Source organism: Bradyrhizobium sp. Tv2a-2 (genome assembly GCF_000472425.1).
In the GTDB taxonomy this organism is placed as follows: Bacteria; Pseudomonadota; Alphaproteobacteria; order Rhizobiales; family Xanthobacteraceae; genus Bradyrhizobium.
The window spans coordinates 224,915-338,138 of the sequence record NZ_AXAI01000005.1 but is presented as its reverse complement, the minus strand read 5'-3'; the positions used below and the strand labels follow the sequence as shown (position 1 = coordinate 338,138).

General features: G+C 63.8%; 101 protein-coding genes, 1 tRNA gene, 3 pseudogenes and 1 riboswitch (2 of these 106 cut by a window edge). Of the genes and pseudogenes, 57 read left to right on the top strand and 48 right to left on the bottom strand.

Annotation, left to right across the window (positions count from 1 at the left end; translation table 11 throughout):
* From A3AI_RS0112885 to A3AI_RS46190, 3 genes are all read left to right on the top strand, one after another.
* Positions 1–1,556 carry the 3' portion of an acetyl/propionyl/methylcrotonyl-CoA carboxylase subunit alpha gene (locus A3AI_RS0112885; RefSeq protein ID WP_024515973.1) on the top strand. The gene continues 415 nt to the left of window position 1, outside the view, so the window shows 1,556 of its 1,971 coding nt (coding positions 416–1,971); its start codon lies beyond the left edge, outside the window; it ends in the stop codon at positions 1,554–1,556.
* Positions 1,557–1,821: 265 nt separating this feature from the next.
* Positions 1,822–1,992 carry a hypothetical protein gene (locus A3AI_RS48755; RefSeq protein WP_198030104.1) on the top strand — a complete coding sequence of 57 codons (171 nt, stop codon included), beginning with the start codon at positions 1,822–1,824 and terminating at the stop codon, positions 1,990–1,992.
* Positions 1,993–2,008: 16 nt separating this feature from the next.
* The gene (locus tag A3AI_RS46190) at positions 2,009–2,326 is read left to right on the top strand and encodes a pilus assembly protein N-terminal domain-containing protein (RefSeq protein ID WP_036048090.1); all 318 of its coding nucleotides are present in this window, start codon (positions 2,009–2,011) and stop codon (positions 2,324–2,326) included.
* Between the two features lie 12 nt (positions 2,327–2,338).
* Here the strand turns inward: A3AI_RS46190 and A3AI_RS0112870 are convergent, their stop codons facing one another.
* Genes A3AI_RS0112870 through A3AI_RS0112850 form a run of 5 tightly spaced genes read right to left on the bottom strand, consistent with a single transcriptional unit; the run spans position 2,339 to position 7,833 of the window.
* Positions 2,339–3,331 carry an ABC transporter ATP-binding protein gene (locus A3AI_RS0112870; protein ID WP_024515971.1) on the bottom strand — a complete coding sequence of 331 codons (993 nt, stop codon included), beginning with the start codon at positions 3,329–3,331 and terminating at the stop codon, positions 2,339–2,341.
* Entirely contained in the window at positions 3,328–4,332 is a 1,005-nt protein-coding gene (locus tag A3AI_RS0112865) for an ABC transporter ATP-binding protein (RefSeq protein WP_156927759.1), read from the bottom strand. The genes A3AI_RS0112870 and A3AI_RS0112865 overlap by 4 nt, the downstream gene beginning before the upstream one ends.
* 5 nt (positions 4,333–4,337) lie before the next feature.
* Positions 4,338–5,231, bottom strand: coding sequence for an ABC transporter permease (locus A3AI_RS0112860; RefSeq protein ID WP_024515969.1), 894 nt, complete (start codon positions 5,229–5,231; stop codon positions 4,338–4,340).
* Positions 5,232–5,242: 11 nt separating this feature from the next.
* Entirely contained in the window at positions 5,243–6,190 is a 948-nt protein-coding gene (locus A3AI_RS0112855) for an ABC transporter permease (protein WP_024515968.1), read from the bottom strand.
* A 44-nt stretch (positions 6,191–6,234) separates the two neighbouring features.
* Positions 6,235–7,833: an ABC transporter substrate-binding protein gene (locus A3AI_RS0112850; RefSeq protein WP_024515967.1), complete on the bottom strand. Its 1,599-nt coding sequence runs from the start codon at positions 7,831–7,833 to the stop codon at positions 6,235–6,237.
* Positions 7,834–8,164: 331 nt separating this feature from the next.
* On the opposite strand from A3AI_RS0112850, the gene A3AI_RS0112845 reads away from it, so the two are divergent.
* A complete protein-coding gene (locus tag A3AI_RS0112845; RefSeq protein WP_024515966.1) occupies positions 8,165–8,401 on the top strand; it encodes a GCG_CRPN prefix-to-repeats domain-containing protein in 237 nt (78 codons plus the stop codon).
* Between the two features lie 67 nt (positions 8,402–8,468).
* Here the strand turns inward: A3AI_RS0112845 and A3AI_RS0112840 are convergent, their stop codons facing one another.
* A complete protein-coding gene (locus tag A3AI_RS0112840) occupies positions 8,469–9,344 on the bottom strand; it encodes a LysR substrate-binding domain-containing protein (RefSeq protein WP_024515965.1) in 876 nt (291 codons plus the stop codon).
* A gap of 82 nt (positions 9,345–9,426) precedes the next feature.
* Here A3AI_RS0112840 and A3AI_RS0112835 point away from each other — a divergent pair, with 82 nt between their 5' ends.
* On the top strand, positions 9,427–10,602 hold the full coding sequence (locus A3AI_RS0112835; RefSeq protein WP_024515964.1) for a YbfB/YjiJ family MFS transporter: 1,176 nt from the start codon (positions 9,427–9,429) through the stop codon (positions 10,600–10,602).
* A gap of 122 nt (positions 10,603–10,724) precedes the next feature.
* Here the strand turns inward: A3AI_RS0112835 and A3AI_RS0112830 are convergent, their stop codons facing one another.
* Entirely contained in the window at positions 10,725–12,275 is a 1,551-nt protein-coding gene (locus A3AI_RS0112830) for an AMP-binding protein (protein ID WP_024515963.1), read from the bottom strand.
* Positions 12,276–12,461: 186 nt separating this feature from the next.
* Positions 12,462–14,234, bottom strand: coding sequence for an acyl-CoA dehydrogenase family protein (locus tag A3AI_RS0112825; protein WP_024515962.1), 1,773 nt, complete (start codon positions 14,232–14,234; stop codon positions 12,462–12,464).
* Between the two features lie 301 nt (positions 14,235–14,535).
* On the opposite strand from A3AI_RS0112825, the gene A3AI_RS0112815 reads away from it, so the two are divergent.
* From A3AI_RS0112815 to A3AI_RS0112805, 3 genes are all read left to right on the top strand, one after another.
* Positions 14,536–15,702: an efflux RND transporter periplasmic adaptor subunit gene (locus tag A3AI_RS0112815; RefSeq protein WP_051382382.1), complete on the top strand. Its 1,167-nt coding sequence runs from the start codon at positions 14,536–14,538 to the stop codon at positions 15,700–15,702.
* On the top strand, positions 15,699–18,869 hold the full coding sequence (locus tag A3AI_RS0112810) for an efflux RND transporter permease subunit (RefSeq protein ID WP_024515960.1): 3,171 nt from the start codon (positions 15,699–15,701) through the stop codon (positions 18,867–18,869). Before A3AI_RS0112815 ends, A3AI_RS0112810 begins: the two co-directional genes overlap by 4 nt.
* Before the next feature lie 118 nt (positions 18,870–18,987).
* A complete protein-coding gene (locus A3AI_RS0112805) occupies positions 18,988–20,175 on the top strand; it encodes an ABC transporter substrate-binding protein (RefSeq protein WP_024515959.1) in 1,188 nt (395 codons plus the stop codon).
* Between the two features lie 84 nt (positions 20,176–20,259).
* Here the strand turns inward: A3AI_RS0112805 and A3AI_RS0112800 are convergent, their stop codons facing one another.
* The 4 genes from A3AI_RS0112800 to A3AI_RS0112785 are packed head-to-tail and all read right to left on the bottom strand — an operon-like array spanning position 20,260 to position 24,864.
* The gene (locus A3AI_RS0112800; RefSeq protein WP_024515958.1) at positions 20,260–20,646 is read right to left on the bottom strand and encodes an MAPEG family protein; all 387 of its coding nucleotides are present in this window, start codon (positions 20,644–20,646) and stop codon (positions 20,260–20,262) included.
* Between the two features lie 27 nt (positions 20,647–20,673).
* Complete coding sequence (locus A3AI_RS0112795; RefSeq protein WP_024515957.1) at positions 20,674–21,762, bottom strand: lipocalin-like domain-containing protein; 1,089 nt, start codon at positions 21,760–21,762, stop codon at positions 20,674–20,676.
* Positions 21,752–24,214: an ABC transporter permease gene (locus A3AI_RS0112790; protein WP_024515956.1), complete on the bottom strand. Its 2,463-nt coding sequence runs from the start codon at positions 24,212–24,214 to the stop codon at positions 21,752–21,754. The genes A3AI_RS0112795 and A3AI_RS0112790 overlap by 11 nt, the downstream gene beginning before the upstream one ends.
* Complete coding sequence (locus A3AI_RS0112785; protein WP_024515955.1) at positions 24,211–24,864, bottom strand: ABC transporter ATP-binding protein; 654 nt, start codon at positions 24,862–24,864, stop codon at positions 24,211–24,213. Before A3AI_RS0112785 ends, A3AI_RS0112790 begins: the two co-directional genes overlap by 4 nt.
* A gap of 332 nt (positions 24,865–25,196) precedes the next feature.
* On the opposite strand from A3AI_RS0112785, the gene A3AI_RS0112780 reads away from it, so the two are divergent.
* Positions 25,197–26,525 (top strand): MFS transporter, encoded by a 1,329-nt coding sequence (locus tag A3AI_RS0112780; protein WP_024515954.1) that lies wholly within the window; start codon positions 25,197–25,199, stop codon positions 26,523–26,525.
* A 166-nt stretch (positions 26,526–26,691) separates the two neighbouring features.
* On the opposite strand, the gene A3AI_RS0112775 is transcribed toward A3AI_RS0112780, so the two are convergent.
* The 10 genes from A3AI_RS0112775 to soxX form a co-directional block, all read right to left on the bottom strand.
* Complete coding sequence (locus tag A3AI_RS0112775) at positions 26,692–28,413, bottom strand: N-acyl-D-amino-acid deacylase family protein (RefSeq protein ID WP_024515953.1); 1,722 nt, start codon at positions 28,411–28,413, stop codon at positions 26,692–26,694.
* A 94-nt stretch (positions 28,414–28,507) separates the two neighbouring features.
* Positions 28,508–29,746, bottom strand: coding sequence for an MFS transporter (locus A3AI_RS0112770; protein ID WP_024515952.1), 1,239 nt, complete (start codon positions 29,744–29,746; stop codon positions 28,508–28,510).
* Positions 29,747–29,965: 219 nt separating this feature from the next.
* Entirely contained in the window at positions 29,966–30,127 is a 162-nt protein-coding gene (locus tag A3AI_RS48750; RefSeq protein ID WP_198030103.1) for a hypothetical protein, read from the bottom strand.
* A gap of 27 nt (positions 30,128–30,154) precedes the next feature.
* Positions 30,155–31,195, bottom strand: coding sequence for an MBL fold metallo-hydrolase (locus A3AI_RS0112760; protein ID WP_024515951.1), 1,041 nt, complete (start codon positions 31,193–31,195; stop codon positions 30,155–30,157).
* Positions 31,196–31,527: 332 nt separating this feature from the next.
* Positions 31,528–33,270 carry a thiosulfohydrolase SoxB gene (gene soxB / locus A3AI_RS0112755; protein WP_024515950.1) on the bottom strand — a complete coding sequence of 581 codons (1,743 nt, stop codon included), beginning with the start codon at positions 33,268–33,270 and terminating at the stop codon, positions 31,528–31,530.
* Between the two features lie 28 nt (positions 33,271–33,298).
* Entirely contained in the window at positions 33,299–33,601 is a 303-nt protein-coding gene (locus A3AI_RS0112750) for a hypothetical protein (RefSeq protein ID WP_024515949.1), read from the bottom strand.
* Positions 33,598–34,452 carry a sulfur oxidation c-type cytochrome SoxA gene (gene soxA, locus A3AI_RS0112745; protein WP_024515948.1) on the bottom strand — a complete coding sequence of 285 codons (855 nt, stop codon included), beginning with the start codon at positions 34,450–34,452 and terminating at the stop codon, positions 33,598–33,600. The genes A3AI_RS0112750 and soxA overlap by 4 nt, the downstream gene beginning before the upstream one ends.
* Positions 34,453–34,454: 2 nt before the next feature.
* Complete coding sequence (gene soxZ / locus A3AI_RS0112740; protein ID WP_024515947.1) at positions 34,455–34,766, bottom strand: thiosulfate oxidation carrier complex protein SoxZ; 312 nt, start codon at positions 34,764–34,766, stop codon at positions 34,455–34,457.
* Between the two features lie 71 nt (positions 34,767–34,837).
* A complete protein-coding gene (gene soxY, locus A3AI_RS0112735) occupies positions 34,838–35,326 on the bottom strand; it encodes a thiosulfate oxidation carrier protein SoxY (RefSeq protein WP_024515946.1) in 489 nt (162 codons plus the stop codon).
* Positions 35,327–35,347: 21 nt separating this feature from the next.
* Complete coding sequence (gene soxX / locus A3AI_RS0112730) at positions 35,348–35,686, bottom strand: sulfur oxidation c-type cytochrome SoxX (protein ID WP_036048187.1); 339 nt, start codon at positions 35,684–35,686, stop codon at positions 35,348–35,350.
* Between the two features lie 210 nt (positions 35,687–35,896).
* Here soxX and A3AI_RS0112725 point away from each other — a divergent pair, with 210 nt between their 5' ends.
* The 4 genes from A3AI_RS0112725 (at position 35,897) to A3AI_RS0112710 (ending at position 39,874) form a co-directional block, all read left to right on the top strand.
* A complete protein-coding gene (locus tag A3AI_RS0112725) occupies positions 35,897–36,571 on the top strand; it encodes a DUF938 domain-containing protein (protein ID WP_024515944.1) in 675 nt (224 codons plus the stop codon).
* 250 nt (positions 36,572–36,821) lie between these two features.
* Positions 36,822–38,069, top strand: coding sequence for an MFS transporter (locus tag A3AI_RS0112720; protein ID WP_024515943.1), 1,248 nt, complete (start codon positions 36,822–36,824; stop codon positions 38,067–38,069).
* A 28-nt stretch (positions 38,070–38,097) separates the two neighbouring features.
* Positions 38,098–38,460, top strand: coding sequence for a nuclear transport factor 2 family protein (locus A3AI_RS0112715; protein ID WP_024515942.1), 363 nt, complete (start codon positions 38,098–38,100; stop codon positions 38,458–38,460).
* A 181-nt stretch (positions 38,461–38,641) separates the two neighbouring features.
* Positions 38,642–39,874 carry an MFS transporter gene (locus A3AI_RS0112710; protein ID WP_024515941.1) on the top strand — a complete coding sequence of 411 codons (1,233 nt, stop codon included), beginning with the start codon at positions 38,642–38,644 and terminating at the stop codon, positions 39,872–39,874.
* A gap of 36 nt (positions 39,875–39,910) precedes the next feature.
* Here A3AI_RS0112710 and A3AI_RS0112705 read toward each other — a convergent pair whose 3' ends face one another.
* Positions 39,911–40,456: a carboxymuconolactone decarboxylase family protein gene (locus A3AI_RS0112705; RefSeq protein ID WP_024515940.1), complete on the bottom strand. Its 546-nt coding sequence runs from the start codon at positions 40,454–40,456 to the stop codon at positions 39,911–39,913.
* A gap of 150 nt (positions 40,457–40,606) precedes the next feature.
* Here A3AI_RS0112705 and A3AI_RS0112700 point away from each other — a divergent pair, with 150 nt between their 5' ends.
* The gene (locus A3AI_RS0112700) at positions 40,607–41,791 is read left to right on the top strand and encodes an acyl-CoA dehydrogenase family protein (RefSeq protein WP_024515939.1); all 1,185 of its coding nucleotides are present in this window, start codon (positions 40,607–40,609) and stop codon (positions 41,789–41,791) included.
* A 157-nt stretch (positions 41,792–41,948) separates the two neighbouring features.
* The gene (locus A3AI_RS0112695) at positions 41,949–43,088 is read left to right on the top strand and encodes an acyl-CoA dehydrogenase family protein (protein ID WP_024515938.1); all 1,140 of its coding nucleotides are present in this window, start codon (positions 41,949–41,951) and stop codon (positions 43,086–43,088) included.
* A 117-nt stretch (positions 43,089–43,205) separates the two neighbouring features.
* Here the strand turns inward: A3AI_RS0112695 and apaG are convergent, their stop codons facing one another.
* Entirely contained in the window at positions 43,206–43,601 is a 396-nt protein-coding gene (gene apaG / locus A3AI_RS0112690; protein ID WP_024515937.1) for a Co2+/Mg2+ efflux facilitator ApaG/CorD, read from the bottom strand.
* A 222-nt stretch (positions 43,602–43,823) separates the two neighbouring features.
* On the opposite strand from apaG, the gene A3AI_RS0112685 reads away from it, so the two are divergent.
* Genes A3AI_RS0112685 through A3AI_RS0112675 form a run of 3 tightly spaced genes read left to right on the top strand, consistent with a single transcriptional unit; the run spans position 43,824 to position 46,874 of the window.
* Positions 43,824–45,077, top strand: a complete 1,254-nt coding sequence (locus A3AI_RS0112685; RefSeq protein ID WP_024515936.1) for an OpgC domain-containing protein — start codon at positions 43,824–43,826, stop codon at positions 45,075–45,077.
* Entirely contained in the window at positions 45,077–45,838 is a 762-nt protein-coding gene (locus A3AI_RS0112680) for an SGNH/GDSL hydrolase family protein (protein WP_024515935.1), read from the top strand. The genes A3AI_RS0112685 and A3AI_RS0112680 overlap by 1 nt, the downstream gene beginning before the upstream one ends.
* Positions 45,839–45,851: 13 nt before the next feature.
* Positions 45,852–46,874 carry an SGNH/GDSL hydrolase family protein gene (locus A3AI_RS0112675; RefSeq protein ID WP_024515934.1) on the top strand — a complete coding sequence of 341 codons (1,023 nt, stop codon included), beginning with the start codon at positions 45,852–45,854 and terminating at the stop codon, positions 46,872–46,874.
* Between the two features lie 63 nt (positions 46,875–46,937).
* On the opposite strand, the gene A3AI_RS0112670 is transcribed toward A3AI_RS0112675, so the two are convergent.
* Positions 46,938–48,140 (bottom strand): O-succinylhomoserine sulfhydrylase, encoded by a 1,203-nt coding sequence (locus tag A3AI_RS0112670; protein WP_024515933.1) that lies wholly within the window; start codon positions 48,138–48,140, stop codon positions 46,938–46,940.
* Positions 48,141–48,209: 69 nt separating this feature from the next.
* A riboswitch (SAM riboswitch) is annotated at positions 48,210–48,289 on the bottom strand.
* 103 nt (positions 48,290–48,392) lie between these two features.
* On the opposite strand from A3AI_RS0112670, the gene A3AI_RS0112665 reads away from it, so the two are divergent.
* The 4 genes from A3AI_RS0112665 (at position 48,393) to A3AI_RS0112650 (ending at position 53,286) form a co-directional block, all read left to right on the top strand.
* Complete coding sequence (locus tag A3AI_RS0112665; protein ID WP_024515932.1) at positions 48,393–49,499, top strand: 2'-deoxycytidine 5'-triphosphate deaminase; 1,107 nt, start codon at positions 48,393–48,395, stop codon at positions 49,497–49,499.
* A 6-nt stretch (positions 49,500–49,505) separates the two neighbouring features.
* Positions 49,506–50,642 carry a hypothetical protein gene (locus tag A3AI_RS0112660; protein ID WP_024515931.1) on the top strand — a complete coding sequence of 379 codons (1,137 nt, stop codon included), beginning with the start codon at positions 49,506–49,508 and terminating at the stop codon, positions 50,640–50,642.
* Positions 50,643–50,651: 9 nt separating this feature from the next.
* Positions 50,652–51,701 (top strand): hypothetical protein, encoded by a 1,050-nt coding sequence (locus A3AI_RS0112655; protein WP_024515930.1) that lies wholly within the window; start codon positions 50,652–50,654, stop codon positions 51,699–51,701.
* Positions 51,702–51,843: 142 nt separating this feature from the next.
* On the top strand, positions 51,844–53,286 hold the full coding sequence (locus A3AI_RS0112650) for an MATE family efflux transporter (protein WP_024515929.1): 1,443 nt from the start codon (positions 51,844–51,846) through the stop codon (positions 53,284–53,286).
* Positions 53,287–53,424: 138 nt separating this feature from the next.
* On the opposite strand, the gene A3AI_RS47475 is transcribed toward A3AI_RS0112650, so the two are convergent.
* From A3AI_RS47475 to A3AI_RS0112610, 7 genes and pseudogenes are all read right to left on the bottom strand, one after another.
* Positions 53,425–54,540, bottom strand: coding sequence for a hypothetical protein (locus tag A3AI_RS47475; protein WP_156927747.1), 1,116 nt, complete (start codon positions 54,538–54,540; stop codon positions 53,425–53,427).
* Positions 54,541–55,081: 541 nt separating this feature from the next.
* Positions 55,082–55,522 (bottom strand): hypothetical protein, encoded by a 441-nt coding sequence (locus A3AI_RS0112635; protein WP_024515926.1) that lies wholly within the window; start codon positions 55,520–55,522, stop codon positions 55,082–55,084.
* A 93-nt stretch (positions 55,523–55,615) separates the two neighbouring features.
* Complete coding sequence (locus tag A3AI_RS0112630) at positions 55,616–56,023, bottom strand: SRPBCC family protein (RefSeq protein ID WP_024515925.1); 408 nt, start codon at positions 56,021–56,023, stop codon at positions 55,616–55,618.
* 156 nt (positions 56,024–56,179) lie between these two features.
* Positions 56,180–56,539, bottom strand: coding sequence for a VOC family protein (locus A3AI_RS0112625; protein ID WP_024515924.1), 360 nt, complete (start codon positions 56,537–56,539; stop codon positions 56,180–56,182).
* 57 nt (positions 56,540–56,596) lie between these two features.
* Entirely contained in the window at positions 56,597–57,436 is an 840-nt protein-coding gene (locus A3AI_RS0112620) for a helix-turn-helix transcriptional regulator (protein WP_024515923.1), read from the bottom strand.
* A 92-nt stretch (positions 57,437–57,528) separates the two neighbouring features.
* Positions 57,529–57,774 (bottom strand): annotated as a pseudogene (locus A3AI_RS0112615) (MGMT family protein); the annotation flags it as partial.
* Positions 57,775–57,869: 95 nt separating this feature from the next.
* On the bottom strand, positions 57,870–58,067 hold the full coding sequence (locus A3AI_RS0112610) for a ClpX C4-type zinc finger protein (protein ID WP_024515921.1): 198 nt from the start codon (positions 58,065–58,067) through the stop codon (positions 57,870–57,872).
* Positions 58,068–58,251: 184 nt separating this feature from the next.
* On the opposite strand from A3AI_RS0112610, the gene A3AI_RS0112605 reads away from it, so the two are divergent.
* A tRNA-Gly gene (locus tag A3AI_RS0112605) sits at positions 58,252–58,325 on the top strand.
* 43 nt (positions 58,326–58,368) lie between these two features.
* Here A3AI_RS0112605 and A3AI_RS45770 read toward each other — a convergent pair.
* Entirely contained in the window at positions 58,369–61,791 is a 3,423-nt protein-coding gene (locus tag A3AI_RS45770) for a TonB-dependent receptor domain-containing protein (RefSeq protein ID WP_063615460.1), read from the bottom strand.
* A gap of 617 nt (positions 61,792–62,408) precedes the next feature.
* Between A3AI_RS45770 and nikR the strand changes: the two genes are divergently transcribed.
* The gene (nikR, locus tag A3AI_RS46185; RefSeq protein ID WP_084800897.1) at positions 62,409–62,873 is read left to right on the top strand and encodes a nickel-responsive transcriptional regulator NikR; all 465 of its coding nucleotides are present in this window, start codon (positions 62,409–62,411) and stop codon (positions 62,871–62,873) included.
* A 148-nt stretch (positions 62,874–63,021) separates the two neighbouring features.
* On the opposite strand, the gene A3AI_RS0112590 is transcribed toward nikR, so the two are convergent.
* Positions 63,022–64,008, bottom strand: coding sequence for an ABC transporter substrate-binding protein (locus tag A3AI_RS0112590; protein WP_024515918.1), 987 nt, complete (start codon positions 64,006–64,008; stop codon positions 63,022–63,024).
* A gap of 974 nt (positions 64,009–64,982) precedes the next feature.
* Complete coding sequence (locus tag A3AI_RS0112580; protein WP_024515916.1) at positions 64,983–65,348, bottom strand: nuclear transport factor 2 family protein; 366 nt, start codon at positions 65,346–65,348, stop codon at positions 64,983–64,985.
* 539 nt (positions 65,349–65,887) lie between these two features.
* On the opposite strand from A3AI_RS0112580, the gene A3AI_RS0112575 reads away from it, so the two are divergent.
* From A3AI_RS0112575 to A3AI_RS0112555, 5 genes are all read left to right on the top strand, one after another.
* Complete coding sequence (locus A3AI_RS0112575; protein WP_024515915.1) at positions 65,888–66,424, top strand: hypothetical protein; 537 nt, start codon at positions 65,888–65,890, stop codon at positions 66,422–66,424.
* An 85-nt stretch (positions 66,425–66,509) separates the two neighbouring features.
* Entirely contained in the window at positions 66,510–66,701 is a 192-nt protein-coding gene (locus A3AI_RS0112570; protein WP_024515914.1) for a hypothetical protein, read from the top strand.
* Between the two features lie 27 nt (positions 66,702–66,728).
* Positions 66,729–67,319, top strand: coding sequence for an SCO family protein (locus A3AI_RS0112565; RefSeq protein ID WP_024515913.1), 591 nt, complete (start codon positions 66,729–66,731; stop codon positions 67,317–67,319).
* 270 nt (positions 67,320–67,589) lie between these two features.
* Positions 67,590–68,462 carry an ABC transporter substrate-binding protein gene (locus A3AI_RS0112560; RefSeq protein WP_024515912.1) on the top strand — a complete coding sequence of 291 codons (873 nt, stop codon included), beginning with the start codon at positions 67,590–67,592 and terminating at the stop codon, positions 68,460–68,462.
* 160 nt (positions 68,463–68,622) lie between these two features.
* A complete protein-coding gene (locus A3AI_RS0112555) occupies positions 68,623–70,266 on the top strand; it encodes a lysine--tRNA ligase (RefSeq protein WP_024515911.1) in 1,644 nt (547 codons plus the stop codon).
* Here A3AI_RS0112555 and A3AI_RS0112550 read toward each other — a convergent pair.
* On the bottom strand, positions 70,263–71,198 hold the full coding sequence (locus A3AI_RS0112550; protein WP_024515910.1) for a 2-dehydropantoate 2-reductase: 936 nt from the start codon (positions 71,196–71,198) through the stop codon (positions 70,263–70,265). The genes A3AI_RS0112555 and A3AI_RS0112550 overlap by 4 nt on opposite strands.
* Positions 71,199–71,415: 217 nt before the next feature.
* Between A3AI_RS0112550 and A3AI_RS0112545 the strand changes: the two genes are divergently transcribed.
* From A3AI_RS0112545 to A3AI_RS0112535, 3 genes are all read left to right on the top strand, one after another.
* Positions 71,416–72,195, top strand: a complete 780-nt coding sequence (locus tag A3AI_RS0112545) for a class II aldolase/adducin family protein (protein ID WP_024515909.1) — start codon at positions 71,416–71,418, stop codon at positions 72,193–72,195.
* A gap of 348 nt (positions 72,196–72,543) precedes the next feature.
* Positions 72,544–72,888, top strand: a complete 345-nt coding sequence (locus tag A3AI_RS0112540; RefSeq protein ID WP_024515908.1) for a DUF952 domain-containing protein — start codon at positions 72,544–72,546, stop codon at positions 72,886–72,888.
* Complete coding sequence (locus tag A3AI_RS0112535; protein WP_024515907.1) at positions 72,885–73,979, top strand: quinone-dependent dihydroorotate dehydrogenase; 1,095 nt, start codon at positions 72,885–72,887, stop codon at positions 73,977–73,979. The genes A3AI_RS0112540 and A3AI_RS0112535 overlap by 4 nt, the downstream gene beginning before the upstream one ends.
* A gap of 42 nt (positions 73,980–74,021) precedes the next feature.
* Here A3AI_RS0112535 and A3AI_RS0112530 read toward each other — a convergent pair whose 3' ends face one another.
* The 4 genes from A3AI_RS0112530 to A3AI_RS0112515 form a co-directional block, all read right to left on the bottom strand.
* Positions 74,022–75,287, bottom strand: a complete 1,266-nt coding sequence (locus A3AI_RS0112530; protein ID WP_156927758.1) for an MATE family efflux transporter — start codon at positions 75,285–75,287, stop codon at positions 74,022–74,024.
* A 78-nt stretch (positions 75,288–75,365) separates the two neighbouring features.
* On the bottom strand, positions 75,366–75,671 hold the full coding sequence (locus tag A3AI_RS0112525) for a DUF6460 domain-containing protein (protein ID WP_024515905.1): 306 nt from the start codon (positions 75,669–75,671) through the stop codon (positions 75,366–75,368).
* 73 nt (positions 75,672–75,744) lie between these two features.
* Positions 75,745–77,436 carry an ATP-dependent DNA ligase gene (locus tag A3AI_RS0112520; RefSeq protein WP_024515904.1) on the bottom strand — a complete coding sequence of 564 codons (1,692 nt, stop codon included), beginning with the start codon at positions 77,434–77,436 and terminating at the stop codon, positions 75,745–75,747.
* Entirely contained in the window at positions 77,433–78,518 is a 1,086-nt protein-coding gene (locus A3AI_RS0112515) for a ligase-associated DNA damage response exonuclease (protein ID WP_024515903.1), read from the bottom strand. Before A3AI_RS0112515 ends, A3AI_RS0112520 begins: the two co-directional genes overlap by 4 nt.
* A 51-nt stretch (positions 78,519–78,569) precedes the next feature.
* Between A3AI_RS0112515 and A3AI_RS0112510 the strand changes: the two genes are divergently transcribed.
* The 4 genes from A3AI_RS0112510 (at position 78,570) to pdeM (ending at position 84,347) form a co-directional block, all read left to right on the top strand.
* Positions 78,570–79,496 (top strand): class I SAM-dependent DNA methyltransferase, encoded by a 927-nt coding sequence (locus A3AI_RS0112510; RefSeq protein ID WP_024515902.1) that lies wholly within the window; start codon positions 78,570–78,572, stop codon positions 79,494–79,496.
* 114 nt (positions 79,497–79,610) lie between these two features.
* Positions 79,611–80,831, top strand: coding sequence for an ABC transporter substrate-binding protein (locus tag A3AI_RS0112505; RefSeq protein ID WP_024515901.1), 1,221 nt, complete (start codon positions 79,611–79,613; stop codon positions 80,829–80,831).
* Positions 80,832–81,065: 234 nt separating this feature from the next.
* Positions 81,066–83,621: a ligase-associated DNA damage response DEXH box helicase gene (locus A3AI_RS0112500; RefSeq protein ID WP_024515900.1), complete on the top strand. Its 2,556-nt coding sequence runs from the start codon at positions 81,066–81,068 to the stop codon at positions 83,619–83,621.
* A gap of 27 nt (positions 83,622–83,648) precedes the next feature.
* On the top strand, positions 83,649–84,347 hold the full coding sequence (gene pdeM / locus A3AI_RS0112495) for a ligase-associated DNA damage response endonuclease PdeM (RefSeq protein WP_024515899.1): 699 nt from the start codon (positions 83,649–83,651) through the stop codon (positions 84,345–84,347).
* Between the two features lie 178 nt (positions 84,348–84,525).
* On the opposite strand, the gene A3AI_RS0112490 is transcribed toward pdeM, so the two are convergent.
* Positions 84,526–85,389 (bottom strand): LysR substrate-binding domain-containing protein, encoded by an 864-nt coding sequence (locus A3AI_RS0112490; protein ID WP_024515898.1) that lies wholly within the window; start codon positions 85,387–85,389, stop codon positions 84,526–84,528.
* Between the two features lie 140 nt (positions 85,390–85,529).
* Between A3AI_RS0112490 and A3AI_RS0112485 the strand changes: the two genes are divergently transcribed.
* Positions 85,530–86,507, top strand: coding sequence for a DMT family transporter (locus A3AI_RS0112485; RefSeq protein ID WP_024515897.1), 978 nt, complete (start codon positions 85,530–85,532; stop codon positions 86,505–86,507).
* On the opposite strand, the gene A3AI_RS0112480 is transcribed toward A3AI_RS0112485, so the two are convergent.
* The 5 genes from A3AI_RS0112480 to A3AI_RS0112460 all read right to left on the bottom strand — a co-directional run bounded on the left by A3AI_RS0112480 (position 86,446) and on the right by A3AI_RS0112460 (position 93,553).
* Complete coding sequence (locus A3AI_RS0112480; protein WP_024515896.1) at positions 86,446–87,231, bottom strand: TIGR02186 family protein; 786 nt, start codon at positions 87,229–87,231, stop codon at positions 86,446–86,448. The genes A3AI_RS0112485 and A3AI_RS0112480 overlap by 62 nt on opposite strands.
* Positions 87,228–88,145 carry a sulfite exporter TauE/SafE family protein gene (locus tag A3AI_RS0112475; protein ID WP_024515895.1) on the bottom strand — a complete coding sequence of 306 codons (918 nt, stop codon included), beginning with the start codon at positions 88,143–88,145 and terminating at the stop codon, positions 87,228–87,230. Before A3AI_RS0112475 ends, A3AI_RS0112480 begins: the two co-directional genes overlap by 4 nt.
* Positions 88,146–88,327: 182 nt before the next feature.
* Positions 88,328–89,149 carry a COG3904 family protein gene (locus A3AI_RS0112470; RefSeq protein ID WP_024515894.1) on the bottom strand — a complete coding sequence of 274 codons (822 nt, stop codon included), beginning with the start codon at positions 89,147–89,149 and terminating at the stop codon, positions 88,328–88,330.
* A gap of 227 nt (positions 89,150–89,376) precedes the next feature.
* The gene (locus A3AI_RS0112465) at positions 89,377–92,772 is read right to left on the bottom strand and encodes an SEL1-like repeat protein (RefSeq protein ID WP_024515893.1); all 3,396 of its coding nucleotides are present in this window, start codon (positions 92,770–92,772) and stop codon (positions 89,377–89,379) included.
* A gap of 193 nt (positions 92,773–92,965) precedes the next feature.
* Positions 92,966–93,553, bottom strand: a complete 588-nt coding sequence (locus A3AI_RS0112460) for a PadR family transcriptional regulator (RefSeq protein ID WP_024515892.1) — start codon at positions 93,551–93,553, stop codon at positions 92,966–92,968.
* Positions 93,554–93,725: 172 nt separating this feature from the next.
* Here A3AI_RS0112460 and A3AI_RS0112455 point away from each other — a divergent pair, with 172 nt between their 5' ends.
* The 4 genes from A3AI_RS0112455 (at position 93,726) to A3AI_RS0112440 (ending at position 99,742) form a co-directional block, all read left to right on the top strand.
* A complete protein-coding gene (locus A3AI_RS0112455; protein ID WP_502685743.1) occupies positions 93,726–94,106 on the top strand; it encodes a nuclear transport factor 2 family protein in 381 nt (126 codons plus the stop codon).
* Between the two features lie 128 nt (positions 94,107–94,234).
* Positions 94,235–96,025, top strand: coding sequence for an acyl-CoA dehydrogenase C-terminal domain-containing protein (locus A3AI_RS0112450; RefSeq protein WP_024515890.1), 1,791 nt, complete (start codon positions 94,235–94,237; stop codon positions 96,023–96,025).
* Between the two features lie 123 nt (positions 96,026–96,148).
* Positions 96,149–97,357, top strand: coding sequence for an acetyl-CoA C-acetyltransferase (locus A3AI_RS0112445; RefSeq protein WP_024515889.1), 1,209 nt, complete (start codon positions 96,149–96,151; stop codon positions 97,355–97,357).
* Between the two features lie 165 nt (positions 97,358–97,522).
* Positions 97,523–99,742 carry an FAD-dependent oxidoreductase gene (locus tag A3AI_RS0112440; RefSeq protein ID WP_024515888.1) on the top strand — a complete coding sequence of 740 codons (2,220 nt, stop codon included), beginning with the start codon at positions 97,523–97,525 and terminating at the stop codon, positions 99,740–99,742.
* Positions 99,743–99,834: 92 nt separating this feature from the next.
* On the opposite strand, the gene gstA is transcribed toward A3AI_RS0112440, so the two are convergent.
* Complete coding sequence (gstA, locus tag A3AI_RS0112435; RefSeq protein ID WP_024515887.1) at positions 99,835–100,452, bottom strand: glutathione transferase GstA; 618 nt, start codon at positions 100,450–100,452, stop codon at positions 99,835–99,837.
* 148 nt (positions 100,453–100,600) lie between these two features.
* Here gstA and A3AI_RS0112430 point away from each other — a divergent pair, with 148 nt between their 5' ends.
* Entirely contained in the window at positions 100,601–101,089 is a 489-nt protein-coding gene (locus A3AI_RS0112430) for a MarR family winged helix-turn-helix transcriptional regulator (protein ID WP_024515886.1), read from the top strand.
* Positions 101,090–101,185: 96 nt separating this feature from the next.
* Positions 101,186–102,556, top strand: a complete 1,371-nt coding sequence (locus A3AI_RS0112425; RefSeq protein ID WP_024515885.1) for a glutamate--cysteine ligase — start codon at positions 101,186–101,188, stop codon at positions 102,554–102,556.
* A 103-nt stretch (positions 102,557–102,659) separates the two neighbouring features.
* Here A3AI_RS0112425 and A3AI_RS0112420 read toward each other — a convergent pair whose 3' ends face one another.
* A complete protein-coding gene (locus A3AI_RS0112420) occupies positions 102,660–103,604 on the bottom strand; it encodes an ATP-grasp domain-containing protein (protein WP_024515884.1) in 945 nt (314 codons plus the stop codon).
* Positions 103,605–103,906: 302 nt separating this feature from the next.
* On the opposite strand from A3AI_RS0112420, the gene A3AI_RS0112415 reads away from it, so the two are divergent.
* From A3AI_RS0112415 to A3AI_RS0112360, 14 genes and pseudogenes are all read left to right on the top strand, one after another.
* Complete coding sequence (locus A3AI_RS0112415; RefSeq protein ID WP_024515883.1) at positions 103,907–104,680, top strand: ferredoxin--NADP reductase; 774 nt, start codon at positions 103,907–103,909, stop codon at positions 104,678–104,680.
* Between the two features lie 48 nt (positions 104,681–104,728).
* Positions 104,729–104,919, top strand: a pseudogene (locus A3AI_RS49290) (GIY-YIG nuclease family protein); the annotation flags it as partial.
* A gap of 104 nt (positions 104,920–105,023) precedes the next feature.
* A pseudogene (locus A3AI_RS49285) lies at positions 105,024–105,164 on the top strand (GIY-YIG nuclease family protein); the annotation flags it as partial.
* A 258-nt stretch (positions 105,165–105,422) separates the two neighbouring features.
* Entirely contained in the window at positions 105,423–107,054 is a 1,632-nt protein-coding gene (locus A3AI_RS0112410; protein WP_024515882.1) for an FMN-binding glutamate synthase family protein, read from the top strand.
* A 99-nt stretch (positions 107,055–107,153) separates the two neighbouring features.
* Positions 107,154–107,840: an RNA polymerase sigma factor gene (locus A3AI_RS0112405; protein WP_024515881.1), complete on the top strand. Its 687-nt coding sequence runs from the start codon at positions 107,154–107,156 to the stop codon at positions 107,838–107,840.
* Between the two features lie 92 nt (positions 107,841–107,932).
* Positions 107,933–108,454 carry a DUF4142 domain-containing protein gene (locus A3AI_RS0112400; RefSeq protein ID WP_024515880.1) on the top strand — a complete coding sequence of 174 codons (522 nt, stop codon included), beginning with the start codon at positions 107,933–107,935 and terminating at the stop codon, positions 108,452–108,454.
* Positions 108,455–108,463: 9 nt separating this feature from the next.
* Positions 108,464–108,781, top strand: a complete 318-nt coding sequence (locus A3AI_RS0112395; protein ID WP_024515879.1) for a cupredoxin domain-containing protein — start codon at positions 108,464–108,466, stop codon at positions 108,779–108,781.
* A gap of 91 nt (positions 108,782–108,872) precedes the next feature.
* Positions 108,873–109,217 (top strand): TonB-dependent receptor domain-containing protein, encoded by a 345-nt coding sequence (locus tag A3AI_RS0112390; RefSeq protein ID WP_024515878.1) that lies wholly within the window; start codon positions 108,873–108,875, stop codon positions 109,215–109,217.
* A 2-nt stretch (positions 109,218–109,219) separates the two neighbouring features.
* On the top strand, positions 109,220–110,695 hold the full coding sequence (locus A3AI_RS0112385; RefSeq protein ID WP_024515877.1) for a PepSY domain-containing protein: 1,476 nt from the start codon (positions 109,220–109,222) through the stop codon (positions 110,693–110,695).
* Between the two features lie 164 nt (positions 110,696–110,859).
* Entirely contained in the window at positions 110,860–111,870 is a 1,011-nt protein-coding gene (locus A3AI_RS0112380; protein ID WP_024515876.1) for a DUF6925 family protein, read from the top strand.
* An 81-nt stretch (positions 111,871–111,951) separates the two neighbouring features.
* On the top strand, positions 111,952–112,542 hold the full coding sequence (locus tag A3AI_RS0112375; protein WP_024515875.1) for a hypothetical protein: 591 nt from the start codon (positions 111,952–111,954) through the stop codon (positions 112,540–112,542).
* Positions 112,543–112,576: 34 nt separating this feature from the next.
* Entirely contained in the window at positions 112,577–112,867 is a 291-nt protein-coding gene (locus tag A3AI_RS0112370) for a hypothetical protein (protein ID WP_024515874.1), read from the top strand.
* Positions 112,867–113,049 (top strand): CbtB domain-containing protein, encoded by a 183-nt coding sequence (locus A3AI_RS0112365; RefSeq protein WP_024515873.1) that lies wholly within the window; start codon positions 112,867–112,869, stop codon positions 113,047–113,049. The genes A3AI_RS0112370 and A3AI_RS0112365 overlap by 1 nt, the downstream gene beginning before the upstream one ends.
* Before the next feature lie 10 nt (positions 113,050–113,059).
* On the top strand, positions 113,060–113,224 hold the start of the coding sequence (locus A3AI_RS0112360; RefSeq protein WP_024515872.1) for a CbtA family protein. The gene runs 597 nt beyond the window's last position; 165 of the gene's 762 nt are visible here — the first part of the coding sequence; it begins with the start codon at positions 113,060–113,062; its stop codon lies off the right edge, out of view.

Sequence of the window (113,224 nt, the reverse complement as noted above, 5' to 3'; positions counted from 1 at the left end):
GTGTCCCCGGCTATCAGGGCGAGGACCAGAGCGACACGACGATGCTGCGCGAAGCAGGGCGTATCGGCTTTCCCGTCATGATCAAGGCGGTCGCGGGCGGCGGGGGCCGCGGCATGCGGCTGGTCGCGGAGGAGGCGGCCTTTGCGGATGCGCTGCGCAGCGCGCGGTCGGAGGCCAAGGCGGCGTTCGGCGACGCGACCATGATCCTGGAGCGCGCGATCCAAAATCCGCGCCATATCGAGATCCAGGTATTCGGCGATATCCACGGCAACGCCATTCATCTCGGCGAGCGCGACTGCTCGGTGCAGCGGCGGCATCAGAAGCTGATCGAGGAGGCGCCGTCGCCCGCAGTGTCCACGGAGTTGCGTGCGAAAATGGGCGCCGTGGCAGTCGCAGCGGTCAAGGCGCTGCGCTATGAGGGCGCGGGCACGCTGGAGTTCCTGTTGGACGAGAGCGGTGCGTTCTATTTCATGGAGATGAACACCCGTCTGCAGGTCGAGCATCCCGTCACCGAGGCTATCACCGGGCTCGACCTCGTCGAGCTGCAGTTGCGTGTCGCACGCGGCGAGGCGCTGCCCCTGCGACAGGAGGATGTCCGGTTCAAGGGCCATGCCATCGAGGTGCGGCTGTGCTCGGAAGATGCCGGCCATGATTTCATACCGCAGTCGGGCAAGATGCTGCGCTGGCAGATGCCCGAGGCCATTCGTGCCGAGCACGCGCTGGAATCAGGATCGGAGATTCCGCCGTTCTACGATTCCATGATCGCCAAGCTGATCGGCCATGGCGCAACCCGCGAGGAAGCCCGCGGCAAGCTGATCTGCGCGTTGGAGCAGGCCGTCGGCTTCGGCGTTACGACCAACCAGGCGTTCCTCACGGCCTGTCTGCGGCATCGAACCTTTGCCAATGGGCAGGCGACCACCGCCTTCATCGAGCAGAATCGCGCGGAGCTGGTGGCGACCGGTGACATCGTCTCGGATGTCGCGCTCGCGGCCGTGCTGCTTTATGTCACCAATCCGCATGCAAAGCCGTTCCGCAGCGGCAGATCGCTCGCGGCCACATTTCCGATTCCGTACCGGCTGGAGATGGAGGGCCACGTCCGCGATCTCGAAGTTCTGCGCGAGCGCGATGGTGCCTATTTGGTCACTGATGGCGCCGAGCATCGTTTCGAGATCGACGAGCTCCGCGCTGAGCTGCTCCGCTTCCGCCACAATGGCGTGATGGAGAGCGTCGCGTTCTGCCGCGATCGCGATCGCCTCTTCTTCCTGCATCGCGGCCTCCCGCGCGCCGTGCGCGACCTCACACTGGCGCCGCCGCAATCGGCCGCGGCGGGTGGCGGCGACGGCAAGGTCCGCGCTACCATGAACGGCCGTGTCGTCGCAGTGCTGGTCAAGCCGGGCGAGCGCGTCGCGGCCGGCCAGCCGGTGATGACGCTGGAAGCCATGAAGATGGAGCACGTCCACACCGCCGGCATCGCCGGCACGGTGTCTGCGATCGATGTCGTCGAGGGCGAGCAGGTGACGACCGGCAAGATCGTGGTGGAAATCGAAGCAGCTTGAGACGGCGAGTGGCCGTCAGTCGCTAGAGTGTTTTCGAGCGAAGTGGGGACCGGTTCGCGTGAAGAAAACGCGTCAAAACAAGAATCTAGCGACAGCGGCCACGAAGCGTTCGCAGTAGCCCGGTACGGCGAGGCTCGGACGGAATGGTGGCGAAGGCGATTGACGTGTGAACTGTCTCACGTCGTGCCGCACGAAACGCCCCTATACTAGGAATCATTCCTTAAGTCTGGTTGAGCGGCTTGAAGCCGTCCGATCGGCCGATCTCATGCCGCTCGAATTGCAATTTGGACCGCATGTCACGTTTGAAGCAAATCGTCGTCTTTTTCCACAATCATTTGCTGTGGGCGCGGGCACCCTGGCCGCTTCGCAATCGGAGGCGGCCGTGGCGAGCTTCAAGAAGCATCTCGCCATCTCTGTTGCCAATGCGCCGACGTAGTAATGGGGGCTATGTCATGGGCCGAAAGAAATTACTGGCGGGATTTCGCGCCTGCGCGTTGAGCCTCGCCCTGTTACTGCCACCGGTCACCGTGAGCCAAGCTTCCAATGATACGATTACGCTTACGCTCGGCAAAGGATCGATCTTCAGGCTTGAGAGATCATTTGCAACCGTGCTGATCGGCGATCCCCGCGTGGTCGATGTCCGCGCGCAAGACGACCGATCGGTGATTTTAAAGGCACTCGGGCGCGGCAGCTCGAATATTGTCTTCGTTGACGCGCAGAGTATTGCGATCGTCAATATCAAGGTGATCGTTCTTGACGCGCGGATTTGATGTCGGACCCTCTTAGGCCGACCGTCCCGTCCCGTCGTTCAACAGACACGCCACTTGGTGCCCCGGCCCGGTCTCGCGCAGCGCGGGGCGCTCGACCTTGCATCGGGGCATCGCATAGCGGCAGCGGGTGTGGAAGGCGCAGCCGGAGGGCGGATTTACCGGGCTCGGCACGTCGCCGTCGACGAGTGGCTGCAGCCGCCTCTTTCGGGGATCGGCGAGCGGGACGGAGGCGAGCAGCGCCTGCGTATAGGGATGGCGCGGGTTGTCGAACAGCTCGGCCTTGTCGGCGATCTCGACAATGCGGCCGAGATACATCACGGCGACGCGGTGGCTGATATGGGCGACGACGGCGAGATCGTGCGCGATGAAGAGATAGGAAAAGCCGTGCTCGCGCTGCAGGTCGATCAAGAGGTTGATCACCTGGGCCTGGATCGAGACGTCGAGCGCGGAGACCGGCTCGTCGCAGACGATCAGCCGCGGCTGCAGCGCCAGTGCACGGGCGATGCAGATGCGCTGCCGCTGCCCGCCGGAGAATTGATGCGGATAGTTCTTCATCTGGTCGGGCCGCAAGCCCACCTGCTGGAAGAGCGTGGCGACGCGCTGGCGTCGCTCATCTCCGGTCGCAAGCCCGTGCACTTCCAGCGGTTCGCCGACGATGTCGCCGGCAGTCATGCGCGGGTTGAGCGAGGCGAACGGGTCCTGGAACACGATCTGCATGGTGCGGCGAACCGGACGCAGCTCGCTCTTGCTGAGATGGGTGATGTCGGTGCCGTCGACGCGGATCTGCCCGGAGGTCGGCTCGACCAGGCGGAGCACGCTGCGCGCCACCGTCGATTTGCCGCAGCCGGATTCGCCGACCAGCCCCAGCGTCTCGCCTTTGCTCAGGCCAAAGCTCACGCCATCGACGGCGTGCACGGTGCCGACTGCGCGGCGCAGCACGCCGGCGCGCACCGGATAATGCTTGACGAGATCGGTGACCTCGAGCAGCTGGTTCGCTTCCGTCATGATGCCGCCGCCAATTCCCCGGCGCGCCAGCACGCCGCCCAATGATTGCCGCCGAATTTTTCCAGCGGCGGATATTCGGCGCGGCAGCGCTCGGTTGCGAGCGGGCAGCGTGGCGCAAAGGCGCAACCCTGTGGCAGCCGCACCAGCGATGGCACCGTGCCGGGAATTTCCGCCAACCGTGCGCTGGGCCTCGCGCCGGGAAGCGGCAGCGTCGGGATCGAGGCCATCAGCCCGCGCGTGTAGGGATGACGTGGCGCGGCGAACAGGCTGTCGACATCGGCCTCCTCGACCTTCCTTCCGGCATACATCACGATCACCCGCTGCGCGGTCTGCGCCACCACGCCGAGGTCATGGGTGATCAGGACCAGCCCGGTGCCGAGCTCCTTCTGCAGGTCCAGAATGAGCGCAAGGATCTGTGCCTGAATCGTGACGTCGAGCGCGGTGGTCGGCTCGTCCGCGATCAGAAGCGCCGGCCGGCAGGCCAGCGCCATTGCGATCATGGCGCGCTGACGCATACCGCCGGAAAGCTGATGCGGGTATTCCTGCGCACGCCGCGCGGGTTCGGGGATCCGCACCAACCGCAGCATCTCCACGGCCTGCGCCCATGCCTGCTTTGCCGAGAGCGGCTGGTGCAGCCGCACGGCCTCGGTGATCTGGTCGCCGATCCGCATCACCGGGTTGAGCGATGTCATCGGCTCCTGGAAGATCATGGAGATGCGATTGCCCCTGATGTCCCGCATCGTCTCATCGTCGAGCGCAAGCAGATCGGTGCCCTCGAGGCGCACCTCGCCGCCGACGATGCGGCCGGGCGGATCAGGGACCAGCCGCATGATCGACAACGCGCTCACGCTCTTGCCGCAACCGGATTCGCCGACGATCGCCAGCGTCTCGCCGCGGCGGACCGTCAGTGAGAGATTGTCGACGGCGCGGAACAGGCCCGAAGCGGTGAAGAACACCGTTTGCAGGTTCTTCACCTCCAGCACCGTCTCGTGCGTTGTCATGCCCATCAGCCGCGCTGCCTCGGATCGAGAATGTCACGCAGCGCGTCGCCGAACAAATTGGTGCCGAACACCGCAAGGCTGATGGCGATACCCGGAAAGATCACGAGCCATGGTGCGGTACGGACATATTCGGCCGCCGATTCCGAGAGCATGCGTCCCCAGGACGGGTAAGGCTCGGGAATGCCGAGGCCAAGGAACGACAGCGACGCTTCGGTCAGGATGGTCGAGCCGAGCTGGGCGGTCGCGAGCACAATCAGCGGCGCCAGCGTGTTGGGCAGCACATGGCGCAGCGCGATCCGCATCTCGCTCATGCCGATCGATTTCGCCGCTTCCACGAAGGGCAGCTCGCGCAGTGCCAGCGTGTTGGCCCGGATCACGCGGGCGACAACGGGCACCAGCGGAATCGCGATTGCAAGGATGACATTGGGAAGCGACGGGCCGAGCGCCGCCGTCATCACCAGCGCGAGCACGAGCAGCGGCAGCGCCTGCAGGATGTCGGTGACGCGCTGGAACACGAGATCCACCCAGCCGGAGAGATAGCCCGAGGTGAGGCCGATGATGACGCCGAAGGTGGCGCCGAGCGTCGTCGAGCCGATGCCGACCGCGAGCGAAATGCGCGCGCCATGGATGATGCGGCTCCAGACGTCGCGGCCGAAGGAATCCGTGCCCATCCAATGCTGCCAGCTCGGCCGCGCCAGCGCGTGCACGGCATCGACGGTGAGCGGATCGTAGCGGCCGATCAAATTGGCGAAGATCGCCGTCAGCACGAACAGCATCATGATGACAAGGCCGATCGCGCCGAGCAGATGGCGCCGCGCCAGGTATGCGAGCTTGCCCCAGCGGCCGCTCGCCAGGGCGCCGGCGCGTCGGAGTTCGCTCTCGAAGTCGATCGCGGTCAAGAAGGTTCCCCCTAGTCCGAATAGCGGATGCGCGGATCGAACACGGCGTAGAGCATGTCGACGGTGAAGTTGGCGAGCACCACCACGACGGCGATGAGCATCACGAGGTTCTGCACGATCGGATAATCGCGCCAGCGGATCGCCTCCACCAGGAAGCGGGCGACGCCAGGGATGTTGAACACGGTTTCAGTCACGATCAGCCCGCCGATCAGGAACGCCGCTTCGATGCCGACCACCGTGATGACGGGGAGGATTGCGTTCTTCAGCGCGTGATGAAAGTTGACGGAGGCGTCAGAGGCGCCCTTGGCGCGCGCGGTGCGGATATAGTCCTGCCGCAGCACCTCCAGCATCGAGGAGCGGGTGATGCGCATGGTCAGCGCCGAACTGCGGAAGCCGACCGCCATCGCCGGGATGCAGTAGGTCGCGAACAATTCGCCCCAGGTCTTCGGGTCGGGGTTGAAGATCGGTATTTCGCCGAACATCGCGACCGAAGCGGTGAGGATCAAGAGCCCGAGCCAGAACGAGGGCAGCGATAGCCCGCTCAGGCTCACCACACGCAGCGCATAGTCGAGCCGCGATCCTTGCTTGACCGCGCTCAGGACGCCGAGCGGAATGCCGACGGACGCCGAGAACAGCAGTGCGAGGCCCGCGAGGCGCGCGGTGATCGGGATACGCGGCAGGATTTCGTCGAGCGCGGGCTTCTCCGAGACATAGGAATAGCCGAGATCGCCGTGCAGCAAGCCGCCGATCCAGTGCAGGTATTGCACCACCAGCGGCTGGTCGACGCCGAGCTGGCGTTCCAGATTGGCCTTGTCGGCGGGATCGACATAGCCCGCGGCGGCGAACAGGATGTCGACGATATTGCCCGGCACAATGCGTAAGAGGAAGAAGATGACGATGGAGATGCCAAACAGGGTCAGCAGCATCAAAGCGAGGCGTCGCACGATGTAGGCAAACATCCGGGCCTCCCGCCAACCGACTTCGCTATCGATCCGTCATTGTCTTACTTATCCAGCCATACGTCCTCGTAACGATAGCCGTTATAGGAGCTGTTCACCATCACGGTGATGCCCTTCACATAGGGCTGCCAGCAGGTTCCGGTGCGGGCATAGAAGATGATGGGACGCGCGACGTCCTCCTGCAGCTTCTTGTCGATCTCCCAGACCAGCTTCTTGCGCTTGGTCATGTCGGTCTCGACCGACTGCTCGTCGAACAGCTTCTCGATGTCCTTGTTGCAGTAATTCGTGTAGTTGCGCTCGGAGCCGCAGGAATAATTCTCGTAGAAGGACTGGTCGGGATCGTCGACGGCGTTGCCCGTGAGATTGAGTCCGAGCGCATAGTCCTTGCGCGCGACCTTGGGGAACCAGTTGGCGGTCTCGACCACGTCGAGTTCGGCATCGATATAGATGCTCTTGAGCTGGTCGATCAGGATCACCGCGGGGTCGCGATAGACCGGGATGTTGCGCGTGGAGACTTTCACGGAGAGATGCTTGTCCGGGCCGTAGCCCGCCTTCTGCATCAGCTTCTTCGCCTCCTCGCGATTGGCGTTGATGTCGGGGCCGTAGCCCGGGATCTGCTCCATCATCTCCTTCGGCATCGACCACAGGCCGGCCGGTGCCGGCAACATCGATCCGCCGATGTCGCCCTGGCCCTCGAACAGGATCTGGATGAAGGCCTTTCGGTCGAGGGCAAGCGCCAGCGCGCGGCGGATGTCGAGATTGTCGAAGGGCGGGTTGCTCGAATTGACGATGATGTTGGTGGAGACGTTGTTGGGCTCGACCTCGCAGATCGCGTTCGGCGCCTGTGATTTCACGTCCTTCAGCAGCGGGATCGACACTTCGGTCGGGAAGGTCATGTCGAATTTGCCGGCGACGAAGGCGAGGATCGCGGTCGAGCGGTTCGGGATGATGGTGAATTCGATGCCGTCGAGATGCGGCAGGCCCTTCTTGAAGTAGTCGGGGTTGCGCGTCAGCTTGATCGACTCGTTGGCCTTGAACTCGACGAATTTGAACGGGCCGGTGCCGATCGGATGGGTGCGCATCTCCGCCGGCGAGACGTGGCAGGGATAGACCGGCGTGTAGCCGGAGGCGAGCAGGGCCAGCAGCGAGGGCTGCGGCCGCTTCAGGTTGAAGGCGACCTCGAAATCGCCATTGGTGGTGACGTCGTTGACCTGTTCGTACCAGGCCTTGCGCGGGTTCTGACGGAATTTTTGCGGCGACTTGCCCATCAGCATGTCGAAGGTGCATTTGACATCGGCCGAGGTGAACGGCTTGCCGTCATGCCATTTGACGCCCTGGCGCAATTTGAAGGTCAGGGTCTTCTTGTCGGCGCTCCAGGCCCAGCTTTCGGCGAGATCGGGGACGATCGAATCCATGCTGTTCTGCGCCACGTCCTGCTTGTAGATGACGAGGTTGTTGAAAACAGGCATGAAGGGCACGTTGACCGAGTAGGTCGCACCCTCATGGATTGAAGCGCTGCCGGGACTGTCGCGATGGTAGATGCGCAGGATGCCGCCCTGTTTCGGCTCGCCGGCCAGCGCGATTCCCCCGGTTGCCAGCATCGACAATGCCATGACGATGGCCAGCGCGCCTACACTCCGCATGCATCTCTCCCTGATATTTCAGCCTTTTAGCCGGCCGATTGGGTGCGAACGATAGCCAGCGCTTGAAGCACAGGCAACCGGGTGAGACCTGTGGTCACATTGGCAATTGGGATGACCGCGCGAGGCCGAATGCTCCGACCATATGATAGAGCAAGTTCTGCCTGGCACCGGGCAGTCGCAGCAATGTTCAGCAAAATGAACGGCATGACGGCGGGACGATCGCACCGATGTCATTGTCTTTGTCGGCATCGGTGGTAGCTTCCCCGCCGCGTCGGTTTGGTGACCGGCGAGGGGCGCGAGCTCAAACGACTTGAATAAGGAATCGTCGATGATGAGGACAATTGCTCTCAGTGCAGCGCTGGCCTTCGGCCTCGCCGCAGCTTCCCAGGCGGCAATGATGCCGCTGCCGGTCGGTCATGATTCGGATCTGACCATCAAGGTTGCGGAAGGCTGCGGCCCCGGTTTCTGGCGCGGCCCCGGCGGCGCTTGCCATCCGTTCGCCGTGCACAGGGCCTGTCCTCCCGGCTATCACCTCGGGCCTCAGGGCCGGCGCTGCTGGCCGAACTGATTCGACGCAGCTCTTGATCTGCTGCACGGCCGGGCGCGAGCCCGGCCGTTTCGCATCTCGCCGCCGCTCAGGCCGCGCGCTGCTGCCTTGGCAGTGCGGCAAGCAGGGTCCGCAGTGCCAGCACCGATGGCGAGAGCTCGCCGCGGCGCCACACCAACGGCGTCGTGATGCTGCTTTGCGCCTTCGGGATCGCATGGCGGCGGACGCTCGCTTGCGGGATCACCTCGAGCACCGATTCGGGCATCAGCGCGATGCCGGCGCCCGCCGTCACGCAGGCGACGATGGCGTGATAGGACGCTAGTTCCAGCACGCGGAAAGTGGCCAGGCTGTCGCGGCCGAGCCAGCGCTGCAGCACCCGCCGGTAGGCGCAGCCTTCCGGAAATGCAATCAGCGTATCCCCCTCGACATCGCTGGCGCGCCTGATCGGGGCGTGGTCGAGGCTCGAGATCAAGGTCAGCCGCTCGGTGAAAACCGGAATATGTTCGAAGGCTTGCGCCGGCGGCGGCTCGGCGATGAAGGCCGCATCGAGCTGCCGCTCCATCAGCTGCTTGAGCATCGCGTCATTGGTGCCGGTGACGAGCTCCAGCCGCACGTCCCTGTAGCGGGCGTGAAAGCCGGCGAGAATCGGCGGCAGCCGGCTCGCGGTCGTGCTTTCCAACGCCCCCAGCCGGAACACGCCGCGCGGCCTGGTGCCGGAGACGGCGTCGCGCGCTTCGTCCGACAAGCGGATCAGCCGGTCGGCGTAGTCCTTGAGCAATTCCCCCGCGGGCGACAGATGCAGCCGCTGCTTGTCGCGGTGGAACAATTTCACGCCCATCGAGGCCTCGAGCTGCTTGATCCGCGTCGTCACGGCCGAAGGCACGCGATGCAGCTTGCTTGCCGCGCGGATCACGCCGCCTTCCTCGACGACGCTCTTGAACACCTGCAGGTCGGCGAAGTTCATGGCCGCTCCATTCAATTTGCGAGAACAAGTCGGATCATAGTTTTCAATATTATAGAACGTGGGTTTGCGTTATGCGAGAGCCATGAGCACGCAAAAACTGCAACCCTCCGCCGCTGTCGCCGCGTCTGTCGGTCTGCTGGCGCTTGCCAGCGCGATGGGGATCGGCCGCTTTTCCCTGACCCCGATCCTGCCATTGATGCAGCAGGACAAGGGGCTGACGCTTGCCGCGGGCAGCTGGCTCGCCACCACCAATTATCTCGGCTACCTCGCCGGCGCGCTTGTCTGCATCGCGCTGCAGCCGCGGCCGGCGCCCGCGATCCGCTGGGGCCTGTTGTGGGTCGGGATTCTGACGCTGGCGATGGGCTTTTGCGAATGGCAGCCGGCGTGGCTTGGCCTGCGCTTCCTGGCAGGCGTCGCCAGCGCCTTTGTGCTGGTCGGCACCTCGGCCTGGGCGATGCCCATTCTCGCGCATCACGGCCGGGAGGCATGGTCCGGGCATGTCTTCGCCGGCGTCGGCGTCGGCATCGCCTTCGCCGGCCTGTTCGGCCTTTTCGCCGGCATCGACGCCTGGGGCTCGCGCGCCACCTGGATCGCGCTCGGCACGGTGTCGATTGCGCTGTCCGTGCTGTTGTGGCGGAGTCTTGCGGGCGAGCCAGCGTCCGCGGCGCAAAAGGTCGTGCCGCAGCGTGCGACGCTGCCGCGCTCCGCGCTGGTCGCAGCGGCCTGCTACGCGACCTTCGGCTTCGGCTACATCATCCCGGCGACCTACCTGCCGGCGCTGGCGCGCGGCTATATCGATAACCCCGCGCTGTTCGGCCTGGTGTGGCCGGTGTTCGGCATCGCGGCCGCGCTCTCGACGCTGCTGAGCGCCTGGCTGTTCCGCGACCTGCCGCCGCGGCAATTATGGGTCCGGTCGAAATGGGTGCTCGCCGCCGGCGTGTTGGCCCCTACCGTCTGGGTCAATGTGCCGACGCTTTTGATCTCGGCGATCTGCGTCGGCGGCACCTTCGTGGTCATCACCATGGCAGGAATCAAGGAAGCGCTGCGGCTCGGCGGCGCGCCGGCCTCGCTCGCGGTCGGGGTGATGACGGCCGCCTTCGGTGCCGGCCAGATCGCGGGCCCGTTGCTGATGGGTCTGCTCGGCCGCTCCGATCACGCGTTCGCCTGGGCGAGCGTCATCGCGGCGGCAAGTCTGGTTGCCGGGAATATCGCGCTGCTGGTGTTTGGGCGCGGGGGTGGGGCAACAGAGAAAGCGTAATCCATCGTCTCGGTCATTCCGGAGCGGCGCGTAGCGCCGAACCCGGAATCTCGAGGTTCCCCGATGCGCAATTGCGCATCTGCGGTTCTCGCTTCGCGAGCCCCGGAACGACGGCGTGAGAGTCAGACTATCCGCGAGTTCTTGTTGCCCCAATACCTGTCGCGCAACAGCCGCTTGTACAGCTTCCCCGTTGGTAGCCGCGGCAACTGCTCCTCGAAATCGATCGAGCGCGGCACCTTCTGGCGCGACAGCTGTTGGCTGCAGAACGCGATCAATTCCTCCGCCAGCGCCTCGCACGGCTCGATGCCTGGCATAGGCTGCACCACCGCCTTCACCTCTTCCCCGAGATCCGGATTGGGGACGCCGAACACGGCGGCGTCGGCGATCTTCGGGTGCGTGATGAGCAGGTTCTCGCATTCCTGCGGATAGATGTTCACCCCGCCCGAGATGATCATGAAGGTGCGGCGGTCGGTGAGGTAGAGATAGCGTTCGGCATCGACATAGCCGACATCGCCGACGGTGCTCATGCTGCCGTCCTCGGAGCGCGCCTCGCGCGTCTTTTCCGGATCGTTGAAATATTCGAAGGGCGAGGCGGTCTTGAACCACACCGTGCCTTCCCGGCCCGTCGGGCAATCCTGCATGTTCTCGTCCAGAATGTGCAGGTCGCCCAGCAGCACCTTTCCGACCGTGCCCCGATGCTTGAGCCATTCCTCGCTGTTGCAGGCGGTGAAGCCGAGTCCTTCGGTCGCTCCATAATATTCCTGGATGATCGGCCCCCACCATTTGATCATCTCGTCCTTGACCTGGGACGGGCAGGGCGCAGCGGCATGGATCGCGATCTCCAGCGACGAGATGTCGTAGCGGGCGCGCACCTCCTCGGGCAGCTTCAGCATGCGCGAGAACATGGTCGGCACCAGCTGACTGTGGGTGACGCCCCATTGCTGGACGAGCTGCAGATAGCGCTCGGGATCGAAGCTTTCCATGATGATGACGGTGCCGCCGACCCGGATGGTCAGGTTGACGGCGGCCTGCGGCGCCGAGTGATAGAGCGGCGCCGGCGAGAGATAGATCATGCCCTCGCGGTACTGCCAGAGCTTCTGCAGGAAATCGAACAGCGCCAGTTGCTGCTCGGGCGGCTGCTCCGGCAATGGCCGCAGGATCCCCTTCGGCCGGCCGGTGGTGCCGGAGGAATAGAGCATCGCGGTGCCGACGCATTCGTCCGCAATCGGCGTTGAGGGAAGGCCGGCAGTGGCCTCGGCGAGTCCGACAATCCGCTCGCTCTCGCCATTGCCGTCGGCGACGATGCAAAGCTCGACCCGCTCGGATTGCCTGATCGCCTCGCGTGCGACATCGAGCTTTGCTACTGACGTGACGAGGATGCGCGACTGGCTGTTGTCGAGGATATAGGCGAGCTCGCCCGCGGTCAGATAGGAATTGACACAGGTATAGTAAAGTCCGGACCGCTCGCCGGCGCCGCAGGCCTCGAGATAGCGGCTGTTGTTCTCCATAAAGACGGCGTAGTGGTCGAGCCGCCCAAGCCCGTGCTTGCGAAACAGATGCGCAAGGCGGTTACAGCGCGCGTCCAGCTCGCGATAGGTCACCGCCTCGCCGGTTGCGGCCATGATGAAGGCCGGTTGCAGCGGCCGCAGATGCGCATGCTTGCCTGTGTACATGATGCACAGCCCCTCTAGCGTTTCCTCCCGGACGCGTCCGGTTTGTCTTGTTGGGGAATAATCTAGCGGAGCCAGCGCGAGGATGTCCACGCCGTCATTGCGGCTGCAGGGGCAGATTAATGTGCCCTCTCCACAAGGGGCGAGGCGCATCGATGGGCGCCATGCGCGCGGCCAAAGGTGTTGGCTCTAGCTAAGAAGCGGCGTTGCCTCCGACAGCTCGACCTTGCGTTCGGCAAGCAGCAGCTCTGCCACCTCATGCTCGTGCCCATCCGCCGCCGGTGCCAGGGGGTCGCGCGTGCCGAGCCGATGATCGAGGACGAGGCGCGCGATCAGAGCGCGCCTGGCATCGACGCCAGGGCGGCTCGCCTCCCAGGCCATCAGCGCCGCGCTTGCGACATGATGGAGGCCGCTCGCGGCCCGCCTTGCGTCGGCCTCCAGCGCCGGCGCCTCGGCGACGCGTTCCGCAAAGCCGATCGCGCGGTTCAGCGTGTCGCGCAGGCGGCTTCCAAATGCTTCGGGAAGCGCCGTCGCTTCGTCGAGCCGTGCCTCGAGCGCGGTCTGCAGGCGGCGATGCGCCCCGCTCTTGCCGACGGCGCGCGTGATAATGTCGATGGCGTTGATGTTGCTGGTGCCTTCCCAGAGCACGCCGATATGGGCGTCGCGGATCAGCCGCGGATTGACCCATTCCTCGATATAGCCGTTGCCGCCCCGCACCTCCATCGCGCCGGTCGCGACAGGAATGTTGTCGCGGCATGCGCGGAATTTCAGCAGCGGGGTGAGGATGCGGAGCAGGCTTTCGGCGTCCGTGTCGCCGGCATTGGCGCGATCCATGGCGCCCGCCGCAAACAGCAGCATCGACAGCGCCTGCTCCACCGGAAGCATGATCTTCAGCAGTTGCCGGCGCAACAGCGGATAGTCGATGATGGTCTTGCCGAAAGCCATGCGCGAGCGCGCGCAGACCATCGCCTCGTTCAGGCAGCGCCGCATCATCGCGGCGGCGCGTACCCCGTGCGACAGCCGCGACAGGTTGACCTGCTCCATCATCTGCTTGAGGCCGGCCTTGATGTCGCCCACCAGATAGGCGACAGCGCCGTCGAGGGCGATCTCGCCGCTCGCCATCGAGCGGGTGCCGAGCTTGTCCTTGAGGCGTACGATCCGGTAGGCATTGCGACGCCCGTCCTCGAGCCGGCGCGGTAACGCGAACAAGGCTAGACCTTCCGTGCCTGCTGGTGCGCCTTCCGGGCGCGCCAGCAGCAGCGCCACGTCGGCATCGGCATGCGAGCAGAACCATTTGTCGCCGTAGAGACGCCATTCGCCGTCTTCGAAGCGCGCCATTGTCTCGATGGCGCCGACATCGGATCCGCCGGCACGCTCCGTCATGAACTGCGTGCCCTTCCACATCGCAGCCGGGTCGGCCGACAGCATCTTCGGCAGCAGATAGTCCTTCAATGCGGGGTCGGCGAATTTGCGGATCAGATGGATCGAGGTGTCGGTGACGCTGATCGGGCACATCAGCCCGAACTCGGCCTGAACGAACAGGTATTGCAGCGCGTATTTGGCAACAGCCGGCAGCGGCCGCGCCATACCCAAGGTTCCAGCGCGGTGGCTCATGGCGTGAAACTGGAAATCGCCGAAGGCGATGGTTTCCATTTCCCGATAGGAGGCGTGATAGTCGATCTGGTCCTCGTCGCGGCCGAACCGGTCGCGCGGATTGAGGATCGGCGGATGTTTGTCGGCAATTCGCGCCAGCTCGTCGAGCCGGCCGCCGGCGAGTTCGCCCAGCCGATCGAAATGCGGTTCCAGCTGCGCGAAATCCGCCTGCGCAAGATAAAGGGGCAGGAGATCGCGCAAGCCGCGGTCGATGGCGTAGAAATTCTGCCCCGCGCAGTCGGGCGCAAGGTGATCCGCGCCGCTTCTTTGTTCAGCGGAGAAGGGGCGGCGGGCGGACAGCGCGTCCATGACTGACCTCCTGTGAGGGACCTCCCATTGGCGCGGCGCATTCGCCGTCGCGCAAGCGAGCTGCCCATCCGGGCAGTATCACCTACCAAATGATTATTTCATCATCAGGGGCGGACGGCAAAAAATTTGCACCACAAAATTCGCATATGAGGAAGGCGTGGCAGGACGCGGTCTTGCAGGATGGGCTGACAAGCGTCATCCTTGCGCGTTCCAACGAGAGGCGCGCCGCCATGTTCCACGGCGGCGCGGAGCAGTGGAGATTTCCTTGAGCGCGGCGGACTCATCGCAGTCATTTGGTCAAATTGTCACGTTTCGTTCGTTTGTCCGCATCGGGACCTCGATTGTCCTGCTCGCGTTCGCACTAGGCGGATGTGAGCAGAAGCCAAACGCGGCGGCGGCCGCGCCGGCGGCGCTTCCCGTCACCGTCGCGCAGCCGTTCAAGCGCACCGTCACCGATTGGGACGAGTTCACCGGCCGCTTCGAGGCGATCGAGGAGGTGCAGGTCAAGGCGCGGGTCGGCGGCTTCGTCACCAATGTCGAGTTCAAGGACGGCGACATGGTTCGTGCCGGCGACCTGCTCTATATCATCGACCCGCGCCCGTTCGAGGCCGTGGAGGCCCAGGCGGACGGCCAGCTGGCGGATGCCCGCGCCAAGACCGAGCTTGCCAAGCGCGAGCTCGATCGCGGCCTGGCCCTGGTCCAGACCAGCGCGGTCTCCGAGCAGATCGTCGACCAGCGCCGCCAGGCGCTGCAGGCCGCCCACGCAGCCGAGACCATCGCCGAAGGCGCGCTGAAGGCAGCTCAGCTCAATATCGAGTTCACCCATGTGCAGGCGCCGATCACCGGCCGCGTCAGCCGCCATCTCGTCAGCATCGGCAATCTCGTGCAGGGCAGCGACAATGGGGCCTCGACGCTGCTCACGACCATCGTCTCGCTCGATCCGATCTACATCTATTTCGACGTGGACGAGGCCACCTATCTCAAGAACAACAAGTTGTGGTTCGAGGGCAAGCGCCCGAGCTCGCGCGATACTCCCAATCCGGTGGAGGTGGCGCTGACAGGCGAAACCAAGCCCTCGCATGAGGGCCATATGGACTTCCTCGACAATCGCCTGGATGTCTCGACTGGCACGCTGCGCAGTCGCGCGGTGATCCCGAATCACGATCTTTCCGTCCTGCCAGGCCAGTTCGGGCGGGTACGACTGATCGGAAGCCTGCCCTACGAGGCGCTGCTGATCCCCGACAGCGCGATTGCGACCGACCAGTCCCGCAAGATCGTCTTCGTGGTGAAGGATGACGACACCGTGGAGGCGCGCACCGTCGTGCTCGGGCCGCTGGACGAAGGTCTGCGCGTGATCCGCGAAGGCCTGAAGCCGGAGGACCGCGTGATCATCGACGGCATCCAGCGTGCTCGCGTCGGCGCCAAGGTGAGCCCGAAAGCGGGCAATATCGTCGGCGACAAGACATGAATCTCGGAAGCCTCTCAGTCAACCGGCCGATTCTGGCGATGGTCCTGTCCATCGTGCTCCTGATCGTTGGTGCGATCGCCTACACCACCTTGCCGATCGCCGAATATCCCGAAGTGGTGCCGCCGACGGTGGTGGTGACGGCGCAGTATCCGGGCGCGTCCGCGCAGACCATCTCCGACACCGTCGCCGCGCCCATCGAGCAGCAGATCAACGGCGTCGAGGACATGCTGTACATGTACAGCCAGGCCACGTCGAACGGCCAGCTCACCATCACCATCACCTTCAAGCTCGGCACCGATCTCGACAAGGCGCAGGTGCTGGTGCAGAACCGCGTCGCGATCGCGCAACCGCAGTTGCCGGACGAGGTGCAGCGCAACGGCGTCGTCACCAAGAAGAACTCGCCCGACATCCTGATGGTCGTGTTCATGCTGTCGCCCGACGACTCGCTCGACCAGCTCTACATCTCGAACTACGCGCTGCTGCAGGTTCGCGACCAGCTGTTGCGGCTCGACGGCATCGGCGACATCACGATTTTCGGTGCGCGCGACTATTCGATGCGGCTGTGGCTTGACCCCGACAAGATCTCGAATCTCGGCATGACCTCGAGCGATGTGATCGCCGCGATCCGCGCCCAGAATTTGCAGATCACGGGCGGCCAGCTTGCCAGTCCCCCGGTCGCCGATCGCGCCTTCCAGCCAAACCTGACGTTCACCGGGCGTCTGAAGGAGCCGGCCCAGTTCGAGAACATCGTCGTCAAATCGGGCCAGGACGGCCGCATCGTGCGACTGCGCGACATCGCGCGGATCGAGCTCGGCGCGCTCGATTATTCCACCAACAGCTTCGAGCTGCGGAAGACTGCGGTGGCGATGCTGGTGACCCAGCGTCCCGGATCCAATGCACTGGCGACCGCCAAGGGCATCAAGGACACCATGGTCAAGCTGAAAGCCAGCTTTCCCAAGGGGCTCGACTATGACATCGGCTACAACCCGACCGAATTCATCCAGCAGTCCATCAGCGAGCTGATCAAGACTATCTATGAAGCGATGGCGCTGGTCGTGATCGTGGTGCTGGTGTTCCTGCAGGGTTGGCGGCCGGCGATCATTCCGATCGTGGCGATCCCGGTGTCGCTGGTCGGCACCTTTGCTGCGATGGCCGCGCTCGGCTATGGCATCAACAACCTCACGCTGTTCGGCCTCGTGCTCGCGGTCGGCATCGTGGTCGACGACGCCATCGTCGTGGTGGAGAACGTGGAGCGGCATTTGCGCGACGGTATGAGCCGGCGCGAAGCGGCGCTGAAGACGATGGAGGAGGTTGGCGGCGCGCTGGTCTCGATCGCGCTGGTACTGTGCGCGGTGTTCGTGCCGACCGCCTTTCTCGGTGGCATCACCGGACAGTTTTTCCAGCAATTTGCGGTGACGATCGCGGTTGCGACCGCGATCTCCTGCTTCTGCTCGCTGACGCTGTCGCCGGCGCTGGCTTCGCAGATTCTCGTTCCGCACGAGGAGAAGCGGAAGCCTGCTGCCTGGAATCTGATCGCGCGTGGCTGGGAGTGGTTCACCGGCCTGTTCAACCGCAGCTTTGACTGGTTGTCCAACTTCTATGCTGATATCGCCGCCTTCGTGATCCGGCATCGCGTGGTGATGCTGCTAGTCTATGTCGTGCTGATCGGCAGCGCTGGCTGGCTGCTCGTCACCACGCCGCAGGGCTACATTCCGGCGCAGGATCGTGGCTACGTGATCATATCCGCGCAACTGCCGGGCGCGGCGTCGCTGGCGCGCACCACCGAGATCGTACGCAGAATCGAGAGCATTGCACTCGATACGCCCGGCATTTCGCATATTGCCGTCTTTGCAGGCCTGTCGGGGGCGACCCGCACACAGGCGAGTAATTCGGCGGCGCTGTTTCCAGTGTTCGAAGAGCCGGAAGTGCGCCTCAAGAAGGGGCTGAACGCACAGGTGATCACCGCGGATCTGCGCAAGCGGCTGTCCGCAATCGAAGGCGCGTTCATCATCGTCATCCCGCCGCCGCCCATACCCGGCATCGGCACCGGCGGTGGCTTTACCATGCGCATCCAGGATCGGCAGGGCCGCGGTCCCGAGTTGCTTGCGGCCGCTACCGACGAACTGGTCGCAGCGGCGCGCAAGTCACCGTTGCTGCTGGCCCCGACCGTGTTCTCGCCATTCTCGGCCAACACGCCGCAGGTCTTTGTCGACATCGATCAGGTCAAGGCGCAGAAGCTCGGCGTGCCGATCCAGGGCATAACCGACACGATCCAGACCTATTTCGGTTCGACCTATGTCAACGACTTCAACCTGTTCGGCCGCACCTATCACGTTACCGCGCAGGCCGATCTGCCGTTCCGGAAGGAGCGCCCCGATCTTGCGCGGCTGCGGACCCGCAACGCCAATGGCGATATGGTGATGCTCGGCAGCGTGGTGGATTTCAAGGACGTCTCCGGTCCGGACCGCGTCGCGCGCTACAATCTCTATCCCGCCGCCGAGCTGCAGGGCGAGGGTCTGCCCGGCACGAGCTCGGCGACTGCAATCGCCGTGATGAAGAAGCTCGCCGACGAGACGCTGCCGAGCGGCTTCTCCTATGACTGGACCGACTTGTCCTATCAGCAGGTCAATGGGGCAAATGCCGGCCTGTTCGTTTTCCCGGTCTGCGTGCTGTTCGTCTATCTGGTGCTGGCCGCGCAATATGGCAGCTGGAGCCTGCCGTTCTCGGTCATCCTGATCGTGCCGATGTGCTTGCTCGCCGCCACCATCGGCGTGCGCATCATGGGCCAGGACGTCAATATCCTGACCCAGATCGGCTTCATCGTGCTGGTGGGATTGGCTGCCAAAAACGCCATCCTGATCGTCGAGTTCGCCCGCGACATCGAGCTCGAAGGCCACAAACGGCTGGATGCCGTGATCGAGGCCTGCCGATTGCGGCTGCGGCCGATCCTGATGACGTCGTTTGCCTTCATTCTCGGCGTGCTGCCGCTCGTGGTCTCCAGCGGCTCCGGATCGGAAATGCGCCAGGCGGTGGGCGTGGCCGTGTTCTTCGGCATGCTGGGCGTGACGCTGTTCGGCCTCGTCTTCACGCCGATCTTCTACATCGTCGTGCGCAACCTTGCCGACGGCGGCAAGCCGCCCGCCGAACAGAAGGGTCACGCGGCCTGACACGGCTGCGCGGCCAGCCTGTTTCGCCGCCCTCCATACTTTCGGCTGAGCCCGAAATGGGTGGGCAGGTGCGGGGTTCTTGAATATCATCCGTTTTATAATTCGTTGGGAGAGAAGCATGAAATTCGGACTTTTGGCGGCGGCAGCAGTGGGTGCGGTCGCGCTTGCCCAACCGGCGGCGGCGCAGGTCAAGATCGGCATCCTGAACGACCAGTCGGGTGTCTATGCCGATTACGGCGGCAAATATTCGCTGGAAGCTGCCAGGATGGCGATCGAGGATTTTGGCGGCGAGGTGCTGGGCCAGAAGATCGAGCTCGTCACCGCCGATCACCAGAACAAGCCGGATCTTGCGGTCGCCATTGCCCGGCGCTGGTATGACACCGAAGGCGTCGACATGATCACGGAGCTCACCACCTCCTCGGTCGCGCTTGCGGTGCAGGAGCTGTCGAAGGAGAAGAAGAAGATCGACATCGTGGTGGGCGCCGCGACCTCGCGCATATCGGGCGATGCCTGCACGCCCTACAGCTTCCACTGGGCCTTCGATACCCGTGCGCTTGCGGTCGGCACCGGTGGCGCGCTGGTGAAGGCCGGCGGCGACAGCTGGTTCTTCCTGACCGCCGACTACGCGTTCGGCTATGCGCTGGAAAAGGACACCAGCGACATCGTCACGCAGAACGGCGGCAAGGTGCTGGGCTCGGTACGCGTGCCGCTCAACTCGTCCGACTTCTCGTCCTTCCTGCTGCAGGCACAGAGCTCGAAAGCGAAGATCGTGGGCCTTGCCAATGCCGGCCTCGACACCACCAACTCGATCAAGCAGGCGGCCGAATTCGGCATCGTCAAGGGTGGCCAGAAGCTCGCGGGGCTCCTGATGGTGCTGTCCGACGTGCATGGTCTTGGCCTGGAGACGGCGCAGGGCCTGGTGCTCACGGAAGGATTTTACTGGGACCGCGACGACAAGTCCCGTGCCTTCGGTGAGCGCTTCATGAAGCGCACCGGCCGGATGCCGAACATGATCCATGCCGGCACCTATTCGGCGACGTTGAGCTACCTGAAAGCGGTCAAGGCAGCCGGCACCAAGGATTCCGATACGGTTGCCAAAAAGCTCAAGGAGCTGCCGGTCGACGACGCCTTCGCGCAAGGCAAGGTGCTCGAGAACGGCCGCATGGTGCACGACATGTACCTGTTCGAGGTGAAGAAGCCGTCGGAATCCAAGAAGCCATGGGACTACTACAAGGAGCTCGCCGTCATCCCCGGCGACAAGGCGTTCTTCACCGCCAAGGAGAGCGGCTGCCCGCTGACGAAGTGAGCGCGTCGCTTGACGTCGTCCCGGCCTCCCGTGCGCAATTGCGCACCAGGCCGGGACGACGGCAGAGTGAGTGGCATCAGCTTCTCACATCAGCCGCCAAACGATCGTTCCAAGCGATCCCAGCAGCAGCACGCCTGTGGCCAGCGACTGGATCAGAAAGCCGGGCCTGCGCTTTTCCACGGCCTTCTCATAGCCGGTCATGTAGAGGATTCGGCCGACGATCCAGACGAGACCGGCGAGCGCGGCGTATTTGTCGCTGACATAGACCGCGAACAGCCACAGCGAGGGCAGGAATATCGGCAGCCATTCCAGCGTGTTCATCTGCACGCGAAACACCCGCTCGAATTCCGGGTTGCCCGAGATCGCAGGCGGCCCGATCTTGAAGGCGGCTCGTGCCCGCGCCACACGTATGCTGGTGAAGAAGTAGAACAGGATCACGAGACACGTGACCAGCGCGGTGAAATCATACATGGCAGCGTCCCCTGCAAGGATCGGCCATCAATACCCGGTCAATTCAAGATAGCCCACCCCCGTGTGCGTCCCGTGAAAGCTGATCGGTCCCTCCCAGTAGGAAAAGCCCGTGCCCATCCAGGCACGCGGATTGAGCGGCATCGCGTGGATGGCCAGCTCCAGTGAGGGAATCGCGACGTCCCATTGCACGGGCAATTTGCGCCCCGCGATCTCGACCGTCTCCTTTGGCGTCATCGCGACATCGGCTGATGTCAGTTGCCGCGTAGCACCGTCGGCGGAGATGAACGTGCCGGAGATGTAGTTGTTGTCGTCCTTCTGCCGCATCCGGTACAGCATCAGCTTCTCGCCGCCTGCCAAGTGCAGCGCGAACCAATCCCAACCGGTCTGGTCGGCGGCGAGAGGCTGGCTGCTCCATTCGCGGTCCATCCAGGCTTGCCCCGAGACATCGAGCGCCTTGTCGTCGATGGCGAGGCGTCCGCTCACCTTGAAGAAAGGCTGGCTGTAGTAATACGAGGCCTGCCCGCGCTCGGATTTCCGGCCGTAGCCGCCGTCTCCCTGCAGCACCAGCGGCCGGTCGGCCACGAGCTTGAGCGTGTAGGAAAAGTCCTTCGCTGTCGCGCTGAGTTCGAGCGGCGCAATGCGATTGGGATCGGTGTTGTCGTCGCCGCGCATCTCCCAGGAATCGATGAAGGCGCGGAACGGGCTCGCCTCGACGCCAGCCTGCCCGGCGCCGCCGCGTGCAAAGCATTCGCCGAAGCGATGGGTGTCGGCACGCGTCGTCGCCGCATGCGCCATCCAGATCTGCTGGTTGGCCCAGCCCTCGCGCTGCGGTCCCGGCAGCAGGGCCTGGCGGAACAGCGTCCATTGCACGCCATAGGCCGTGCCGGCGCTGTCGGCGAGATTTGCGGTCAGGTACCACCATTCGATGCGGAAGTCCGGATGAGGGCCGTGGTCGGTGGGAAACGAAAAGACCTTGCCGGGCGTCACCTGCGCATAATCATTGGCGTTGCTGCCGAGCCCCGCATAACCCTGCGCGGACCCGTGCCACGGGCGAAGCGTGAGAGCCGCGAGTGTGCCCGCGAAAGCGCGGCGCGATATTTTTGCGTCAGCGCTCATTGGCGAATACCTTGACGAGGCTGGCCGGCTGCATGCGCGCCAGCCGCACAACCGGCAGCAGCGAAGCCAGCAGCGATGCGGCCATCGCGACGCCAAGCAATTTCACGAGCTGCAGCGGGAAGACATGGAACGGCAGCCGCCAGCCGAACGCCTTCACATTCACGATCGCAATCAAACACCACGCGACCAGCAGCCCCAGCGGCAGCGCCAGGAGCGCCGTGATCAGCGCGACCGACAGCGTCTTGGTCAGCTCGATGCCGGCGAGCTGGCGGCGGGTGAGGCCGATCGCCCATAGCGGGGCAAGCTGCGGTAGGCGCGAATTGGCAAGCGTCAGCAGGCTGGTCAACAGTGCAATGCCGGCAACCCCGAGTGTGAAGGCGTTCAGCGCTGCGGTCACCGCAAAGGTGCGGTTGAAGATACGCAGTGAGTCGGCCTTCAACGTCGCCTGGTCGACGAGGTTGCGGCCGTCGAGCCCGAACTTGTCCGAGAGCGCAGCAATGAGCGCGGGCGTAGCGCCGGGCCTCGCCCGCAGCGCCATCCGCGTTCTCGGCGTTTGCGGGAAATGCGCCATCAGCGCCGCGACATTGACCGCGACCTGGCTCTTCGGGTTGCCGTAGTCGGCATAGCGGCCGATCACGCGCAGCCGCCAGTTGCCCGTCGGCGTCGGCAGGTCGATGGTGCCGCCGAGTCCGATCTTGGTGCGTTCCGACAATTGCTCGCTGACAAACGCCGCGTCGCCCTCACGCAGGCGCGCCCATGCATTGGGGACGAACTCCAGCAGCGGCCAGTGCGCCTGATAGGTCGCATCATCAGGCAGGCCGAACACCTCAAGCGGCGCGCCGTCGAATTGTGCATCGGCCCGGCCGCCTTGCAGGATCGCCGCCACGTCGGTCCGGTCATGGAGCCAGTCCTTGATCGCCGCCGCCTGCGCATCGTCGGAGGCGACGAGATAGATGTCGGCGGTCAGGCGGCCCTCGAGCCAGGTGACAAAGGTGCGGCTGAAGGTTTCGACCATGGTGCCGACGCCGACATTGACGGCCAGCGCCAGCAGCAGCGCCATCAAGGCCAGCGACAAGCCGGACAGCTGCTGGCGGCTGTCGGCCCAGAACCACTGCGCGATCGCGCCTTGCGCGGTTCGCTCGCCGGCGGTGAGCGCCGCCTCGAGCAGGGATGGCAGCAAGAGCGCCGCGCCGAGCAGGAGGGCGGCGAGCACGGCAAAGCCCGAGATCAGCGAATTGCCGTACCAGAGCAGCCAGCAGGCCACGGCTAGGATGGCAAGCGCGGCGGCACTCTGCAGCATCAGCCAGCGGTGCTGTGCCTGCTGCCAGGCCTGCGGTTGCGCGGTCGCCAGCAGCGGCAGCCGGATGGCTTTCGCAAGGCTGGTGGCGGCCGCAACCAGCGCGCCGGCGACGCTGATGACGAGCCCCGCGATCCACCATTCCGGGCGCAACGACAGCTCACCCGGAATCTGCGCGCCATAGAGCCCGCGCAAGGAAGCCGCGACGTCAGGCAGCAGCGCTGCCGCGACGAAATAGCCGCAGACGAGTCCAATGATGCCCGCGAGCAGCGCCAGCGACACCAGCTCGATCACCAGCACGCTGTTGAGCATCAGCGCGGAGGCGCCGCAGGCACGCAAGGTTCGCAGCATCGGCAGGCGCTGCTCGAACGCAAGCCCGATCGCGGAATTGACGATGAACAGCCCGACCACGAAGGACAACAGCCCGAACGCGGTGAGGTTCAGGTGAAAGCTGTCGGTCAGCCGCTCCAGGTCGGTCTCGGCATCGGGTTGCACAAGGCGGAGCTGGTCGCCCACCACCTGTTCGAGCGGCTGCATCGGTCCCTTGGGCCTGCCGATCAGCAGCCGCGATACTTCGTTGGGCTTGTGCAGCAGACCTTGCGCGATGCCGATATCGACCACCAGCACGTCGCCGACCAGTTCGCGCTGCGCATGCAGCGGCGGCAGTCGCTCGCCGCCGCTGATATCGGGCGTCGCGCCCTCGGCGAGTGAAAGATCGGCGAGCGTATCGGGCGCAACCAATGTCTGCCCGGGCGGCAGAATGAAATTTTGCAGGCCGTCGCGCCCGAGCTGCGGGGCGTTGCCGACGTCGACCGGCAGCGTCACCGGCTCGATGCCGAGCAGGCGAAGGCTGCGCCCGCCGATCTGCACGCGGCCCTCCAGGACCGGCGACACCTGCCAGCCCGCGTGGCGCAGCTGCACGAATAGCGCCTGCGGAAAGGTCCCGCCCGCGCGCGCCACAAGGGCGGCTACACGCGCACCGCCGAACACAGCGGCGGCACGGTCGTAGGAGTCGCGCGCCTCCTGGTTCAGGGCCTGCACCCCGCTCCACAGCGCGGTCGCCGAGATCAGGCCGATCAGCAAGGTCGCAAGCTGCATCCGATGTCGCCGCCAATGGCTCAACAGCACCGCGAGGATCCACAGCGCGCGCCTCATGCGACGACCCCGGCATGCAGCGTGACGTGGCGATCCAGCGTGGCGGCGAGCCGCGCGCTGTGGGTTACCATCAGGAAAGCGCAGCCGGTGCGGGCGACGAGATCGCGCGTCAGCGCCAGCACGTCGTCCGCGGTCGCCTCGTCAAGATTGCCGGTCGGCTCGTCCGCGAGCAGCAGCAGCGGCTTGACCGCAAGCGCGCGCCCGATCGCCACCCGCTGCTGCTGGCCGCCGGACAATTGCTCGGGATAACGCTTCAGGAGCTGGCTCAAGCCCAGCCGCTCGACCAGCTCGGCGTGCCAGGCGGGATCGTGGCGAGAGGCGAGTCGGGCCTGAAAAGCGAGATTGTCGGCCACACTCAAGCTCGGCACCAGGTTGAATTGCTGGAACACCAGGCCGAGCCGGTCGCGCCGCAGGGTTGCGCGCGCGGCATCGGAGAGCTTGGTGATGCAGTCCTCGCCAATGATGATCTCGCCGCCATCGGCAGCGTCCAGCCCTGCGATCAGGTGCAACAGCGTGCTCTTGCCCGAGCCGGATTCCCCCGTCAGCGCCACACGCTCGCCGGCGGCGACAGAGAGATCGACGCCGCGCAGCACGGCGACTTTCTCTCCGGCGGAGGAATAGGACTTTTTCAAATCGCGAATGCTCAGCACGGTCCTGGCCCGTAAGCGACAGCGGGCGCGCCGCAGGCTTTTGTGAGGGATGATCGCCGGACCATAGCAAGCCGGGTCTGCCAGATCACGACGTCAATGTCGTCTCCGGCGATCGTGATCCGGCCCTGCGGTCATCGGCGACCCTGACATAGAGAGGTTGATGATCCGGGAGCCTGCCAAACGCGGTGGCTACCCCTTACCGCATGGCGGAATGTTAACGAAAGGCCGGGGTTGCGTCGCCGCCGTTCCGGTCTATAGCATGGAACCGTCCCTCCAAGGGACCACCAACAACCAGCAACAAGCCAGATAAATCAAGACGGGGAAGGATTCACATGGCCGCGCAGCCGACGCCGCAAAGGACGTCACCGGAAACGCCTCAAGGCGCCTGGAAGATCACGTTTCTGCTGTTTCTGTTCATGCTCGTGAATTTCGCGGACAAGATCGTGGTCGGTCTTGCCGGTGTGCCGATCATGACGGAACTGAAGCTCGAGCCGGAGCAGTTCGGTTTCCTCGGCTCATCGTTCTTCCTGTTGTTCTCGATTTCGGCGATCGTGGTGGGCTTCATCGTCAACAGCGTCCCGACCCGCTGGGTGCTTTTGGTGCTGTCCCTGATCTGGGCGCTGGCGCAGTTTCCCATGGTTGGCACCATCGGCCTGACCACGCTGCTGATCTGCCGCATCATCCTCGGCGCGGGCGAGGGGCCGGCCTTCTCGGTCGCTGCGCATGCGATCTACAAGTGGTTTCCTGACGAGAAGCGGACATTGCCGACTGCGATCCTGTCCCAGGGCTCGGCCTTCGGCGTGATCGTCGCCGTGCCGGCGCTGAACTGGGTGATCGTGAACCACAGCTGGCACTATGCCTTCGGCGCGCTTGGCGTGGTCGGGCTGATGTGGGCAGTGGCCTGGCTCATCATGGGCAAGGAAGGGCCGCTCGCGGACATCTCGGCATCGGCCGCAGCGGAGCAGAGGATTCCCTATTTCCGCCTGCTCACCTCGCGCACCTTCATCGGCTGTACGGTCGCGACCTTCGGCGCCTATTGGGCGCTGTCGCTCGGTCTGACCTGGTTCACGCCCTTCATCGTCAAGGGGCTCGGCTATTCCCAACAGCAGGCCGGCTTCATCTCTATTCTGCCCTGGGTGTTCGGCGCGGTCATCGTGCTGCTCACCGGGTGGATCTCGCAGGCGCTGATGGCGCGCGGCGTGTCGACTCGCGTGGCGCGCGGCGTGCTCGGAGCGACGCCGCTGGTGTTCGGCGGTGCGATCCTGGCGATATTGCCCTTTTTCCAGGGCTCGACTGGTCTCGTGATCGCGCTGCTCGTGATAGGCTCCGGCCTGTGCGGCTCGATCTATGTGGTCTGCCCGCCAATGCTTGGCGAGTTCACGCCGGTGTCGCAGCGTGGCGCCGTGATCGCGATCTATGGCGCGCTCTATACGCTGGCGGGAATCATCGCGCCGACGGTAATGGGCAGTGTGATCCAGCATTCCCCGACGCTGCTTGAGGGTTACTTCAGCGGCTTCAGCATCAATGCCGTCGTCATGGGGATGTCGGGTCTGCTCGGCCTGTTGCTGCTCTGGCCGAACACCGAACGGGCGCGGCTGCGCGGGCAGACGCCGGTTAGCTTCGCGCCGTCGTCCCAGGCGAGCGACCGGGTGCGGGCGTAACCCTCGATGAGATGAGGTCCGGCTGGCTGCCTCCGCGACACCTCTCCCCGGCGGGGAGAGGTCGGACTGCTCCCGGCGATGCATGGCATCGTCCGGTGCAATCCGGGTGAGGGGCCGCAGCGCTTACGAAGGATGACATCTCTTCGAGACGTCATCCTTGCTCGCTCTATTGCAATTCGCCCTGCACGCCGCGCACGAGCTTGCCCGGCCGCGCGCCGGTCGGTGCGCCGTCGCGCTGGGTCACCACACCCGAGACGATGGTGGCGTCGTAGCCGTCGACCTGCTGCAGCAGGCGGCGGCCGCCGACGGGCAGGTCGTAATGCACCTTCGGCGGATGCAGGTGCAGGCGGCCATAGTCGATCACATTGATGTCGGCCTTGTAGCCGGGCGCGATCAGGCCGCGATCGGCGAGGCCGACTGACAGCGCCGTCTTGCGCGACTGCACCGCCACCACGAAGGGGATCGACAGCTTCTCGCCGCGCGAGCGGTCGCGCGTCCAGTGCGTCAGCAGATAGGTCGGGAAGCTCGCATCGCAGATGATGCCGCAATGCGCGCCGCCGTCACTCAGGCCCGGCACGGAGCGCGGGTCGGTCAGCATCTCGCGCGTGGCATCGAGATTGCCGTCGGCATAATTGAGGAACGGCACATAGAGCATGCCGCGGCCCTGGTCCGACAGCATCGCGTCGTAGGCCAGCTCCTCCGGCTGCTTGCCCAGCTTGCGCGCCTGCGGGCCCAGCGCGTTCTCCTGCGGTTGCTCGTAATCGGGCGGGTTGCCGAGCAGGTACATCTTGTCGTAGTTCGGCCGGAAGAACAGCGGATCGTCGGTGGCGGTTGCGCTTTCCTTGAGGATCGCCGCGCGGACCTCCGGCTGGCGGAGCCGCTTGAGCCGCTCGGCGAGCGGCAGGTGCGCGATTGCCTTGTAGCTCGGATGGGTCTGGAACGGGTTGCGCGACAATTCGAGCCCGAGCAACAGGCCAACCGGGCGCGCCGCGATCTGCGCGGTGATCGAAAGTCCTCGCGCGGCGGCGGCATTGATCTCGTCCAGCGTCTGGCGCCAGCGCCGCGGCGCGCGGTCGCTCTGCGCCACCGAAAATGAGATCGGGCATTTGGTGTTGTCCGCAACCCGCAGCATCATCGGCAGGTCTTCGTCCAGGGTGGAGAGATCGAGCACGAATTGCAGTACGCTGCGCCCTTCGCCATGCATGGCGGCTGCGATCGCGGTCAGCTCGTCTTCGCCGGCTTTCAGGGTCGGGGTGAAATCGCCGGTCGAGGTGCGGTGATTGAGGGTGCGCGAGGTTGAGAAGCCGAGCGCGCCCGCGCGTACGGCCTCGCCCGCGAGCTTTGCCATCTTCGCATTGTCTTCCGCGGTGGAAGGATCGCGGCGCGCGCCGCGCTCGCCCATCACATAGACGCGGAGTGCCGCATGCGGCAGCTGCGCGCCGATATCGATGTCGAAATCACGCTTGGCGAGCCAGCTCATGTAATCGGGAAAGCTTTCCCATTCCCAGGGAATCCCGGCGCTCAGCACCGGCTCCGGAATATCCTCGACGCCTTCCATCAGTTGGATCAGCCGCTGGTGGTCGGCCGGCCTGCACGGCGCGAAACCGACACCGCAATTGCCCATGATCGCGGTGGTGACGCCGTTCTGCGAGGAGGGCGAGATGTCCTGGCTCCAGGTCACCTGGCCGTCATAATGGGTGTGGACGTCGACAAATCCCGGGGTGACGAGCTTGCCGCGCGCGTCGATCTCCTCGCGGCCCGAGTTCGAAACTTTGCCGACCTCGCTGATTCGCCCGTCGTGAATGGCTATATCGGCTTCGAACAGGTTGCCGCCGCTGCCGTCAGCGATGGTGCCGCCGCGGATCACGAGGTCTGGACGAGCGGTCATGGCGTTCTTCCCGGAAATTGGTTGTCGTGGCTGGGCCGCATCATCGGCCCAGGCCCAGAACTGTCAACCGCGGGGAAGAGAACTCAGCAATGCGTCAGGCAGCTTTCGCCGTTGCCATAGCTGTGTCCGGCTTGCGCTCGGTAAAGGGCGTCAGCAGCACGGTCAGCACCATGAACAGCGCGGATAGACCGAACACCCAATGCGGCAGGCTCTGGTCCATCATCCAGCCGAACAAGATCGGGCTCACCATCCCTGAGAAGTTGAAGCCCGTGGAGACGATGCCGAAGGCGCGGCCTGCGGCGCCGGCGGGCGCTGCGTTGCGCACCAGCATGTCGCGCGAGGGCGCGATCACCCCGCCAAGGAAGCCCGCGGCGGTCATCGCAATCATCAGCAGCGCGGCCGGCAGCGCCACCAGCGCGATCACGAGCACGATCGCGGTGTTGATGCCGAAGCACACCGCAGCAACCTGGCCGTGGCGCTTGGTGTGATCGGCCAGGAACCCGCCGGCGAGCACGCCGGCCGCGGCTGCGCCGAGATAGGCGGTCAGTGCGACATTCGCGCTCGAGTAGGAGGCGCCGTAGCCGTTCATCAGCGCGACCACGCCGAAATTCGAGATGCCGGCGTTGGAGAGGCCGAGCAGCATGAAGAAGATGGTCAGCACGATCAGGGCCGGCGTGATCACGCTTTGCTTCGAGACCTTGCCGTCAACGCCCGCGTGATGTTTTGCGCTCGCCTCCGGCACGCCGAACAGCATCAGCACCGCCGCCACCAGGATGGCAATCGCGCCGGAGACGATCAGCGCGCCGACGCCGCCGACGGTGGCCAGAAGGGCGCCGACGATCGCAGGCGCCACGGCGCCGCCGAGATAGCCGGCAAAGGTGTGAATCGAGAAGGCGCGGCCCATCTTCGCCTCGTCCATATGGGCGGCGAGGATCGCGTAATCGGCGGGATGGTAGACGCTGTTGGCAAGCCCGAGCAGCACCGCGCTCACGACCAGCATCGTATAGTTCAATTGCAGCCCGAGCAGGATCAGCGCCAGACCGCCGAGGCAGAGCCCGATCAGGAGCACCTTGCGCGCGCCGAAATGATCGACCAGGTAGCCGGTCGGGGCCTGGGTCAGCGCCGAGACCACAGCAAAAACGGTGAGCGCAAAGCCAAGCTCGATATAGCCGACACCGAGCGCCGTTTTCAGGAACGGGAACAGCATCGGCAGTACCAGCAAATGGAAATGGCTGACCCAATGCGCCAAGGAAATCAGGGTAAGCGTGCGCAATCCGCTGTCCGCCTTGGACATGGCTTGGCTTTGTTGCGGTGCGGCGAGGATGTCGGCCATTGCGGATGCGGATTCTGTCTGTTTTCGAGGCGGCCAAACTATCGGCACAGGCGGTTATTTGTCCATGAACGGCGGCGCATGGCTGCGTTGGCGTGAGGCAACCGCAACGTCATTCCGGGGGCGATGCGCAAGCATCGAACCTGGAATCCAGAAATTGTGACGCGAGATTTTTGGGTTCGCGCGTTCCGAGCGCCCACGCGTGACGTCGGAGTGATTGCACTACAATGGCTCGTCGTCGTTGCCGTAGCGATCGCGCTTCGGCGTGGCGATGTCGCCGTCCTCGTAATCGTCGTCGGCGGCCTGCGGCGGCGGAGGTGGTGGTTGCTTCGCTGTGTCGTCCGCCTTTTTGGCGGTCTCGTTCTTCTTGTCGATGATGCTCATATTGTTCCCCCTGTGTGACCTTCGTCCTCAGGCCGCCAGCACCGGGCCGCCGGCCTTCTTCCAGGCATCCATGCCGCCGGCGATGTGGGCGGCGTTGAGGAAGCCGGCGTCCTTGGCGGCCGCGACCGCCATGGCGGAGCGCTCGCCGAAGGCGCAGAAGAACACGATGCGGCGGCCGGTAGCGGCGGCGACCTCGCGCAGCATGCCGCCGGGCTTCAAATTATCCTCGATCGACGGATAGGGCGCATGCAGCGCGCCCGCGAGCGTGCCGTGCTTTGCCCGCTCGCCGCTCTCCCGCAAATCGACCAGGAGGATGTCGGGACGACCGAGCGCCAGCATCGCCTCGGGCACGCTGAGCGCGCGGCCTTCCTTGGCGAGTTCCTCCTGGTGCAGCCCGACATGCATGTTGGCGGGCACCGCGACATCCATCATCTTCGGATTGGGCAGCTTCAGATTGTTCATCAGCTCGATATATTCGTCGACCGAGCGCACCTGCAGCCGCGGATTGTAGCGTTTCTCCTCGCCGATGGTGGAGACGGTGTCGCCCTTGTAGTCATGCGCGGGATAGACCAGCGTCTCCTCCGGCAGCTTGAGCAGGCGGTTGAAGATCGACTCATATTGCGAGCGCGCGCTGCCGTTCTGGAAATCGGTGCGGCCGGTGCCGCGGATCAAAAGCGTATCGCCCGTGAAGACGCGATCGCCCATCACATAGCTGTAGGAATCGTCGGTGTGTCCGGGCGTATACAGCACGTCGAGCGAGAGGCCCTCGATGGTCACCTTGTCGCCGTCGGAGACGCGCATCGACACCACGTCGGCCTTGCTCTGGTCGCCCATGATGGTGATGCAATGGGTGCGGTCGCGCAGCTCGCCCAAGCCCGTGACATGGTCGGCATGCAGATGGGTGTCGACGGCTTTCACAAGCTTGAGATCGAGCTCGCGCAGGAGTTGGCAATAGCGGTCGGCCTTTTCCAGCACCGGATCGAGGATCAGGGCCTCGCCGCCGGCGCGGCTTGCGAGCAGGTAGCTGTAGGTGCCGGACACGCTGTCGAAAAGCTGGCGGAAGATCATTCTAGTTCGTCCTCAAATGAGTCCCAACACTATCACAGCAAGATAATCACGGACGCACATAGCTCCAACCCTGTTCCTGCAATTCGGCGAGAACGAGATGCCGAAGCATTACAATAATCCTTGATTGCATTCTCCGTCATTTCGGGCGCCCCGAAGAGACGAGCCCGGAATCTCGAGGTTCTCAGGTGCGCGATTGCGCACCTCGTTCGGTGCTTCGCACCGCCCCGGAATAACGGAGAGGACTTCGTGAAACCATATCCCTTTTCAGTCATCAAAATAATGCGACTGCGCACCGCACAATAATAAGCACCGCACAATAATGAAACGCCCTGTCAGGTTGGCTGCGCAATGCCCGGATTGCCGTCGACGCCTTTGAGCGTGACGCCGCTGCCGCGCGTGGGCGCGGCCTTGCCGCTGCGCAGGTAATTCGCCAATACATCCCACACCGGCTTTCCGGCCTGCGCATTGACCGAGGCCCAGCCTGCGACCTTGTAGCGCTTGTTCGCCTCGAGCGGCGCGCCATCGTCGAGCCTCAGCTCCGAAATCCGCCGCCCGGTGCTCTCCGTCGGCGTGCAGGCATAGCTGAGGCCGCCGGTGCGGACCATGTCGCCGCCCTGCTGGTAATAGGGGTCGGGATTGAACAGATTGTCGCAGACGTCCTCGAGTACGGCCTTGATGTCGGCCCCGGTCATGCCCTGCACATAGGTTTCGGGATAGGTGACGGCGGTTTCGGCCAGCACGTCCTCCATGGTCAGCGCGTCGCCCGAGAGCGCCGTGGTGCCCCAGCGGAAGCCGGGCGAGAGCGCGATCTCGGCATCGAGCCCGCTGCGCAGCGCGTCGCAGATCAATTGGTCCATGGGCCCGGAGAAATTGCCGCGTCGGTAGAGCAGGCGGTCGCTGGTTGCGATCTTGTCGAACCAGGCACCGTGCGGCTCGCGCGTCCTCTCGATCAGCGTGGCCATCGCCGGATCTGGCTTGAGAAGCTCGGAGAAGACCGGCAGCAGACGGTAGCGCACGCCGCCGACCTTGCCCTTGGCAAGCTCGAGGTCGAGTACGCCCAGAAATTTTCCGTTCGAGCCGGCATTGGTGACCAGCGTGGTGCCGGCGGCGTTCTTGACCGGAATCGGCTGCGGCACCGCGTCATGGGTGTGGCCTCCGAGGATGATGTCGATGCCGGTGACGCGGCTGGCAAGCTTGAGGTCGACGTCCATGCCGTTATGCGATAGCAGGATCACGGCATCGACCCTGTCGTAGTCGCGCATGCCCTGCACGAGCTTCTGCAGTTCCGCGTCGTGGATGCCGAAGGTCCAGTCCGGCGTGAAGCGCTTGGGATGAGCGATCGGCACGTAAGGGAAGGCCTGCCCGATCACGGCGACACGATGCCCGCCGATCTCCTTGATCATCGCCGGCTTGAACACGCGGCCCGACGCAGGATCGAACGCCTTGGCATCGTTGAAGGCGGCTTCCTCGGTGAGGAAAACGTTTTGCGCCAGGAACTCGCCCTTGAAACGGGCGAGATTGTCGCGCAACGCGGCCTCGCCATAGGTGAACTCCCAATGGCCGGTCATCGCCTCGATGCCAAGCAGATTGGCGGCTTCCACCATGTCGGCGCCGTGCGCCTCATTGGCTTGTCCGGTGCCCTGCCAGAGGTCGCCGCCGTCGAGCAGCATTGCGCCTTTCTCGCCGACATCGCCGCGCAGCCGGTCGATCAGCGTTTTCAGATGCGCAAAGCCGCCGAGCCTGCCGAAGCGCGGCGCCGACTTCTCGAAATCGACGCAGGTGAAGGCGTAGGCTTCCGCGCTGTCGGGGCTGATGCCGAAGCGGGCGAGAAAGGCCTTCGCGACCAGATGCGGCGGCTGGCCTGCCATCGCGCCGATGCCGATATTGACGCTGGGCTCGCGGAAATAGACCGGCTTGAGCTGCGCATGCGTGTCGGTCATGTGCAGGATGCGCGCATTGCCGAAGCGCGGCAGATCATACAGGCTCGCGACATCGGCCGCGCGGGATAATCGCGGCCACGGCAGCAGCGCGGCGGCGCCCGACAGCTTCAAAAAATCCCGCCGGCGAATCGGCATCGCGCGCTTCTCCGCATCCTCAGCTCAGTTAGCGAATCTCGGCGTCCTTCCAGCGGTCCTTCTCGCCGGTGGCCTGGACAATCGAGGCTCTTGCCAGCGCCTCGGCCTCCTTGGCCGAAGCCGTGGCGGCCTCGAAGTCACCCTTATCGGCCGCGTTCTTCGCAGCTTTCAACGTGGTCTCGGTCGTGAGCCACTGGTTGCGCAGCGAGCCCGCTTCCTTCTCGGCGGCGTCAGCGGCGGCGTAGGCCGCCTTGAAATCGGCTTCGGAGGCGGCAAGCGCCGGCGCGGTGGCCGCGATCAAGAGGCTTGCGACGAGCACGATGTGCCTCATGGCCGCGCTCCCGGGCCCGAGATCGGCAGGCCGTTGCTGACATAGGACAGGAAATATTCGAGGTCGCGATAGTCCTCGGATTGCGCCTCTTCCGGCACGGCGCGGGTCTGGCTGTTGCAGGTGATGAAGCGGCGGCTGATCGTGCCCATGCCCGCCCATTCGGAGCGGTAGATCGGCATGGCATTGAGGATGCCGAGCGCTGGCGCCAGGATTTCGGCGCGCAGCCGCTCGCCGGGGCTCTGCACATGGCAGCTCGCGCAGGAGAAGTTGAGCTGGCCGCGCCGCGTGTAGAAATAGCGCTTGCCGTTCTCGTAAGCGGCCAACGCCCGTGGATCGTCGGGGATCTTGATGTCGAACGGCTTGCCGCGCGAGGTGAATGCCATATAGGCGGTGAGCGAAGCCATCTCGTCCTTGACATAGGACAGCGGCGCCTCGCCATTGGCCGTGCGGCAGCGGTTGAGCGCGAGCTCGAGGGTTATGACCTCGCCTTGCTTTGCGTCGAAGTAGGGAAAATTCTGCCTGACGCCGATGCCGCCATTCTCGAAGCAATCCGCATAGGTCTTGCCGTTCTTGAACGGCGCCGCAAACATCTCCTTGCCGGCCTCGAGCGCGAATTCGTAAGGCGGAAACTCCTCCTTCTCCTGCCACTGCCGGCGCATGTCCTTGTTCATGGAGTAGGGTCCGTTGACGAAATCCTCGAGCTTTACCTTGGGGAATTTTGTCACGAAGTAATTGCGGAACGCCTCGGCGTCCGCGGCCGGATCAGGCGCATCGGATGCCGGCGCCGCCGAGACGATCACGCTTGCCGCAAGCGCTGCCGAAACAAGAGCAATGACGAAACGCACGCGCATGCCTACTGTATTTTCGCGGTGGTTGAATCGCTCGCGCCCTTGTTGTCGACCCAGCTGATCTTCAGCTCGTCGCCCTTGGCTGCCCCCTTGAACGCGAACTTCACATAAGGGTCCTTGGCTACTGCTGGTCCCCAATCGGCGAGGAAGACGCGTTTGCCGTTATGCTCGAAGCTGAGCTGCTGGATGAAATGCGCCGGGATCACGGCGCCTTGCGCGTCCTTCACGAAGCCGGAGTCCATCGGGTGCTGGATCAGCGCCTGCACCTCGGTGGTGTCGCCATTCGCGATCGCGCGCACGCGGATTGTCGATGCCATTGTCGAAATCCTCTCTAATAGTGGCGAATGATCTTTTCGGAAAACCGTTTCACACTTTTCCGGATCATGCGCTAACCGCCGCAGCCGCCGACGGTGACTTTGACTTCCTTGGTGGCGCTGTAGAGCTTGCCGCCGGCGTCCACGATCGCGATCACATTGCTGGTCTGCTGCATCTTGAGCCGGTTGGCGACGCCGGGCACCGTGCCCTCGGGGATCGCATAGGAGGCGGCGAGCGCATTCGGATTGCCGGTGACCAGAAACGAGATCGAGGTGACGTTCTCGAGCGTCGTCGTCACCGAGATCGGCACCACCGCGCCGTTCTCGGCAATCTCGGGCGCATCCAGCTTCACCTTGTCGGAGGCTTCCGCGGTCCGGCCATACAGCGCCTGGATCGCGTCCTTGTCGGTTTTGAGCTTGAACGCCTCTTCCGGATATTTGTCATTGGCTGCGGCGCGCGCCGGCGGAGCCGCGAGACCGCCGAGGCCAAACAGCGCCACCGCGCCGGTGCCCTGCAGCACCAGGCGGCGCGTCGCGGAAAATTTCTCAATCGAAAAATTCATCTCGGTCTCCAAAGGCCGCCGTCACAGGGTCTCGAGGAAATCGACGATCGCGTTGATTTCTTCACTCGTCAAAATGCGGTTACGGCCGAACGGCGGCATCATGGTCTGGGGATTGCGCTTGGTCTCGTCGGTCAGGATCGCCACCAGCTCGTTACGGTCAGGATATTTCGCTTTGATGTCGACGAGTGCCGGCCCGATGGTGCCCGGCAGGTCGCCGCCCTTGATCTGATGGCAGGTCAGGCAATTGCCCTTGCCGCGGTCGAAGGCAAGCTTTTGCCCGTCGGCGACCGCCGATTGCGCGTGTGCGGGCGCTGTTGCTGCCAAAAACGTGAGCGCAAGGGCGGAGAAAGCGATGGATATGGTGCGTGGAGGGGCGAGCAAGGGCGGTTCCGGCGGCGCGCTATGTCGATAATCTTTTTCGACAAATATAGTTGGTGAAAAGCACAAAGGCCATTATCTGGCAATGCTGCTGATAAGTCCCGGGAATTGAGGTTAAAATGACCCTGAACCCGGCCGGATCGAAGTTTCGGGCGACCGGGACTGCAGAGCTGTCGAGCAGGAGCGCGGCCCATGGCCGAATATGTCGTGGAATTCGGCAAGGACGGTGGCCGGGTCGAGGCGGATGGGCGGCTGGACGCGCCGGCGTTCCACCGCAATCACCAGGCGATCTGGGCGGCGCTCTCGGGGTTTCTCTCCGGCCGGAGCGGCGACGTGCTGGAGGTCGGCAGCGGCACCGGCCAGCATGTGGTCCATTTCGCGCAAGCCACGCCTGCCATCACGTGGTGGCCGAGCGATTACAACGAGCAGCATCTGAAAAGCATCGCGGCCTGGCGTGCACATTCCGGTCTGCAGAACATCCGCGCGCCGTTCAGGGTCGATCTGTCCGCACCCGGCTGGGCCGCTGCGATGCAGCAAGAAGGCGGACCGCAACAGCTGCTCGCGCTGTTCTGCGCCAATGTCGTCCACATCGCCCCATGGCCGGTGGCCGAGGGCCTGTTCAGGGGTGCCGCCGAATTGCTGCGCGCCGACGGCCGGTTCTTTCTCTATGGCCCGTTCAAGCGCGACGGCAAGCACACCGCGCTCTCCAACGCCGTGTTCGACACCTCATTGCGCGAGGGCAATCCCGAATGGGGCGTGCGCGACATCGCCGACCTCGAAGAGCTCGCCGCGCGCAATAGCCTTGCCTTGCGCGAGGTGAAGGAGATGCCCGCCAACAACATGATCCTGGTGTTCGGACGATCTTAGCGACAGCCCTCGATGGATTTCGCTGGCATCAATGCGTCCGCGAACTCCACCTCGCCTTGCGCGCGGACAGAGCCCCTCACCCCAACCCTCTCCCCTAAAGGACGGTGAGAGGGAGCATCCTTCGCGATTGCGCGCCCATACTCATCCGGCGCATAGCCAGCGCCCGTCTGCGGCGGTTGATCGCACGGTTGCGCCTGTCCATAGTGACGCTCATTTCGGGGCAAAAGGGATTCGTTTTTCGAAAGTACTGATGATTGATGTGACCGCGAGTGAGGAAATCTCCGACGACGCCCGCGCGCGAGCCAATGTGGCGCGGCTTGCCGCAGCGCAGGCGCTCACCGGGGCCAATTCAGCGGTTATTTTCGCCACCGGCTCGATCGTCGGCGCGACGCTGGCGCCCTCGATGTCGCTCGCGACCGTTCCGCTATCGATGTATGTGCTGGGGATCGCCGCCGGCACCTTGCCGACCGGGGCGATCTCGCGACGCTACGGACGGCGCATCGCCTTCATCATCGGCACCGGTTGCGGCACGCTCACCGGCCTGATCGGCGCGCTCGCCATCCTGCACGCGCAGTTCTGGCTATTCTGCTGCGCGACCTTCCTCGGCGGCCTCTATGGCGCGGTGGCGCAGTCCTATCGTTTCGCGGCGGCCGACGGCGCCAGCATTCGCTTTCGTCCAAGGGCAGTGTCGCTGGTGATGGCGGGTGGTGTGTTCGCCGGGGTGCTCGGGCCGCAGCTCGTGCAATGGACCATGGATGTCTGGCCGCCTTATTTGTTCGCCTTCAGCTATGTGGTGCAAGCCGCGGTCGCGCTTGTCGCGATGGCGATCACGGCCGGCGTCGATGCGCCGAAACCTGCCGCCGCCGATTTGCATGCGGGACGGCCGCTGGGTGAAATCGTGCGCCAGCCGCGTTTCATTGCGGCGGCGCTGTGCGGCATCATCGCTTATCCCATGATGAACCTGGTGATGACATCCGCGCCGCTGGCGATGAAAATGTGCGGGCTCACGGTCTCCGATTCCAATTTCGGCATCCAGTGGCACATCGTCGCCATGTACGGGCCGAGCTTCATCACGGGCTCGCTGATCGCCCGCTTCGGTGCGCCGACCGTGGTTGCGATCGGCCTGACGCTGGAGGCGGTGGCCGCGACCATCGGGATCTCCGGCGTCACCGCGCCGCATTTCTGGACCACGCTGATCGTGCTCGGCATCGGTTGGAATTTCGGCTTCGTTGGCGCGTCCGCTCTGGTGCTGGAGACGCATCTGCCGCATGAGCGCAACAAGGTGCAGGCGTTCAACGATTTCCTCGTGTTCGGCACCATGGCGATCGGATCATTCTCCTCCGGCCAGCTGCTCGCGAATTACGGCTGGTCGGTGGTGAACATGGTGGTTTATCCGCCCGTCGTGCTTGGCCTTATCGTGCTCATGCTGACATCAGCTGCCAAGCGTCGCCGCGCGCGGCTCGCCGCCATTGACGAATTCCCTGAGCCCTCCATCTAGAAAGCTCAAAGAGTCTAGGGGAGGTCTCATGCCGTCGCGTGCACGTGTCGATGAATTCATCGCGGCCGTCGAGTCGGGCGATCATGCCGGCGCCGTCGAGCGCTATTACACCGAAGATGCCACCATGCAGGAGAACCTGGCACCGCCGCGGCAGGGGCGCGATGGGTTCGTTGCGCATGAGCGCGAGGTGATGGCGCGTATGGCAAAGATCTATTCCAAGGCGGTGTCGTCGGTGGTCGAAGGCGACCGCGTCGCCATCCACTGGAACTTCGAGATGACCGACAAATCCGGCAAGGTCCGCCGCTTCGACGAGATCGCCTACCAGGAATGGCGCGGCGACCGGATTTTCCGCGAGCGCTTTTTCTACGACCCGGCTACGGTCAATGTCTGATGCCATCTGCTGACAGTTCGGCGCTGGTCGAAGCTTTGATCTCACCAATGTGCTGTCATTCCGGGGCGGTGCAAAGCACCGAACTCCGATGTGCTCTTGCACATCTGAGAATCTCGAGATTCCGGGTCTGGTCCTTCGGACCATTCCGGAATGACTGAGTAACAATCTGAGAGATTCCTGCGTGGACGCATCCGCTCCCATCACCATCGACGAAACCTCCATCCGCTATGATGGCTGGCGCATCGTCGCGGTCTGCTTCCTGGTCGCGACCTTCGGCTGGGGCTTTGGTTTCTATGGCCAGGGCGTCTATCTCGCCGAGCTGCAGCGCGCGCAAGGCTGGCCGGCGTCGCTGATCTCCGCTGCCACCACCTTCTTCTATCTGTTCGGCGCGCTGATCGTGGTCTTTGTTGCGGAGGCGGTGCGCGCGTTCGGGCCGCGCGCCTGTCTGCTTGCCGGCATGTGCACCATGGCGATCGCGGCCGCCGCGATGGGGCAGGTCACTTCGCCCTGGCAGCTCTATGCCGCGAACGCGCTGCTTGCCTTCGGCTGGGCCGGCATGAGTCTCGCGATGATCACCACCACGCTGAGCCTGTGGTTCGATGCGCGGCGTGGCATGGCGATCAGCCTCGCGCTGAACGGCGCAAGCTTCGGCGGCATCGTCGGCGTCCCGCTCCTGGTGCTCGCGGTCGGCCAGCTCGGCTTTGCGCGCGCGATGACGATGGGCGCGCTGTTGATGCTGGCGGTGCTGGTGCCGATCGTCGCGCTGTTCGTCGGCCGGCCGCCCTATCATGGTCATGCGGGTGCAGTGAGGACGACCGCAGCGCCGTCCTCGACTGCAATCCGGAAAGCAGCGATGCGCGACATCGGCTTCCTCACCATCGCCATTGCTTTTGCGCTGGTGCTGTTCGCTCAGGTCGGTTTCATCGTCCACCTGATCTCGTTCCTCGATCCGGTGATCGGGCGCGAGAGCGCGGCGGTCGCGGTCGCGTTCCTCACCGCGATGGCGATGCTTGGGCGCATCGTGTTCTCGACTGTGATCGACCGGCTCAACCAGCGGCTCGCCTCGGCGCTGTCCTTCCTGAGCCAGGCGGTTGCGCTTGCGGTCATCATCAATTCGCACCATGCCGTCGTGCTGATCGGAGCCAGCGCCGTGTTCGGCTTCTCCGTCGGCAACCTGATCACGCTGCCCTCGCTGATCGTGCAGCGCGAGTTCCCGCCCGCGCATTTCGGCGTGCTGATCAGTCTCAGCACCGCCATCACCCAGGTGACCTACGCCTTCGGCCCGGGCGTGATCGGCCTGCTGCGCGATCTCTCCGGCAGCTACACACTGCCGTTTTATGGCTGCATCGGGCTGGAAGTCGTGGCGGCGGGGCTGATCATGGTGCGGGGTCGCTCGTCATCGGACTTGCTCTAACTTACCTCGCTCCGCTTGCGGGGGGAGGTAGAACACTCACGCCAGCTCCGACACCTCTCCGTCGGGCAGCCCGAATTCAAACGTGTTCAGCGTCAGCGACACCATCGTGTAATAGCCGCAGAGGCCGATGATCTCGACCAGCCCGCGCTCGGTCAAAACCTTCACCGCATCCTCATAGAGCCCCTTCGATAGCCCGTGGCCCTCATGCAGCGATTTCGCCACCTGGTAGATCATCGCACCTTTCGGGTCGTCGAACTGCGGCGTGCGGCGGTCGCGGATGGCGTCGATGATCCTCACATCCATGCCGCCCTTCAGCGCGAGCCGCTTGTGCGCCCACCATTCGTAATGCGCGGTGAAATGCCGTGCCGTGACCAGGATTGCGATCTCCGATAGTTTCGCCGGAAACATCGTGTTGAAGCGCAGCGTCTCCCCCAGCCGCGTCGCGTGCCGTGCCATCTCCGGGCTGTGGAGCCAGGCCAGCATCGGCGCCGGCGCCGAGCCACGCTTGCCCGCGACAGCCTCGTCATAGGTCGCCTTCTGGTCGGCGTTCATTTCGTCTGGCGAAATCAGCTTCAGGCGCATCTTGGTTTCCTCTGTCTTTTCAATCGGCGGCCGCTATCGATATCGCCGATCGGAAGGCTTGACCACATCGGTGCCGCCTCACAGACATGTTGAAATCGCCGGCGTCAGCGCTAAGGTCGATTCAATCTTTCAATCACGGAAACGCACCCGATGGCCGATCTGGAAAAATTCCGCGCAGAGACCCGCGCCTGGCTCGAAGCCAATTGTCCGCCCGAGATGCGCAAGCCCATGACCTCCGACGAGGACACCTTCTGGGGCGGCCGCAATACCAAATTCTCCTCGGAGCCGCAGCGCGTCTGGTTCGAGCGCATGCGCGACAAGGGCTGGACCGTACCGCATTGGCCGAAGGAATATGGCGGCGGCGGCCTCGATGGCGAGGAGGCCAAGATCGTGCGTCAGGAAATGGCGGCGATCGGTGCCCGCCAACCACTGACATCCTTCGGCATCTCCATGCTCGGCCCGGCGCTGTTGAAATACGGCACCGACACGCAGAAGAAGGAGCATCTGCCCAAGATCACCGCTGGGCTGATCCGCTGGTGCCAGGGCTATTCCGAGCCCAATGCCGGCTCCGATCTCGCCTCGCTGCAGACCCGCGCCGAAAGCGACGGCGACCACTTCGTTATTACCGGCCAGAAGATCTGGACGTCCTATGCCAACTACGCCGACTGGATCTTCTGCCTGGTGCGCACCGACCCCGCGGCGAAGAAGCATGATGGCATCAGCTTCATCCTGTTCGACATGAGCTGGAAGGGCGTGTCGACCAAGCCGATCCTGCTGATCTCCGGCCGCTCGCCGTTCTGCGAGACCTTCTTCGACAGCGTCCGCGTGCCCAAGGCCAACGTGGTCGGTCAGGTCAATCGTGGCTGGGATGTCGCAAAATACCTGCTGCAGCACGAGCGCGCGATGATCTCGGGGATGGGCGAGCGCGGCGCAGGTCGCCCGCTCGGCCAGATCGCCGCCGACTCCATCGGCGCCGACCTGGAGGGCCGGCTGGAGGATTCGGTCCTGCGCGGCCAGATCGCAGGCTTCGATGTCGATGAGGCGGCACTCGCCGCGGCTGCCGAGCGCATGGTCGATCTCAACAAGGCGGGACAGGCGCATCCCGCCTTCTCCTCGGCGATGAAATATTACGGCACCGAGCTCAACAAGCGCCGCTACGAGATCCTGATGTCAGCCGGCGGCATCGATGCCCTGGAATGGGAGAGCGAGCGTTCGAAGGAAGGCGCCCGCCCGCGCGCCTGGCTGCGCACCAAGGCCAATTCCATCGAAGGCGGCACGAGTGAAGTGATGCTTGGCATCGTAGCCAAGCGCATTCTGGATCTGCCGGGGGCATGAACTGCTTCCCCTCATCCTGAGGGGCGGCCGCCTTCGGCCGCGTCTCGAGGGATGAGGTCCCGATCGTCCCCGCTATGGTTCGAGACGGCGCTGAGGCGCCTCCTCACCATGAGGATCAACACCGAATTTGCGCGACCAATTTATCGGAAACCCATCCATGGCCCTCGTCCTCACCGAAGAACAATCCATGCTCCGCGACTCCGCGCGCGGGCTCATCAGCGACAAGGCGCCGGTCGCGCATCTCAGGCATCTGCGCGATAGCCGGGACGCCACCGGCTTCTCACGCGACCTGTGGAAGAGTTTTGCCGAGATGGGCTTTGCCGGCCTGCTGGTGCCGGAGGAATTCGGCGGAAGCGGGCTCGGCTGCGTCGAGGCCGGCGTGGTGATGGAGGAGATCGGGCGCAACCTGACGCCGTCGCCGTTCCTGTCGACCGCGGTGGTCGCGGCGTCCGCGTTGTCGCGCGGCGGCAGCAAGGCGCAGCGCGGCGAATATCTGCCGAAGATCGCGGCTGGCGACCTCGTTGCGGCACTCGCCATCGACGAGGGAGCAAAGCATCGCCCGCTGCAGACCGAGATGCAGGCGGTGCGCTCGGGCAATGGTTTCAAGCTCAACGGCGCCAAGGCGCTGGTGGTCGATGGTCACGTCGCCGATCTCCTGATCGTCGCGGCGCGCAGCGCTGGCCACGCCGGCGAGCGCGCGGGCGTCACGCTGTTCCTGGTCGATCCGAAGTCGAAAGGCATCGCGACCGAGCGCACCATCATGGTCGATGCGCACAACGCCGCGCGCATCAATTTCGACAATGTCGAGGTCACCGCCGACTCCGTGCTGGGCGAGGTCGACGGCGGAATTGCGCTGCTCGATGGCGTGCTCAATATCGGCCGGGGCGCGGTCGCGTCTGAAATGGTTGGCCTCAGCGAAGAGGTATTCGGCCGCACCGTCGCCTATCTCAAGGAGCGCAAGCAGTTCGGCAAGGCGATCGGCGAATTTCAGGCGCTGCAGCACCGCGCCGCCGAGCTTTATATCGATATCGAGATCACCCGCGCCGCGGTGCTCAAGGCGCTGCAGGCACTCGATGCCGATGCTGCCAAGGCCGCCACCGCGGTCGCGGTCGCAAAGGCGCGCGCCGGCACCACCGCAACGCGGGCGGTGCAGGAAGGCGTACAGATGCACGGCGGCATGGGTATGACCGACCAGTTCGACATCGGCTTCTTCATGAAGCGCGCCCGCGTCTGCGAGGAACTGTTCGGCGACGCCAATTTCCACGCCGACCAGCTGGCGAGGAGCCGGGGATACTGAGCAGGCGCTTTCGCCCGCGGCCTTTGAAAAGAAGCGGAATTCATCCCGCTGTCGTCCTGGCGAACGCCTCGCCTGCGCCGGGACGACGGCCAGGAGAAACTGTCGCAGACGCTGACGTTAATTCAACACCCGCTTGCCGTCGCCGGGGCTGTCCAGGGAGAAAGTCGGCACCTCGATCTCAAATCGCTCGCCGGTTTCGCTGACCATTTGGTAGCGTCCGGCCATGAAGCCGGAGGCGGTGGAGAGTGGAACCCCGCTCGTATATTCATAGCGCTCGCCGGGGGCGAGAACCGGCTGCTCGCCGACCACGCCTTCGCCGCGCACCTCCTGTTGCTTGCCCGAGGCGTCGGTGATGATCCAGTGCCGCGTGCGCAACTGCACGGTTTCACCGGAACTGTTGGTGATGACGATGGTGTAGGACCAGAAATAGCGCGATTGTTCTGCCGACGAGCGTTCCGGCATGAAATTCGGCTCGACGGTGACTTCGATCTGGCGGGTGACAGCGCGATACATACCGCCATCATACCCAAAACTGCGCGCGGAACCAATCGTGCGTGTTGCGAAGTTCGGCGCCGCGCCTCACTTGTCAACCGCGGTTTGACCACAGTTCGGACCTATGTCGCTCGCGTTGCCTGCCGATTTGCGAAAGCAGTCCAGTTGGCCGGCGGGCGCGCAACCGATATGATTGATTGAATTCCAGCCGGCCTGCGCCGCCGGCAAGAATGACGGTGATTGATGGCCTCCGTAGCCGACCAGGTGAGCGGCATTTCTGTACCCGCCGCTGCGGACGCGCCCGCCAGGGCGCCCGCGGCTGCCGTCGCGTCCTCGTCCATTACATTGCCGGCCGTCGGCGAGCGCGAGCTGCGGCTCGATCTGTTCCGCGGCCTTGCGCTGTGGCTGATCTTCATCGACCACCTGCCGACGAGCCTGCTGACCTGGCTCACCCTCCGCAACTACGGCTTTTCCGACGCCACCGAGATCTTCATCTTCATATCAGGCTATACGGCGGCCTTCGTCTATGGCCGCGCCCTGCTCGAGCAGGGCTTCGTCGTTTCGGCCGCGCGCATCCTGCGCCGCGCCTGGCAGATCTATGTCGCGCATGTGTTCCTGTTCACCATCTTCCTGGCGGAGATCTCCTACGTCGCCACTCACTTCGAGAACCCGCTCTATTCGGAAGAGATGGGGATCATGGATTTCCTCAAGCAGCCTGACGTCACCATCGTCCAGGCGCTGTTGCTGCGCTTCCGTCCTGTCAACATGGACGTGCTGCCGCTCTATATCGTCTTGATGCTGGCGCTGCCGCTGATCCTGGTCTCGATGCGCTGGCGCGCCGACCTGACGCTGGCGCTCTCGGTGCTGCTCTATGCGGCCACCTGGGAATTCGATCTCTATTTCTCGTCCTATCCGAGCGGGGTGTGGATGTTCAATCCGCTCGCCTGGCAGTTGCTGTTCGTGTTCGGTGCCTGGTGCGCGCTCGGCGGCGCGCGGCGGATGTCGCGGATCCTGTCGTCCAACATCACGCTGTGGGTCTCGATCGTCTATTTGATCTTCGCCTTCTTCGTGACGTTGACGTGGTATGTGCCGCAGCTCGGCCATGTGTTGCCGCGCCGGCTCGAACAGTGGATGTATCCGATCGACAAGACCGATCTCGACGTGCTGCGCTTCGCGCATTTCCTGGCGCTCGCCGCCATCACCGTGCGCTTCCTGCCAAATGACTGGCCAGGGCTGAAATCGCCCTGGCTGAAGCCATTGATGCTGTGCGGTCAGCACTCCCTGGAAATCTTCTGTCTCGGTGTGTTCCTTGCGTTCGCCGGACATTTCATCCTGGCTGAGGTGGCGGGGGGTGCTGCGTTGCACGCGTTAATCAGCCTTTGCGGTATCGTCATCATGTCTTCCGTCGCCTGGCTGATTTCATGGTACAAGCATTCTGCCGACAAGAGCGCCAGGAAAGGCGCCCGCGGCAATGCTGATCTGGCAGGAGGGGGTTGATGCGGTCTGGGCTGACCTTTGGCCCGGCTTTAGGCTTGGCTTTGCTGGCACTGGTTGCGGGCGCGTCTGTCGTCCGTGCCGAGGAGGTTGAGACCTGTCCTGTGCCCGCCTCGATGCTCTCGACCGAAAGCCGGCTTTCCAAGGTCGCAGATGCCGTCAACGACGGCCGCGCGCTCGACATTCTGGTGATTGGCAGCCGCTCCTCCTCCATCGGAGGTTCGCAGGATGGCGCCTATCCGGCGCGGTTGCAGGCCGCGCTGAAGGACAAGCTTCCGCAACTCGCCGTTAACATATCCGTAGAACTACAGCCCAAGCAGACCGCGGAAGAGACGGTGAGCGGCTTTGTTAAGCTTTTGGAGACAAAAAAGCCTACTTTGGTCATCTGGCAGACCGGCACCGTGGATGCTATGCGATCCGTCGATCCCGACGATTTTCATGCCGCGGTCGACCAGGGTGTTACTGCGCTGCAAAATGCGGGAGCCGACGTGATCCTGATGAACCTGCAATATAGCCCGCGCACCGAGACCATGATTTCCGGTTCGCCCTATATGGACAACATCCGCGCGGTTGCTCAGGAGCACGACGTTCCGTTGTTTGATCGTTTCTCTATCATGCGTCAGTGGAATGAGCAGGGAGATTTCGATCTTTTCAGCGCCGTGCACGGCCCCGAGCTTGCCAGGCGCGTGCATGACTGCATCGGCCGCGCGCTGTCGAATTTCATTTTCGACGCGGCGCATCTCGGACCGGCGCAGCAGAACTAGGATTTTGGGTGTTATGCGTACCTCGAGTTTCGATGGGGCTCTCCTCCGCCCTTTTTGCGCAACCGCCGCGCTGGCCGTCTCCGCCCTGCTGGCGCTGACGCTGGCCGCGCATGCCGAGAGCGCGCAGGCTGCGCCATCAACACAGGCCACGGCGTCTGATAACAGCGCCGGCACCAGTGCGGCCCCGAGTAGCGCGAACCCTGCTGTGGTCCAGCCGGCGCAGCAAGGCGCGTCGGTTCCCAACAAGAGCCTGACGGAGCGCGCCGTCGACAAGGTGAAGCAGGCCGCGAAATCCGCCGGCAACATTTTCAGCCGCGTGCCCTGCCTGCCGCCGAAGGGCGGGGTGCAACCGGTCGGGACGCTGCCGCATGTCGCCGCCAAGCTCGCCTCCGGCCAGCCGGTCGTGATCGTCGCCTTCGGCTCGTCGTCGACACAAGGCTACGGCACCAGCGCGCCGGAGTTTACCTATCCGAACCGGCTGGCGGCGCAGCTGCGCAGGCACTATCCGAGCGCCGACATCACCGTCATCAATGCCGGCCGCGGCGGCGAGGACGCGCCGGAAATGATGAAGCGGCTGCAGGCGTCGGTGATTGATGTCCATCCCGATCTCGTGATCTGGCAGGTCGGCACCAATGCGGTGCTGCGCAACCTCGATCCCGATGAGACCGCCAAGATGGTGGAAGACGGCGTTGCGCGCATCCAGGCCGCCGGCAGCGACGTAGTGCTGGTCGATCCGCAATATTCGCCGCGTGTCACCGAGCATTCCGAGAGCGCGGGCAAGATGGTGAGGCTGCTCGGCCGCGTCGCGCAGCTCCGTCACATCGGCATCTTCCCGCGCTTCGAGGTGATGCGCGACTGGCACGAGCGCCAGGGGCTGCCGACCGACAGCTTTGTCATCGCCGACGGCCTGCACATGAACGACTGGGGCTACGCCTGCTTCGCGCAGCTGCTCGGCGACGACATCATCCGCTCGGTCGGCCAGATCAAGCTCGGCGTCAACGTGCCGGCGGCGGTGCAGACTTATCGGCCGATGTAGAGTCGCTCGGAATTAGCTGTCGTCTCGGCTTTCGCCGGGACGACAGCGGAGTATGTGGCCCGCTCACGCCTTCTCCAGGGCCGCCGTGAGATCCTCGATCAGATCGTCGGGATGCTCGAGCCCCGCGGAGAACCGCACAAAACCTTCGCTGATGCCGAGCTCGGCACGGGCATCCGGCGACAGTCGCTGATGCGTGGTGGTGGCGGGATGAGTGACGAGGCTCTTGGCGTCGCCGAGATTGTTGGAAATGCGGGCGAGCTTGAGTTCGTTGAGAAAGCGGAAGGCAGCGGCCTTGCCGCCCTTGACCTCGAAGCCGACCAGCGTCGACCCCGCACGCATCTGCTTCCGCACGACAGCCGCCTGCGGATGATCCTCGCGACCGGGATAGACCAGCCGCGAAATCTTCGGATGCGTCGCGAGCGCATCGGCAATACGCGCGGCACTCTCTGTCTGCGCGCGCACGCGCACCGCCAGCGTCTCCAGGCCCTTCAGCAGCACCCAGGCGTTGAAGGGCGAGATCGACGGGCCGGTCTGGCGCATGAAGTTATGCAGATGCTCGGCGATGAAGGCTTCCGAGGACAGGATCATGCCGCCGAGGCAGCGGCCCTGGCCGTCGATATGCTTGGTCGCGGAATAGACCACGACGTCGGCGCCGAGCGCGAGCGGGCTCTGCCAGATCGGGGTGGCGAACACATTGTCGACGATCAGCCGCGCACCGGCCGCATGCGCGATCTCGGCAATCGCCGGAATGTCGAGCACGTCGAGCGTCGGGTTGGTCGGGCTCTCCAGGAAGAAAGACTTGGTGTTCGGCCTGACTGCACGCTGCCAATCGTCGAGCTTGAGTCCGTCGACCAGCGTCGACTGGATGCCGTAGCGCGGCAGCAGATCCTCCACCACATAGCGGCAGGAGCCGAACAGCTGTTTGGCGGCAACCACATGGTCGCCGGCTTTGAGCGGCGCCAGGATCGCGGTGGTTACCGCGGCCATGCCGGTTGCAGCCGAGCGGCCCGCTTCGGCGCCTTCGAGCTCGATCATGCGCTGCTCGAACATCCCGATCGTCGGGTTGGAGTAGCGCGAATAGATGTAGCCGGGGTCCTCGCCCTTGAAGCGCGCCTCGCACAGTTCCGCGCTCTCGTAGACATAGCCCTGGGTCAGGAACAGACCTTCGGAGGTCTCGCCGAATTCGGAGCGCAGCGTGCCGCCATGGACCAGGCGGGTTTCGGGGCGGAAACGGGCCGTGGACGGCCCAGCGGAAGATTTGGACATGTGACCTCCATCATGACCGCCAGAGGCGGGCACAAAAAAACCGGCCTGGGAAATTCCTCAAGGCCGGGATCACTGAAGTCCCCGGCCTGTTTAGCGACTTATTTAACGTGGCTGCAAGCCGGCCGGCTCAAATCACCACGGGATAAGTCATGCTCATATTCTCAGGCAGCCTTCCCGTCAAGGCGGGGTTCGGCTAAGGCCCTAAAAGGCCTGTTTTTGGGGGATAATGGCGGCCGAAGGGACCCATAACACTTGTCATTCACGCTCGCGCCCGACGCCAACGGCATTCTGCCCGACCGCATGATCGCGGCGATGGCGGATTCCGGCCTGATCCTGCCGGCCTATCCCTTTGTCGAAAGCCAGATCCAGCCTGCAAGCCTCGACCTCCGTCTTGGCGATATCGCCTACCGCGTGCGCGCGAGCTTCCTGCCGGGGCCCGGCGCCACGGTCGCCGAGCGGATCGACGAGTTGAAGCTGCACGAGATCAACCTCGCCGACGGCGCTGTGCTGGAGACCAACTGCGTCTACATCGTGCCTCTGCTCGAGAGCCTCGCGTTGCCGCCGGAGATCGTCGCGGCCGCCAATCCGAAAAGCTCGACCGGGCGGCTCGATGTGTTCACCCGCGTCATTGCTGACGGCACGCGCCGCTTCGACATGATCGGCGCCGGTTATCACGGCCCGCTCTATGCCGAGATCAGCCCGAAGACGTTTCCGGTGCTGCTGCGCGAGGGCTCGCGGCTGTCGCAGGTGCGCTTCCGTACTGGTGATGCCATTCTCGATCTCGACGAACTCGATGCGCTGCATACCAGGGAGCGGCTGGTCGACAGCGACGATGCGGATCTGAGCGGCGGCGTCGCGCTGTCGGTCGATCTCTCCGGCGACAATTCAAACGGTTTTGTCGGCTACCGTGCCAAGCGCCACACCGGCGTCGTCGATGTCGACCGCCGCGGCGGCTATCCGGTGGAGGAGTTCTGGGAGCCGATCATGGCGCGCTCCGACCGCAGCCTGATCCTCGATCCCGGCGAGTTCTACATCCTCGCTTCCAAGGAAGCCGTGCAGGTGCCGCCGGACTTTGCCGCAGAGATGGTGCCGTTCGATCCGCTGGTCGGCGAGTTCCGCGTGCACTATGCCGGCTTTTTTGATCCCGGCTTCGGCTATGCCGGCGCCGGCGGGCAGGGCGCCCGCGCGGTGCTGGAGGTGCGCTCGCGCGAGGTGCCGTTCATCCTCGAGCATGGCCAGATCGTGGGACGCCTTGTCTATGAGAAGATGCTGGCGCGGCCCGACGCGCTCTACGGCCAGCGCATCGGCTCCAACTACCAGGCCCAGGGCTTGAAACTCTCCAAGCATTTCCGGGTCTAGCCAACCATGTTGGCCGCGCGCGTGATAAATCACCGGGCCGCCCGCCTCCTCGTCGCGGCCATCGCGATCGTGCTGATGTCGGCTGCCTCCGCGCAGACTCCGGAGCAGATGGCGGAGTATCGCGCGAGGCTCGCCCAATACAACGCGGCGCGAGAGGCCTATCAAGTCCACGCCGCACCCTATTGGGCCGCTGTCAAAGCCAAGCGCGCCGAACGCTTCGCCAAGCGCCGTGCACATCGCGAGATCACGCTCGATGACTACGTGCTGATCCAGCCGCCCGAATATACCGGGCCGAAGAAGCCGGTCGATCCATCGGCGACGGCGACCGAGGTGCCCGTGGTCGCCGACTTCCTGCGCCATGCAGCCGAGCAGTTCGACTTCACACCCGACCGGCCGTCGAATGAGATCGCATTCAAGCGCGCCTATGCACGCGTGGCGGCGGCTGCAGGACTGACGAAAGACCAGGCGGTGCGCATCTATGGCTTCGAGGCGACCGGTAACGGCACGTATGTGGTCCAGGCCGGTCTCGAATACGACAAGCCGGATGCGATGCCGATTACGACCGCGCTCGGCTACAACCAGCTGCTCTCGACCAATACGGTTGAGCTGCTGGCCGAGCAGGGCGGTCAGTTCATCGATGCGTTGAAGAACCGTGCGGCAGAAGCCTCCGGCGCGAGAAAGGCGGCGCTGGAACGGAAGATCGCGACCCTGCGCAAGATGGTCGCCTTCTCGCATTCAGTGCGCGACGACTGGAATCTGCATGAGAGGCTCGCCGGAACGCCGAAAGGCCTTGCCGTCCATGCGCTCAATCTCGATATCGACGTCGGGCCGCTGTTGCAGACGCAGAAGCTGATGACCTCGGTGATTTTCGCGAGACAACGCGGGTATTCCGCCCCGCTAACGGCGGCCGAGCTTGAAATGATGAACTTGACCGGCGACGGCAATGGACTTGACATGATCTCGCTGCCGCCAAACCTTCGCAAGCAGGTGCCGACGTCGAACTTTTTTACCCAGTCCGGATATGAGCACAATCCGGTGGCGCGGCGGGCCAATGTTGTCTCGGCGCTGCTCGCTGCGACCGACGCAGTAATGGACCGCGAGACGCAGCTGCAGGGCGCAAAAGATCTCGCGGCACAGTTCTAGGAGGCCGGCATGGACAGGGCGGACAGCGCGCAGGAAGCGCTATGGGCGAAATGGCGCAGCATCGCCGATCTCTACCATGCCTGCTTCACTGGCCTGATCCTCACAGTGGTGACAAGGCGCGGCACGGCGGATGCGGCGGAATTCGTCTTCCGCGTGTTCCGCCGCCAGCAGCAGGAACGCTTCCTCCCCGGGCTCGAGAAGCTGGGTCTGGCGGATCTGCCGCCAGCGGTAGCTGCCGCGCAGTATCACTATCTCTCCAACTGGATCGGCGGCGTGCATGTCGAATACATGTACGAGAGCGACCGCAAAGCCTGGATCCGCTATCCGCCGCCGCGCTGGATCTGGAAGGGCACGGCGATCTGCGGCGTGCCGGGCGAGGTCTCGCGCGCAATGCTGCGCGGCTGGCACGCCAACAATGGCGTCGCGCTCGGCAATCTGAGGCTGGGCTTCGTCTGCACCAAGCAGAGCGTCGACGGTCAGGACGGTCTCGAAGGCTATTACTGCGAATACGACCATCCGCTCGAACTCGACCAGCGCCTGGTGTTCGCCCGCCATCTCGAAGCGCCGCTGTTCGATCCCGCGACCGCACCGGCGCTGCCGGTTACAAGCTGGCCAAAGCCGCGGCTGGAAAAGGCCTATCGCAATTATGCGATGGAATATGTGCGCACGGCGGCACCGGTGATGGTGCAACTGTTCGGGCCGGAAGATGCTGGCTATCTCCTGCGCCTCACGGGCAAGTTGATCGGCATGCAATATTTCGACGATGTGGCGCAGGCGCTGTCGGCGCAACATGGTGGCGCGCGGGAGTGTGCGGCGCTGCTATCCGCGCTGCTCGCGGCGCAGGACGATGTCGCCGAGGTCGGCGAAACCGCCGGCCGCTTCGAGATCAGCCAGCGGAGCTGGAAGCTGATGGACGATGTCAGCGATTACCATCCCGCCTGCAGCAAAATTCTCCACGGGCTGTTCGAAGGCCTCGCCGCCGGCTGCGGCCGCCATATCGCGGTCAATCTCACGACGGCGTCGCATGGCCACGCGCCCTTGATTTGGAAGATCGCATAGCGGTCGGATTTTCCGCTGCACGTAAAATGCGGAACAAGCGCGCATTCCCGCAGGCCCCCCTTGCACGTCGCGCAGGCTGAATCGCGCGTCGTCGTGCTAGGAACCCATAGCCGCGCGGCGAAAAGACGCGGCGGGAGTGGAAATGCCCGATATCTCCGTCGTCGAAATTCCCGTTGATGAGGACGAACGCCCGCTGCCACCACCAGCGCCGGCGGCGAAGAATGCGCTGCTCGACGGTCCCATCCTGCGCACATTGCTCTTCCTCGCCTGGCCGAACGTGATCGCCCTCAGCGCAGGCACCTGCGTGGTGATCGCGGAGACCTCGTATATCGGCCGCTTGGGTGTGGAATCGCTGGCCGCGATGGCGCTGGTGTTTCCATTCGTCATCCTCACCATGACCATGTCGGGCGGCGCGATGGGCGGCGGTGTCGCCTCCAGCGTGGCACGGGCGCTCGGCGCCGGCGACTTTGAGCGCGCATCCGCGCTTGCGGCGCATGCGCTGCTGATCGGCATCTGTTTCGGCCTCGCCTTCATGCTGTTGATGCTGATCTTCGGGCCGTATCTCTTGAAGCTGCTCGGCGGCAAGGGCAACGTGCTGGCGCAGGCCATCGCCTATGCGCAGATATTTTTCGGCGGCGCCGTGATCCCCTGGCTGATGAACACGATGGCTGGCGTGTTGCGCGGCACCGGCAACATGAAATTGCCGTCGACCATGATCCTGAGTTCGGCGGTCTGCCAGATCATCTTCGGCGGCACGCTGGGCCTCGGGCTCGGCCCGATTCCGCAATTCGGCATGCGCGGCGTCGCGGCCGGCGCGCTGATGGCCTATCTGATCAGCATCTCGGTGATGGGCTGGTACCTGTTCTCGGGCCGCGCCCGCGTGGTGCCGAAGATCAGTGGCCTGCGCATCCAGGCGGCGATGTTTTTCGACATCCTCAAGGTCGGCGCGGTCTCCTGCTTCTCGCCGCTGCAATCGGTCCTGACCATCTCGATCTTCACCCACATGCTCGCAACCTTCGGTACGGCCGTGCTGGCCGGCTACGGCATCGGCGCGCGGCTCGAGTTCATGCTGACGTCGGTCGCCTTCGCCATCGGCATCGCCTCGGTACCGATGATCGGCATGGCCGTCGGTGCGGAGAAAATCGCGCGCGCCCGGCGCATCGCCTGGAACGCAGGCTTCATTTCCTTCATCTCGGTCGGCGCGGTCGCCTCCATCATCGCCGTCTTCCCGGATCTCTGGGTGAACATTTTCACCGACGATGCCAGCGTGCGGGAGGCAAGCCGGCGATATCTTGCCACCGCGGCGCCCTGCTACGCCTTCATCGGGCTGGCGATGTCGATGTACTTTTCCTCGCAAGGCGCCGCGAAGGTGGTGGGGCCGGTGCTGGCCCAGAGCGCGCGGCTGGTGTTCATCGGGCTCGGCGGCTGGTATCTCACCATGCATGAGGCGACGGCAGCGGATTTTTTCACACTCGCCGCATCCTCCATGGTCGTGCTCGGCGTGCTCTCAAGTGCGAGCGTGATCCTCACGCGCTGGGGCCCGCGGCACAAAGCGGTTGCGCCGATTCCAGCACTGGCCGAATAGTGGCTCCGGCTAGAGCATTCGCGGTTCTGATTGAATCAGAACCGCAGCTCTGGATTTCTTGTTTTGACGCGTTTTCTTCACGCGAACCGGTGTCTGGCATGCCGGGACAGCGTGGTTGTCTCGCGCCAGCTGCCAAGGTCATTCTTCGGGCACTTCAAGCAGCGGCTTTGGAATGAGTGGGCTGAGATGATCCTTAACCAGAAGAGCCCATGCGTTTCTGAGTTCGTCAGCTTTGTCAAAATCCTTCTGATTGCGTGTTAGCCACATATCGGTGGTGAATTGCTCAAGTCCGGGCTTGGCATTCCTCATGATCTCTTCAGCCCGCGCATCGGCGGCCTCCGTAGAAGTGATAGACTTGGTTTCAAAAAAATTAACCATCGTAAGACTCCTTCTCACCCCTTCTCCATGTTTCTCAGCCACTTCATTCTCGACTCCGGTAATCACATAATGCTCTTCAGCATTCCTCCATGTGCGCAATCGAATGGCTGATGACCAAGAATCCCGTATTTCAGATCCATGAAACCTAACACGCGCAGCATGTGCCAGTTCATGAGCGGTCGATGTGGCCGCCGACACCCTTCGCCCCTCCATCGTAAAAATTCCTGCATTTATTGCGTAAGCGACGACAGGTCTCTTTACTGAATACGTTTTGCCGTCGGTGTGCGCTATCGAAACGTGCCTGATCATCATTCCGGTCGTGCGGTCTTCAAAATCCCGCAACGGCAGATTCGGGTCGTTTATGTCAAAGGGTCTCATCTCAACTGTGGGCCCATCGGCCTGCTCAAGGTGGGCCAGATACTTCTGCGCCACAGGGCCGCCCGCAGCCATATGCTCACGGACCAGTTGATGCAGGCCGGCAAATTGTTCCGGAACAGTCGTGCGTCCAAAGTCCACCATGCGTACCCCATTTTCCGTCCTGTAACCTGTTGGTCCGGGCAGCTTGTTCGGATCGCGATACTGAGCCATTACTGCTTCGGGCGGCATTGGAGGTTCGTCTGGATCCGGGAAATCCATATTACCAGTGCGCGCATTTACCACCCTCAGCATTTCAGGCGTCGGGCGGGGTCCAACCGCCCCTGGGATTCCGTCAAGGAGGTTCTTGTAATATGCGCTTTCGTGAGCGAGTCTGTCAGCGAGACTCTTGAAGTCTTGCGCGAGAGAATCCTCGGCGGCTCCCAAATGGCCAGTCGCCTCTCCCAAATGCTCAGACGGCTCTAGACCAGCGTATTTTCCAAGACGGCCGAGAAGTCCCATGTTTGCTCCGCAGGAATCGAACTTTTTGAATCGCTTAAGCCCTGAACGGACTCCACTTGGCTGCATCATTCAACAGAGGCGGCATCAACTGGACCGACCTTTTTCCCGGACAATCACGGCAAAGCGAGGATAGAGGCTTCTAGATTTAGTTTAGAGCCTGTCCTGAGCCAGACGAGATTAGAGGCGGCGTAGACACCGGCCTAGAAGTTAAGGGCTACTGATGTAATAAATCTGTCAATTCTGAATGACTCGTGCGTGATACGGCAGAACCGTGATTTGCGTTACTCCCGTCTGCCTCCGGCCGCTGCGGGGCTTGAAGCAGGAATGCCGCGAGGCTATCAGGAAGCGAGCAACGAATTTCTGCGCGGGCCGGACCAGTTTAGAGTGTTTTCGAGCGAAGTGGGGACCGGTTCGCGTGAAACGTTCTAAAGCGCGATGAGATTTGGTTGAATCGTCATCGCGCTTTAGGTCTCTGATCTTTAGGTCTCTGATTGAGCATGATCTTTTCGGAAAACCGCTACACACTTTTCCGGATCATGCTTTAGTGACGCCGGTGATGGCGATGACCGCCGCCGCCGAAATTGGCCATCGACATCAGCGGCGCGATCATGCCCATCATGCTCGCCATGTCCATGCCACCCATGCCGCCGCCGCCCATGCCGCCGCCGCCCATGTAGCCACCGATATCGCCGGGCATCCCGCCAAGGCCGCCACCCATCCCGCCGAGGCCGCCGCCGTTCTGCATCATCTGGCCCATCATGGGGCCCATCGTCTGCATCAGGGCAGCGAAGCGCTTCTTGCCCATCTTCGCCTTCATCATTTCGAGCATCGGCGCCATCTGCGTCATCATATCCTCGCCGCCGGCCCCGCTACCACCGCCGCCCATAAAGCCGGCGAGCTGGGCGTTTGCGGGCGCCGCGGTGAACGTCAGCAGTAAAAGCAGCGCGGTGGCGCCGGCGACCAGTCTGTCAGCACGCTTCATCGTCTCGCTCCTCACCTCGCGCCGCGCCGGGCGGCGTCAAAACACGCATCCGGTGAGAGTAAGCTCAATACAGGCGTGCTTCCGTGAGGAAGATCACACAGCGGCCTTCGTGCGGTTCAGGGCTCTCTGCATGGCAGCGACGCCCGCATCCATCTGGACGCTGATGTAAGGCGCGATCTCGTGTGGCAGCACGTCCGTGATCCAGATGAAGCGGCAGCGTGCCTCGCCGTCTTCGATAACCTGCGCGGAGGCGCTGTGCTGCGTCACCCGCTCGCTGCTGATGGCATAGACCAGCCGCCGCCGCTCATCGTCGCAATCGACCAGCTGCTCGCGGGCGATTGTGCCGTTGGCAAAGGTGACGATGCGCGCGTCGCCCTCGAGCTTGCAGTCGGTCACGAAGCCCGGCGCAAGCCGCGTGTGCACAGCGCCGAAATCGCGCAGCACGTCCCACACTTCGTGTGCTGGGGCGTCGACAGGAAAGTCCTTGTGAATGGATGCCATGGTTTTGAGCTCCGAAGCGATTTGAGGTGAGGGCGAGTAGGACGGGTAGAGCCGACGGGTCGCGCGAACGTGCGCCCGATGACAGGCTCCACGACCATCGCGGATCACGCGGGAGAAATGGTGGGTTTCGCTGTGCTCCACCCACCCCACGATTCCTTAGGTGCACACCGCTTCCACATTGTTTCCGTCGGGATCAATCAGGAAGGCGGCGTGGTAGGTCGGGCTGTAATCGGCGCGCGGGCCTGCTCCGCCATTGTCGCGGCCGCCGGCTTTCAGGCCATCGCCGTGAAATTTCTTGATCGCGTCATGGCTTGGTGCGCGGAAGGCGATATGGGCACCGTCGCTTTTGAGGCCCTTGTGCAGATAGAGCCAGAGCGCGGGCTCGCCCTTGGGGCCGAAGCCGGCGCCATTCTCGTCCTTGGAACAGAGGACATAGCCGAGCGGCGCCAATGCCGCGGTGTAAAACCGCACGCTTGCGTCGAGATTGCCGACTTTGAGGCCGATATGATCGTACATGCACGTCTCCAATTTGCAGCTCCGCGCTCGCAGCGCGCGGCATGGAGACGAGACTAGTCAGTTCACGCCCAACCGATCTTGGAAAATCTTGCGGGATCCCCGCGAGGCCTGGCGGAATTTGAGCGGCGAGACACCGGCGGCGCGGTGAAAGGTGCGGACAAAATTCGAGAGGTCGGCAAAGCCGACATCATAGGCGATATCGGTCACGGACCGTTCATCGTCGGCCAATAGCCGCGCGGCATGGCGCAGCCGCGAGCGCAACAGATATTGATGCGGGGTGACGCCGAGCACAGCAGAGAATGCACGCAGGAAATGGAATGCACTGACCCCGGCCTGTGCTGCGGCATCATCGAGCTCGATTTCCCGATGCGAATGCGCCTCGATCCACAATGCGGTCTCCACCGCGCGGCGACGGTCGCGGGCGGAGACTGCGACCTGCTGGCGGGCCTTGCCTGAGACCACCTCGACAAAGCGATGGGCGAGTAACTGCCCGACCTCGTCCAGTCCGACATCGCTGATGCCATCAGCCGCGGCCTGCGCCAGTTCGCCCAGCACCATCAGTTCGGCGAGCGGCGGCGCCGCGCCGACCTCCCAGGTGTCGCGGCGATCGCCAATCGTCTCGATCAGACCGGGCTCGAAAAAGAACGACAGGCATTCATCGCCGCAGACATGGTCGTGGGTGCAGACGAACTCTTCGCCCGGCCGGCCGATCAGCAGCGATCCGACCACGAGCTCATGTGCACGCCCTCGGCTCTGATAGCCAAAGCTGCCCTTGCGGACAAAGGAGATGGAATGGCAGCAGTGTTGCTCCACGAACGGCTTCTCGCCCGGAGCCGCCGTACAGCGGAAATCGGACACCGTCATCGATGGACGCTGGAGCAGGGTCGTGGAACTCATGCCTTAAATCTAGGGCATGATCCGGAAAAGTGGAGACCGGCTTTCCGAAAAGATCATCTGCAATCAAAAAAACTGAAGGGCGACGGCGCGCCTTATTTCTGCGGACGCGGCGCAGCAACCGGGAGCAACACGTCGAACAGGCTTTTGCCGATCACCGGCTCCGTGCCCTCGATCGAGAGCAAACGGCGCTTGGAGACGCTGCCGCCAAATGCTGACATCCGGTCGGCACAGTGTCCCGCTTCAAGCACGCGGTGGGAGGGCACGATGATCATGTAGGGATTTTTCGCAATCACCTGCGCCATCGAATGCACCGCGCCGCAGATGCGCAAAGCCGCGGCTCACAAAGCCGCGCATCCGGAATCTTAACGTTCTGTTAAGCAAGCGCCCGGGGGGCTGCTCCAGAGTAGTTGGCGGCGCTCTCAGGATCGGACCCTCACGACTTTTCGCGTGGGCGATCGGGAAGCAACGCCAGCGTCCGCATCAGGCGCTCGCGCCACGTGGGGTGTTGAATGCTGATCATCTGGACGGCGAGCATCGCGCACTCGTCACAGATAAACGCCTGCGGCCCGGCGACGAGGCGCAGGGCTTCGGCTTGTGGCTTACCGCAGAAGGAGCAGGCTGGCGTGGTCATCGTGCCGTTTTATGTTGCCGCTGGCAGGCCACAGTAGCATGGGGCGAGCCTCGAGTGCCTAATGCCTCCGGGGGCGCATGCGACCGGCTTGATCCCGTCGCACCATTCGCTATGGTGAGCAGCGTCGCCAGGGGCTGTCAAGCTGTCGCGACGACCGTTGCGAAATCGCTAAGTCCCTGATTTCGCGGGCGTAGTTCAATGGTAGAACGGCAGCTTCCCAAGCTGCATACGAGGGTTCGATTCCCTTCGCCCGCTCCAACACTTGGCGATCGACGACCAGGGTCGGCTCCGGCTTTTCCCGTCACCAAGGCTTATACGCGATGCCAACGCGGAGATCGCTGATCGGCGCTCGTGTGCCGGTATCCGCAGAATTTGTCTGCGCGTTCACGAAACCCGCAGCCTCAAGGTTTGTGAACCGATATTCAATTCTCCCCAGAATCGTGTCGGTGATCGCATATTCGGCACCGGCGCCAGCGGTCCAACCATTGGATTTGCCGCCGGTACTAGCAAACGGAGCCGCTCCAGTAAGTGCAAAGGCAGTCGAAGGATTCCCCATAGCCCATCCCCCGGTGCCGAAGATGAGGAAGCGGTCGAATGCGACGCCAAGCCGACCACGGATCGAGCCGTATTCTTTGGTCGTTGTTGAAACCGTGAAGGGACCTGCCGGTAACGCGCCAGTTGCGCCCAACGGCGCAAGGGTTTGATTATTGCCAGTCAGGTTCGACCATTGGAAATCTCCCTCAACGCCGAGCACAAACCGATTGAATTGGTAATTCCCGCCAACGAAGCTTCCGGCAAATGGTCCGGTCGCACCGTAGTCGTATGGCGTCGACACAGCCTCCGCCGCGGTCGTCAGGGTTCCGGCCGACCGCTGCCGGCCATAGCCTCCGTCTGCGCCGAAATAGAAGCCAGTCCAATTGTACAACGAGCGAGCGGGAGGTGCCTTGTAGAGCGGCGCGATGGTCACGGCAGGTAGCCGTTCGTCAGCGACCGCGAAGGCTGTGCCACCTGGCGTTATCGCGTTGAATTTGTAGTTCACACCGAACTCAATCGCGCTGACTTTCGTTGACGATGTGGTGGACAGCTCCGAAAGCGGTAGTGCGAGCATCGTTGATCCGTAACTCGTATATCGATACTCAGCGAACACGTTCCAATTTTGCGCGAATGCGACAGAAATACCTGCCCCCGCCGTCCATCCGCTGAGATACTTGTTCACGGCCTCGTCGGCGCCCGCTGTCGCGTTGTTGAGCGCGCCGGTGAGCTGGGTACGGACGTATTGATTGTTCGATAACGCCAATCCCGCCGTCCCGTAGAGGAGCATATTGTCAAAGGCGTAGCCCACGCGCCCGCGTACCGTCTCGCTGTCGAACACGGTGGTCTGATTGGCGGCGGTGCCAAACGCATCAGTAGTCGCGATTTTCTTCGTTCCCCCGGAGGTAACGTCAGCAACTACGCCGAGCACCAGGCGGGACGGCATCATGTAATCGAAGCCGAACTGAATGCCGCCTCGCCAGTTAGGCAGGTTGCCGGTGACGGGAGAGGCTGTTGCCCCCGTTGCAAGGTTGACGGCGCTGCCGCTGGTACTCGACGAACTAAATTCGCCATGAGCGCCGATATAGAATCCAGTCCAATCGTAATTTGCCGATGGAGGCAGGTAGGTGGGGACTGCTCGCTTCATTTCCGCGGCCATTCCGGAAATGTCGAGGGTGTCGATCGGGCCGGCGAGGGTGAGCCGAAGGGCCAGGGGATCCAACGGGTGAACGGAATAGTCCATGAAGCCATTCTGGCAGACTGCCACAGGAATTTTCGGCGTCGGAAAGCACTTGGCGAACAGGCTGTCGGTGGTGAGCAACGCGCCGTAAGCGTAGCTCGCGTTGTAGCTGGAAGAGTCCAGAAGATTGAGCGCGTCGAATTGAATGCGCCAACCATTGGCAAACCGATAGCCCACGTTGGCGTTGATGGTGTTGACCGCCGGCGACTGGAACACGCCGTCTTCGGTGAGCGGCCGCGAGCTGATATATCGCCAGCGCAGCGCACTGAACCAGCCGGTCTTTTCGCCCAGTGTGACGCCGGCCGATGCCACCATCCATGGAGCCTCGGGCACGAAATTGCCCGGGGAATTGCCGATTTGCGCCTGCGGGAAGCCCGCAAGCGATTGGAAGAGCTGCTCCTGCGCCGAGTCGAAGCCGATAAACCGGGCTCGCGACAGCGCAAGATCAGCGTCGAAGCTGATCCATGAGGCGGGGTGATACTTGTTCGTGATTTCGATGCCGGTGCGCAGGCTCGGCGGGCCGGGAACGGTCGTTCCAGTGTCTCCGTCGAAGAACAACTCGGAATCCTGGTGCAGGTAGAAAAGGCTGATCGAGCTGTCGAGATTCGGTATTGCCTTGGTGCGCACGCCGATCTCGGCTCCTCGGGAGCGGACCAAAAATGGCGTGGCACCCTGTGGGGTGGCCGGATCGCCGGGGACTTCTGTCGTGGTCACGCCGCGCGCGTCGTTGCTGTGATAGCCCATGCCGGCGCCCAGGAACAGCTCGGTCTTATAGAAGGGACCGAACGTCATGGTCAATTTCGGGCTGCCGATCGCGGCGCTTGGATTGCCCGAGTTCGCCGGCTGCAGAATCGAATTCACTGATGCCCAGTAATAGTCGCCGCGCCAGCCGGCGGTGGTCCTGAACCAGTCGGTCCAGCGCGTTGTGTTCTGGGCGTAGATGCCGACGTTGCCCTCCTTGACGTCGTCAACAAGGATGTTGGACAGGAATAATCGATGCGTGGTGTCATTCAGGCCGACATTGATGTCGTCGTAGCGGCTTTGCACACCGAACGCGGTCTCTGTCGGACGATTGAACAAGGTGCCGTCGAATGTGCGCGAGACCCCACCGCCGCCGTAAATGCGATTGTCGAGTTGATGGAATTGATCGCCGTTGATGGGATCGGCGGTGTCCCACGTGAAATTGTTGAACAGGTCCATCGTTTCTCTGACCAGATAGGCGTTTGCCTTCCACGATCCGGCATCGTCGGAGTGGGCAAATCTGGTGGAGAACATGAACCGGCTGGTATCGCCGCCGTCCGTCGGGTCGAGTTCGCCGAACAGACCGATCTGTCCGGTGGTGATGGCGCGCAGCGCGACCTGATCGGAAGAGTTCCAGTTGTTCGTGTACGCCATGGCGGTTGCGGAAAACCCGTCCGTCGCCGTGCCCTGGCTGTAGCGCAAAAGACCATTGAACTTGCGGACGTCATCGGCGGTAGCCCACGGACCATTGTAGGTATTGAACTCTCCGGCATAGAGCAGCGATCCATCCCCGAGCCTGGTCGAACCCAGGGCGAGAAATCGATCGTAACCGAAGCTGCCAACCGTTGTGGAGACGATATTCTTTTCCACGCTGTCGCGCAGCGAAAGGTGCAGATCACCGGCGCTGGCGAAGTCTCCGACGTCGGCAAAATACGGCCCCTTACGGACTTCCAACCCACTGATCGCTTCAGGAATCAGAAAATTCAGATCGGCGTAGCCCTGACCGTGCGCGTTCGTGGGTAAATTGATCGGCACGTCGTCCCAGAATATGGCCATGTCGGTGCCATGGTCGAGATTGTAGCCGCGCAGATAGTACTGGTTTGCTTTGCCGGAGCCGGAATGCTGAACAACGGCCAGGCCGGGCGTCGCTTCGAGGATTTCGGGACCATTCGCAATCGGGCGAGCATTGAGGTCCTCGCCCGAAATGGTCATCTGGCTCGCCAATTGCGGCACTACCGGCGTTCCTCCGGCCACGTTGGGACCGCCGGTCTCGTAGGGTGAGGGCCGCGCCGGCACCCCTGGAGCGGTCGTAGCCCGGGCTGGCGCCCGCGAGGTCACCGACGAAGTCGGTTTTGGCTTCTTCGGCTTGGGCTTGGGCATGACGACCCGGATTGGCGGAAGCAGCGTACCGCCCGACTGCGCCCCCGGCGGTGCCCCGGGGCTCGGAGTCGGCGTCTCGCCAGCCGCGGGAGCTGGGGATGCCGGTGTTGTCGTCGGAGCGTCGCTGCCGGGAGACGGCGCGGTCTGCGCCAAGGCGCCTGCGCAAATCGACGAAATCAGAAGCGATGTCGAGGCAAGCAGTCGCGGACGCAATGACACAGACGCCCCCTGTCAGGCGAACTTCCACGACGCCTTCTGCGCTAGTAATGGTGCAAACCAGCGGACTCATTCCCGCCGATGCCATCGCCTCCTTGCGCCCGAGAGACTCCCCGGAGATTGGGACGAACTTGCCCAATCGAGTGTGACGTTGTCAATAATTTATCATACGATTGCGGCCTCCTGCGCCGGGCATTATGCCCTTCGCGGGAAAGCGTCGAGGGAGAACAAAAATGCACCGCGTGACCATTACAATCGACGATGACTTTTACGCTGAGCTCGATCGGTTCATGAACACGCGAGGCTATGAAAACCGCTCAGAAGCGATCCGAGATCTCGCTCGCTCCGGCCTTCAGCAGGCAGCCATGGAGGTCGGTGGAACCCATCCTTGTGTGGCGGCTCTGGTCTATGTTTACGATCACGGCGAGCGCGAACTGCCGAAGCGCCTCACACGCGATTTCCACGACCATCACGATCTCGCACAAGCGACGCTGCACGTGCATCTCGATCAAGAGCGTTGCATGGAAGTTACTGTGCTGAAGGGACGTGGCTCCGACGTACAGCACCTTGCCGACCACGTTATTGCTGAACGAGGCGTACGTCATGGACACGTGGTCTACTTGCCCTTGGACAAGACCCACACGCCCGGCGCTAGCAATACACAAGTCCGTTCCGTCGCACATCGACGTGGAGCATGAATCGACACACATTCTCGAGCAGATTCTCCAAAATGGGGCTCGTGCAACGACTTCTTGGGATGACCGCTTCGGATCCACGTCGGCGAGAAGCTCGCTGCCGCGAGATTACCGGCCTGGTGCTGCCGCTGCGCCGCAGCAAATCGTGGAATTATTCGATCACCTCGTCGGCACGCCCGAGCAGCAAGAGCGGCACCTTGAGGCCGAGTGTCTTAGCGGCCTTAAGGTTGATCACAAGCTGCAGTTTGGTCGCCTGCTGCACAGGTAAGTCGCTCGGCTTTTCGCCATTGAGGACGCGCCCGGTATAACGGCCCAACTCTCGGGCCGCACCGAGAAAATCTGCTCCGTAGCTTATTAAGCCACCTGCGACCACGTTTTCTCGGTAAGCAAACAAAGCGGGTACTTTGTAGCGCGTTGTAAGCGCGGCTATGTAGTCACTGTGTACCATAAAGAGGCTTTCGCTATTGGTCAGCAGCGCACCAGCCCGCTCGTGTACCAAGATTCCGAAAGCCGCGTCGATTTCTCGTGGGTTACTCGCGTTGAGTACCAACAGCCCCAAGCCAAGCGCGCGTGCACTCTCCAGCGCCTCTCTCGTGTCAGATTCAGCCAGAGCCGCATTGGCTGGATTGACTAGAAAGGCGATGACCGTCACGGCCGGCATCAATTCATGCAGCAATTCGAGGCGCTTTGCCGTCACGGCAGTTTGCAGGGCGCTGAGACCCGTCACATTGCCACCGGGCTGCCCGAGACTTCGCACGAGGCCGACCTCAACTGGGTTCGAACCAAGCGAGAAGACGATGGGAATGGTTTGCGTCGCAGCTTTGGCCGCGACCGCAGATGCGGTCGTGTTCGGTATCACGATCACTCTCACCCTGCGCTGAACCAGACTGGCGACGAGCTGCGACGCACGCTCGAAATGTCCTTCGGCGTAGCGGAATTCGATTGTTACGTTCTTGCCTTCGATGTACCCGGCATCTGCCAAGCCACGCCGAAAGTAAGCCAGGTACTCTGGAGCGTCATTCGGAGACCAGCCGCTGAGATAGCCGATCACAGGCATCATCGCCTGCTCGGTGCGGGCCTCGAATGACCATGTGATCGCCGCGCCACCCAGCAGAGCAAAGAATTTGCGTCGGCTCATGCGCAACCTCGAAGAATGAACCGAGTATCGCACTGTCCTAACCTAACACCTAGGACATGAATTTGCGAGGCGGAGCAAATCGAACGATTCGGGTCAAAATTCGAAGAGACTTAGACCGAGCAACTCTGGTCCGCTTTGCGCCTTCAGAAGCAGACATGGAGATAACTCAGATTTTACGAGGCCCGAGATCCAAATCTGCACAAGGCGCTGAGGCCTTCGCTTTTCGATAGCTCCGCTGAGGATATGCGCCTCATCGTCGTTAAGCTCGCCCTTGCTGTACAGATGCCAAAGAGTGCGCCCAAGATTGTCCATCTGCTCCAGCGAGGTCGCTGCGTTGATCATGTCGTAGAAGGCAGTTGTAGCCGGGGCTAAGCGCATTCATCGGTTGCCGCCGGTGCGATTGATTGCCTTCAGTGCAGTGCTGGGCGTTGCAAAGCGGCCCAGCGGCGCCCATCGGCATCATATTCAGCGTACAGCGAGATGGAGACGCGCGGCCCAAGTAACGCCGGCCGGGGTCAACGTAAGGCTCGAGAGCTTCGAACGAGGGGTTTTGCTTTGGTGGCGTAACCCTCTGATGGAGCTTAGCTCGTTTGCCAGCAGTTTTGGCGCTAACATCTTGGGATAATTGAGGAACGCCCGACTTCCCAAGCTGCATACGAGGGTTCGATTGCGTTCGCCCGCTCCGATCCTTTGCTCAGCGCCCGCTTGATGTAGCCCTGCGCCTCCACGATCCGTCCGTCGCGCACGCCGCCCATCAGGCTGACACCGCGCACGGAATTAAGTTGCTCCGGCCCCAGACCAGCCGCCAGCGGATTTCGCCGTGATCGCCGACGGCCCATCGCATGGGGATCGGCATTGCTGCCGCAGCCGCCTGTTTTTGGTGGCTCTTTCCCAAGCCACGGGTCTCCCGAGTTCGTAAGTCCGTTTGGCGTGACTGCCCGCTGATCTCGGTGGGCAGCCACATCCGTTTCTTCTCACGCGCTCTGCGGCACCTGGTCCAGGAATCCGGTGATGCTGCGGATCCGTCCGTCCTCGAGCACGGCGAAGTCGGTGCCCTTGATCGGGCTGTCGACCCCGTCGGGGCCGAGCCCCCAACAGAAACGCAGACGATCGCCAAAGCCGTTCGGCTCACCGATCAGCCGGAAGCTGAAATCGGGAAAGCGCTGCTGCACGCCGTCGATCAGCGCGTCGATCCCATCATGGCCTTCGCCACTCATCAGCGGATCGACATAGCTCGCGTCCGCCGTCCATGCGGTCGCAAGCATCTCCCGCCGGCGGCTGGGAATGCGCTCGTTCCAAAGCTCGATATAGCTCTTCGCGATCATGTTGATGTCGGTCATTCCGATCCTCCTTTTGCTGACGCCGATCGAGCGGCGAGACCGACTATTGCGACGTGGCCTGGTCAAATCGATTACCTCTGAAGTTATGCATTTCGATTTGATGGCGTAGCGCGCTGGCTTGTTCGCTCGTCGGCTGGGCTATCGCCGAGGATTGGCCGTCTCCTAGAGGGGACGCGAACCCACGCGCATCGAGATTAAGCTTTGAGCAGGGTGGCGCACGGTTATGCGGGCCGTCTGCCGCAGCTGCGAAATCGCCGCACAACCTGACGGTGCTTTGGCGGAAGGGAGACCGGAACTGCTTTCGGTGCCCCGTATTTCGCCGGTGGTCGGAGGCGCGTCGTTTAGGGAACCGTTAATGCAACCGGGTTCCGAGCCCTTGAAGGCACGCGAAAGTGCGACGCGCCGGCCACACACCGGTCGAAATTTTTTTTGCCGGCGCGGGTTTGCCTAGACAAAACCGCGAAGTCCTAAGACGCTAGCCTCACTCTTGCATCACTGAAGACGAACAGATTCGGATTCAACTTATCTGGGGCTGGGACATGAAATTCGTGACCGGGTTGCTCGCGGCGGTCCTCCTGCTCGCGGGGGTGGCGGCAAGTCGCGCTGCGGTCCGCATCGCCGATGATCGCGGAGGTCGTATCGGCACCTACGTCGACCGGTACCAAGACCTGCGCTCATCAGGCCAATCCGTGATCATCGACGGCTTGTGTGCCTCGGCCTGCACGATCGTCCTCGGCACCGTTCCCCACGACAAGATCTGCGTCACGTCGCACGCGACCCTGGGTTTCCATGCCGCCTGGGATTTCGGCGCCAACGGCCGCGCCATCACCAATCCCGAGGCCACACAGCTCCTTTACTCGATGTATCCGACGCCGATCCGGCGCTGGATCGCGCACCGCGGCGGGCTGACGCCGCGCATGATCTTCCTGCGCGGCCGGGAACTGCAGAGCATGTACAAGCCCTGCTATCTGGATGCCCAGGCGTCCACCAACGGCCCAGCCGGCAAGGCGCAGCCGGCGCCGGTCGTTGTCCCGGCTTCCGTATCCGATTCGGCCGCGGCCGCGCGCTCGCGCTAAAGGCATACGCCTCCTGACATAACGTGATGGCGGCGCTGCATCGGCGGCGCTTGCGTGACAAAGCTGCCCGGCCTATCTCCTCGCCATGGCCCTGCCGCTATCGAGTCCCACTGAACTGCCCGCAGCGCTGCCGGCCCAGAAGGGCGGCCGTACCCTTGCGATCGGACTTTCGCTGCTTGGGGCCGCCATCCTGATCGCGACGCTGGGGTTGTGGTTCCGCTACGGGACCACGGTGTTTTTCGAGACCATCGCGGCCGGCATCGCCGGCTGTTTCTGATCTGCTCGGGAAAGGGAAATTCGGCAAATGGATCGTACAACGCGCCCGCTGGTGATTGCGTCCGCCTTCGGCGGCAGCCTGCTGGTCGGGCTGCTGCTGATGTTCTGGGTGCTGGGCGGGGTCAAGGGCGTGGCCACGCCGGTTGCGATCGGAGGTCCCTTCCAGCTGACCGACCAGAGCGGGACGACCGTCACCGAAAAGAGCCTGCAGGGCCGCCCGACCCTGATCTTCTTCGGTTTCACCCATTGCCCCGACGTCTGCCCGACCTCACTGTTCGAGATTTCCGAGGTGCTGCGCGCGATGGGGACCGATGCCGATCGGGTCAACGCCTATTTCATCTCGGTCGACCCCGAGCGGGACAATGCCCAGGCCATGAAGGAGTATCTATCGAGCTTCGATCCGCATCTGAAGGGGCTGACCGGTGATCCCGCCGCGGTCGCCAAGGTCATTTCCGAATACCGCGTCTATGCCAAAAAGGTCCCGCTCAAGGACGGCGACTACACCATGGATCATACGGCGCTGGTCTATCTGATGGACCGCGACGGTAAATTCGTGTCCCCTTTCAACCTGAAGCGGACCCCGGACGAGGCCGCGGCCGACCTCAAGCATTACCTTTAATTGCTCCTTTGGGACCGCTTTTGCCGTAATCGGCGCTCGAATTGGCGGGCAGATGGTCTATAAGGCCGTCCCCGATCGCAACTTCTCAATTTTGGTGCTTGGGCCAAGCCGGTGCAGAACGCCGCCCCTTCTTCATTGTCCTCGCTGTCCGTTGCGCTCCGCCGCCGCGCCAGTGTGCTGGCGCTCGCCGCTATTGCACCGATCGTCTTTGCACTGGCCATTTTAGCACTGGCCCTGTCCGGCACGCCTGCCGTGGCTGAGACCTCGCCCATGCAGACCGCCCAGGCCGCGCCCGCCGAGTCGGCGCCGGTACCGGTCGCCCCACCTCAAGCGCCGCACAAGGCCGGTGCCGCACCAAAGGCCGGTGCGGGGGCCGCGCCCCAGGCCGTGCCCGGCTTCTGGGACCCCCGTCGCCGCCCCGAGCGGCCGGACCTGTCGCGCATTGCGGTGATCCGCTTTCTGACCGAAACCGACTATCCGCCCTTCAACTTTACCGGCGCCGACGGCAACCCGGCCGGCTTCAACGTCGACCTCGCACGTTCGTTGTGCGAGGAGATCAAGGTCACCTGCACCATCCAGATGCGCCGCTTCGAGACGCTGCTGGATGCGCTCTCCAGCAACAAGGGCGACGCCATCATCGCCTCCATGGCGGTGACGCCGCAGCTGCGCGCACGCGTCGATTTCACTGACCCCTATTACCGGGCGCCGGCCCGCTTCGTGTCGCGCAAGGACCAGGCGCTGACCGAGATCCGCCCCGAATATCTCGAAGGCAAGAAGGTCGGTGTCATCGCTGGGACCGCGCATGAGGCCTATCTGAAGGCGATGTTCACCGATGCCGAGCTGCATTCCTATCCGAACGACGATGCGCTGCGCACCGCGCTGCGCCGGGGCGAGGTCGATTTCATTTTCGGTGACGCCACTTCGCTCGGCTTCTGGATCAACGGCACGGATTCCGGCGATTGCTGCGCTTTCTCGGGCGGCCCTTTTGTCGAAAGCCGCTATTTCGGCGAAGGTATCGGCATTGCCGTGCGCAAGGGCAACGACCTTTTGCGCCAGGCGTTGAACTGGGCGCTGTTCCGTGTCTGGGAAAAAGGCCGCTACACCGATCTGTGGCTGCGCTATTTCTCGGTGAGCCCGTTTTGAAACTTGCACCGTCATTCCGGGGCGGTCCGAAAGGACCGGACCCGGAATCTCGAGATTCCGGGTTCACGCTTCGCGTGCCCCGGAATGACAGCACAGCCCGTATTTTGCATTCTGGCGCAAAACCGCTAATTTCCGCGGCCTTTGGAGAACCGTACCGAACATGTCCACCATCGACCTTGCCGGCCCCACCGCGAGCGAATTGCGCGCGGTTGCCGAACAATCCAACGCCTGGCCGTTCGAGCAGGCGAAAGCGATTGTGGCGCGGCTGAAGAAGCAGCCAAAGGACGAGGTCCTGTTCGAGACCGGCTACGGCCCCTCGGGTCTGCCGCATATCGGCACCTTCGGCGAGGTCGCGCGCACCACCATGGTGCGCCACGCCTTTCGCGTGCTTACCGAGGACAAGATCAAGACGCGCCTGCTTGCCTTCTCCGACGACATGGACGGCCTGCGCAAGGTGCCGGACAATGTGCCGAACAAGGAGCTCCTGGAAAAGAATCTCGGCAAGCCACTGACGCGCGTGCCCGATCCCTTCGGCACGCATGAGAGTTTTGGCGCGCACAACAACGCGCGGCTGCGTGCTTTCCTCGACCAGTTTGGCTTCGACTATGAGTTCGCAAGCTCGACCGACTATTACACCTCCGGCCGCTTCGACGCCGCACTGCTTCGCATGCTGGAGCGGATCGACAAGGTGATGGCGATCATGCTGCCGTCATTGCGCGAGGAGCGCGCGGCAAGCTATTCGCCGTTCCTCCCGATCTGCCCGCGCACCGGCATGGTGCTGTATGTGCCGATCACCGCGCATGACGCCAAGGCCGGCACCGTCTCCTATGACGACCCCGAAACCAGGGAGCCCGTCACGCTGCCGGTCACCGGCGGCCACTGCAAGCTGCAATGGAAGCCGGACTGGGCAATGCGTTGGTATGCGCTCTCGGTTGATTATGAGATGGCGGGCAAGGACCTGATCGACTCGGTGAAGCTGTCGGGCAAGATCTGCGCCGCGCTCGGCGGCATCCAGCCCGAAGGCTTCAACTACGAGCTCTTTCTCGACGAGAAGGGTCAGAAGATCTCGAAGTCCAAGGGCAACGGCCTCACCATCGAGGAGTGGCTGCGCTATGCGCCGCCGGAATCGCTATCGCTGTTCATGTATCGCGAGCCAAAGGCGGCGAAGCGGCTCTATTTCGACGTCATCCCGCGCAATGTCGACGATTATTACCAGTTCCTCGAAGCGTTTCCGAAGCAGGATGGGCGGCAGAAGCTCGGCAATCCGGTCTGGCATTTCCATGCCGGCCAGCCGCCGAAGGCCGACATGCCCGTCACCTTTCAGCTTCTGCTGACGCTGGTGTCGTCGTCGAATGCGGAGAATGCAGAGACCCTGTGGGGCTTCATCGGCCGCTATCGCCCGGGCGTGACGCCGCAGACGCATCCGAAGCTCGATGCCATGGTCGGCTACGCCATCAATTACTACCGCGACTTTGTTGCGCCGACGAAGCAGTTCCGCGAGCCGACCGACGGCGAGCGCGCGGCGCTACAGGATCTGCGCGATGCGCTGTCGAATCTGCCGGCGGCGTCCACTCCTGAGGACATCCAGAACGTTGTCTACGAGATCGGCCGCCGCGAGCCGTTCCTCGACACCAACAAGAAGGGCAAGGACGGCCGGCCCGGTGTGTCGCTGGACTGGTTCAACATGCTCTACCAGGTGCTGTTGGGTCAGGAGAAAGGCCCGCGCTTCGGCTCCTTCGTTGCGGTGTATGGCATCGGCAACGCGGTCAACATGATCGACGGCGCGCTGGCGCGGTCGGCTTAGCCCCGGCCTTCGCCGGGACGGCTTGATCCGCTCGCCGCGCGCGCGAGCGTCAGCAGCATACTCAGCAGCGGCGTCGGAACACGGTGCCGCACGGCGATTTCCACCACGGCGCCGGTCAGCGCGTCGATTTCGAGCGGCCGGCCGGCGAGGCGATCGAAATACATGGAGGAGCCTGCATCAGGCGGGATGGCGACGAGCCGCGCCAATGATTGTGCGGCCTCGTCGTCCGCAAGCTTCGCACCATCGGCGCGTCCGACCGCGGCGGCTTCCTCGAGCAACGCAAGACAGAGCGCGTTGATATCCGCGCGCCGAAACACCGCGTTGCGCTGTATGGTGAGTGCGGAGACGGGATTGGCAACCGCGTTGACCAGCAGCTTTCGCCAAACGAGCGTTTTGAAGTCACCGCTCACAAGGGTCCGCAGGGGCGTGCCCTCGAACAGCGCCGCGAATGCCTGTCCCGGCGCATCATCGGCAACGGCGAAGTCGAACTCGCCGGCACGGCGGTAGCGAACCCGGTCGGGTGCGAGCCGCTCGCTGTTGTAATAGACGATGGTCGGGATCACTGTCGCAGTGCTGACGAGCGGCGCGACGCGCTCGGCCTGTCCGATCCCGTTCTGCAGCACGGCGATCCTCGTAGCGGGACCGCACAGCCGTTGCAGCCAGGGCGCGCTCGCCGTCGTGTCCTGTGCCTTGGTGCACAAGAGGACCCAGTCCTGCGGCTGCGCCATGGACGGATCGGTCCATCCGCGGATGGGAAATTCCACGGCTCCGTCCGCCTGCTCGACGGTCAGTTGCTCGATCGGGCGCCTGACACAGGCTGCGACATCGTGCCGGCTGGCCGCGCCGAGTAGGCCCGCGACCACGCCGCCGATGCTGCCCAGACCAATGACGGCGACGCGCTGACGCTCGGAATTGGCAACAGTTGGCGACATGTGGATCGAAATCTCCCTGAAGTGTCGTAGCGCCAGCCTACGCGTTGCAGCCGCGCATCGCCACGCACATTCAGGCGACGAAAACTGCAAAGCGGGATGGCCGCCCTGCGGCAATTTCAACCGATGAATTGTCGAACTGGATTACAATGGGCAAAAATCAGGTCGGTCGGTCCGGGCAAAACGGATCGCTCTCATATCAGGTCAAGCGGAGGACGTCATGCAGTTCAGGGTTTCGCCGGAGACGCTTGCCGATTACGGCGCCGAGCAATGGCAGGCGCGGGTGGACCTCGCTGCCGCACATCGGCTCGCCTTCATGCACGGTTTCAGCGAGGGCATCTTCAATCATCTGACCCTGGTAGTGCCCGGTCACAGCGACCGCTACTACCAGATCCCGTTCGGCATGCACTGGTCCGAAGTCACGGCGTCCTCGTTCATGGAAGTCGGCATTGACGACGGCAAGGTCAGGCGCGGCAGCGGCGATGTCGAGCGTTCCTGCTATTGCATCCATGCGCCGATCCACAAGGCGCTGCCGCAGGCCAAGGCGGTGTTTCACACTCACATGCCTTTTGCGAGCGCGCTGACGCGGCTGGAGGATCCGCGCATCAAGGAGATCGGCCAGACCGAGGTCGGGCTGTCAGGCGAAATCGCTTATGACAGCGAATACACCGGCCCCGCGCTCGATCCGGCCGAAGGCGCGCGGCTTGCGCGTGTGATCGGCGACAAGACGATCCTGTTCATGGCCAATCACGGCATCTCCACGGTCGGCGAGACCGTGGCCGCGGCCTATGACCGGCTCTACTACACCGAGCGCGCCGCGAAGGTTCAGATCTACGCCATGTGGACCGGGCAGCCCCTGAAGCAACTTCCCGAGCCTGTGGTGGAGAAGACCAAGCGGGATATCGGTGGCGAGAGCCTCTACAACCCAGGGCCCGTCCAGCGGCATTTTGATGCACTCAAGCGTATCCTCGACCGTAAGGAGCCCGACTACGCGACCTAAATCGCGATGAGATTTGGTTGAATCGTCATCGCGCTTTAGGTCTTTGATTGAGCATGATCTTTTCGGAGAACCGCTACACACTTCTCCGGATCATGCTTCAGGCGGGCAGGCTGCCTAGCAGGCCAGTACTTCCGTTCTCGCTTCACGAAACGGCGTCGGCCGCTCCTCGCGTTTTCGCGAGGGCGGCTTGATTCATGCCTGAGGCAATAATCCCTCGCAGAATCAGCCTCTTGCCTGATGGCCCAAGCTCTCCACAACCGCCCCTTGAGTTGTGCCGGGCTGGCCGATACGGTCCGCCCCTGGCAGAAAATCCCGAGCAGATTCAAACAAGAGGCTCCGGCAGAGCTCGTGGTCAAGATTTACAAGATTTGTTCCGCCTCCGCCTGGCGCGAGGCCGAAAGGAGTGGTGTCTACCGGGGCAGTGCGGATGATGCGCGCGACGGTTTCATCCATTTCTCGACCGCTTCCCAGCTGGAGGGGACGGCGCGAAAGCATTTTTTCGGCCAGCGCGCGCTGTTCCTGGTCGAGGTCGATGCGGATGCGCTGGGAGACGCGCTGCGCTGGGAGCCCTCGCGCGATGACGAGAGGTTTCCACATCTCTATGGCGAACTCGATCTTGGCGCCGTGCGCGGCGTCTATGACCTGCCGGTCCGCTCCGACGGCTATCATGAGATTCCGGAGTTGAAGCCGTGATCCGCGCCTTCGACGCCCTGTCGCTGCCGTTGCTACGCTGGCTCGACCCTGAGGACGCGCATCGCCTGGCGATTGGCGGCCTCAAGCTGTTGCCGCCGATCAAGCCGCGCCCGGACGATCCCAAGCTTGCCGTGCGCGCCTTCGGCCTCAATTTCCCTAATCCGATCGGCATGGCCGCGGGCTTCGACAAGAACGCGGAAGTGCCGGATGCGTTGCTCCGGCTCGGCTTCGGCTTTGCCGAGATCGGCACGGTGACGCCGAAGCCCCAGATCGGCAATCCGCGGCCGCGGCTGTTGCGGCTGGAGCGGGACCAGGCCGTGATCAACCGCATGGGCTTCAACAATGACGGCGCCGAGCTGGTGCTGCGGCGGCTTGCCGCGCGCGCCAATCACGGCGGCATCGTCGGGGTCAATGTCGGGGCCAACAAGGATTCGCCGGACCGCGTCGCCGACTACGTCCAGCTGATCGAGACCTTTGCGCCGGTGGCGAGCTATTTCACCGTCAACGTCTCCTCGCCCAATACCCCCGGCCTGCGCAATATGCAGCAGGCCGCGATCCTCGACGATCTCTTGGCGCGGGTGATCGATGCGCGGGAGCGGGTGCGCGAAAAGGCCGGCGACACGCCGGTGCTCTTGAAGATTGCGCCGGATCTGAGCCTTGCCCAGCTCGACGAGGTCGTGCAGGTCGCGCGCTCGCGCCGGGTCGACGGAATGATCGTCGCCAACACCACGGTGGCGCGGCCCAAGAGCCTGCGTGACAAGGCCAGGGCCGAAGAGACCGGCGGACTGTCGGGCCGGCCGCTGTTCCGCCTGTCGACGCGGATGGTGGCGGAGACCTATGTGCGCGCCGAGGGCGCGTTTCCCCTGATCGGCGTCGGCGGCATCGATTCCGGTGGCGCTGCGCTGACGAAGATTCGCGCCGGCGCCAGCCTGGTGCAGCTCTATTCCTCGCTGGTCTACAGGGGTCTTGGCCTTGTCGAGGAGATCAAGGCCGATCTCGCTTCGACGCTGCTGCGCACCGGGCGCGATTCGCTCGCCGAGATCGTCGGCGCGGATGCGGCGACAATCACGGCTGAGGATTGGCCGGCATAGGGTCGCAGCCCGTGGGATGGGTTTTGCTTCGCTCTACCAACCCTACGAATTCGGGACGAACGAAGCCTTGAGCAGCGCCGGATAGCGCGCGGCCTCCAGTCCGCCGCGGGCGGCATAGAAGGCGAGCAGCGCGCCCCACAGGCCGGCATTGCCGAAGCCGCGCAGCGCGAGCCAGGCGGCGAGGAAGATCGCAAGCGAGACCAGCATCAGGTTGCGCATATCGCGCGCCCAGGTGGCGCCGATATAGACGCCGTCGAACGCGAAGGCGAGCACCGCAAGCACAGGCGAGGCAATCACGAAGATGAGGAAATCGCGCGCGGTCTGGCGCACTTCCGGGCTCGCGCTCATCATGTCGATCATGACAGGCCCGCACAGTGCGACCACCACCATCACGGCGACCGCGAAGACAAAGCCCCAGAGCACCACCAGTCGCGTGGCGGTGGCAAACCCGTTCCTGTCGCGCGCGCCAAATGCCTGGCCGCAAAGCTGCTGGGCGGCGTTGGCAAGTCCGTCGAGGAAGAAGGCGCTGATCAGGAGGAAATTGTTCAACACCGAGTTGGCGGCAAGCGTGACGTCGCCCGCGCGTGCGCCCTGGGCCGTAAAAAACAGCAGCGCGCCGATCAGCGCCGCCGTGCGGATCATGATGTCGCGGTTGACGCCGAGCATGCGCACGAGCTTTTCGCGGTCGAACAGCCTCTTGGCCGGCACGAAAAACCGTCCCTGCAGCAGCCGCTGTGCGATCAAGATTCCGAGCAGAAGGCCGCAGGCCTCCGCGATCACCGCGGCCAGTGCGGCGCCCGCAATGCCAAAATCGAGCGCGAGCACAAATAATGCCGTTGCCGCCGTGCTGACGAGATTGATCGCGATCTGCACCAGCAGCGCCAGCCTGGCGCGCGCCAGCCCGACCAGCCAGCCCAGCACGACATAATTGCCGAGCGCCAGCGGCGCGGACCAGATGCGGATGGCGAAATAGGTGCGCGCCGCCGCAGTCACATCGCGGCTGCCGCCCATGGCCTCGAGCAGCAGCGCGCCCAGGGGCACCTGCAGCAGGATCAGCGCTGCACCGGTTACTGCAGCCAGAATGAGGCCGCGGGCAAAATGCGCCGGCAATTCCTCGACCTCGCCCGCGCCCAGCGATTGCGCAGTGAAGGCGACGGTGGAGAAGCGGAGGAAGCCGAACAGCCAGAACAGGCAGTCGAAGATGACGGACGCCATTGCCACTCCGCCGAGCAGCGCGGGAACGCCAAGCCGGCCGATCGCCGTGGTCGAGACGATGCCGATCAAGGGCGTCGTCAAATTGGCGAGCATCGCCGGTCCCGCGATGGCAAAGACCCGCGCGGTCGTGACCCTGGTGGGAGGAGCGAGCAATGTCGTTGGTCGCGATGATTAGTAGCGGCGCTGCGCGCCGCCGAAGATTCGCGACAACAGCCAGATCGGGACCACGATGACTGCGCCGAGCAGGAAGTAGCGCCACAGCCAGTTGACAGCGTCGAAGCCGAGGTCCCAGAGCCGCCGGAACAGCAGGCGAATGCTCAGGATGATGTTCCAGGGATCGAAGCCGATCGCGGCCAGCACTACGCCGACCAGGATGGACAGCAGGATCAGCCGAAATGCGACCGACAGCGGCGAGCCGCCGAGAAAGCGGGTGAGGCCGCCAGGACCTGCCGGCAATTCCCTGCTGTCGTGTGACATCGTCGTTCTCCCGCGGATTCGCGGTCCCCATTTTACAATAGCGAGACGCAAATGGGGAACCGGAAATCTCTCGTCAACCGGATTCCGGCGTTACCAAATCTTTATTTGCGGCGTCGGCCTTCAGCATTCTCTCCAGCGTTTCCAGCCGGTCGGCTTCGCGCGGCGGCTTGTCCCAGCGTAGCCGGCTGATGCGGGGAAAGCGCATTGCGACGCCGGATTTGTGTCGCGTCGAGCGCTGCAGGCCTTCGAAGGCGACTTCCAGCACCAGGCCCTTGTCGGCTTCATGAACGACATGACGCACGGGGCCGAATTTCTCGGTCGTGTTGCGCCTGACAAAGCGGTCGATCTGCAACAGCTCCTCGTCGGTGAAACCGAAATAGGCCTTGCCGACCGGCACCAGCTCCTCGCCGGCCTCGCCGGCGGTCCAAACGCCGAAGGTGTAGTCCGAATAAAACGATGAGCGTTTGCCGTGGCCGCGCTGGGCATACATCAGGACGGCATCGATGATGTGCGGATCGCGCTTCCATTTCCACCACTGCCCCTTGGGCCGGCCCGGCAGATAGGGCGCATCGCGCCGCTTGAGCATGACGCCTTCGACGGCATCGGCATCCTCGCCCGCGCCGGCAGACGCGGGATCGGCCCGCGCGGCGCGCAGGCGCACCCAACTGTCGAAGGCTATCGTCGGCGACAGGTCGATGCGGGGATCGTCGAGCCGCTTGATAAAGGTCTCGAGATGCGCGCGGCGTTCGGTGAACGGCAATTCGCGCAAGTCGTTCGCGTCGTCGCCGAGCAGATCATAGGCGCGCAGATGGATCGGAAAATCCTTCGTGAGTTTTGGCGAGACGACTTTGCGATTGAGCCGCTGCTGCAGCACATTGAAACTCTGCACCCGGCCTTCGCGCATCACCAGCAGCTCGCCGTCGATCGCGCCCGGCAGATGCAGCGCCGGCACAAGGTCGGGAAAGCTGGTGGTGATGTCCTCGCCGGTGCGAGAATAGAGCCGCGTCGCCAAATGACCGCGGCTGTCGCGCCCGGCGATCGCCTGCACGCGGATGCCGTCCCATTTCCACTCCGCGATGTAGTCGGCCGGCGACATGCCGGTGAGGTCCTCGTTCTCGAGAGCATGTGCCAGCATCACCGGCCGGAACGGCGCGGGATCGCGGTTGACGGGCTTCTCGGCCCGTCCCTCCAGCCAGGCGAACAGGTCGAGATAGGGTGGGACGAGCCCCGGCCACAGTAGCTCAATCTCGTGGGGATCCTTGTCGCCGAGCGCGGCGGCGGCCGTCTTGGCAAGGCGTGCGGAGATGCCGATGCGCATCGCGCCAGTGACGAGCTTTAGCAGCGCCCAGCGGCCGGTCTCGTCCAGCTCGTCGAGCCAGCGCGAGAGTTGCGCGGGCAGCTCGGTCTTGCCAAGCGTGCGCAAGGTGGTGACGACTTCGGTGAGCGTCGGGGGCGGCGGCTTGTTATGGCCGGTGTTGTCGGAGGAGGGCGGTGATTTCGGCCACATCAGCGCGACCGTCTCGGAGAGGTCGCCGACATAGTCATAGGACAGGCCGAACAGCACGGGATCGGTGCGCGCCGCGATCAGGTCGCGGATCAGGCCGGGCTTGGCGTGCTTGAACGATAGCGCGCCGGTGAGCGCAGCAAGCGCAAAGCCGCGGTCGGGATCGCCGACCTCGCGGAAATAGGCGGCGAGCAGCCGCAGCTTGTTGTTGCGGCCGGGCTCATAGGCGAGGCGGTCGAGCAGTGCTGCGAAGCGGTTCATGCTTCGCTTCCCGCATCCTGGCTTCCCTCGGGCTTGGGCTGGGCCTGGGACCCTGGCTGAGTCTCACCCTCACCCTCACCCTCGTCCTCATCGCCATAGCCCACGAGGTCGAGCGGCCGCGCGGCAAGGCCTTTGGACCTGCACCAATGCACCAGCGCGTCCTCCTGACCGTGAGTGACCCAGATCTCGCCGGCGCCGGTTGCCGCAATGGTCGTGGTGAGCCCATCCCAATCGGCGTGATCGGAAATCACGAGCGGCAGCTCGATGCCGCCCTGGCGGGCGCGTGCGCGCACCCGCATCCAGCCCGACGCAAAGGCGGTGACCGGATCGGGAAAGCGACGCGTCCAGATATCGGAGGTCGCGCTTGGCGGCGCGAGCGTGATGGTGCCGGCAAGCTCCGCTTTCTTCACGCCGCGCGCCGGGCGCAGCTCGCCGAGCGGAATGCCGCGGCTTCGATAGTAATAGGTGATCGCCTCCATGGCGCCATGCAGATAAATCGGCGCGTCATGGCCGGCCTCGCGCAGCAGCGCGATCACGCGCTGCGCCTTGCCGAGCGAATAGGCGCCGACCAGATGCGCGCGCTCCGGGAACAGCGCGACGGAGGCGAGCAGCTTCTTCACCTCATCCGCCGCATTGCCGTGACGGAATACCGGCAGGCCGAACGTCGCCTCGGTGATGAAGACGTCACAGGGCACGAGCTCGAACGGCGCGCAGGTCGGATCGGGCGCGTCCTTGTAGTCGCCGGACGCGACGATGCGCATCCCGTTGCAGGACACCGCGATCTGCGCCGAGCCCAGCACATGGCCGGCGGGATGAAACTTGACGTTGACCCCGCCGAGCCGGATGTCCTCGCCATAGGCGACCGCCTGCGTGCTCCCCGCGAAATTCTCGCCATAGCGCAGCCGCATCATGTCCAGCGTTTCCTGCGTCGCCAGCACCGCGCCATGGCCGGCGCGGGCATGGTCGGAATGGCCATGGGTAATCAGGGCCCGCTCGACGGAGCGGACCGGATCGATATGAAAGCCGCCCAGCTTGCAGCAGAGACCGGCGGGAGTTGGCAGCAGGAGGTCTTGCGGACGCATTTTTGTCATATAGGTTGCACCGAAGATTTCACGAGTCTCCAATCGGTTCCTATGCCTGCACGTCTTTTCCTGTCCTCCGGCGATCTGCTTGCCGACCGCCGCTTTGAGTTTGCGCGCGACCTGCAATTAGGCGGCGATCTGCCGGCAGCCGCCGACCTCCTGGAGCAGGCGATCGAGCTGGCACCGAATTTTCCGACCGCCTGGTTCACGCTCGGCGAAATCCGCCAGGAACTCGGGGAGACCGCGAAGGCGATCGCAGCCTTTCGCAAGGCGCGCGAGGCCGATCCGCAGGACCGGCATGGTGCGGCGGTGCGGCTGATGCGGCTGGGGGCGGAGGAATTGTCATCGATGCCGCGCGGCTATGTGCAGGCACTGTTCGACCAATATGCGCCTCGCTTCGAGGATGCGCTGCTCGGCGATCTCAATTATCGGGCCCCGCAGCTCCTGTTCAAGGCCGTGGTCGCGGTGCGCGTCGCGGCACGCAAGCCTGCCTTCTTCAAACGCGCGATTGATCTCGGGTGCGGCACCGGACTTTGCGCTGCCGAGTTCGCCAGGCAGGTGGACCATTTCACCGGCATCGATCTCTCGTCTGGCATGATCGAGGAGGCGCGTGCGACCGGGCTTTATGAACAGCTGGAGGTCGAGGACATGGTCGCAGGCCTCAACAGCAAAGCCGATGCAAGCGCTGATCTCGTGCTGGCGGCGGATGCGTTCTGCTATGTGCCGGAGCTTCTCCCGGTAGTCTCCGAAATCAAGCGCGTACTCGCACCTGGCGGGCTCGTCGCTTTCACTGTCGAAACTCATGACGGCGAGGGCGTCGTGATCGGCGAGGGCCTGCGTTATGCCCACGCCGCGGAATATCTGCGCAAGACGATTGCGGCCGCAGGCCTCAAGCTTGCGCAGCTCGAGCAGGCGAGCCCGCGCATGGAAGACAATGAGCCGGTGCGCGGGCTCGCGGTTGTTGCGACGAAAACTTGAGTCTAGGCGCTACGCAGCCAGCGAATTGCTGCGTCTTCTCAGCGCGTCGCCCATTTCGCTCTTGCCCATGCTCCCGCGATGCCAGCACAATGCGGGCATCTAGGGAGAGAAAAAATGAAAATCCGTCAAACGAGGCGCGAGTTCTGCGTCGGCGCCGCCGCGACCATTTTTGCGTCCTCAACCACCGCGTTCGCCGCCGAGAAGAAATACGACTTCGGAGCCAGCGATACCGAGATCAAGATCGGACAGACCGTGCCGCACAGCGGCCCGGGTTCGCTCTATGGCGTGCTGGGGCGCATCGGTGAGGCCTATTTCCAGATGCTCAATGACAAGGGTGGCATCAACGGGCGCAAGGTCACTTTCCTCACCATGGACGACGCCTATAGCGCGCCGAAATGCGTCGAGGCGACGCGGCGCCTGGTCGAGCAGGATGAGGTGCTCGCGCTCTATGGCTCGCTCGGCACCGCGCCGCAGACTGCCGTGCACAAATATCTCAATTCCAAGGGCGTGCCGCAGCTCCTGCTCAACACCGGCGCATCCAAGTGGAACGATCCGAAGAACTACAAATGGACCATGGCGGGCTTGCCGCTCTATCCGACCGAGGCACGCATCTTGGCCAAGCACGTGATCGCGGTGAAGCCGAATGCCAAGGTCGGCATCCTCTACCAGAACGACGATTTCGGCCGCGACTTCCTCGGCCCCTTCAAGAAGTCGCTGGAGGATGCGGGCGGCACCGCCAAGGTGATCATGGAGCAGACCTATGATCTCTCCGATCCGACCGTGGATTCGCAGCTGATCAATCTGTCGAAGTCGGGCGCGGATGTGTTCTACAACATCACGACCGGCAAGGCGGCGTCGCAATCGATCCGCAAGGTCGCCGAGCTCGGCTGGAAGCCGCTGCAGCTGTTGTCGGCGGGCTCGACCGGCCGTTCGATTTTGTCCGCGGCCGGCTTCGAGAATGCCGCCGGCATCGTCGCCATCCGTTATGCCAAGGATGCCGGCGTTCCGCGCTGGGAGAAGGATCCCGAAGTGATGGGCTTCGAGGAGCTGCGGCAAAAATATTTGCCGAGCGTCGACCCTGACAACACCATCGCCTATGCCGGCTACGGCCAGGCCGTGACCATGGGCGAAATTCTGCGTCGCTGCGGCAACGAGCTGACCCGCGAGAGCGTGCTGCGGCAGGCGGCGAATCTGAACGGCTTCCACTCTCCGTTCTTCCTCGATGGCGTGGTGTACAACTACACACCCGACGACTACACCCCGATGAAGACGCTCTACATCTCGATCTTCAACGGCAAGGACTGGGATATCTCGGACAGGCCCGTAACAGAGTGATCTCTGATCTCTCCCTGTTTGTCGGCACTCGGCTCCCTCTCCCAGCCCTTTGCGGGGAGAGGGTCGGGTGAGGGGCTCTCGAGGAGCTCAGTGCGCGGAGAAAGCCCCTCACCCGCCGCGCTAGCGCGCGTCGGCCTCTCCGCGCGACGTGCGGACAGGAGTTTGCGGCTCAATTGGCGCAATCAGAAGCCTGGAGCCCTCGACGAAGCCGGTTGGACGCCATACGTTCTGCCTGTGCCGCCCCGCCTTTCACCAGTTCTTCCCGAACCGGCGGCCGTGTTGCTGCCGGACCGTTTCGAAAAATGGTTCGCATCGCGCGGCTGGTCCCCGCGCGCCCATCAGCTTGCTCTGCTGGAAAAAGCCCGCGATGACCGTTCGGCGTTGCTGATCGCGCCGACCGGCGCCGGCAAGACGCTCGCCGGATTCTTGCCGACGCTGGTCGAGCTAAGCACGCCCGTGCCGCAAGTCATCTCCACCGGCCGCAGCGTGCGGCGCACCGGCGGTCTGCACACGCTCTACATTTCGCCGCTCAAGGCGCTCGCCGTCGACATCGCGCGCAACCTCGAGATGCCGGTTGCTGAAATGGGGTTGCCGGTGAAAGTCGAGACCCGCACCGGCGACACGCCGGTGTCGCGGCGGCAGCGCCAGCGGCGTTATCCGCCTGACATCCTGCTCACCACGCCGGAACAGCTGGCGCTGCTGCTCTCCTCCGACGATGCGCCCTATCTGTTCGCCTCGCTCAAGCGCATCGTGCTCGACGAGTTGCATGCGCTGGTCACATCCAAGCGCGGCGACCTGTTGTCGCTTGGGCTGTCGCGGCTGTGGAAGCTTGCGCCCGACGTTCGCGCCATCGGCCTGTCGGCAACGGTCGCCGAGCCGGAAGAACTCGCGCGCTTCCTGGTGCCGCAACCGGAAGGCGGCCGCGCGGCGGCCGACACCGTCATCGCCGGCGGCGCCACGCCGCCTGTGGTCGAGATGCTCGACACGCGCGAACGACTGCCTTGGGCCGGCCACACTGCGCGTCATGCGCTTCCCGAGATCTACCAGCTGATCAAGGCCAACAAGACTACGCTGGTCTTTGTGAATACGCGCAGCCAGGCCGAAATGCTTTTCCAGGAGCTCTGGCGCATGAACGATGATGGGCTGGCAATCGCGCTGCATCACGGCTCGCTCGATGTCGCGCAGCGGCGCAAGGTCGAGGACGCGATGGCCGCCGGCAGGCTGCGCGCCGTGGTCTGCACCTCCTCGCTCGACCTCGGCGTCGACTGGGGCGATGTCGATCTCGTCGTCAATATCGGTGCGCCGAAGGGCTCTTCGCGGCTTATGCAGAGGATCGGCCGCGCCAATCACCGCTTCGACGAGGCCTCACGCGCGGTGCTGGTGCCGGCCAACCGCTTCGAGGTGCTGGAGTGCCGCGTCGCCATCGATGCGATCGCCGAGAACGCGCAGGACACGCCGCCCCTGCGCACCGGCGCGCTCGACGTGCTGGCGCAGCATGTGCTCGGCTGTGCCTGCGGTGAGCCGTTTCTCGCCGACGAGCTCTATGAGGAGGTGCGCACGGCCGCGCCCTACGCCGAGCTTTTGCGCGGCGATTTCGACGATGTCGTCGATTTTGTCGCCACCGGCGGCTATGCGCTGAAGACCTATGAGCGCTTTGCCCGCATCAAGCAGGACAAACAGGGGCGCTGGCGCGTCGCCAATCCGGCGGTGCGGCAGAGCTACCGGCTCAATGTCGGCACCATCGTCGAGGAGACCATGCTGAAGGTGAAGCTGGTGCGCTCTCGCGGCGGCGGATCGGGCTCGACCGGCGTGATCGGCCGCGGTGGCCGCATGCTCGGCCAGATCGAGGAATATTTCATCGAAGGCCTCGTGGTCGGCGACACGTTTGTGTTCGGCGGCGAGATCGTGCGCTATGAGGCGCTGGTCGAGGATGAAGTCTATGTCTCCCGCGCCAACGACGGCGATGCCAAGGTGCCGTCCTATATGGGCGGCAAGTTTCCACTCTCGACCTATCTCGCCGAGCGCGTGCGAAAATTGCTCGACGACAGGCGCGCCTGGAACGCGTTGCCGGAGCAGGTGCGCGACTGGCTCTCGCTGCAGCGGGATTTTTCCCGTGTGCCGGCAATGCGCGAGCTTCTGGTCGAAACGTTTCCGCGCGCGGACAAGCATTATCTCGTCTGCTATCCCTTCGAGGGCCGGCTCGCGCACCAGACGCTCGGCATGCTGTTGACGCGGCGCCTGGAGCGCGCCCGCGCCCGTCCGCTCGGTTTTGTCGCCAACGAATATGCGGTCGCGATCTGGGGCTTGGGCGATCTCTCCTTCATGGTGCGCCAGGGCATGGTCGATCTCAACGCGCTGTTCGATCCCGATATGCTCGGCGATGACCTCGAGGCCTGGCTTGCCGAATCCGCGCTGATGAAGCGCATGTTCCGCAATTGCGCGCTGATCTCCGGCCTGATCGCACGCCGCTCGACCTCGGACGAAAAGAACCGACGCCAGGTGCTGTTCTCGACCGACCTCGTCTACGACGTCTTGCGCAAGCACCAAGCCGACCACGTGCTGCTCCGCGCCGCGCGCGCCGATGCCGCCACCGGCCTGCTCGACCTGCGCCGGCTCTCCGACATGCTCGCGCGCATCCACGGCCACGTGACCCACCGGGAACTCGGCCATGTCTCCCCGCTCGCGGTCCCCGTGATGCTGGAAATCGGCCGCGAGTCAGTTTATGGCGAAGCAGCAGACGAATTGCTGGCGGAAGCCGCCGACGATCTCGTCAGGGAAGCGATGTCGTAATGGCGGGATTACCGCTGGTCGGGGCTGATGACGGAAAAACTGGCGCTCGCCGTTAATTTGCAGGGAACGCTCGACATCGCCGGGGTCACGATGCTCGCCGATCTCTCCGGCGCGCTGTTCTGGGAAGACGAGAGCCTGCTTGTCGTCTCCGACCTGCATCTCGAAAAAGGTTCGAGCTTTGCGACGCGCGGTGTGCTGCTGCCGCCTTACGATACCGCGGCGACGCTGAGCCGGCTCGCTGCTGTCATCTCCCGACACGACCCTCGCACGGTGATAGCACTGGGTGACAGCTTTCACGATCGCAACGCGCATGAGCGTCTCTCGGACATCGATCGCGACGCCATAGGCGCCCTGCAGGCGCGGCGCGACTGGATCTGGATTTCCGGCAATCACGATCCCGCGCTTCCGTCGGACCTCGGTGGCGTTGTCGCGAGCGAGGTCGCGGTCGGTCCGATCGTCTTCCGTCATGAGCCCACCGGTGCTGTCGGAGAAATCGCGGGCCACCTGCATCCCAAAGCGCGCGTCTCGGCCCGCGGCCGTTCGGTGGAGCGCCGCTGCTTCGCCTGCGACGGCGAGCGCGCGGTGATGCCGGCGTTCGGGGCCTACGCGGGAGGTCTCAGCATCCGCGACCAGGCGTTCGCGAAGATTTTTCCGACGGCAGGCTTCGTCGCGCACCTGCTCGGCGACCGTCGCGTCCACAGCATCGCCGCGGCGAGGTGTTATTAAAGCATGATCCGGAAAAGTGTGTAGCGGTTTTCCGAAAGATCATGCTCAATCAAAGACCTAAAGCGCGATGACGATTCAACCAAATCTCATCGCGCTTTGGCGTAGGGGATCGCCGCGGTCTCCGCCTCTCCCCGCAAGGGCGGGGCGAGGGAGCGCAGCGGCGCACGCGGTGAAAGCTCTAAGCCGCCTTCGCCTGCACCGTCCCGCAAAACTCCGCGAGCCGGTCCGCAAGCCGCAACGTTGCGGGGCTGGCGTCGGGGGAGGCCATCAGCGCGACTTCGGTCTTGTCGATCGGCTTGAAGCCGTCTTTCGCCGTCAGCACGCGGTGATCGGCCTGGATTGCCATCTCCGACATGATGCTCAACCCCATGCCGGCGGCGACCGCGGCCTGGATGCCGGCGAGGCTGGAGGAGGTATACGCCATGTGCCAGGAGCGGCCGGCACTCTCCAGCGCATGGATCGCACCCGCCCGATACAGGCAGCCGGCGGGAAAGCCGATCAGCGGCACCGAGCCCGCGCTGACGTCGCGGGCGTGGTGCCTGCTGGTGATCCAGTGGACGCGCTCCGGCCATACCGCGATGCCGCCCTTCTCGCCGACCGCGCGCTTGAAAAGCGCGAGGTCGAGCTCGCCGCGACCGAGGTCGCGCTTCAAATTCAGACTCTGGTCGGCGCGGATGTCCAGCCGCAGTGTCGGATGCGCGCGTGAAAACGTCGCCAAGAGCTTTGACAGCCGATAGAGGGCAAAATCCTCGGGGATGCCGAGCCGCACCGCGCCTTCCTGCGTCGGCCGTGCCACCACGTCGCGTGCCTCCTCGGCAAGCGACAACAGGCGTCGCGCGTAAGACAACAGCTTCTCGCCGGCTTCCGTCGGCGTCACGTCCTTGCCGCTGCGGACGAGCAACGGCTGGCCGATGTCATCCTCCAGACGCTTGATCTGCTGGCTGACGGTCGACTGGGTGCGGTGAACGCGCTCGCCGGCCCGGGTGAAGCCGCGGGCTTCGACCACCGAGACAAAGCTGCGCAACAGTTCGAGATCGAGCATTCCGGACTCCCATTAAGAAATCCACTGGCTGCTAGTTAATGATTTAATTTCCAAATAGCAAGAAAGACCTTAAATGAAGGCGGCAAAGGAAACCTCCAATGTCCGCTCCAATGTCCGCTCCAATGCCCGCCGCACCCGCAATGACCCTGTCTGCCTCGGCCACCACCACCACCCGTTTCAACACCCTGCCGCTCGCGATCACGCTGTTCTGCCTGCTCTGGAGCTTCGCTTTCATCGCCGGCAAGATCGGCGTCACCGATTGCCCGCCGCTGATCCTGCTCGCGGCGCGGTTCTCGCTCGCCGGGCTGCTGATCCTCGGTGTCTTCGCCTTCCGCCGTGAGGCCTGGCAGCAGCTGTCCTGGCGCGAGGCTGCGATGTTTGCGATCCTCGGGCTCGCCAACAATGCGCTCTATCTTGGCCTCGGCTACACCGGGCTGAAATCTGTCTCAGCCGGTCTCGGTGGCCTCATCGTCTCGGCCAATCCGGTGTTCACGGCTGCGCTGGCCGCGCTGTTGCTCGGCGAGACCATGACCTGGCGCAAGGCCGCAGGACTGCTGCTCGGGATTGCCGGCGTCGCCTTCATCGTCTGGCACCGCATGTCGCTCGGCACCGACAGCCTGCATGGCGTGCTCTTCACCTTCGCCTCGCTGGCGTCGATCGTGGCCGGCACCATCCTGTTCAAGCTGTTTGCGCCCAAGGGAAGCTTGTGGATCGGCAATGGCATCCAGAATCTCGCCGCAGGCATCGTGCTTGCGCCGATCGCGTTCACCTTCGCCGATGTTCATGACATCGTGCCGAGCCTGCGCCTTGTGGGTGCCTTCGCCTTTCTGGTGCTGGGCGGCTCGATCTTCGCTTACATGCTGTGGTTCCATCTCCTGAAGGTCTGCGGCGCGACCGCGGCAAGTGCCTATCACTTCCTGATGCCGCCGCTTGCCATGCTGTTCGCGTATCTGGTGCTCGGCGAGCATGTCGCGTTCCGCGATCTCTTGGGGATCGTGCCGGTCGCGCTCGGCATCTATCTCGTCACCCGGCCGGTGGTGAACGCGCAAGCCGAAGCTAATCCTTCGCGAACACCAGCGACGCAATCCAACCGGTCATCAGCGCCATGGCGGCGGTGACGAGGCCGTAGAGCAGGCCATTTTGCCGCGCAGTGTTGGCGACGAACTGCTCGAAGCCGACCTTGACGATCTCGAATGCGGTTTCGGTGCGCGTCACCAGAGCGCCATTCGCGAACAGCCTGATCTCGACATCGTAAGTGCCGATCGGCACCTGGGCGGGCAGGGGGATGCCAGTGCGAAACAGCGTCGGGGTGATGAAGGTGACGGCCGAAGTATCCTCGCGATAGAGCCCGCGCTGCAACTGCAGCCGCACGAAGGCACTGCGGAACGCGTCGTTGGGCACCACATCGGCATAATCGGGCCCGATGCGCTGGGTCAGCAGCACATTGTCGAGACCAAGCTGCTGGCGCCGCGCGACATCGGCAGAGGCGATGTCGTCGAAGGGACGGTTGGCGAACAGCGCCAGATAGGTCGGCACTTTGACGAATTGGCGGTAGTCGGAGTTCACCCAGATGCCGAATTTGCGCTCCTTGCGGCGCGTGACGATGTCCGCGCGCGGGCCCGCGACGGTGACGACGAGATCATAGGCCCGCGGGGCGGCTGGCGTCGCCGCGTCCCTCTCGATCGCGCCGAACAGCACCAGCTCCTCGCCGGAATAATTCGGCGTGACGGTGACGCGGTGGTTGGAGACCGAGACGATGAGCCGCTCGGCATTCGCTTCGCCTGTGGCGAAAGACGCCGCAAGCAGCGCGAGACAAATGGCGAAGCAACCGCGCGCGTTCATTCGTTCACCCCGATTTCCCGGATGGTGAAGAGTTCGGTCGGCCGGATCACGAGCTCCACCGCGAAGCGGATACCGACCGCGAGGATCAGGAGGCCGAGCAGCAGCCGCAATTGCTCGCTGCGGATCTTTTGGCCGGCGCGCGCGCCGAACTGCGCGCCGGTGACGCCGCCCACCATCAGCATCAAGGCCAGCACGGCATCGACGAGATGATTGGTCACCGCATGCAGCACGGTGGCAAACAGCATGGTGAAGAGCGTCAGCACCATGGAGGTGCCGATCACCGTCGTGGTCGGCACCCGCAACAGGTAAATCATGACGGGCACCAGGATGAAGCCGCCGCCGATTCCCATGACCGCGCCGAGAAAGCCGATGACGACGCCGATCACCACGACCGGGATCACCGAGAGATACATCTTGGAGCGCTTGAAGCGCATCTTCAGAGGCAGCGTATGGATCCAGCCATGGGTGCGGCGTGGCGCCGGCACGCCGCGGCGTATCCGCCTCATCGCGAGCAGGCCCTCCCAGAACATCAGTGCACCGACGGTCGTGAGCAGCACGACATAGGAGAGTGCGATGGTGAGATCGAGCTGGCCGAGCGAGCGCAGCAACGTGAAGGTCGAGACCCCGAGCGCGGTGCCGATGGTGCCGCCGATCAGGAGCACCAGCGCCAGCGCCGGATCGATGGCGCGGCGCCGCCAATAGGAGATCGCGCCGGAAAAGGAGGAGGCAGCGATGTGGCTTGCCACCGAGGCCACCGCGACCGCAGGCGTGATGCCGATGAAGATCAAGAGCGGCGTCATCAGGAAGCCGCCGCCGATCCCGAACATGCCGGAGACGAAACCGACGGCCGCGCCCATCGCCAGGATGAGGAAGACATTGACCGGGAGGTCGGCGATCGGGAGATAAAGCTGCATCGCGCGTCGTCCCGCAAATCGGTTCATATCTCGCAAATGCGCCAGGCCAGGCCTGCCGCCTTTGCATAACCGAAATCGCTGTCACGGGGGACCGGAGAAACGCACTGGCGACAGCTTTTTTGCCGCACGCGGCGATCCGCCTTGCCGCATGGTGAATGATTCAGATTAATGTGGAGGAATGCTCAGGGCGTCCGAACCGGATCGGTGATGAGGTTCATCGCGAGCGCCTCCTGGTTGCCCAGCCAACGCACGTCGCGAGTCTGCGACATCGCCTCTACCACGGTCGAGGAGACGCCCATTTTGGTCATGTAGCCCAGCACCTCGCCGGCGACGCGCTGGGCTTCGGCGACCGGATCATGCACCGGTGTGGTGGTGACGAAGCGATGCACGCCGAGCATCGAGCCTTTCACGCCATAGCGCGGCTTGCCGCCAGCAAAGATCACCACGCAGGCGCTGGCGCAATAAGCGGGGCGGATGTCGCCAGACGCGTCCGCGACGCCCACAGCGGTTGCGAGTCCGCGGGCGCGAATGATCTCGCCCATGATGATGGCCTGGCCGAGGTCGCCGCCCGGCGAGGACAGCACCACCACATCGCCTGCGGCAAGCTGCGTTTCGTCGAGCTTCTGGTGCAGCCAGGTCGCAGCCGCGGGGCCGATCTTGCCGCTGACGACGAGCGCGGTCCTGCGCTTTCCCGTGCCGTCGATATCGACGCTCGCGATCCTCTGGGCTGAAAGGCTGGGCGACAGGTACTGGTCTTTCCAATAGGCCCAGGCCTCTGGGTGCGACATGTCCCGGTAGGCGCGAATGAGGACGCCGAGCACGATCAGGAAGAAGACCGCATAGCGCCACAACCAGTGTCGCCGCATTGGCTGGCGCAAGGGTGGCTGCGATGGCCGCGGGGGCGCCCGGTAGACGCGGTCGGGAACGCGTGGCGGCGCCACCCAGGGACCCGTCGGGGAGTTCCGAAACTCGCTTCCAGCATTCTCGCGATCATCGACCGACAAGGCGAACTCCAGCGGCCAGGCGTGCGCATTGCGCCCTATCTACACGGCTTTGTCGCCGGCGGATATGACGCCGTTCGATCGCACAGGATTGTGTTGGATGAGGTGACGGGCGACGCCCCGCTGCCGCACTCGGGCCGTTCATCCTTCGACGCTCGCTGATACGAGCGCCACCGGATGACGGATCGGGGGCGGAGCCTGCTTCGGTGCGAGGTGAGGCGGCTAAGGGGCTAACGTGCCGCCGTCGTCGTCAGCGCAGCGGCACGCTTTGCTGCCGCGGGCTTCGTTGCCGGCTTTGTCGCCGTCGGCGCCGCGGCAGCGTCCCAGCCGCCGGCAGGCGTTGCGACATTGACGGCATCGTCGGGCTGAGGCTCGGCGATGAAGGTCTGCACCGCAAGCCGGGCAGCCGCGAGCGACTGGGCATCCAGGCGCTTGGCGACGTCGTCGCGCTTGTGGCCGGCATCCGCATCGCCCTGCGCCGCCGCGAGGCTGAACCATTTGAAGGATTCCGCCAGGTTCTGGTCGACGCCGATGCCGCGGGCATAGAGGATGCCGAGATTGAACTGGCTGTCGGCGACGCCATGATCGGCCGCCTTGCGGAACCACTGCGCCGCGCTCTTGTAGTCCGGGCTGCCACCGCCATCGGCGTCGAGCACCGCGAGATTGTGCATCGCCTTGGCGTTGCCGCGCTCGGCGGCCTGCATATAGTAGCGCCGCGCGATGTCGGCGTCCTTCTTCACGCCCAAGCCCTTCTCATAGAGCGTGCCGAGCCGGAAGGTCGCCGGGATCAGGCCGGCTTGCCCAGCGCGGTCGTACCATTTGGCAGCTTCTTCGTAATTCGTCGCAACGCCCTTGCCTTCCGCATAGCGCACGGCGACTTCGTAAGCAGCAGTCGCATCGCCCTTCATGGCGGCGGTGCGCAGCATGGGGCCGGCCACGCCATCGGCCAGCTGCTCGGTCGGCGGGATCGCGATCTGCGACAGCTTGCGGCCGCCTGCGAGCTGCTGGATCGAGGGAATCGTGCCGGTGACGTCGGAGTTCGCGCCGGGCGCAGTCGCGGGCGCCTGCGGAATCGTAGCTGAGGCAGTGGTGTCCGTAGCGCCATTGTTGAACGACTGCTTGCCGATCGGGGTCGGCGATGTCATCTGCGGCGTGACCTGTTCGGTCGGGGCGGGTGCCGCGCTGTTGGCGGCAGGCGCCTGCTGAGCTGCTTGCGGCTCGTTCGTGCTCTCGACTGCGGGCGCAGCTGCGGGGCCCTGGCTGCCCCAACCATCGAGCAGCGTCATTGCCATCTTGAAGGTGCCGAGCACGATCACGACCACGCTCGCCGCGACCAGCACCGAGCGGATCTTCGAGGTGATGGTCGAGGGCTCCTTCTTGTCCTTGTCGGGGTTCGCGCTCTTGCCGGCGCGGCCCTTTTCGGGCGCGGCCTGCGCGGCTGCCGCGGCCTGGGCGGCGCGGCGAGCGGCAGCGATGAAGCTCGAGGAGGAGACCGGCGGCTTGGGAGCGGCCGCAGGGATCTCGCTGATCGCGTCTTCGGACGCGGCGATGCGCTCCGACGGCGACGCGGGACGGCCACCGGGCCGTGTGCCCGGCTCGAGCGGATGATCGGGCGGCAGCTCCGGTGCAATCGCCGGGCGCGGCTGTGCCTGCGCATGCGGCACCAGGATCTCGCTGATCGCAAGCGGCGGCTGCGGCGGCACCGGCTGAGGCGGAGCCGCAAGCGCGGCTGCGTGGAAATCGCGAGGGGCAGCGACGAAGTGTGGCTGCACCGCGGCGGGATTGGGCAGTTCGGGCTTGTGCAGCTCTTGCCTGGGCTCCTCCGGCATGGCCGCGCGCGGCGCGGGCGTGGGCTCGGGCGCGATGAAGACGGGAGCTGGCGCCGGCGCTGCGACTGGTGCCGGTGGCGGCGGCGGTGCGGTCCGCACTGCGCGCAGGTCGCCCTCGATCATGGCGAGACGGTCGACCACATGGCCGAGCGTGTTGTGCACGGCTTCCAGCGAATCCTGGGTCTGGCGGTCGGTGTCGTTCTGGCGCGAGCGAATGTCGGAGAGCTCGCGCTTGACGATGTCGGCGAGCCCGAAATCCTGCGGCTCGGCTGCGCGGGGGGTATTGTCGGCGAGCCGCATGAAGGCGGCATGCTGGCGTTCGAGATGGCCAAGAATGTCCTGCAGCGCGTCCTCGACGCGGGTGAGGTTTATGCTGCTGCCGCCGCGCTGCTCGTTGGAAGCCTCGATCCGCTCCAATAGATGCGATACGCGCTGCTCGAGATGGGCAAAGGTGGCGGCGTTGTCATTGCCGACCTGCAGGCGGTCGATGCGGTCGGACAGCCCCCGCAGCGCGTCTTCGAACTGGGCGGAGCGGTCGAAGGCCGGCCGCTCATGCTCGCGGTTTTCCAGCGCCGAGGTCAGCGCCGCGATGCGCTGTTCGAGGATAGCAAAGGAATCGCTGTTGTTGGCACCGCGGGTGAGCTGGTCGACCTTGGTCGACAACAGCCGCACGTCCTCGGCGAGCCGTTCCAGCGCATCGTTGGAGGCGACGTTGGACACGATGCCGCGGAGCGCTGCAATTGCGCTTTCCAGCTGCTGCACCGTGGCGGAATCCTCGCTCGAGCGCAGGATCATGTCGAGCTTGGCGCCGAGATTGCGGATCGCCTCGTCATAGCCGCGCAGCTGCTCCGCCGGCATCAAGGTGCGCAGCACCTCGTGGATTTCGCCCAGCGCGTGCTCGATCTTGCCGAGTGCCTGCGTGTCATTCGTGTTCTGGCGGCTGTCGTCGATGCGGCGCGCGAGCGAGCGCACCTCGCTCTCGATCGTTTCGATCGCCCGTCGCGGCATCGCCTCCAGGATCGCGTTGCGGATTTCGGAGAGTTCGGTGCGGAAGGCGGTGATCGACTGATCGAGCCCGCTCGGGCGCTGCAGCGCCTCGATCTGGCTGGTGATCTTCACGAGATGCCGCTCGAGCGCGGAGAAGTCCGGGCCACCAGGCTCGCGGGGAGCGCGGTATTCGCGCGGCTCGCGGGGATCGCGCGGCTCCCTCAGGTCGCGCTGCACCGGTGCCTGCGGAGCGATCGGAGGCGCCGCCCGCGGCGGCACTGCGCGCTGTGACGGGCCGTCGAGCTCGCTCTGGCGCGCGGCGATTTCGGCGACCGCGGAGTCGAAAGGCGAAAGCGGCGGCGAGTTGCGATAGATCTGCGCTGCGGCGCGCTCCACAGCCTCATTCTGGCGCTCGCGCTGCTGCTGGACGGGCTTGGGATCTTGCGGGACCGAGATCTGGGACAGCCGCGCATCCAGCCGCGAGATCGCATCGTTGAGCTGGTGGGCAACGCCCTGCTCGCGTGCGGGCTCGTTGCGGCGAGGGTGTTGCGAAATCTGGTCGATCTGCTGGGTGATCGAATCCAGCCGCTGGTGGATGTCGGCGACATCCCGGCTGAACTGCGGCCGCGGCTCGGACCGTGGTTCGGGCGCGGGCGCCGGCGCCGGATTGCGGAAGTTCGGCGGGGTTGTCTCGCCGAGGGTCGAGTTCAGCCAGTCGCTGAGAGACATGCCGGCGCGGCGTGCCGCAGCTTCGGCCTTCTCGCGAACGGATGGATCGATGCCGTCAACACTCCACACGCGCGAATTCATGATACCGTCCGGTTTCGACTTAAGGCGCTCCACCCGGCGCCCGCAGCTTCCCCGCGCGTCCCAAATCGAAGACAATCGAATTCGGCGCGGGTCGTCTGCCTCAGCCGTCGACTTTTTCCCGTTACGGTAAATACCGAGTTAAGGAATGCGGTTTCCGGACCTTAAATTGCCCTTTAGGTCCATGCGCTTGAGGCTACCGCTTGATTTCGTGCGGCGGGGCCCCGATCGGCGTCACATTGGTACCGCCGGCATCCGGCTGCAGCGTCTGCAGCGCCTCCTCGCACCACTCCACGACCGCCCGCTCGTGGCGCAAGCCCAGGTGCAGCGCCAGCAGCTTGCCGGTGTCGTCGAGCGTTTCCGCCCCGCGCGGAAAGCGCTTGGTCAGCACCCGCTCATAGCGGGCGAGGCGATCGCGATGATGCTCCAGCCGCGCCATCAGATCGGCCCGCATCGGCTCGATGTCGATCGCTTCCAGCGCGCAGAGCCGCACCAGCATGTCGTCCTTGATCGAGGCCGGGCTCGAGGGGCGGGCCGCCCAGTGCCGCAGCGCCGCCTTGCCCTCGGCGGTCAGGGTATAAACCAGCTTGTTGGGTTTGCCGGTCTGCACAACCTCGCGGGCCTGTACATGGCCGCGCTCGCGCAGGCGGGTCAGCTCGCGATAGATCTGCTGGTGGTCGGCCTTCCAGAAGAAGCCGATGGAGGAATCGAAGGTCTTGGCGAGCTCATAGCCCGTCATCGGACGTTCCGTGAGACAAACCAGGATCGCATCGCCCAGCGCCACGGGTCGGCCCTTTCGTCTTAGTCGGTCGTATTGACTTTATGCATAGAATTGCATATGCGTCAATGTGCATAGCAACTGAGCCTGCGGGCGAACCGCCGATCGATGCGTCTGCGCGGGCTTGCCGTTGTACCGCAGGCCGCTGAAGAGAAGGTCAAGGAGACGTCCCGTGACGATGACCGTGCTCGACAAATGGTACGCTTACGCCCAGTCCCATGACGGCAAGGCGCTCTGGGAGCTGCTGCATCCCGACGTGGTGTTCGAAAGCCCGGTTGTCCATACCCCGCAGCGCGGGCGCGACATCACCTTCAAATATCTTGCGAGTGCGCTGGAGGTCCTTGGCGGCTCCGGCTTCACCTATGTCGGCGAATGGCGCAACGACAAAGGCGCAGTGCTCGAGTTCGAGCAGGAGATCGACGGCATCAAGCTGAACGGCGTCGACATCATCAGTTTTTCCGACGATGGCCGCATCATCCATTTCAAGGTGATGGTGCGCCCGTTGAAGGCGGTCAACCTGCTCCATCGCCTGATGGGTGAGCGGTTGGCCAAAGCGTGAGGTGACCTGCGGCCTTCTTGCTGTCTTGACCCCCTCGAAAAGGTTAAGGTCACGCAGGGATCGAGAATCGCCGCGCGCTGGAAGACGTTGTTTAATTCGAGGCCTTCAGGCCTGCCGGGAGATGCGAAATGCCCATCTACAAAGCCCCCGTGGAAGACGTGAACTTCCTGTTCAATGACGTCTTCCAGATCGATCGCTACGACAACCTGCCCGGCTTTTCCGATGCGTCTGCCGATGTGCGCGAGGCGATCCTGGGCGAGGCGGCCAAGCTCGCCGAAGAGGTGCTGCAGCCGCTCAATCGCGCCGGCGATCTCGAAGGCTGCAAGCGCAACGACGATTCCAGCGTCACCACGCCCAAAGGCTTCAAGGAAGCCTTCAAGCAGGTCTCCGAGGGCGGCTGGCTCGGGCTCTCGGCGCCTACCGAATATGGCGGACAGGGCCTGCCCGTGACGCTGTCGCAGGCGGTCAACGAATTTCAGATCTCCGCCAACATGGCGTTCTCGATGTATGGCGGCCTGACCATGGGCGCGACCGCGGCGCTCCTGGTGCACGGCTCGCCCGAGCAGAAGAAGACCTATGTGCCGAAGATGATCGCGGGCGAGTGGACCGGCACCATGAACCTGACCGAGCCGCATTGCGGCACCGATCTCGGCCTCTTGCGCACCAAGGCGGTGCGCCAGGCCGACGGCAGCTTCAAGATCACGGGCACCAAGATCTTCATCTCGGCGGGCGAGCATGATCTTGCCGACAACATCATCCATCTGGTGCTCGCACGTATCGACGGCGCACCCGCCGGCATCAAGGGCGTCTCGCTGTTCGTGGTGCCGAAATTCCTGGTCAATGCCGATGGTTCCGCGGGCGCCCGCAATGGCGTCGCCTGCGGCTCGATCGAGCACAAGATGGGCATCCACGGCAATTCCACCTGCGTGATGAACTACGATAATGCCACCGGCTGGCTGATCGGCGAAGAAAACAAGGGCATGCAGGGCATGTTCGTGATGATGAACGAGGCCCGTCTCGGCGTCGCCGTGCAGGGACTTGCACAGTCCGAGGTCGCCTATCAGAACGCGGTGGCCTACGCCCGCGAGCGCCTGCAGGGCCGTGCGCTCACGGGCGCGAAAGCGCCGGACAAGCCTGCCGATCCCATCATCGTGCATCCTGATGTCCGCCGCACGCTGCTCACCATCCGCGCCTTCAACGAGGCCGCGCGCGCCATGGTGGTGTGGACGGCGCTCAAGAGCGACGTCGCACATCGCTCGGAAGACGCCAAGGATCGCCAGGCCGCCGACGACCACATGGGTCTGATGACGCCGGTGCTGAAGGGCTTCCTCACCGAGATCGGCTTTGCCAACGCGGTGCAGGCGCAGCAGATGTATGGCGGCCACGGCTATATCGCCGAGCAGGGCATGGAGCAGTTCGTGCGCGATGCGCGCATTGCCATGATCTATGAGGGCGCCAACGGCATTCAGGCGCTGGACCTCGTCGGGCGCAAGCTGCCTCGCGACGGCGGCCGCGCGGTGATGGCGTTCTTTGCCGAGGTCGGCGCCTTCGCCAAGGAGCATGGCGCGGACGAGGCCATGAAGCCCTTCATCACGCCGGTATCGACTGCGCTCGGCCATCTGCAGCAGGCCACCATGTGGCTGATGCAGAATGCGATGGCCAAGCCCGACAATGCGGGTGCGGCCGCCACCGACTACATGCATCTGTTCGGCTACACCGTGCTCGGCTACATGTGGGCGAAGATGGCGAGGGTCGCGTTGGACAAGATTGCGGCTTCCGGCCCTTCGTCCTATCTGTCGACCAAGCTCGTCACCGGCCGCTTCTACATGGAGCGCATGCTGCCCGAGACCGCGCTGCATCTCGCGCGAGTCCAGAGCGGGTGTGCGACCACGATGGAACTGCCGGCGGAGGCGTTCTAGAGCATGATCCGGAAAAGTGTGCAGCGGTTTTCCGAAAAGATCATGCTCATTCAAGCGCGGATTAGCTTTCGCCGCTTGGCTCAAATCGCTATGATATGATGATCATCATTCCTGGAGGCCGTCATGCCTGAGGCATATATCTACGATCACGTTCGCACCCCGCGTGGCCGCGGCAAGGCCGATGGCGCCCTGCACGAGGTGACCGCCTTGCGGCTCGCCACCGTGCCGCTGGAGGCACTCAAGGAGCGTAACAACCTGCCCGAGGATTCCGTCGACGACGTCGTGCTCGGCGTGGTCGATCCCGTGGGCGAAGCCGGTTCGGACATCGCACGCTTTGCGGCGCTGAACGCGGGCCTCGGCGAAGCCGTGCCGGGCGTGCAGATCAGCCGTTTCTGCGCCTCCGGCCTCGATGCAGTGAATTTCGCCGCCGCCCAGATCATGAGTGGCCAGAATCAGCTCGTGATTGGCGGCGGCGCCGAATCCATGAGCCGTGTCGGCATCGGCGCCTCCGGCGGCGCCTGGCCGATGGACCCGTCGATTGCGGTACCCGCCTATTTCATGCCGCAGGGCGTGTCGGCTGACCTGATCGCCACCAAATACGGTTTCTCCCGCGACGATGTCGATGCCTATGCGGTGCAGAGCCAGCAGCGCGCTGGCAAGGCCTGGGAGGAGGGCCGCTTCAGCAAGTCGGTGGTGCCGGTGAAGGATATCAATGGCCTCACCATCCTGGCCAAGGATGAGCACATGCGTCCCTCCACGACCATGCAGTCGCTGGCGCAACTCAAGCCGTCCTTCGTCGAGATGGCGCAGATGGCGGGCTTCGATGCGGTAGCGGTGCAGTCGCATCCGGAGATCGAGCGCGTCAATTATGTGCACCATGCCGGCAATTCGTCGGGCATCGTCGATGGTGCCGGTGCCGTGCTGCTCGGCAGCAAGGAAGCGGGCACCAAATACGGCCTGAAGGCGCGTGCGAAAATCCGCGCCTTCACCAATATCGGCTCGGAACCGGCGATGATGCTGACCGGTCCGGTCGATGTCACCGAGAAGCTGTTCGAACGCTCGGGCATGAAGAAGTCCGACATCGATTTGTTCGAACTCAACGAAGCCTTCGCCTCTGTAGTGCTGCGCTACATCCAGGCCTTCGAGATCGACAATGACAAGATCAACGTCAATGGCGGCGCGATCGCGCTCGGCCATCCGCTCGGCGCGACCGGCGCGATGATCCTCGGCACCGTGCTCGACGAACTGGAGCGCACCAACAAGGCGACCGCGCTGGTGACGCTGTGCATCGGCGGCGGCATGGGCACCGCGACCATCATCGAGCGGGTGTGACAACGTAGCTGGCGTAGGGTGGGTGAGCCGAAGGCGTAACCCACCAAGCCGCGGTGCAGGAAGTGATGGGTTACGCTTCGCTAACCCACCCTGCGAATTTACAGCTAACCGCCGCGCCGTTCCCGGCAGCCGGCATCGAGGGAGCACCACATGGCGATCAAGGATCTGGCCTTCAAGAATTTCAAAGTCGAAACCGACGCCGACGGCATTGCACTCGTCACCTGGGATATTCCCGGACGTTCGATGAACGTGCTGGACGAGACTTCCGTTACCGAGCTCGAGGAGATCGTGAAGCAGACGTCCGGCGATGCCGCAGTCAAGGGCGTCGTCATCACCTCGGCCAAGGAAGCGCTGTCGGCCGGCGCGGACCTGTCGATGCTGGAGGGCATGAGCCGCACCTATGGGCAGGTGCTAAAGGAAAAGGGCGAGACCGCGGCGAACCAGATGCTGTTCGACCAGAGCCGCCGCTTCTCACAGGTCTTCCGCTCCATCGAGACGTCGGGCAAGCCCTGGGTTGCCGCGATCAACGGGCTTGCGCTCGGCGGCGGCTTCGAGCTGACGCTGTCCTGCCATTATCGCGTCGCCGCGGACAATCCGAAGACGCGGCTTGGTCTGCCCGAGATCAAGGTCGGCCTGTTTCCGGGCGCCGGCGGCACCCAGCGCATCCCGCGCATGGTCTCGCCGCAGGATGCGATGCAGATCCTGCTCAAGGGCGAGGCGATGAATCTCGCCAAGGCGAAGCAGCTGAAGCTGATCGACGCCATCGTACCGGCCGCCGATATGATCAAGACCGCCAAGGACTGGATCAAGGGCGGCGGCAAGGCGGTCGCGCCCTGGGACGAGAAGGGTTTCAAGTTGCCCGGCGGCCCCGTCTTCTCCAAGGGCGGGATGATGATGTTCCCGGCCGGCAACGCCATCTATCGCCGCGAGACCTACGACAATTATCCGGCGGCGCGCGCGGTGATGAGCTGTGTCTACGAAGGCCTGCAGTTGCCGATCGACGCTGGCTTGCGCGTGGAGTCGCGCTACTTCACCCAGATCCTGCGCTCGAACGAGGCGCAGGCGATGATCCGCAGCCTGTTCCTGTCGATGCAGGAATTGAACAAGGGCGCCCGCCGCCCCGAGGGCGTGCCGAAGAACAAGGTCAAGAAGCTTGCCGTCATCGGCGCCGGCTTCATGGGCGCCAGCATCGGCTATGTCTCTGCGCAGGCCGGCATCGACGTGGTGCTGATCGATCGCGACCAGGAGAGCGCCGACAAGGGCAGGGCGCATGCGAAATCCGTCATCGACGGCCTGATCGCGAAGGGCCGCGCCAAGGAGGCCGATCGCGACGCGCTGCTCGGCCGCATCACGGCAACGGCCGATTATGCGGCGCTTTCCGATTGCGACCTCGTCATCGAGGCCGTGTTCGAGGATCGCAAGGTCAAGAACGAGACCTTTGCCAAGGCGCAGCAATATCTGAAGCCCGGCGTGATCTTCGCCTCCAACACCTCGACGCTGCCGATCTCATCGCTCGCCGAGGAGTTCAAGGACCAGGCGCGGTTTGTCGGCATCCATTTCTTCTCGCCGGTCGAGAAGATGATGCTGACCGAAATCATCGTCGGCAAGAACACCGGCGATGCGGCGGTGGCGGCCGCGCTGGACTTTGTGCTCCAGATCAAGAAGACGCCGATTGTCGTCAACGACTCCCGCGGCTTCTTCGCCAACCGCTGCGTGCTGCGCTACATCTCCGAAGGCAACGAGATGTTCCTCGAAGGCGTGCCGCCGGCGATGATCGAGAATGCGGCCAAGATGGCTGGCATGCCGGTCGGTCCCTTGTCGCTGTCCGACGAGGTCGCGCTCGACCTTGGCCTGAAGATCATGAAGGCGACCGAAGCCGATCTTGGCCCCAACGCCATCGACCAGGCGCACAAGAAGCTGATGGTCGAGATGGTCGAGAAGCAAGGCCGCTTCGGCCGCAAGAACGCCAAGGGCTTTTATGATTACCCCGAGAAGGGCAAGGGCCAGAAGAGCCTATGGCCGGGCCTCGGTGATCTGCAGCCCAAGCATCTCGATCCAGACACGCTCAGTGTCGAAGAATTGAAGCAGCGCTTCCTGGTGGTGCAGGCGGTGGAAGCCGCGCGCACGGTGGAAGACCATGTCATCACCGATCCGCGCGAGGCCGATGTCGGCTCGATCCTCGGTTTCGGCTTTGCGCCGTTCACCGGCGGCACGCTGTCCTATATCGACTTCATGGGTACCAAGAAGTTCGTCGAGCTCTGCCACAGGCTGGAGGCCAAATACGGCGCCCGCTTCACCCCGCCGAAGCTGCTGGAAGACATGGCCGCCAAGGGCGAAACCTTCTACGGCCGCTTCCCCCCGAAGAAGCGGCCGGCGGCCGCCTGACGTCGTCCCGGCGAAGGCCGTGATGCCTGTTCCGAAAAAAAATAAAGGCCGGACGTCGGTCCGGCCTTTTGCTGTTTGCCAGCGCAAAAATCTCACGCCGCCTTCAACAGCCCTTCCTTGGTCATCGCTTCCTTGACCTTCGGGCGCGCGGCCACACGCGCCTTGTAGGCCGTCAGGTTCGGCAGCCCCGACAGATCGAAACCGAGACGGTCGGTCGCCCACATCAGCATGGTGAAGAGATAGCCGTCGGCGACGGTGAATTCCTTGCCCATCAGGTAATCGCGGCCGGCGAGCTGGCCGTCGAGATATTTGAACTTGCTCATCGCGCGGTCCTTGAAGAAGGCCTTGGCGTCGTCGGCGAGCACGGGCGAGAACAGCGGGCCGAGGTTCTTGTGCAGCTCGGTCGTGATGAAGTTCAGCCACTCAAGAAATTTGTAGCGCTCCTTGCTGTCGCGGGCCGGCGCGAGATGCTTGGCGGCGGCCTGGTCGGCGATCATTTGGACGATGACCGGGCCTTCGGTGACCAACTCGCCGGAGCCGAGGGCAAGCACAGGCACCTGGCCCTTGGGATTGACCGCCAGGAAGTCCTCGCCATTTTCCAGTTTCTTGGCGCGGAGGTCGACTTTTACCAGATCGTAGGGCAGACCTGCTTCCAGGAGAGCGATATGGGGCGACAGCGAGCAGGCGCCGGGGGTGTAATAAAGCTTCATGGTTTTTTTTCCTCCTGTTGGGTCCTTGGGTGGTGGCGGGGCCATGACTAAATGCGGCTGCATGGAATAGTCAAGATTGATGCAGATGCATTGAGTGCGGTATAGTCGCCGCGCAGGGATCTGAGAACGCGACCTTAAGACCGGGACCATGAAGCGCAAACCATCGACCGAGGCGACCGCCGCCTGGATCCGCCTGGTGCGGGTGCAGAGTCGTGTGCTGGACGCCGTCGAGCAGGACTTGAAGAAGGCCGGCTTCCCGCCGTTGGCCTGGTACGATGCACTATTGGAACTGTCGCGTGCGCCGACTGGCGAGCTGCGTCCGGTGGAGCTGGAGCGGCAGATGCTGATCCCGCAATATTCGACCTCGCGGCTGATCGACCGGCTGGTCGAGGAGGGGCTGGCGGCACGGCGCGAATGCAAGGTCGACAAGCGCGGCCAGTTCGTGGAGATCACCGAGGCCGGGCGCGAGCTGCAAAAGCGGATGTGGGGTGCTTATTCGGCCGCAATCGAGAAATATGTCGGTTCCAAGCTATCGGACGCGGATGCGGCAAAGCTATGCGGCCTGCTCGACCGGCTGGGCTGCTCCTGCGGTGAGATGGCCCCGCCGGTGGCGGCCGAGGGTGCGCCTGTCCGATGAGCACCGTTTTGATTAATAGCGTTCGCGCAAGGCAAGCTTCGCGGACATTCCCGACAACGCGCGCATTGATCGAAGCGCCCTGGATCCGGATTTAGTATGGCGCGAGACCAGATCGACATGACGCCGCTGCAATCGCGCGACGAACTCGTTGCGTGGCTCGAGGCGGGCGAAAAGCCTCCGTCCGAGTTCCGCATCGGCACCGAGCACGAGAAGACGCCCTTCACCCTCGAAGGCCACAAGCCCGTGCCTTACGAGGGCGCGCACGGCATCGGCATGCTGCTGGAGGGGATGCAGCTCCTGCTCGGCTGGGAGCCGATCATGGAGCGCGGCAATATCATCGGCCTCCATGACGTGACCGGCGGCGGCGCCATCTCGCTGGAGCCGGGCGGACAGTTCGAATTGTCGGGCGCGCCGGTCGAAACCGTGCATCAGACCCAGGCCGAGCTGATGGCACATCTTGCGCAGGTGCGCGAGATCGCGACCCCTCTGGGGATCGGCTTTCTCGGCCTCGGCATGACGCCCTCCTGGTCGCGGGCGCAGATCCCGGTCATGCCCAAGGGCCGCTACAAGATCATGACCAATTACATGCCGAAGGTGGGCACCCTCGGCATCGACATGATGTACCGGACCTGCACTGTGCAGACCAACCTCGACTTCTCCTCGGAAGCCGACATGGTCAAGAAGCTGCGCGTGTCGCTGGCGCTGCAGCCTGTCGCCACCGCGCTGTTTGCGAATTCGCCTTTCACCGAGGGCAAGCCCAACGGCTTTTTGTCGTTCCGATCCGAGATCTGGCGCGACACCGACAATGCACGCTCCGGCATGCTGCCTTTCGCTTTCGAGGACGGCATGGGGTTCGAGCGCTATGTCGATTACGCGCTCGACGTTCCCATGTATTTCGTGAAGCGCGGCGATGCCTATATCGACGTCTCCGGCACTTCGTTCCGTGATTTCTTCGCGGGCAAGAATCCCGCGATGCCGGGCGAGCGGCCGACATTGTCGGACTGGGCCAATCACCTCTCGACGATTTTCCCGGAGGTGCGGCTGAAGCGCTATCTGGAGATGCGCGGCGCCGACGGCGCGCCGTGGGGCCGGTTGCCGGCGCTGCCGGCGTTCTGGGTCGGCCTGCTCTATGACGACGTCAGCCTCGATGCGGCCTGGGACATCGCCAAGCACTGGCATGCGCATGAGCGCCAGGCGTTGCGCGATGACGTGCCGCGGCTCGGCTTCAAGTCCCGCATCAAGGACCACTATCTGTTCGAGATCGCCAGGGAGTGCCTCGCGCTCGCGCATGCCGGGCTGCGCCGGCGCGCCCGCATCGACCATCTCGGCCGCGACGAGTCCCGTCACCTCGAGCCGCTCGATCACATCATCGATTCCGGCCGCACGCCGGCCGAGGATATGCTGGAGAAATTCGAGGGTCCCTGGCGCGGCTCGGTCGAGCCGGCCTATGCGGAATACGCCTTTTAAGGCTGCTGGGATTAAGTCGATTTGGCCGCGAACTTTGGTCTCACCTCTCCGCGCTGGGGAGAGGTGCAACTCGAGGCAATCAGCTCAAACCAATCTCGATGCCTTAAGCGAACACCTCGCGTAGTGCGGCGCTGTAGGTCGCCTGTACGAGTTCGGGGTGCTTGCTGCTCAGCGCCTCCATCATCACGCCGGAATTGACCTCCAGCACCTGCCAGGCTCCGTTCGCGCGCACCACGTCGACGGAGGCGAAGCGGATGCCGATCGCCTCAGCCGCATCGGCGGCAAGTGCTGCGCAGGCGTCCCGCGTGCCGCCCTCCTGCAGCAAAGCCGGCTCGGCGCCACTCTCCAGATTGTGGCGCCAGTTCAGCAGGCGCCGCTCGCCGGCCGGTACGATCGCGTCGAGTGCGGCTCTGTCGAAATCGGCGAACAGGCCGGGCAGCACGCTCGAGCGTCGCGCGGCCGGCACGCTCTCGAGCGCGAGCGCCAGCAGCGAGCGCCGACCGTCACCGGTCACGGCAGGGCGGTCCTTCGCATAGACGACAAGCGGCTTGCCATCGAGCATGACGACGCGCACCTCGTCCTCGATGTCGAGATAGGGCGAGACGGCAAGCGCCGTATGGGTAGAAAAAATCCGCTTCACCGCAAGCTCGAGCGCCGGCCGGCTCGTGACCCAGAACACCGATTTTCCCGACGTGCCCTCGTTCGGCTTGACGACAATGCCGCCGGGCGATTGCTGCAGCAAATCAAGCATCGCCTCCCATGAGCCGCGTGGCGGGACGAAGGCATTGAGCTCGGGGTTGAGAAACAGCGTGTGCGGAACGCACGCGACACCCGAGAGCGCCAGCACGTCGCTGGTTGCCGATTTGTCGTTGGCGATCCGGTGCGCGACTGCGCTGTTGAGCCCGAGATCATAGGCAAAAGCGAGCTTTCGCCGCGCGCCGTCCCGCATGACGATGAGCCAGCCGTCGGCGCATACATCGACTGCAAGTCCGTGCTCGGTGCAATAGGTCTTGATCGCCTGGACGAAGATGCGCTGGCTGTTGAGCATTTCGAAATTCGCTTGTTAACCGGTTAACTAACGTTGCCGTGAAATTAAGTGGCGGATCGGCGTGTCCCTTGGCAAGGAAATTACCGCTCTCGCCAGCCCATCGCAGCATGCATCGAACTCGTTTGCCAAATCGAGCGACATGCATTTGAACCACGTCAATTACGCGTCATCGCGGGTTGATTATCTCGCGCAATCGCGTAAGTGAAACGCGAAAATCTCCCGCAAATTCAGGGGTTTTGCCCTTCTCGGGGCCACGCAGTCCGTTTGTTCCAACGAGACCCAAGCCGGAAGAATCGCATACCATGAGCGCCTTCTATCGAGAGAAAGTTCTTTCCGTCCAGCACTGGACCGACACGCTGTTCAGCTTCAAGGCCACTCGCGACTCCGGCTTCCGTTTCCAGAACGGCCAGTTCGCGATGATCGGGCTCGAGGTCGAGGGCCGGCCGTTGCTGCGCGCCTACAGCATGGCTAGCGCCAATCACGAGGAAGAGCTGGAGTTCTTCTCGATCAAGGTTGCGGATGGTCCTTTGACCTCGCGCCTGCAGAGGATCAAGCAAGGCGACACCATTTTGGTCGGCCGCAAGGCGACCGGAACGCTGATCACCGACAATCTGATCCCGGGCGACCGGCTCCTGCTGCTGTCGACCGGCACCGGTCTCGCGCCGTTTGCGAGCCTCATCAAGGACCCTGAGGTCTACGAGCGCTTCGAGAAGATCGTGCTGGTGCATGGCTGCCGCCATGTCAACGAGCTCGCTTTCGGCGAGCAGCTGGTGGCGACGCTGACCGAGGACGAGCTGTTCGGCCCGCTGCTCTCGGAGAAGCTGTCCTATTATCCGACGGTGACTCGCGAGCCGTTCCGCAACCGCGGCCGCATCACCGATCTCATCACCTCCGAGCAGCTCTTCAACGACATCGGGCAAAAGCCGCTCAATGTCGAAGGCGACCGCATCATGATGTGCGGCAGCCCGGCGATGCTGGAAGAGCTGAAGCAGATGTTCGAGGCCCGCGCCTTCACTGAGGGCAATCACACCGAGCCCGGCCACTTCGTGATCGAGAAGGCGTTCGTCGAGCGCTGATCGCGCGGGCTGCGTAAGAGCTCGCCTGTCGATCCTCGCTCCGCGGCCATGGCCGGGCTTGTCCCGGCCATCCACGTCGGTCAAAATGCACCCATGGCGGGTGCGTACGTTTACATTCTAGCCAGCGCTGCAAATGGCGTCCTCTACGTGGGGTGACCAGCGATCTCGTTCGTCGCATTCACGAGCATCGAGACGGCCTGGTCCCTGGATTCACGAAAAGATACTCCGTCAAACGACTAGAGCATTTCCGGTTCTGATTGAATCAGGACCGGAGCTCTAGATTCTTGTTTTGACGCGTTTTCTTCACGCGAACCGGTGTCCACTTCGCTCGAAAACGCTCTAAGTCTACTACGAACAGTACGAAGACATCCGAACCGCCATTCAGCGTGAAAAGAACATCAAGCACTGGTCGCGAGCCTGGAAAGTGGGGTTGATCATTGCGGCCAATCCCGAATGGAGCGACTTATATGACTCTATCATCTAAGTCCCGACGTGGATGGCCGGGACAAGCCCGGCCATGACGGTTGAGCCGGTCACGCTCAGCCGCTTCGTCCGCTCTCCATCCCTCTCGCTGCATCGCAAAATACCGGCAGCACCACTGTATTGATTCCCGCCTGCGGCAACGGCTAGCTTCTTCAAAGCGACGTGTTGTCATATGCTTGAACCTGATGCCAGGTAGGCTCGGGCGCTCGCGTGCGTCCGATAACAAAAACCAGGGCCGGACAAGGCCGAGGGGTGCCCCATGGAAACCTTGATGCTTCCGTTCTCGCCACGCTTCATCGTGTTGACGATCTGCGCGGTGGTGACCGCGCTGCTGCTCGGCATCGGCATCTTCGATCACAATCCTAAAGCGTTCGACGTCGTCCTCATTCCGCTGCTGATCTTCGGGGGGCTCACGCTGCTCGGCATCCGCGATCTCACGCAGAAGGGCCACGCGGTTTTGCGCAACTATCCGATCTCGGCGCATATGCGTTTTTTGCTCGAGGAGATCCGGCCCGAGATGCGGCAGTATTTCTTCGAGAGCGAGAAGGACGGCATGCCCTTCTCGCGCGACATTCGCGCCGTGGTCTATCAGCGCGCCAAGATGCAGCTCGACAAGCGCCCGTTTGGCACGCAGGAGGACGTCTATCGCAACGGCTATGAATGGATGCACCACTCGGTCGCGCCGAAAGCGCATTCCAACGAGAAATTCCGCATCACCATCGGCGGGCCGGATTGCACCAAGCCGTATTCCGCCTCGGTGTTCAACATCTCCGCCATGAGCTTCGGCGCCTTGAGCCCCAACGCCGTGCGCGCGCTCAATGCCGGCGCCAAGAAGGGCGGCTTCGCCCATGACACCGGCGAGGGCGGCTTCAGCCCCTATCATGCCGAGATGGGCGGCGACATCATCTGGGAGATCGGCTCCGGCTATTTCGGCTGCCGCACCCGCGACGGAAAATTTAACCCGGACGAGTTCGCTCGCGTCGCGGCCACCGACCAGATCAAGATGGTCGAGCTCAAGATCAGCCAGGGCGCCAAGCCCGGCCATGGCGGCGTGCTGCCGGCAGCCAAGGTATCGGAGGAGATTTCCAAGATCCGCGGCGTCACCATGGGCGAGGACTGCATCTCGCCGCCCTGCCACAGCGCCTTCTCGACCCCGATCGAGATGATGCAGTTCGTCGGCAACATGCGGAAACTCGCGGGCGGCAAGCCGGCCGGCTTCAAGATGTGCATCGGCCATCCCTGGGAGTTCCTCGCCATCTGCAAGGCGATGCTCAAGACCGGCATCTATCCCGACTTCATCGTCATCGACGGCAATGAAGGCGGCACCGGCGCGGCGCCGCTGGAGTTCATGGATCACCTGGGCATGCCGATGCGCGAGGGCGTCAATTTCGTCCACAATGCGCTGGTCGGCATCAATGCCCGCGACCGCATCAAGCTGGGGGCATCGGGCAAGATCGCGACCGCCTTCGACATGGCGCGCGCCATGGCCATCGGCGCCGATTGGTGCAATTCGGCACGCGGTTTCATGTTCTCGCTCGGCTGCATCCAGTCCCTGAGCTGCCACACCGACCGCTGCCCGACCGGCGTGACCACGCAGGATCCGATCCGCAACCGCGCGCTCTACGTGCCGCACAAGATCGAGCGGGTCTATAACTACCATCACTCGACCCTGATCGCGCTCGCCGAGCTGCTCGGGGCGGCTGGCCTGAAGCATCCGCAGGAACTGCGGCCAATCCATTTCTCGCAGCGGACATCGACCACTGAAGTCTGCACCTTCGCACAGCTCTATCCGACGCTGCAGCCGGGCGAGCTGATCAACGGCACCGACGACATCCGCTTTCGCGATGTCTGGCGCATGGCGCAGGCGGAGTCGTTTTCGCCGGTAATGTGATCCTGGACGCGCGCGCGGTTGGAACCGGCGGATAATTTCGGGAACCTTTCGATCCCGATCGCATCCAAGTCTTGTAGCCGTACAGCCGGGCGACAGGCCATGCGTTCGACACCAGCCAACAGCACACCACTTGCCGCGATCAGCGAAAGCGAGCTTGTCCGACGCGCCATGGCCCGCGACGAGACGGCGATCCGCATCATCCTCAAGGCCAACAATCGCCGGCTGTTCCGCATCGTCCGCGGCATCCTGCACAACGATGCGGAAGCCGAGGATGTGGTGCAGGAGGCTTACGTCCGGGCGCTGACGCATCTTGCCGGCTTTCGCGGGGAGTCGAGCCTGTCGACATGGCTGTCGCGCATTGCCATGAACGAGGCATTGGGCCGGTTGCGCAGCAAGCCGCTGTTGCTGGATCTGGATTCGCTGTCGCAAACGAGGCCCGAGGCCGAGATCATTCCGTTTCCCGCCGCATCGAGCGACCCGGAAAAATCAATGGCGCAACGTCAAGTACAGGAAGTCGTCGAGCGCGCGATCGATGCGTTGCCGGAGCCATTTCGGATGGTCTTCATCATGCGCGTGATGGAGGAGATGACCGTGGAAGAGACCGCGGCGCTGCTCTGCCTCAAGCCCGAAACGGTCAAGACGCGCGTGCATCGCGCCCGCGCTCTGTTGCGGCGGAACGTGGAGAGGGAGATCGGCCCGATCGTGCTGGATGCCTTTCCTTTCGCCGGCCGTCGCTGCGAACGATTGACCGAAGCGGTTCTGAGACGACTGGGTTTCGGCGCCTGAATTTTTCGGGAACCTCCGGGCAATTGCACCATCCAACTCCTGTGCAACCGTTTACGCGCCGGCTTCGACCCGGCGCCACAGGAGTTGAAGCGATGTATGTCCGAATAAGCGCAGCGATTGCAGCCATCTGTTTTTCCAGCGGCATGGCGATGGCAGAGGGCGCAAAGCTGACCGATCCGCAGATCGCCCATATCGCCTACACGGCCGGAGAGATCGACATCAAGGCAGCCAAGCAGGCCCTGGACAAGGCGAGCAGCAAGGATGTGAAGCAGTTTGCCCAGGACATGGTGCGCGACCATGAAGCGGTGAACAAGCAGGCGCTTGACCTCGTCAAGAAGCTCAAGGTTACGCCGGAAGACAACGAGACCAGCAAAGCGTTGTCCAGGCAGGCCGCCGACAAGCTTGCCGAGCTCGGCAAGCTCAAAGGCGCAGCCTTTGACAAAGCCTATGTCGCCAACGAGGTCGCTTACCACAAGACCGTGGACGGCGCGCTGGAAACGCAACTCATTCCCTCCGCCAGCAATTCGGAGCTGAAGGGACTGCTGCAAACCGGCCTGAAAATCTTTCAGGGCCACGAACAACATGCCGAGCATGTCGCGGCTGAACTGAAGTAGGAGGGCGGGATGCAACGAGCGCGCCGATTTGCGGCCATCGCCGCGTTGTGGCTGGCGGCCGGTGCTTCGGCGCGCGCAGCTACTATTCAAATCTCGATGGAGAATCTCGAGGTCGCGCCGGCTGTGACCTCGGCCAGGGTCGGCGACACCATAGAATGGACCAACAAGGACGTCCTGCTCCATAGCGCGACGGCCCGCAACGGCGATTTCGACGTGACTCTGCCGCCGAAGAAGACGGCGAGCTTTGTGCTGAAGAAGGCCGGCACGGTCGACTACTACTGCCGTTACCACCCGAACATGAAGGCGACCATCAACGTCGCGCCTTGAAGCAGCGCAAGCCGGTCATGACGGGGGGAGAGATAGAGGCGTGCGCCGTCGCTGCGACGAAGCGCGCTCGCTGCTTTCCTGAATATTGGTGATGGTCGGCGGACAGGTGGTCAACTATGCCGGTAATATTCCCATGAACGTGCCGGAGCAGGTGTCGAACATTTGGGTCACCTGGGATTTCGCGTCCGACTGGTCCGTCTACAGCGGCGTGCAGATCGTCGGTCAAACCTATTCCGACAACGCCAATACGCTGCTCCGTCCGGCCTATGCCGTCGTCAATGGCGGGATACGCTGGAGGCCCGACCAGCGGACGACGGTTGCGTTCCGGCTTTACAACCTGTTCGACACGGTCTACGCGACGTCCGCGCCCTACACCGGGCAATGGCTGCTAGGCATGCCGCGGACGGCGGAAGTCTCGCTCAACGTGAAGTTCTGACCATGCGCCGCGCCTTGATCCGCCGGGGACGGCGATGGCTCTACATCACCCATCGCTGGATCGGCATCGCGACCTGCCTGTTGTTTGCGATGTGGTTCGTCTCCGGCGTCGTCATGATGTATGTGGCGTTCCCGCAGCTCACCGACCGCGAGCGATGGGCCGCGCTGCCGGAGATCGCGTGGGACCAGATCCGTGTGCCGCCCGACCAGGCCATGATCATCGCCGGCGTCGCGCACTATCCGCGCGACCTCCGTCTGGTCATGCTGGACAATACGCCGGTCTACCGGCTCACGGACTGGGATGGCGCGCGCAAAACCGTGAGCGCGACGGATGGTCGCCTGATCGATAGCGTCACGCCCGAACAGGCGCTGGCGATCGCGAGCCACCATCCGAATGCGACGCATCCGCAAGTGATCGGCACCGTCACGCGCGACCAGTGGAGCGTCACCGCGCGCTACAATCCGCTGCGACCGCTGCTCCTGGTCGCGCTCGGAGATGCGGACGGAACGGAGCTTTACGTCTCCGCGCGGACCGGCGAGGTCGCACTCGATACCACGCGGCGCGAGCGCTTTTGGAATTGGCTGGGCTCAATCCCGCACTGGATCTATCCGACAATTCTCCGGCAGGACGGCGCGACCTGGCGGCAGGTGGTGCTCTGGATCTCAGGCATCTGCCTCGTGGTCGCGGTGACCGGTTTCTGGATCGGCGTCCTGCGGTTGCGGTTGCGCCAGCGTTATGCGCGCGGCGCCGTCACACCCTATCGCGGCTGGATGGTCTGGCATCACATCGCCGGGCTGATCGGCGGCATCTTCGTTTTCACCTGGATGTTCAGTGGCTGGTTGTCGCTCGATCCCGGTGAATTTTTTGCAGGCCGCGCTGCGTCCCGGGACATGGCTGTCCGTTATGCCGGACACGACACGCCACGGATTGCAGCGGCCTTCCAGTCGAAACCTGCGCCGGGCGCCGTCGAAGCGCGCTTGGTCTGGATCGGGAGCCATCCGCTCATGATTCTCACCGATCGCGATGGCCGTGAAACCACTGCAGATCCGGCAAGCGGCGCAGCGATAGCGCTGTCCGATGACGAGATTTTCAAAGCCGCCGCCCGTCTGCTGCCGGATGCCGCGCTAACCACTCATCTTCGCCTCTCGCAGTTCGATGCCTATTGGTATGCCCATCACGACGAGCGCCCGTTGCCCGTGCTGCGCGTTGGCTTCGATGACGCGGCGGAGACCTGGTTCCACATCGATCCGCGCAATGGCGACATTCTCGGCCGCACCGACGACAGCCGGCGCACCTATCGCTGGCTCTACAACGGTCTTCACAGTTTGGATTTTCCGTTGCTGCTGCGCCACCGCCCGGCCTGGGACATCGTGACTATGCTGCTGTCGCTGATCGGCACGATCGTGTCGATCAGCGGCATCGTCATCGGCTGGCGGCGACTGCGCCGCGGCTCGCGTCGGAGGGCCGCGCGCGCTTGAATCCTTACCTTAAGGTCGCGCAAGGTTTTCGCGCGAGTCGATATGCCGTTCAACCTGCACCATGAGAATCTCACTGGCTTCCTTGGTCATGGACCCGGTATCTTCGGCGGCATTCGCGTCGCGAGTTATGGCGTGAAACAGGCTGCGGCAAACAGGCTGATCACATGGCGACGGCTGATGATCCCATTGCGTTTCTGGCGGACCAGCTTGCCGAGGTGGAGGCAGGCTTCAGCCTGGGCACATTTGGTGCGATCGCCGAGTTCATGCGCGATGCCGGCGAGCCCGTGTCGTTCGTTCAAGGCGACGGCGCGATCGGCGCGGCGACGGCGCGCGGCGGATTGCGTGTTCTGCGGCATCCGGACATGCGCCTGATCGCTTCGGAATCGCCGACCACCGAGTCCTGGAGCCATCGTGTGGCGCTGTGCCTGCCGCACCTGGTCTGCGCCATGAACGGCCGCACGGAGTTGACGGAGACAGGCATCGATCACGAAGCGTTGCGCGAGGAGGATCGGAACGGCGTCCTTTTCGATCTCGGTCTCGGGACGCTGCAGGTCGACGTCTGCATCCGTAGCGCCGATCCGGAGGTCGTCAGCTTGTTGCGGAGTTACGCCGGAAAATCCATCTTCACGCCGGGTAATGATGCGATGCGCATCATCCTGGCGACCAATCCGCATCGCGTCTTCCTCAGCCGGGTCGGCCGGGCCGAGGTATCTCAACCGATACCGCCGCCGGGCGGCCAAAGTCCGAGCGGGCCACATACCCACCTCCTGCCCAAGCTGCTGGTGCACGGTCGGACCCACGCCGCGACCGAGCCGGTGCCGGACGGCTGGATCCCTTGCGCCCATGTCTATCCGCCACACCCTCTTCGCGATCAATTGGGAAGGAAACGGCCGTTCCGGCTTGACTATCACGACGCCTTCCAAGCCGTGCTCGAAGGTTACGGCGAGGCAGACCGGGTTGCCCTCAAGCGACGGGTCGTCGAGGCTGTGGTGGCCGGGCATGGGCCGTCCACATTGACGCTCCCGGATGATCGCTTTGCGCGCGCGACGGTGCGGGTGGCGCTTCGCCAGCTACAGGCCTTGCAACGGCCATCGCCATCACTTGCGCAATGGCTGGCCGACCATGACCGAGCCGCGTCGACCGAAGATGAAGATCCGATGGAGGCGCTGCACTGACGGCTCGACCAAGTTGTCGTGCCGCCGATCTGTCGCGCGCCCCGAAGAAATGTATTAGAATACCCGGCAAGGAGAATTCCAATGTCCCTCAACCTGCTGTCACCCTCTGCCGACGGTTCCCGGCTCGCCCCGGTCGAGACGCGTCATGCGCCATTATTCTGTTTTGCGCTGCTGACGATCTCTTGCGCGCTTGCAAGCTTCGCGCTTGCCTGTGCGACACCGTTTGCAGCCTTCGCCGTGATTGCCGCGGCGATGCTGCCGCTGCGCCCGGCGCTGCTGGTCGTCACCGGCGCGTGGCTGGTCAATCAAGGTATCGGCTTCGGCGCCCTGCATTACCCCATCAAGACCAATACGATGCTGTGGGGGCTTGCGATCGGCCTTGCCGCGCTTGCCGCTACGGCGATTTCGGCAGCCGTTCTGCGCGCACTCTCGCAAAGCCGCAGTCCGATTGCCTTCGCGCTTGTTCTGGCGCTTACGCTGGCCTGCGCCTACGGCGCCTATGAGCTCGTGCTTTTTGCCGCGACGCCGTTCCTGGGCGGCGCCGGCAGCTTCACCGCAGCCATCATCGGCCGCATCGGCTTCCTGAACGTCGTCTGGCTGATCGGGCTCGTCGCGGCGTGCGAGATTGTCCGGCTGGTCAATCCGTTCAAGCCCGGCCACGCGGTTTCGTGAGGTCCGGATGTCCGCGGCTCGAGCAGGCTAGGCCGTGACGGACGGCGTGCGCTGGCGTCCGGAGATCGATGCGCTGGTGTTTTCGGTCGAAGATCATGCGGCTTTCTGCGCCGTGCATCGCCGGGCATTCCGCACGCTGCTCCGGTTCGAGCCGTCGCCGGACGAGTGCCTCAGCTATTTCGCTGGCTTTGAAGTTGCATTCAGGGCCGCCGCGGGCGACAAGATCGCAAAAAAGGAGCTTCCGGTTGGCCGGAATTTCCACCTGACCAGTCGCGACATCGCCAGGAAGTTGGTAGAGTCGGAAACGAAGCAAGGAGAACAATGATGGCACATTCCCAGACCACCCATCTGCCGGTTGCAGCGGGCCAGGTCAGCCGGCTGACCCAGGCCCTGATGGCGATGACGCTCGGTCTTTTCATCGTCGGCTTTGTCGGCTTCTCGCATATCGACGTCGTCCATAACGCCGCCCATGACGTGCGGCATTCGAACGCGTTTCCCTGCCACTAACCACCGTTGCATGAACACCTTCCGCGCAATCGTGTTCTCGTCGGTCGTTGCAGGTTTTGTGGTCGGCGCGATCGTCACGGTCATCCAGCAATTCGGCACGGTGCCGATCATCCTGAAGGCTGAAGTCTTCGAGAAGGCGGCGGAGCATCATGATCATGGGGCCGCTGCGGCTGCG

Excerpts from the sequence above, each read along its gene's own strand:
- A3AI_RS46190 (WP_036048090.1), top strand. The coding sequence starts at position 2,009 with ATGGGCCGAAAGAAATTACTGGCGGGATTTCGCGCCTGCGCGTTGAGC.
- A3AI_RS0112845 (WP_024515966.1), top strand. The coding sequence starts at position 8,165 with ATGAGGACAATTGCTCTCAGTGCAGCGCTGGCCTTCGGCCTCGCCGCA.
- A3AI_RS0112530 (WP_156927758.1), bottom strand. The coding sequence starts at position 75,287 with ATGCTCGCCAATTTGACGACGCCCTTGATCGGCATCGTCTCGACCACG.
- A3AI_RS0112695 (WP_024515938.1), top strand. The coding sequence starts at position 41,949 with ATGGCCCTCGTCCTCACCGAAGAACAATCCATGCTCCGCGACTCCGCG.
- A3AI_RS0112670 (WP_024515933.1), bottom strand. The coding sequence starts at position 48,140 with ATGTCCAAATCTTCCGCTGGGCCGTCCACGGCCCGTTTCCGCCCCGAA.
- A3AI_RS0112575 (WP_024515915.1), top strand. The coding sequence starts at position 65,888 with ATGAAATTCGTGACCGGGTTGCTCGCGGCGGTCCTCCTGCTCGCGGGG.
- A3AI_RS0112550 (WP_024515910.1), bottom strand. The coding sequence starts at position 71,198 with ATGTCGCCAACTGTTGCCAATTCCGAGCGTCAGCGCGTCGCCGTCATT.
- A3AI_RS0112865 (WP_156927759.1), bottom strand. The coding sequence starts at position 4,332 with ATGACAACGCACGAGACGGTGCTGGAGGTGAAGAACCTGCAAACGGTG.
- soxA (WP_024515948.1), bottom strand. The coding sequence starts at position 34,452 with ATGCGCGTGCGTTTCGTCATTGCTCTTGTTTCGGCAGCGCTTGCGGCA.
- A3AI_RS0112780 (WP_024515954.1), top strand. The coding sequence starts at position 25,197 with ATGGCCGCGCAGCCGACGCCGCAAAGGACGTCACCGGAAACGCCTCAA.
- A3AI_RS0112450 (WP_024515890.1), top strand. The coding sequence starts at position 94,235 with ATGCCCATCTACAAAGCCCCCGTGGAAGACGTGAACTTCCTGTTCAAT.
- A3AI_RS0112430 (WP_024515886.1), top strand. The coding sequence starts at position 100,601 with ATGAAGCGCAAACCATCGACCGAGGCGACCGCCGCCTGGATCCGCCTG.
- A3AI_RS0112635 (WP_024515926.1), bottom strand. The coding sequence starts at position 55,522 with ATGAAGCGTGCTGACAGACTGGTCGCCGGCGCCACCGCGCTGCTTTTA.
- soxZ (WP_024515947.1), bottom strand. The coding sequence starts at position 34,766 with ATGGCATCGACAATCCGCGTGCGCGCGATCGCGAATGGCGACACCACC.
- A3AI_RS0112455 (WP_502685743.1), top strand. The coding sequence starts at position 93,726 with ATGACCGTGCTCGACAAATGGTACGCTTACGCCCAGTCCCATGACGGC.
- A3AI_RS0112835 (WP_024515964.1), top strand. The coding sequence starts at position 9,427 with ATGAGCACGCAAAAACTGCAACCCTCCGCCGCTGTCGCCGCGTCTGTC.
- A3AI_RS0112870 (WP_024515971.1), bottom strand. The coding sequence starts at position 3,331 with ATGACGGAAGCGAACCAGCTGCTCGAGGTCACCGATCTCGTCAAGCAT.
- A3AI_RS0112825 (WP_024515962.1), bottom strand. The coding sequence starts at position 14,234 with ATGGACGCGCTGTCCGCCCGCCGCCCCTTCTCCGCTGAACAAAGAAGC.
- gstA (WP_024515887.1), bottom strand. The coding sequence starts at position 100,452 with ATGAAGCTTTATTACACCCCCGGCGCCTGCTCGCTGTCGCCCCATATC.
- A3AI_RS0112720 (WP_024515943.1), top strand. The coding sequence starts at position 36,822 with ATGATTGATGTGACCGCGAGTGAGGAAATCTCCGACGACGCCCGCGCG.
- A3AI_RS47475 (WP_156927747.1), bottom strand. The coding sequence starts at position 54,540 with ATGGGACTTCTCGGCCGTCTTGGAAAATACGCTGGTCTAGAGCCGTCT.
- soxY (WP_024515946.1), bottom strand. The coding sequence starts at position 35,326 with ATGAATTTTTCGATTGAGAAATTTTCCGCGACGCGCCGCCTGGTGCTG.
- A3AI_RS0112565 (WP_024515913.1), top strand. The coding sequence starts at position 66,729 with ATGGATCGTACAACGCGCCCGCTGGTGATTGCGTCCGCCTTCGGCGGC.
- A3AI_RS0112850 (WP_024515967.1), bottom strand. The coding sequence starts at position 7,833 with ATGCGGAGTGTAGGCGCGCTGGCCATCGTCATGGCATTGTCGATGCTG.
- A3AI_RS0112840 (WP_024515965.1), bottom strand. The coding sequence starts at position 9,344 with ATGAACTTCGCCGACCTGCAGGTGTTCAAGAGCGTCGTCGAGGAAGGC.
- A3AI_RS0112475 (WP_024515895.1), bottom strand. The coding sequence starts at position 88,145 with ATGCAGCTTTATCTCCCGATCGCCGACCTCCCGGTCAATGTCTTCCTC.
- A3AI_RS45770 (WP_063615460.1), bottom strand. The coding sequence starts at position 61,791 with ATGACCATTTCGGGCGAGGACCTCAATGCTCGCCCGATTGCGAATGGT.
- A3AI_RS0112420 (WP_024515884.1), bottom strand. The coding sequence starts at position 103,604 with ATGCTCAACAGCCAGCGCATCTTCGTCCAGGCGATCAAGACCTATTGC.
- A3AI_RS0112700 (WP_024515939.1), top strand. The coding sequence starts at position 40,607 with ATGGCCGATCTGGAAAAATTCCGCGCAGAGACCCGCGCCTGGCTCGAA.
- A3AI_RS0112705 (WP_024515940.1), bottom strand. The coding sequence starts at position 40,456 with ATGCGCCTGAAGCTGATTTCGCCAGACGAAATGAACGCCGACCAGAAG.
- A3AI_RS0112445 (WP_024515889.1), top strand. The coding sequence starts at position 96,149 with ATGCCTGAGGCATATATCTACGATCACGTTCGCACCCCGCGTGGCCGC.
- pdeM (WP_024515899.1), top strand. The coding sequence starts at position 83,649 with ATGACGGAAAAACTGGCGCTCGCCGTTAATTTGCAGGGAACGCTCGAC.
- A3AI_RS0112405 (WP_024515881.1), top strand. The coding sequence starts at position 107,154 with ATGCGTTCGACACCAGCCAACAGCACACCACTTGCCGCGATCAGCGAA.
- A3AI_RS0112570 (WP_024515914.1), top strand. The coding sequence starts at position 66,510 with ATGGCCCTGCCGCTATCGAGTCCCACTGAACTGCCCGCAGCGCTGCCG.
- A3AI_RS0112675 (WP_024515934.1), top strand. The coding sequence starts at position 45,852 with ATGCGTACCTCGAGTTTCGATGGGGCTCTCCTCCGCCCTTTTTGCGCA.
- A3AI_RS0112365 (WP_024515873.1), top strand. The coding sequence starts at position 112,867 with ATGGCACATTCCCAGACCACCCATCTGCCGGTTGCAGCGGGCCAGGTC.
- A3AI_RS0112790 (WP_024515956.1), bottom strand. The coding sequence starts at position 24,214 with ATGAGGCGCGCGCTGTGGATCCTCGCGGTGCTGTTGAGCCATTGGCGG.
- A3AI_RS0112610 (WP_024515921.1), bottom strand. The coding sequence starts at position 58,067 with ATGACCACGCCAGCCTGCTCCTTCTGCGGTAAGCCACAAGCCGAAGCC.
- A3AI_RS0112620 (WP_024515923.1), bottom strand. The coding sequence starts at position 57,436 with ATGAGTTCCACGACCCTGCTCCAGCGTCCATCGATGACGGTGTCCGAT.
- A3AI_RS0112555 (WP_024515911.1), top strand. The coding sequence starts at position 68,623 with ATGTCCACCATCGACCTTGCCGGCCCCACCGCGAGCGAATTGCGCGCG.
- A3AI_RS0112795 (WP_024515957.1), bottom strand. The coding sequence starts at position 21,762 with ATGAGCGCTGACGCAAAAATATCGCGCCGCGCTTTCGCGGGCACACTC.
- A3AI_RS0112580 (WP_024515916.1), bottom strand. The coding sequence starts at position 65,348 with ATGACCGACATCAACATGATCGCGAAGAGCTATATCGAGCTTTGGAAC.
- A3AI_RS0112510 (WP_024515902.1), top strand. The coding sequence starts at position 78,570 with ATGCCTGCACGTCTTTTCCTGTCCTCCGGCGATCTGCTTGCCGACCGC.
- A3AI_RS0112525 (WP_024515905.1), bottom strand. The coding sequence starts at position 75,671 with ATGTCACACGACAGCAGGGAATTGCCGGCAGGTCCTGGCGGCCTCACC.
- A3AI_RS0112520 (WP_024515904.1), bottom strand. The coding sequence starts at position 77,436 with ATGAACCGCTTCGCAGCACTGCTCGACCGCCTCGCCTATGAGCCCGGC.
- A3AI_RS0112505 (WP_024515901.1), top strand. The coding sequence starts at position 79,611 with ATGAAAATCCGTCAAACGAGGCGCGAGTTCTGCGTCGGCGCCGCCGCG.
- A3AI_RS0112655 (WP_024515930.1), top strand. The coding sequence starts at position 50,652 with ATGGACAGGGCGGACAGCGCGCAGGAAGCGCTATGGGCGAAATGGCGC.
- A3AI_RS0112375 (WP_024515875.1), top strand. The coding sequence starts at position 111,952 with ATGTCCCTCAACCTGCTGTCACCCTCTGCCGACGGTTCCCGGCTCGCC.
- A3AI_RS0112545 (WP_024515909.1), top strand. The coding sequence starts at position 71,416 with ATGCAGTTCAGGGTTTCGCCGGAGACGCTTGCCGATTACGGCGCCGAG.
- A3AI_RS0112425 (WP_024515885.1), top strand. The coding sequence starts at position 101,186 with ATGGCGCGAGACCAGATCGACATGACGCCGCTGCAATCGCGCGACGAA.
- A3AI_RS0112630 (WP_024515925.1), bottom strand. The coding sequence starts at position 56,023 with ATGGCATCCATTCACAAGGACTTTCCTGTCGACGCCCCAGCACACGAA.
- A3AI_RS0112855 (WP_024515968.1), bottom strand. The coding sequence starts at position 6,190 with ATGTTTGCCTACATCGTGCGACGCCTCGCTTTGATGCTGCTGACCCTG.
- nikR (WP_084800897.1), top strand. The coding sequence starts at position 62,409 with ATGCACCGCGTGACCATTACAATCGACGATGACTTTTACGCTGAGCTC.
- A3AI_RS48750 (WP_198030103.1), bottom strand. The coding sequence starts at position 30,127 with ATGAGCATCATCGACAAGAAGAACGAGACCGCCAAAAAGGCGGACGAC.
- A3AI_RS0112385 (WP_024515877.1), top strand. The coding sequence starts at position 109,220 with ATGCGCCGCGCCTTGATCCGCCGGGGACGGCGATGGCTCTACATCACC.
- A3AI_RS0112775 (WP_024515953.1), bottom strand. The coding sequence starts at position 28,413 with ATGACCGCTCGTCCAGACCTCGTGATCCGCGGCGGCACCATCGCTGAC.
- A3AI_RS0112725 (WP_024515944.1), top strand. The coding sequence starts at position 35,897 with ATGGCCGAATATGTCGTGGAATTCGGCAAGGACGGTGGCCGGGTCGAG.
- A3AI_RS0112760 (WP_024515951.1), bottom strand. The coding sequence starts at position 31,195 with ATGATCTTCCGCCAGCTTTTCGACAGCGTGTCCGGCACCTACAGCTAC.
- A3AI_RS48755 (WP_198030104.1), top strand. The coding sequence starts at position 1,822 with ATGCCGCTCGAATTGCAATTTGGACCGCATGTCACGTTTGAAGCAAAT.
- A3AI_RS0112715 (WP_024515942.1), top strand. The coding sequence starts at position 38,098 with ATGCCGTCGCGTGCACGTGTCGATGAATTCATCGCGGCCGTCGAGTCG.
- A3AI_RS0112625 (WP_024515924.1), bottom strand. The coding sequence starts at position 56,539 with ATGTACGATCATATCGGCCTCAAAGTCGGCAATCTCGACGCAAGCGTG.
- A3AI_RS0112400 (WP_024515880.1), top strand. The coding sequence starts at position 107,933 with ATGTATGTCCGAATAAGCGCAGCGATTGCAGCCATCTGTTTTTCCAGC.
- A3AI_RS0112485 (WP_024515897.1), top strand. The coding sequence starts at position 85,530 with ATGACCCTGTCTGCCTCGGCCACCACCACCACCCGTTTCAACACCCTG.
- A3AI_RS0112800 (WP_024515958.1), bottom strand. The coding sequence starts at position 20,646 with ATGTATGATTTCACCGCGCTGGTCACGTGTCTCGTGATCCTGTTCTAC.
- A3AI_RS0112805 (WP_024515959.1), top strand. The coding sequence starts at position 18,988 with ATGAAATTCGGACTTTTGGCGGCGGCAGCAGTGGGTGCGGTCGCGCTT.
- A3AI_RS0112480 (WP_024515896.1), bottom strand. The coding sequence starts at position 87,231 with ATGAACGCGCGCGGTTGCTTCGCCATTTGTCTCGCGCTGCTTGCGGCG.
- A3AI_RS0112590 (WP_024515918.1), bottom strand. The coding sequence starts at position 64,008 with ATGAGCCGACGCAAATTCTTTGCTCTGCTGGGTGGCGCGGCGATCACA.
- A3AI_RS0112750 (WP_024515949.1), bottom strand. The coding sequence starts at position 33,601 with ATGAGGCACATCGTGCTCGTCGCAAGCCTCTTGATCGCGGCCACCGCG.
- A3AI_RS0112650 (WP_024515929.1), top strand. The coding sequence starts at position 51,844 with ATGCCCGATATCTCCGTCGTCGAAATTCCCGTTGATGAGGACGAACGC.
- A3AI_RS0112810 (WP_024515960.1), top strand. The coding sequence starts at position 15,699 with ATGAATCTCGGAAGCCTCTCAGTCAACCGGCCGATTCTGGCGATGGTC.
- soxB (WP_024515950.1), bottom strand. The coding sequence starts at position 33,270 with ATGCCGATTCGCCGGCGGGATTTTTTGAAGCTGTCGGGCGCCGCCGCG.
- A3AI_RS0112770 (WP_024515952.1), bottom strand. The coding sequence starts at position 29,746 with ATGGCCGACATCCTCGCCGCACCGCAACAAAGCCAAGCCATGTCCAAG.
- apaG (WP_024515937.1), bottom strand. The coding sequence starts at position 43,601 with ATGTATCGCGCTGTCACCCGCCAGATCGAAGTCACCGTCGAGCCGAAT.
- A3AI_RS0112560 (WP_024515912.1), top strand. The coding sequence starts at position 67,590 with ATGCAGACCGCCCAGGCCGCGCCCGCCGAGTCGGCGCCGGTACCGGTC.
- A3AI_RS0112490 (WP_024515898.1), bottom strand. The coding sequence starts at position 85,389 with ATGCTCGATCTCGAACTGTTGCGCAGCTTTGTCTCGGTGGTCGAAGCC.
- A3AI_RS0112660 (WP_024515931.1), top strand. The coding sequence starts at position 49,506 with ATGTTGGCCGCGCGCGTGATAAATCACCGGGCCGCCCGCCTCCTCGTC.
- A3AI_RS0112465 (WP_024515893.1), bottom strand. The coding sequence starts at position 92,772 with ATGAATTCGCGCGTGTGGAGTGTTGACGGCATCGATCCATCCGTTCGC.
- A3AI_RS0112685 (WP_024515936.1), top strand. The coding sequence starts at position 43,824 with ATGGCCTCCGTAGCCGACCAGGTGAGCGGCATTTCTGTACCCGCCGCT.
- A3AI_RS0112395 (WP_024515879.1), top strand. The coding sequence starts at position 108,464 with ATGCAACGAGCGCGCCGATTTGCGGCCATCGCCGCGTTGTGGCTGGCG.
- A3AI_RS0112830 (WP_024515963.1), bottom strand. The coding sequence starts at position 12,275 with ATGTACACAGGCAAGCATGCGCATCTGCGGCCGCTGCAACCGGCCTTC.
- A3AI_RS0112410 (WP_024515882.1), top strand. The coding sequence starts at position 105,423 with ATGGAAACCTTGATGCTTCCGTTCTCGCCACGCTTCATCGTGTTGACG.
- A3AI_RS0112380 (WP_024515876.1), top strand. The coding sequence starts at position 110,860 with ATGGCGACGGCTGATGATCCCATTGCGTTTCTGGCGGACCAGCTTGCC.
- A3AI_RS0112415 (WP_024515883.1), top strand. The coding sequence starts at position 103,907 with ATGAGCGCCTTCTATCGAGAGAAAGTTCTTTCCGTCCAGCACTGGACC.
- A3AI_RS0112515 (WP_024515903.1), bottom strand. The coding sequence starts at position 78,518 with ATGCGTCCGCAAGACCTCCTGCTGCCAACTCCCGCCGGTCTCTGCTGC.
- A3AI_RS0112390 (WP_024515878.1), top strand. The coding sequence starts at position 108,873 with ATGGTCGGCGGACAGGTGGTCAACTATGCCGGTAATATTCCCATGAAC.
- A3AI_RS0112680 (WP_024515935.1), top strand. The coding sequence starts at position 45,077 with ATGCGGTCTGGGCTGACCTTTGGCCCGGCTTTAGGCTTGGCTTTGCTG.